Source organism: Pyrinomonas methylaliphatogenes (assembly GCF_000820845.2).
Classification (GTDB): domain Bacteria; phylum Acidobacteriota; class Blastocatellia; order Pyrinomonadales; family Pyrinomonadaceae; genus Pyrinomonas; species Pyrinomonas methylaliphatogenes.
The window spans coordinates 1-115,343 of the sequence record NZ_CBXV010000002.1 but is presented as its reverse complement, the minus strand read 5'-3'; the positions used below and the strand labels follow the sequence as shown (position 1 = coordinate 115,343).

87 protein-coding genes, 1 tRNA gene and 2 pseudogenes (1 of these 90 running past the window's edge) are annotated in these 115,343 nt (G+C 60.2%); 45 read left to right on the top strand and 45 right to left on the bottom strand.

The annotated features are described in order from the left end of the window. Both PYK22_RS02135 and PYK22_RS02130 read right to left on the bottom strand, forming a co-directional pair. A protein-coding gene (locus PYK22_RS02135) for an NADH-quinone oxidoreductase subunit B (RefSeq protein ID WP_083437529.1) crosses the window boundary here: on the bottom strand, positions 1-230 show its start. 400 nt of this gene lie to the left of the window's left edge; only the first 230 of its 630 coding nucleotides appear in the window; its start codon is at positions 228-230; its stop codon lies off the left edge, out of view. Between the two features lie 50 nt (positions 231-280). Continuing rightward, positions 281-745 (bottom strand): NADH-quinone oxidoreductase subunit A, encoded by a 465-nt coding sequence (locus tag PYK22_RS02130; protein WP_083437528.1) that lies wholly within the window; start codon positions 743-745, stop codon positions 281-283. Positions 746-1,047: 302 nt separating this feature from the next. Between PYK22_RS02130 and PYK22_RS16225 the strand changes: the two genes are divergently transcribed. From PYK22_RS16225 to PYK22_RS02100, 6 genes are all read left to right on the top strand, one after another. Further along, positions 1,048-1,800, top strand: coding sequence for a hypothetical protein (locus PYK22_RS16225; RefSeq protein WP_060635232.1), 753 nt, complete (start codon positions 1,048-1,050; stop codon positions 1,798-1,800). Positions 1,801-1,844: 44 nt separating this feature from the next. After that, positions 1,845-2,105: a sulfur carrier protein ThiS gene (thiS, locus tag PYK22_RS17870; RefSeq protein WP_211197589.1), complete on the top strand. Its 261-nt coding sequence runs from the start codon at positions 1,845-1,847 to the stop codon at positions 2,103-2,105. An 84-nt stretch (positions 2,106-2,189) separates the two neighbouring features. After that, complete coding sequence (locus PYK22_RS02115) at positions 2,190-2,984, top strand: thiazole synthase (protein ID WP_041973892.1); 795 nt, start codon at positions 2,190-2,192, stop codon at positions 2,982-2,984. A gap of 75 nt (positions 2,985-3,059) precedes the next feature. Next, complete coding sequence (locus PYK22_RS02110) at positions 3,060-3,410, top strand: AtuA-related protein (protein WP_041974392.1); 351 nt, start codon at positions 3,060-3,062, stop codon at positions 3,408-3,410. A gap of 80 nt (positions 3,411-3,490) precedes the next feature. Further along, positions 3,491-4,408, top strand: a complete 918-nt coding sequence (locus PYK22_RS02105) for an alpha/beta fold hydrolase (protein WP_060635231.1) — start codon at positions 3,491-3,493, stop codon at positions 4,406-4,408. 24 nt (positions 4,409-4,432) lie between these two features. Beyond that, entirely contained in the window at positions 4,433-5,209 is a 777-nt protein-coding gene (locus PYK22_RS02100; protein WP_041973890.1) for an enoyl-CoA hydratase/isomerase family protein, read from the top strand. Between the two features lie 185 nt (positions 5,210-5,394). On the opposite strand, the gene PYK22_RS02095 is transcribed toward PYK22_RS02100, so the two are convergent. Both PYK22_RS02095 and PYK22_RS02090 read right to left on the bottom strand, forming a co-directional pair. Next, positions 5,395-6,447, bottom strand: coding sequence for an LLM class flavin-dependent oxidoreductase (locus PYK22_RS02095; protein WP_041973888.1), 1,053 nt, complete (start codon positions 6,445-6,447; stop codon positions 5,395-5,397). Next, entirely contained in the window at positions 6,447-7,409 is a 963-nt protein-coding gene (locus PYK22_RS02090) for an ATP-grasp domain-containing protein (RefSeq protein ID WP_041973886.1), read from the bottom strand. Before PYK22_RS02090 ends, PYK22_RS02095 begins: the two co-directional genes overlap by 1 nt. A gap of 447 nt (positions 7,410-7,856) precedes the next feature. Between PYK22_RS02090 and PYK22_RS02085 the strand changes: the two genes are divergently transcribed. The 3 genes from PYK22_RS02085 (at position 7,857) to PYK22_RS02075 (ending at position 17,324) form a co-directional block, all read left to right on the top strand. Further along, positions 7,857-11,279, top strand: coding sequence for a helicase-related protein (locus PYK22_RS02085; RefSeq protein ID WP_041973884.1), 3,423 nt, complete (start codon positions 7,857-7,859; stop codon positions 11,277-11,279). Between the two features lie 133 nt (positions 11,280-11,412). Further along, the gene (locus PYK22_RS02080) at positions 11,413-14,505 is read left to right on the top strand and encodes a DUF1156 domain-containing protein (protein WP_060635230.1); all 3,093 of its coding nucleotides are present in this window, start codon (positions 11,413-11,415) and stop codon (positions 14,503-14,505) included. Beyond that, a complete protein-coding gene (locus tag PYK22_RS02075) occupies positions 14,502-17,324 on the top strand; it encodes a DUF499 domain-containing protein (protein WP_211197588.1) in 2,823 nt (940 codons plus the stop codon). The genes PYK22_RS02080 and PYK22_RS02075 overlap by 4 nt, the downstream gene beginning before the upstream one ends. Before the next feature lie 7 nt (positions 17,325-17,331). Here the strand turns inward: PYK22_RS02075 and PYK22_RS02070 are convergent, their stop codons facing one another. The 6 genes from PYK22_RS02070 to PYK22_RS02045 form a co-directional block, all read right to left on the bottom strand. Then, entirely contained in the window at positions 17,332-17,979 is a 648-nt protein-coding gene (locus PYK22_RS02070; RefSeq protein ID WP_162199774.1) for an enoyl-CoA hydratase/isomerase family protein, read from the bottom strand. 267 nt (positions 17,980-18,246) lie between these two features. Then, on the bottom strand, positions 18,247-18,651 hold the full coding sequence (locus PYK22_RS02065; protein WP_041973881.1) for a cobalamin B12-binding domain-containing protein: 405 nt from the start codon (positions 18,649-18,651) through the stop codon (positions 18,247-18,249). A 135-nt stretch (positions 18,652-18,786) separates the two neighbouring features. After that, positions 18,787-20,469: an acyl-CoA mutase large subunit family protein gene (locus tag PYK22_RS02060; RefSeq protein WP_041973879.1), complete on the bottom strand. Its 1,683-nt coding sequence runs from the start codon at positions 20,467-20,469 to the stop codon at positions 18,787-18,789. A 257-nt stretch (positions 20,470-20,726) separates the two neighbouring features. Continuing rightward, positions 20,727-21,140, bottom strand: coding sequence for an FtsB family cell division protein (locus PYK22_RS17455; RefSeq protein ID WP_157770620.1), 414 nt, complete (start codon positions 21,138-21,140; stop codon positions 20,727-20,729). Next, positions 21,109-22,491, bottom strand: a complete 1,383-nt coding sequence (locus PYK22_RS02050) for a phosphoglucomutase/phosphomannomutase family protein (protein ID WP_041973874.1) — start codon at positions 22,489-22,491, stop codon at positions 21,109-21,111. Before PYK22_RS02050 ends, PYK22_RS17455 begins: the two co-directional genes overlap by 32 nt. A 472-nt stretch (positions 22,492-22,963) precedes the next feature. Beyond that, positions 22,964-23,239 carry a GlsB/YeaQ/YmgE family stress response membrane protein gene (locus PYK22_RS02045; RefSeq protein ID WP_041973871.1) on the bottom strand — a complete coding sequence of 92 codons (276 nt, stop codon included), beginning with the start codon at positions 23,237-23,239 and terminating at the stop codon, positions 22,964-22,966. Positions 23,240-24,008: 769 nt separating this feature from the next. Here PYK22_RS02045 and hisZ point away from each other — a divergent pair. From hisZ to PYK22_RS02015, 7 genes and pseudogenes are all read left to right on the top strand, one after another. Further along, entirely contained in the window at positions 24,009-25,112 is a 1,104-nt protein-coding gene (gene hisZ, locus PYK22_RS16220) for an ATP phosphoribosyltransferase regulatory subunit (RefSeq protein WP_060635228.1), read from the top strand. A gap of 34 nt (positions 25,113-25,146) precedes the next feature. Continuing rightward, entirely contained in the window at positions 25,147-25,800 is a 654-nt protein-coding gene (hisG, locus tag PYK22_RS02035; RefSeq protein ID WP_041973869.1) for an ATP phosphoribosyltransferase, read from the top strand. Next, positions 25,797-27,092 (top strand): annotated as a pseudogene (gene hisD, locus PYK22_RS18430) (histidinol dehydrogenase); the annotation flags it as partial. The gene hisG and the pseudogene hisD, both read left to right, overlap by 4 nt. 21 nt (positions 27,093-27,113) lie before the next feature. After that, the gene (gene hisC, locus PYK22_RS18425) at positions 27,114-28,202 is read left to right on the top strand and encodes a histidinol-phosphate transaminase (RefSeq protein WP_456238927.1); all 1,089 of its coding nucleotides are present in this window, start codon (positions 27,114-27,116) and stop codon (positions 28,200-28,202) included. A gap of 74 nt (positions 28,203-28,276) precedes the next feature. Beyond that, a complete protein-coding gene (gene hisB / locus PYK22_RS02025) occupies positions 28,277-28,879 on the top strand; it encodes an imidazoleglycerol-phosphate dehydratase HisB (RefSeq protein WP_041974376.1) in 603 nt (200 codons plus the stop codon). A gap of 56 nt (positions 28,880-28,935) precedes the next feature. Further along, positions 28,936-29,559 (top strand): imidazole glycerol phosphate synthase subunit HisH, encoded by a 624-nt coding sequence (gene hisH, locus PYK22_RS02020; protein ID WP_041974375.1) that lies wholly within the window; start codon positions 28,936-28,938, stop codon positions 29,557-29,559. Between the two features lie 204 nt (positions 29,560-29,763). Then, positions 29,764-30,576, top strand: coding sequence for a LolA-like protein (locus PYK22_RS02015; protein WP_060635227.1), 813 nt, complete (start codon positions 29,764-29,766; stop codon positions 30,574-30,576). 158 nt (positions 30,577-30,734) lie between these two features. Here PYK22_RS02015 and PYK22_RS02010 read toward each other — a convergent pair whose 3' ends face one another. Then, the gene (locus tag PYK22_RS02010) at positions 30,735-31,337 is read right to left on the bottom strand and encodes a UbiX family flavin prenyltransferase (RefSeq protein ID WP_041973867.1); all 603 of its coding nucleotides are present in this window, start codon (positions 31,335-31,337) and stop codon (positions 30,735-30,737) included. 156 nt (positions 31,338-31,493) lie between these two features. Here PYK22_RS02010 and larB point away from each other — a divergent pair, with 156 nt between their 5' ends. Further along, on the top strand, positions 31,494-32,252 hold the full coding sequence (gene larB, locus PYK22_RS02005) for a nickel pincer cofactor biosynthesis protein LarB (protein WP_041973865.1): 759 nt from the start codon (positions 31,494-31,496) through the stop codon (positions 32,250-32,252). A 141-nt stretch (positions 32,253-32,393) separates the two neighbouring features. On the opposite strand, the gene PYK22_RS02000 is transcribed toward larB, so the two are convergent. After that, complete coding sequence (locus PYK22_RS02000; RefSeq protein ID WP_041973862.1) at positions 32,394-34,145, bottom strand: proline--tRNA ligase; 1,752 nt, start codon at positions 34,143-34,145, stop codon at positions 32,394-32,396. Between the two features lie 248 nt (positions 34,146-34,393). Between PYK22_RS02000 and rpiB the strand changes: the two genes are divergently transcribed. The 5 genes from rpiB (at position 34,394) to PYK22_RS01975 (ending at position 39,136) form a co-directional block, all read left to right on the top strand. Then, a complete protein-coding gene (gene rpiB, locus PYK22_RS01995) occupies positions 34,394-34,846 on the top strand; it encodes a ribose 5-phosphate isomerase B (RefSeq protein WP_041974370.1) in 453 nt (150 codons plus the stop codon). Between the two features lie 43 nt (positions 34,847-34,889). Next, positions 34,890-36,194 (top strand): serine hydroxymethyltransferase, encoded by a 1,305-nt coding sequence (locus tag PYK22_RS01990; RefSeq protein ID WP_041973859.1) that lies wholly within the window; start codon positions 34,890-34,892, stop codon positions 36,192-36,194. A 73-nt stretch (positions 36,195-36,267) separates the two neighbouring features. Continuing rightward, entirely contained in the window at positions 36,268-38,238 is a 1,971-nt protein-coding gene (locus PYK22_RS01985) for an ATP-dependent DNA helicase (RefSeq protein ID WP_041973857.1), read from the top strand. Positions 38,239-38,272: 34 nt separating this feature from the next. Next, entirely contained in the window at positions 38,273-38,656 is a 384-nt protein-coding gene (gene queD, locus PYK22_RS01980) for a 6-carboxytetrahydropterin synthase QueD (RefSeq protein WP_041973854.1), read from the top strand. Between the two features lie 81 nt (positions 38,657-38,737). Next, positions 38,738-39,136 carry a low affinity iron permease family protein gene (locus tag PYK22_RS01975; protein WP_041973852.1) on the top strand — a complete coding sequence of 133 codons (399 nt, stop codon included), beginning with the start codon at positions 38,738-38,740 and terminating at the stop codon, positions 39,134-39,136. Between the two features lie 80 nt (positions 39,137-39,216). Here PYK22_RS01975 and PYK22_RS01970 read toward each other — a convergent pair. The 12 genes from PYK22_RS01970 to PYK22_RS01910 form a co-directional block, all read right to left on the bottom strand. Further along, positions 39,217-39,293: transfer RNA gene (locus PYK22_RS01970), tRNA-Pro, on the bottom strand. A gap of 31 nt (positions 39,294-39,324) precedes the next feature. Further along, positions 39,325-39,987, bottom strand: coding sequence for a DedA family protein (locus PYK22_RS01965; RefSeq protein WP_041973850.1), 663 nt, complete (start codon positions 39,985-39,987; stop codon positions 39,325-39,327). A gap of 160 nt (positions 39,988-40,147) precedes the next feature. Continuing rightward, positions 40,148-40,843: a protein-L-isoaspartate(D-aspartate) O-methyltransferase gene (locus PYK22_RS01960; protein ID WP_211197587.1), complete on the bottom strand. Its 696-nt coding sequence runs from the start codon at positions 40,841-40,843 to the stop codon at positions 40,148-40,150. A 3-nt stretch (positions 40,844-40,846) separates the two neighbouring features. Then, complete coding sequence (surE, locus tag PYK22_RS01955; RefSeq protein ID WP_083437525.1) at positions 40,847-41,644, bottom strand: 5'/3'-nucleotidase SurE; 798 nt, start codon at positions 41,642-41,644, stop codon at positions 40,847-40,849. Between the two features lie 256 nt (positions 41,645-41,900). After that, the gene (locus tag PYK22_RS01950; RefSeq protein WP_041973847.1) at positions 41,901-43,943 is read right to left on the bottom strand and encodes a radical SAM protein; all 2,043 of its coding nucleotides are present in this window, start codon (positions 43,941-43,943) and stop codon (positions 41,901-41,903) included. A 574-nt stretch (positions 43,944-44,517) separates the two neighbouring features. After that, entirely contained in the window at positions 44,518-45,300 is a 783-nt protein-coding gene (hisN, locus tag PYK22_RS01940; RefSeq protein WP_041974362.1) for a histidinol-phosphatase, read from the bottom strand. A gap of 80 nt (positions 45,301-45,380) precedes the next feature. After that, positions 45,381-46,061: a bifunctional phosphoribosyl-AMP cyclohydrolase/phosphoribosyl-ATP diphosphatase HisIE gene (gene hisIE / locus PYK22_RS01935; RefSeq protein ID WP_041974359.1), complete on the bottom strand. Its 681-nt coding sequence runs from the start codon at positions 46,059-46,061 to the stop codon at positions 45,381-45,383. 63 nt (positions 46,062-46,124) lie between these two features. Then, positions 46,125-46,889: an imidazole glycerol phosphate synthase subunit HisF gene (gene hisF / locus PYK22_RS01930; RefSeq protein ID WP_041973844.1), complete on the bottom strand. Its 765-nt coding sequence runs from the start codon at positions 46,887-46,889 to the stop codon at positions 46,125-46,127. Positions 46,890-46,899: 10 nt separating this feature from the next. Further along, a complete protein-coding gene (locus PYK22_RS01925; RefSeq protein ID WP_041973842.1) occupies positions 46,900-47,748 on the bottom strand; it encodes a menaquinone biosynthesis family protein in 849 nt (282 codons plus the stop codon). Between the two features lie 53 nt (positions 47,749-47,801). Beyond that, a complete protein-coding gene (locus PYK22_RS01920) occupies positions 47,802-48,584 on the bottom strand; it encodes a class I SAM-dependent methyltransferase (RefSeq protein WP_041973839.1) in 783 nt (260 codons plus the stop codon). Positions 48,585-48,614: 30 nt separating this feature from the next. Further along, positions 48,615-49,742 (bottom strand): aminofutalosine synthase MqnE, encoded by a 1,128-nt coding sequence (gene mqnE / locus PYK22_RS01915; protein WP_041973836.1) that lies wholly within the window; start codon positions 49,740-49,742, stop codon positions 48,615-48,617. Positions 49,743-49,854: 112 nt separating this feature from the next. Then, entirely contained in the window at positions 49,855-50,736 is an 882-nt protein-coding gene (locus PYK22_RS01910; RefSeq protein ID WP_211197586.1) for a UbiA-like polyprenyltransferase, read from the bottom strand. 477 nt (positions 50,737-51,213) lie between these two features. On the opposite strand from PYK22_RS01910, the gene PYK22_RS01905 reads away from it, so the two are divergent. The 5 genes from PYK22_RS01905 to PYK22_RS01885 all read left to right on the top strand — a co-directional run bounded on the left by PYK22_RS01905 (position 51,214) and on the right by PYK22_RS01885 (position 59,140). After that, positions 51,214-52,389 carry a tetratricopeptide repeat protein gene (locus PYK22_RS01905; RefSeq protein ID WP_041973833.1) on the top strand — a complete coding sequence of 392 codons (1,176 nt, stop codon included), beginning with the start codon at positions 51,214-51,216 and terminating at the stop codon, positions 52,387-52,389. A gap of 92 nt (positions 52,390-52,481) precedes the next feature. Beyond that, positions 52,482-54,866: a TIM-barrel domain-containing protein gene (locus PYK22_RS01900; RefSeq protein ID WP_041973831.1), complete on the top strand. Its 2,385-nt coding sequence runs from the start codon at positions 52,482-52,484 to the stop codon at positions 54,864-54,866. A gap of 40 nt (positions 54,867-54,906) precedes the next feature. Continuing rightward, the gene (locus PYK22_RS01895; RefSeq protein WP_060635226.1) at positions 54,907-56,601 is read left to right on the top strand and encodes a CRTAC1 family protein; all 1,695 of its coding nucleotides are present in this window, start codon (positions 54,907-54,909) and stop codon (positions 56,599-56,601) included. Positions 56,602-56,647: 46 nt separating this feature from the next. Then, a complete protein-coding gene (locus PYK22_RS01890; protein ID WP_083437523.1) occupies positions 56,648-57,904 on the top strand; it encodes a tetratricopeptide repeat protein in 1,257 nt (418 codons plus the stop codon). Between the two features lie 51 nt (positions 57,905-57,955). Next, entirely contained in the window at positions 57,956-59,140 is a 1,185-nt protein-coding gene (locus tag PYK22_RS01885) for a multiheme c-type cytochrome (RefSeq protein ID WP_060635225.1), read from the top strand. Positions 59,141-59,219: 79 nt separating this feature from the next. On the opposite strand, the gene PYK22_RS01880 is transcribed toward PYK22_RS01885, so the two are convergent. From PYK22_RS01880 to PYK22_RS01870, 3 genes and pseudogenes are all read right to left on the bottom strand, one after another. Then, positions 59,220-61,433, bottom strand: coding sequence for a VWA domain-containing protein (locus PYK22_RS01880; protein WP_041973826.1), 2,214 nt, complete (start codon positions 61,431-61,433; stop codon positions 59,220-59,222). A 113-nt stretch (positions 61,434-61,546) separates the two neighbouring features. Continuing rightward, complete coding sequence (gene xylB / locus PYK22_RS01875) at positions 61,547-63,070, bottom strand: xylulokinase (RefSeq protein ID WP_041973823.1); 1,524 nt, start codon at positions 63,068-63,070, stop codon at positions 61,547-61,549. A 59-nt stretch (positions 63,071-63,129) separates the two neighbouring features. Continuing rightward, positions 63,130-63,939 (bottom strand): annotated as a pseudogene (locus PYK22_RS01870) (glycoside hydrolase family 16 protein); the annotation flags it as partial. A gap of 298 nt (positions 63,940-64,237) precedes the next feature. Between PYK22_RS01870 and xylA the strand changes: the two are divergent. After that, positions 64,238-65,398 carry a xylose isomerase gene (gene xylA / locus PYK22_RS01865; RefSeq protein WP_041973822.1) on the top strand — a complete coding sequence of 387 codons (1,161 nt, stop codon included), beginning with the start codon at positions 64,238-64,240 and terminating at the stop codon, positions 65,396-65,398. Between the two features lie 237 nt (positions 65,399-65,635). Here xylA and PYK22_RS01860 read toward each other — a convergent pair whose 3' ends face one another. Both PYK22_RS01860 and PYK22_RS01855 read right to left on the bottom strand, forming a co-directional pair. Next, positions 65,636-66,313 (bottom strand): cupin domain-containing protein, encoded by a 678-nt coding sequence (locus PYK22_RS01860; RefSeq protein ID WP_157770619.1) that lies wholly within the window; start codon positions 66,311-66,313, stop codon positions 65,636-65,638. 235 nt (positions 66,314-66,548) lie between these two features. Next, positions 66,549-70,121: a TonB-dependent receptor gene (locus tag PYK22_RS01855; protein ID WP_041973818.1), complete on the bottom strand. Its 3,573-nt coding sequence runs from the start codon at positions 70,119-70,121 to the stop codon at positions 66,549-66,551. Between the two features lie 505 nt (positions 70,122-70,626). Here PYK22_RS01855 and PYK22_RS01850 point away from each other — a divergent pair. Further along, positions 70,627-71,067, top strand: a complete 441-nt coding sequence (locus tag PYK22_RS01850) for a DoxX family protein (protein WP_041973815.1) — start codon at positions 70,627-70,629, stop codon at positions 71,065-71,067. A 185-nt stretch (positions 71,068-71,252) separates the two neighbouring features. Here PYK22_RS01850 and PYK22_RS01845 read toward each other — a convergent pair whose 3' ends face one another. The 3 genes from PYK22_RS01845 to ribA (PYK22_RS01835) form a co-directional block, all read right to left on the bottom strand. Next, the gene (locus PYK22_RS01845; protein WP_157770618.1) at positions 71,253-72,047 is read right to left on the bottom strand and encodes a glycosyltransferase family 2 protein; all 795 of its coding nucleotides are present in this window, start codon (positions 72,045-72,047) and stop codon (positions 71,253-71,255) included. 176 nt (positions 72,048-72,223) lie between these two features. Then, positions 72,224-73,801: an FAD-dependent oxidoreductase gene (locus PYK22_RS01840; RefSeq protein WP_041973813.1), complete on the bottom strand. Its 1,578-nt coding sequence runs from the start codon at positions 73,799-73,801 to the stop codon at positions 72,224-72,226. Further along, positions 73,764-74,414, bottom strand: coding sequence for a GTP cyclohydrolase II (ribA, locus tag PYK22_RS01835; protein ID WP_041973811.1), 651 nt, complete (start codon positions 74,412-74,414; stop codon positions 73,764-73,766). The genes PYK22_RS01840 and ribA (PYK22_RS01835) overlap by 38 nt, the downstream gene beginning before the upstream one ends. A gap of 102 nt (positions 74,415-74,516) precedes the next feature. Here ribA (PYK22_RS01835) and PYK22_RS16215 point away from each other — a divergent pair, with 102 nt between their 5' ends. Further along, positions 74,517-75,173 (top strand): helix-turn-helix transcriptional regulator, encoded by a 657-nt coding sequence (locus tag PYK22_RS16215; protein ID WP_060635223.1) that lies wholly within the window; start codon positions 74,517-74,519, stop codon positions 75,171-75,173. A gap of 182 nt (positions 75,174-75,355) precedes the next feature. Here PYK22_RS16215 and PYK22_RS01825 read toward each other — a convergent pair whose 3' ends face one another. The 3 genes from PYK22_RS01825 to PYK22_RS01815 all read right to left on the bottom strand — a co-directional run bounded on the left by PYK22_RS01825 (position 75,356) and on the right by PYK22_RS01815 (position 76,877). Continuing rightward, complete coding sequence (locus tag PYK22_RS01825) at positions 75,356-75,757, bottom strand: hypothetical protein (RefSeq protein WP_157770617.1); 402 nt, start codon at positions 75,755-75,757, stop codon at positions 75,356-75,358. Next, positions 75,741-76,175, bottom strand: a complete 435-nt coding sequence (locus tag PYK22_RS01820; RefSeq protein WP_041973807.1) for a hypothetical protein — start codon at positions 76,173-76,175, stop codon at positions 75,741-75,743. The genes PYK22_RS01825 and PYK22_RS01820 overlap by 17 nt, the downstream gene beginning before the upstream one ends. Positions 76,176-76,262: 87 nt before the next feature. After that, positions 76,263-76,877, bottom strand: coding sequence for an RNA polymerase sigma factor (locus PYK22_RS01815; protein WP_060635222.1), 615 nt, complete (start codon positions 76,875-76,877; stop codon positions 76,263-76,265). Between the two features lie 266 nt (positions 76,878-77,143). Between PYK22_RS01815 and PYK22_RS01810 the strand changes: the two genes are divergently transcribed. From PYK22_RS01810 to PYK22_RS01780, 6 genes are all read left to right on the top strand, one after another. After that, the gene (locus tag PYK22_RS01810; protein WP_083437522.1) at positions 77,144-78,469 is read left to right on the top strand and encodes an efflux RND transporter periplasmic adaptor subunit; all 1,326 of its coding nucleotides are present in this window, start codon (positions 77,144-77,146) and stop codon (positions 78,467-78,469) included. 111 nt (positions 78,470-78,580) lie between these two features. Continuing rightward, complete coding sequence (locus PYK22_RS01805) at positions 78,581-81,838, top strand: efflux RND transporter permease subunit (RefSeq protein WP_083437521.1); 3,258 nt, start codon at positions 78,581-78,583, stop codon at positions 81,836-81,838. A 34-nt stretch (positions 81,839-81,872) separates the two neighbouring features. Further along, entirely contained in the window at positions 81,873-83,930 is a 2,058-nt protein-coding gene (locus tag PYK22_RS01800) for a TolC family protein (RefSeq protein ID WP_041973804.1), read from the top strand. Further along, complete coding sequence (locus tag PYK22_RS01795) at positions 83,908-84,600, top strand: efflux RND transporter periplasmic adaptor subunit (protein WP_041973802.1); 693 nt, start codon at positions 83,908-83,910, stop codon at positions 84,598-84,600. Before PYK22_RS01800 ends, PYK22_RS01795 begins: the two co-directional genes overlap by 23 nt. A gap of 54 nt (positions 84,601-84,654) precedes the next feature. After that, positions 84,655-85,014 (top strand): hypothetical protein, encoded by a 360-nt coding sequence (locus tag PYK22_RS01790; RefSeq protein ID WP_041973800.1) that lies wholly within the window; start codon positions 84,655-84,657, stop codon positions 85,012-85,014. Between the two features lie 591 nt (positions 85,015-85,605). After that, positions 85,606-88,347, top strand: coding sequence for an amylo-alpha-1,6-glucosidase (locus tag PYK22_RS01780; protein WP_099606149.1), 2,742 nt, complete (start codon positions 85,606-85,608; stop codon positions 88,345-88,347). Positions 88,348-88,403: 56 nt separating this feature from the next. On the opposite strand, the gene PYK22_RS01775 is transcribed toward PYK22_RS01780, so the two are convergent. From PYK22_RS01775 to PYK22_RS01765, 3 genes are read right to left on the bottom strand one after another with little or no spacing between them, the layout of a single operon-like run. Then, positions 88,404-89,363 (bottom strand): carbohydrate kinase family protein, encoded by a 960-nt coding sequence (locus PYK22_RS01775; protein WP_041973795.1) that lies wholly within the window; start codon positions 89,361-89,363, stop codon positions 88,404-88,406. Positions 89,364-89,390: 27 nt separating this feature from the next. After that, a complete protein-coding gene (locus tag PYK22_RS16210; protein WP_162199773.1) occupies positions 89,391-91,622 on the bottom strand; it encodes an alpha/beta hydrolase family protein in 2,232 nt (743 codons plus the stop codon). Between the two features lie 58 nt (positions 91,623-91,680). Further along, entirely contained in the window at positions 91,681-92,139 is a 459-nt protein-coding gene (locus PYK22_RS01765; RefSeq protein ID WP_041973792.1) for a tRNA (cytidine(34)-2'-O)-methyltransferase, read from the bottom strand. On the opposite strand from PYK22_RS01765, the gene PYK22_RS17450 reads away from it, so the two are divergent. Next, complete coding sequence (locus tag PYK22_RS17450) at positions 92,131-92,481, top strand: hypothetical protein (RefSeq protein WP_157770616.1); 351 nt, start codon at positions 92,131-92,133, stop codon at positions 92,479-92,481. The genes PYK22_RS01765 and PYK22_RS17450 overlap by 9 nt on opposite strands. A gap of 165 nt (positions 92,482-92,646) precedes the next feature. Here the strand turns inward: PYK22_RS17450 and PYK22_RS16205 are convergent, their stop codons facing one another. The 4 genes from PYK22_RS16205 to PYK22_RS01740 all read right to left on the bottom strand — a co-directional run bounded on the left by PYK22_RS16205 (position 92,647) and on the right by PYK22_RS01740 (position 95,749). Then, on the bottom strand, positions 92,647-93,336 hold the full coding sequence (locus tag PYK22_RS16205; RefSeq protein WP_157770615.1) for a hypothetical protein: 690 nt from the start codon (positions 93,334-93,336) through the stop codon (positions 92,647-92,649). 3 nt (positions 93,337-93,339) lie between these two features. After that, a complete protein-coding gene (locus PYK22_RS01750) occupies positions 93,340-94,323 on the bottom strand; it encodes an IPT/TIG domain-containing protein (RefSeq protein WP_041973786.1) in 984 nt (327 codons plus the stop codon). Then, complete coding sequence (locus tag PYK22_RS01745; protein WP_157770614.1) at positions 94,301-95,017, bottom strand: GspMb/PilO family protein; 717 nt, start codon at positions 95,015-95,017, stop codon at positions 94,301-94,303. The genes PYK22_RS01750 and PYK22_RS01745 overlap by 23 nt, the downstream gene beginning before the upstream one ends. Positions 95,018-95,146: 129 nt before the next feature. Beyond that, on the bottom strand, positions 95,147-95,749 hold the full coding sequence (locus PYK22_RS01740; protein WP_041973779.1) for a PilN domain-containing protein: 603 nt from the start codon (positions 95,747-95,749) through the stop codon (positions 95,147-95,149). A 345-nt stretch (positions 95,750-96,094) separates the two neighbouring features. On the opposite strand from PYK22_RS01740, the gene ribA (PYK22_RS01735) reads away from it, so the two are divergent. The 6 genes from ribA (PYK22_RS01735) to PYK22_RS01710 all read left to right on the top strand — a co-directional run bounded on the left by ribA (PYK22_RS01735) (position 96,095) and on the right by PYK22_RS01710 (position 104,646). Continuing rightward, positions 96,095-96,715 carry a GTP cyclohydrolase II gene (ribA, locus tag PYK22_RS01735; protein ID WP_211197584.1) on the top strand — a complete coding sequence of 207 codons (621 nt, stop codon included), beginning with the start codon at positions 96,095-96,097 and terminating at the stop codon, positions 96,713-96,715. A 123-nt stretch (positions 96,716-96,838) separates the two neighbouring features. Next, a complete protein-coding gene (locus PYK22_RS01730) occupies positions 96,839-97,702 on the top strand; it encodes a deoxyribonuclease IV (RefSeq protein WP_041973776.1) in 864 nt (287 codons plus the stop codon). Between the two features lie 61 nt (positions 97,703-97,763). Continuing rightward, a complete protein-coding gene (gene leuS, locus PYK22_RS01725; protein ID WP_041973774.1) occupies positions 97,764-100,313 on the top strand; it encodes a leucine--tRNA ligase in 2,550 nt (849 codons plus the stop codon). Positions 100,314-100,435: 122 nt separating this feature from the next. Beyond that, positions 100,436-101,836: an alkaline phosphatase family protein gene (locus PYK22_RS01720; RefSeq protein ID WP_162199772.1), complete on the top strand. Its 1,401-nt coding sequence runs from the start codon at positions 100,436-100,438 to the stop codon at positions 101,834-101,836. A gap of 120 nt (positions 101,837-101,956) precedes the next feature. Further along, positions 101,957-103,459 carry a phospholipase D-like domain-containing protein gene (locus tag PYK22_RS01715; RefSeq protein ID WP_211197583.1) on the top strand — a complete coding sequence of 501 codons (1,503 nt, stop codon included), beginning with the start codon at positions 101,957-101,959 and terminating at the stop codon, positions 103,457-103,459. Between the two features lie 38 nt (positions 103,460-103,497). Beyond that, the gene (locus PYK22_RS01710) at positions 103,498-104,646 is read left to right on the top strand and encodes a baeRF10 domain-containing protein (protein WP_041973770.1); all 1,149 of its coding nucleotides are present in this window, start codon (positions 103,498-103,500) and stop codon (positions 104,644-104,646) included. A gap of 73 nt (positions 104,647-104,719) precedes the next feature. On the opposite strand, the gene PYK22_RS01705 is transcribed toward PYK22_RS01710, so the two are convergent. After that, on the bottom strand, positions 104,720-105,286 hold the full coding sequence (locus tag PYK22_RS01705; RefSeq protein ID WP_041973767.1) for a hypothetical protein: 567 nt from the start codon (positions 105,284-105,286) through the stop codon (positions 104,720-104,722). Positions 105,287-105,628: 342 nt separating this feature from the next. On the opposite strand from PYK22_RS01705, the gene PYK22_RS01700 reads away from it, so the two are divergent. After that, positions 105,629-108,037 (top strand): alpha-L-rhamnosidase-related protein, encoded by a 2,409-nt coding sequence (locus PYK22_RS01700; protein WP_041973765.1) that lies wholly within the window; start codon positions 105,629-105,631, stop codon positions 108,035-108,037. 443 nt (positions 108,038-108,480) lie between these two features. Then, a complete protein-coding gene (locus PYK22_RS01695) occupies positions 108,481-112,071 on the top strand; it encodes a TonB-dependent receptor (RefSeq protein ID WP_162199771.1) in 3,591 nt (1,196 codons plus the stop codon). A gap of 232 nt (positions 112,072-112,303) precedes the next feature. On the opposite strand, the gene PYK22_RS01690 is transcribed toward PYK22_RS01695, so the two are convergent. Together PYK22_RS01690 and PYK22_RS01685 are read right to left on the bottom strand one after the other, a co-directional pair. Next, positions 112,304-113,521 carry an SGNH/GDSL hydrolase family protein gene (locus tag PYK22_RS01690; RefSeq protein ID WP_157770613.1) on the bottom strand — a complete coding sequence of 406 codons (1,218 nt, stop codon included), beginning with the start codon at positions 113,519-113,521 and terminating at the stop codon, positions 112,304-112,306. A gap of 192 nt (positions 113,522-113,713) precedes the next feature. Next, positions 113,714-115,144: a glycoside hydrolase family 125 protein gene (locus PYK22_RS01685; protein ID WP_211197582.1), complete on the bottom strand. Its 1,431-nt coding sequence runs from the start codon at positions 115,142-115,144 to the stop codon at positions 113,714-113,716. Positions 115,145-115,343 lie beyond the last annotated feature (199 nt).

Here is a 115,343-nt window from a genome sequence, read left to right as displayed (position 1 = left end):
CCCGAGACGATCATCACGTCCGCCTGACGCGGGCTAGCGCGAAAGACCTCGGCTCCGAACCGCGCCAGATCGTTGCGCGAACTCGTCGCGTTCATCATCTCGATGGCGCAACACGCGAGCCCGAAGGTCGCTGGCCAGAGGCTCGACTTGCGCGCCCAGTTGACCAGCGAATCGAGCCGCGTCGTCAGCACTTCCGGCAACGATTCGGTCAGAATGTTCTCTAGTCCCATAGCTCTCCCCTCGATATACCGTCCGTAACGGACCAAAAACGTCGGTGCCCTCAAGCTGCCCGACGCAACCTCTCTCCGCTCTGGCCGGCGAGCATCTCGGCCTCGGCTTCGGCCTCCTGCCGCGCCGCCTGGCTCCAATCGAGGATGCCCTTCTTCCAGATGTAGACGAAGCCGACAAAGAGCAGCGCGATGAAGAGCATCATCTCGACGTACATGAGCGTGCCCAAACCGAACTCCGGCCCGGCCAGCCGCTTGAAGACTACCGCCCACGGGACGAGGAAGATCAACTCGATGTCAAACAGCACGAAGATCATCGCGACCAGATAGAACTTGACCGAAAAACGCTCGCGCGCCGATCCGACCGGATCTTTACCGCACTCGTAAGGCATGAGTTTGGTTGGCGTGCGACGCTTCGGACCGATCAGTTGCGAGATGAGAACTTGTGAGACGGCAAATCCAGCCGCGACGATGAACATCAATAGGATTGGCAAGTAAGCTTTCAGGTCGAACATCATCTTCCTCCGCCCGATCGCAGGGCACGGCAGTCAACGACCTGTTCGGAGATTGAGAATCGTTGCACAAGTGAATCGTAGTGCATGCTCCAATGAGTGTCAAGCACCGTCACCGAGATGAGAAGGGCTCGCAGGCGCTCGGTCTTCGGCGGTGATGACGACTTCGCCTCTACTAAGGGGCGGGCGTGTTAAACAGGTAATTGACCGTTTTAAAAGTGTGTGGTAGTTTTTGCTCTGTGCTTCCGGCGGACAGGGGAGCACCCAGCCTGTTTGCCTCCTAGGTCACCTGTGCGAGGTTTGATGAAGTGATTCCCGGATACAACACGGACATCGAGTTTGACGGCACCATCTACCATGTACAGACAGAGGACAAGGGGTTGAAGGCGCGCCTCATCGTTTCGCTCGTCTACGTTGGTGGTGAGATCCTCGCCAGCAAACGCACCTCTTACGATGATCTGATGACTGATGGGAAGGTTGACGAAGCAGCGCTCATCGAGCGTTTGCAACGGCAGCATAAGCTGATCTGCGCCGCGATTCGTGCGGGGCGGATAGAGGATCTGCGGCGTATGGGCAAACAGATGGGCGCTGACGGCAACGGCGCTTCTGCCCACAAGGGCAAGCGGCGCGGCGGCGAGAGCGGAGCGCTCAAAAAAAAAGCGCAAAGCGCGGACGCAACGGTTGAGGTTGCGCCGCGCTTTGCCCCTCATCCAGCCAACGGCTCGGAGTCGAGCGCGTGGCTCGATCTGCCTGCCTCGTCCGTCGATGATCTGCAACTCTCTTTATTAGAGGAGCGCGATTTCCGCGCAGGTGAGACGGTCGTCCTTTCGGTGCGCGTCGGTTATGGCCCCTCATGCGCGATTCCAAACGCCTTTGTGAAAGTCAAGATCCTCGGGACCACCTTCCGGCCTACCATCTTCAACACGCGCACGGACCATAACGGGATCGCCACTTTGCGTCTCATGATTCCGCACTTTACGGCGGGCCGCGCCGCGATCCTGATCGAGGCGAGCGCAGACGGTCACCGCGCCGAGTTGCGCCGCTTGATTCATCACGCCTGAATGTGGAAACTCTCTCCAGCTCGGTGCAAAATCTTAAGCGGGATGTGGGCAGAGTGCGAGTCATCGTCAATGGGGAAGAGCGTGAGATCGCCGAAGGTCTGACTCTCAGCCGATTGCTCGAGGAGCTGGAGCTTGCTCCGGAGAGGATCGCCGTCGAATTGAACCGTAAGGTCATACGGCGCGCCGATTGGCCGCAGACCGTTTTGCGCGAGGGCGATCGGATCGAGATCGTGCATTTCGTCGGCGGCGGATTTGGCGGGAAGCTCTCCGCTCATCGCCTGTTCGATCTCGATCGTTCGTCTTAAAACTCAAAGCCCCTCGCTTCGCCTCAGGGGTGTGGTGGTGGTAGAGTTGAAGGCGAGCAGACCACGTATGAGGCGAGGCTTTCAATGATTGCGACAAGATCGGCAATTTTCGATGAGGCTTTGGAGATCGCCGGGCGGCGATTCAAATCGCGGCTCATCGTCGGGACGGGGAAGTATCGTAGCTACGAGGAGATGAAAGCGGCACATGCGGCTTCGGGCGCGGAGATCGTCACGGTCGCCGTCCGTCGCGTGCCGTTGGACCGAAGAGTCGAATCTTTCCTCGATCATCTGGACCCGAAGTTGATGATCCTGCCGAACACAGCCGGCTGTTATACGGTCGAAGAGGCTGTGCGAACGGCTCGTTTGGCGCGCGAAGCGCTCGGCACAAACTGGATCAAGCTCGAAGTGATCGGCGATCAGACGACGCTCTTCCCCGATAATGAGCAGACGATCGAAGCGGCGCGCATTCTCGTCAAAGAGGATTTCGTCGTGCTCCCTTATGTCACGGATGATCTCATCGTCGCCAAGAAGCTTTTGGATGTAGGGTGCGCTGCCGTGATGCCGCTTGCGGCGCCGATCGGTTCCGGCTTGGGCGTGCAGAACCCGACCAACCTGCGCATCCTGCGCGAGCAGTTGCCCGATGCGATCCTGATCGTCGATGCGGGCGTGGGAACGGCGAGCGACGCGGCGATCGCGATGGAGCTCGGGGCGGACGCGGTCTTGATGAACACGGCGATCGCCGAAGCGCAACATCCCGAACAGATGGCTCGCGCGATGCGCCTTGCGGTCGAAGCGGGACGCCTGGCCTATCTTGCGGGACGCATGCCGAAGCGGCTTTACGCGAGCGCATCGAGCCCGCTTGCGGGAGTCATCAGGTGAGCGAATGGCGATCGGGTGATGGACGACGCTGCAGCGTAAAGCGTGCCCCTCATCGCCTATCGTTTCGGCGAAGCTATGCGAATTAAGCTTTTGAAATTGGCCCATGCGCGTTCTGGCGACAAGGGCGATACGGCCAACATCGGGCTGATCGCGTTGCGTGAGGAGTATTATCCGATACTTGTGCGCGAAGTGACGGCTGAGCGCGTGCGCGAGCATTTCAAAGGCATCTGCCGCGGCGGAGTCGAGCGGTTCGAGTTGCCCAACCTGTGCGCGCTCAACTTCCTGCTGCATGAGAGTCTGGGCGGCGGCGGGACCGTCTCTTTGATGACCGATGCGCAGGGGAAGACCTTTTCAACAGCGCTTTTGCGCATGGAGATCGAGATCCCGGACGATGAAGCGCGTGCGCTTGGTCTGCTCGAAAGTTAACCGCCTCTCGATGGGCCGCTCGGTCGGGCCAATTCGGTCGATTCGAGAGGCGTTGGGATCAGCCGTCTGTTTCGGACAAGATGGGAGATGAGTTGAAAGGTTCGAAGCGCCCTTTGCGCCACGGCTATGCGCAGGTTGGCCGCGTGCGCTTGCATTACGTCGAGCGAGGCGAAGGCGAACCATTAGTCTTACTGCTTCACGGCTTCCCCGAATGTTGGTATTCATGGCGCTACCAGTTGCTCGCGCTCGGCGAGCGGTATCGCGTCGTCGCGCCCGATCTGCGCGGCTACAACTTGAGCGATAAGCCGAAAGGGTTGGGCGAATATCGCCTCGCTGCGCTCGTCGAAGATGTGGTCGGTTTGATCCGCCACTTCGGCGTCGAGCGCGCTGGTCTAGTCGGGCACGATTGGGGCGCAGCCATCGCTTGGGCGGTGGCCCAGAGTTGTCCAGAGGCGGTGTGGAAGCTCGCCGCGTTGCAGGTCCCGCCATTGGCCGTCTGGCTGAAGAACATGAGTTGGGCGCAAGCCCTCAGCAGTTGGTATGCGTTCTTCTTTCAGCTTCCCTATTTGCCTGAGTTGTTGATCGGAGCTGGCGATTTCGCCCTCCTCGAAAGCCTCTTCAAACGCACGGCGCGGCGCGGCACTTTCACTGATGAAGATCTCGCGTGTTACAAATTGGCGCTTCGTCAAGCGAACGGCCTCAGCGCCTTGACCGCAGCGCTCAACTACTATCGCGCGAACCGGGCCATATTGTGGGCCAGTTTGGTCGCGTTGTTGCGCGGCGTAAAGACTGCGGCGGGGCGCGTGCGCGTGCCGACGCTGTTCATCTATGGCGAGCGCGACTTCGCCATTCTGCCGCAAACTGTGGCGGGCGTGCGCGATCTCATCGATGCTCCCTACATGGAGGTGAGGTTGCCGACGACCGGGCATTGGGTGCAGCAGGAATCGCCGATCGAAGTCAACGATGCGCTTTTGCGTTTTCTCGAAATGTCCTTCTGATTCGACTCTCGCGGGGGCGAAAAGATGAACGAAGCGACTGGACCGATCCTTTACACGATCGACGGGGCGATCGCCGTCATCACTCTCAATCGCCCGGAGAAGAGAAACGCGCTCGATGACGAGTTGGTCGCGGGCTTGAATGCGGCGTTGCGACGGGCCGATGCCGACGAAGCGGTGCGCGCCGTCATCATCACTGGCGCGGGCAAGGATTTCTGCGCCGGGGCCGACCTTCGGCAACTCGAGCGCATCGCCGAGCGTTCCATCCTTGAGAACTTGCGGGACGCCGAAACGCTCATGGAGCTTTTCCTCAACATTCGCCGCGTGCGCATTCCCGTCATCGCGGCTGTGCGCGGGCGCGCGCTGGCGGGCGGCTGCGGTCTGGCGACCGCGTGCGATATCGTCCTCGCCGCCGAATCGGCGCGGTTCGGGTATCCGGAAGTGAAGATCGGATTCGTGCCGGCGATGGTGATGGCCATCTTACGGCGCAACGTGTCGGAGAAACGGGCCTTCGAATTGATCGCGCGAGGTGAAGAGTTGAGCGCTGCCGAAGCGGAACGGATCGGATTGATCAACCGCGTCTTCCCCGATGAAAGCTTCGCTTCGGAGGTCGAGCGCTACGCTTCGACATTCGCCGATCGGAGCCGCTCTGCCGTCGTGCTCACAAAACGCTTGCTCTACCAGATGGACGGCATGTCGTTCGAGGCGGCTTTGCGCTCCGGCGCCGATACAAACGCGATCGCGCGCATGACCGAAGATTGTCGTCAAGGCATCGCGCGATTCTTGTCGCGAACGCAGAGGTGATCGGCCAGCGAAGAACTGCTGGACCGGAGATGGATCGGGCGCGCTGGTTCAGACGTGATGACCTTCGCAAAAGAACGCCTTGCCAAAGCGCGCAAATCCCGTGAAAGGGAAGCCGCTCGCGCGAGATTTCGCAAAAGAAAAGAACGCCTTGCCAAAGCGCGCAAGGCGTTTTCAAGTGGGGCTGACTAGTGGCTGACAGCGAGGAAACTGTTCTCCCCTCTGAGCTTCATCACCGTCTCGGCGAAGCGTTCCATCTCCTCGAGTTGCGGGCTGAACTGGAGCAAGAGCAGATCGACGCCGACGGCCTCGAAAGCGTCGATCCGCTCGGCGACCTGTTCCGGCGTGCCGACGAGACCGGAGCGCAATCCCCGATTCGACACCGAATAATCTTCCAGCGAAACGCGCTGCTCGAGCTGCGTGTTGGCGAGCCACTGTTGATAGTTGGCATATCCAGCCGCCGATTGGCGCACGTCCGTGATGCGCCGTAGCTCGCGCTGTGCCTCTTCTTCCGTGTCGCGCACGATGACGTAAGCGGCGACGCCGAATTTGAGCGATGGCAAGCCATGCCGCTCGCGCCTTGCGGACATGTCTTCGATCTTGCGCCGGATCTTGTCGGGCGGATCGCCGTGCATCACGTAGGCATCGCACAGGCGCGCGATCATCTCTTTGGCCGCTTCCGATTCTCCGCCGGCGTAGATCGTCGGGCGCGGGCGCGCGAGCGGCTTGGGTTGCAGCACGGCATCTTCGACCTTGTAGTAACGCCCCTCGAAAGAGAAGTGATCCTCTTTCCACAGGCGATCGACCAGTTCGATCCATTCCGCCGTGCGCGCGTAACGGTCATCGTGTTGTTCGAACTGCACGCCGTATTTGCGCGCCTCTTCAGCCCACCACGAAGCGACGACGTTGAGCGAGAGCCGTCCGCCGCTGATGTGATCGATGTTGGCTGCCTGTTTGGCGAGCAACGCCGGGTTGTGAAACGTCGGACGCACGGCGACCATCAGTTCGAGCCGTTCGGTGACGGCGGCGAGCGCCGCCGCTGTGGACCACGCATCGAGCGAAGGGGCGTCCACGCCTTTGATGTCGTTCAAGTTCAGTTCGGCGATGAGCGTCAGATCATACCCGAGCGCTTCGCTGCGGCGCGCGAGCTTGCTGACGTAAGCCCAGCTCGCTTCCATCTTCTCATCTTCGACGTTGCGCAGCCAACCGCCGAAGACCGGCAGCCAGTAACCGTAACGCATCAGCGTGCCTCCGCCACGAGAAAATCGACCAGCTTCGCGAAGGGATCGAATCCGACGACGCGCGGCGCATCGGCGACGAAGTTCGAGAGCGCGTTGATGTCGTAGTAGTACAAGCGCCCATCGCGATCGTCCACGATGTATTCGATCCCGCCGACATCCAAGTGGGCCGCTTGCGCGATGCGCTCGACCGCCGCGATCACTTCCGCGGGCGGCGTGTAAGCTTCCACGCGCAACCCGGATTTCGGCGCATCAACCGGACACGCGCTGCGCGCGAGTTCGACGCCGTCGGTCGTTTGACATGCATCAGCCGGACAGAGATTGAAGTTGTCGGCGGAAGAATAGACGTTGATGGCGTAAAGATAACGCCCGCCGAGCGTCTCGACGCGCGTGATGTGACCGTTGCGCGCCGGGATGAACTCCTGGACCAGCGCCGTTCCATCGATGCCGAGATCGAGGCGTTCGTTCTCGACGGCGCGCGCAAGCTGGTCCGGCGTGTCGTAGCGCGCGATGCCGGCGCCGCTTCCGCCGATGTTGGCTTTGACGACCACGGGGAAGCGCAGTTCGCGCGCCGCTTCGAGCGCTTGATCCGCGCAGTTGATGACGTGAGCGCGCGGCGCGTCGAGTCCGAGCGAAGCGAGAAGCTGCAACTGTCGCGCCTTGGAGATCTCGTACCTGAAGGCTTCGGCGCCGTTGATGACACGCACGCCCGAACGTTCGAGTTGTTCGAGCAGCCCGAGCGTGTAGAAGATGGCGTGACCCACGCCGCGCAAGTAGGCCGACGGACTCATCCGGTTGAAGAAGAGCGCGTAATCTTCGGCGCGCGTCTGCGGATCATAACGGTGGCAACGGGCATCGAGCCGCACATAAGGGATCGCGCGGCGGTCCAATTCGGCAAAGAGCGGCCGGAACCAGTCCGGATGTTCGTAGAAGATGGCGATCGGTCTGCTCTTCGAGCTGAACAACGGATCCCTCGCAGCGGACTGTCGTTATAACGAACGAGCAGTCTAAGATGGTAGCAGTGCGGTGTCAAGCCATGACGGTAAGGAGACTCTGCAGGCGGGATCTTTGAACGATCGTTGAATCAGAGAGTATCACCGATGTGTTCATCTCTAGCAAATTGTGGCTTGACTAGAGAAGAAGAGGTCTTCTGCGGTTCAGCCTTAACAGGGAAGTGTGGCTTGGTGAATGACCGAACATCTCGGCCTTGAAGGGACCGACTTGATTTATGGGACACTGCGTAGATAATTCCTTGGGGCCGGTTCTGGCCATATAGCGCGCCTGTTCGAAGCTCTTTTAAGCTTTAACTGAAAAGAGAACATGTGTCGCGCCTCATCTTTGGCGACATGCGGGATCCGACACCTTAACGTGTCCGCGCGGCGCTACCTTTCGCAATTCGGAGGAGATATTTGATGAACGGCGGTTCAGTGCCGAAGCAGGATCAAGTTTTGACAGGCCCACTTTTCGATGAGCCGATGCGCGTGGAATCGGTGCAAGCGATCGGCCCTGATATGTGGGAGTTGGGACTGGTCGGCGTGAAGTCGGGGCGTTTTCGCAAGGTGATTTTGGCTAAATCCGATCTGGAAAGTCTGACCATTATTGATTCTCACTCGACCTACGATGGGGATGGCCGGCTCCTGCGGCTTGGATTGCAGGCCTATTCTCTGGGCATCGCTTACGAGTTCGACCCATACTTCGCCCTTTCGATCTCTCGCGTTGACCCTTTGCCGCACCAGCTCGAAGCGGTCTATGACTATTTACTCAAGCTTCCGCGCGTTCGGTTCCTGCTCGCCGATGATGCGGGCGCAGGGAAGACGATCATGGCGGGCCTATTGATCCGCGAGCTTGAGCTGCGAGGTTTGGCGGAGCGGATTCTCATCGTCTGCCCGTCCAATCTGACTTTCCAATGGCAGCGTGAGCTGAAGGAGAAATTCGAGGCGCAGTTCATCGTTCTCAAAGGCAGTGACATTCGAGGGCAATTCGGTATCAACCAGTGGCTGGACCAGAAGCGAGTCATCACTTCGCTCGACCTGGCCAAGCGCGAAGAGATCCTACCCGGTCTGCGCCAGGTCCACTGGGATCTGGTCATTGTGGATGAAGCGCATCGCATGTCGGCTTCCGACGAGAGCCATAAGAGCCAGCGTTACAAGCTGGGTGAGCTTTTGCGCGATCAATCGGATCACATGCTTCTTCTTACGGCCACACCGCACAAGGGCGACCCGGAGAATTTCAGCCTCTTTCTCCGACTTCTCGATGCCGATGCCTACGCCGACGTGAAATCCATCCGCGAGGCGATGAATCAGCGCCGCGCGCCCTTTTACCTACGCCGCACGAAGGAGGCCATGGTCTATTTCCCGGAGCGTCGGCCAGATGGGATGTGGGTAGCGGAGAAGATCTTCACAAAACGCATTCCGCACACCGTAGAGTTTCACATTGACGGGGCGGAGTTTGATCTCTATCGCGGCGTGACCCGCTTCGTCAAACAACAGAGCGCTAGGGCCGCCGACCAGGGCGACGACCCGCGTGCTCGTGCCGTCGGCTTCTTGATGTCGTTTTATCAGCGGCGGTTAGCCTCGAGCGCCTACGCCATGCGGCGCTCGCTCGAAAACAGGGCCAGACGCTTGGAGGAGAGCTTGAAGCGGGCCCAAGACCTTGCGCCGTCGGCTCCCCCATACCTTCCTGATTCGGACGAACTGGAGGAGATGGAAGAGAGCGAGCGCGAACGCCTCGAAAAAGCGCTCGAGGCCGTCACGCTTGCCAGCAACGCCCAGCAGGTCTATGACGAGATTCAAGAGTTGAAGGCGCTAGCCCTTCAGGCGCGCGCCGTCGAACAATCGGGCGCCGAAGCCAAGCTCTCCAAGCTGAGAGAGTTGCTTCAGCAGGAGGGTTTCTTCAACGACCCGGAGAAACGGCTGCTCATCTTCACCGAATTCAGAGACACGCTCGACTACTTGGTCGAACGACTCAGATCGTGGGGCTTCCGCGTCGGTTGCATTCACGGTGGGATGAGGCCCGGCACGCGGGACGAGCCTGAAACACGTCTGTACGCCGAGCAGCAATTTCGCGAAGGTGCTATTCAGATCCTGATCGCCACCGATGCGGCGGGAGAAGGCATCAATCTTCAGGTCTGCCACATCCTTGTCAACTACGACATTCCGTGGAACCCGAACCGGCTCGAGCAGCGCATCGGTCGCATCCACCGCTACGGTCAGCGCAAAAACTGCTTGATCTTCAACTTCGTCGCGACCAACACCATCGAGGGCCGGGTGTTGCAGCGACTCTTGGACAAGCTTCAGGAGATCCGTAATGCCCTTGATGATGATGCCGTGTTCAATGTGGTCGGCGAGGTTCTACCGGCAGCTTATGTGGAACGGGTGCTGCGCGACTATTACGCTGGGCGGCTCGGTGACGCCGATCTTGAGGAGCGGTTGCTTCGGAACGTGGATGAACGCGAGTTTCGCCGCATCTGCCAAAATGCCCTTGAAGGGCTAGCCACGAAGAGGCTCAATCTCGAAATGCTGATCGAACGCCGCGCCCGCGCCCAAGAGCGGCGCGTTATTCCCGAAACCATTGCGCGATTCATCCAAGAGGCGTCCGAGTTTGTCTCGTTCACGCTCAAACCTGTTCCCGATCTTCCTCACACATTCGATCCGGGAAGGACTCCCCCGGCGCTACACCAACACGAGAATGAGCCGGGCTGGCGACTGTCACCTTTAGTCAAAAAATACCCGCGTTTCTCGACAGATCGAGAGATCGCCGAAAAGCATAATCTAGAATGGGTGACGCCCGGACACGCTCTCTTTGAAGCCATCCGCCGCCACATCCACGCGAAAGCGCTCGAGGAGTTTCGCAAAGGAGCGACCTTCTATTCGCTCCAGCACGATGCGCCGGCGCGGGTGGATTTCTACCGTGCCCGGGTGGTGGACGGCCTGGGCCAGGTCATTCACGAGCGATTGTTTGCGGTCGAAATCCCGACCAATGGCGAGCCGAGCCTGCGCGAGCCAAACCTTCTCGGGAATTTCATCCCCGCAAACCCGCCAGAGACGCTGCCCGCCGTCGTTGAAGCTGGCGAGGTCACGGCTTGGCTCAATGAGCATGCGCTTATGCCCTTTCTCGAAGACACGCGCAGCGAGCGCTTGAGTGAAATCGAGCGCATTGCCGCGCATGTCGAACTCGCTCTCACGGAGCTACTGCAACGCGCCGACGAAGAGATCGGGCGGGCGCAGGAAGCGGTGAACCGCGGCGAGCAGGGCGCCGAAGGGCGGCTCGCGATGGCCGAAACACGCCACGCGGAGCTTCTTCAGCGACGGGATCGGCGGCGCAGGGAGCTAGGGCGACAGCGCTCGCTCACGCTTCAAGATGTTGAGCGCATCGCCAGCGTGCTCGTATTGCCCCATCCCGAGCGCCAAGCGCTCGAGGTGCGACGCTTGCAACCCAATCCTGAAACCGAAGCCACGGCCATGCGCGTCGTGATGGAGTACGAGAGGGCGCAGGGCCGTCAAGTCTTCGATGTTCACGAGAAGAACTTGGGCTACGACATCACGAGCTTGGATCTCAGCTCTGGCGAACTACGCCTCATCGAAGTGAAGGGTTTAGCGGGTGCGACAGGCACCATCCTGCTCACGCCGAACGAACGCCGCGTGGCTGAAGACCGGCGCGATTGCTATTGGCTGTACATCGTCACCGATTGCGCGTCCGAACCGAAACTTCAGGAGCCGATCAAAGATCCGGCCCGCTTCCCGTGGCATGAAGTGACGAAAGTGGAGCACTACTACCTTTCGGTGGATGACTTGATCAGATCGATGCAGGTGCGCGAGGATCGCGCCGATTACTGAGATGCATCATGGCGCGGCGTGTGCGACCTCTTGATCGGTTTGGAACCGAATCGCGCCGACTACTGAGATGCATCATGACGCCCGATGAACCTATAGACAAGTTCGCACATACGTCCACATCGTGAGAGTATTCATGATCCCTAAAAGCTGCAAACGTCTCGCCGAAGTCGATTTTCCCATCGCCGAAGTGTCGAAGCACGCGGCGCGGGAAAAATCCATCCGCCACGGCCACCCGAGCACGCTGCACCTGTGGTGGGCGCGGCGGCCTTTGGCTTCGTGCCGCGCGGTGCTGTTGGGATTGCTCTTCCCAGATCCGTGCGATCCGCTCTGTCCCGAAGATTTCAAGGCCAAAGCGCGCGAGATGCTCCCGCGTGTGCAAGGTCTGATTGGCTCTGATGATGAAGATCTACGCCGGGCGCTGCTTCGCTTTATCGCTGACTTTGCTAACTGGGACCTAGCGGCAAACCGCACCTATCTGGAGATCGCCCGGGCGCTGGTGAAGGCGGCCTACCCGGCGGAGCCGCCGCTGGTGGTGGACCCGTTCGCCGGAGGCGGCTCGATCCCGCTCGAAGCCTTGCGCGTCGGCTGCGAGGCGTTCGCGAGCGACCTCAACCCAGTGGCGTGCCTGATCCTCAAGGTGATGCTCGAGGAGATCCCACGCCACGGCCCGGGGCTGGCCGAGGAGCTTCGGCGCGTCGGCGCCGAGATCAAGCGCGAGGCGGAAAAGGAACTTGCCGAGCTTTACCCCAAAGACGAGGATGGCGCGGTACCCATCGCCTACCTTTGGGCGCGGACGGTGCGCTGCGAAGCGCCGAACTGCGGGGCGGAGATTCCGCTGGTGCGCTCGTTCTGGCTCTGCAAGAGGGCCAGCCGCAAGCGAGCGCTCAGGCCTCGAGTCGAGCGACCGGAAGGCCAGCCGCCGCGCGTCGAGTTCGAGATCTTCGAGCCGAAGAGCGAAAGGGAGGTGTCTGGCGGCACGGTGTCGCGCGCCCGAGCGACGTGCCTCTGCTGCCGCGCGGTGTTGACTCCAGAGCGCGTTCGCGCGCAGCTCGCGGCCCAGCGCGGCGGAGCGGACGTGGTGTTCGATGAGAAAGGCCAGCGCACAGGCGGCGCGCGACTCTTGGCGGTGGTCACGCTCAAGCCCGGCGAGAGCGGGCGGCACTACCGCCTGCCGACCGAGCGCGATTATCAGGCCGTCTGCCAGGCGCAGAAGCGGCTCAAGGCGATTCTTGACGAGTGGGAGCGAGAAAAAGGAAAAAGGCAAAAGGAAAAAGGCAAAAACCAAGAGGCGGGCCATACCGTTTTTCCTTTTTCCTTTTCACTTTTGCCTTCCTTGTGCCCGGTGCCGGATGAGCCGACACCCGCCGGCGGCGGCTCGGGTGCGGGCCGTGCGTTCAGCGTGCAGAAGTACGGCATGCTCCAGTGGGGCGACCTCTTCACGGCGCGGCAGAAGGTGGCGCTGGTGACGCTGGCGAGGCTCGCCCGTGAGCGCCCCGGCGCGGACGGCGAGGCGGTGCGGGCGGCGATGGCGGTGGCCATATCGAAACAGGCGGAACGTTTGTCTTCTCTCGTATCTTGGATCTCAAGCACCCAGGCACCTCGTGGCACTTTCGCTAGGCAAGCGCTACCGATCGTCTGGGACTTTTTAGAGATGGTCCCGGTCGTCAACGAAGAAGAGTTTCCGGAGCTTGTGGAAGCGATGGCCGATGTTGTCGAGCTATTTGCCTTAACGCGGTCGCATACCGGCCAAGTCCAGCCCGCCGATGCCACCGAGCACCCACTCCCCGACGAGACCGCTCACGTCTGGTTCACCGATCCGCCCTACTACGACGCGGTGCCTTACGCCGACCTCTCGGACTTCTTCCTCGTCTGGCTCAAGCGCGCGCTGCCGGGCCATCCGCTCCTGCGCGACCCGTTTGATCCAACGAATCCCCTCACGCCCAAGACAAGAGAAGCGGTGCAGAACGAGCGTTCGGAGACCGAAGACGGCCGGCCCAAGGACCGGGCGTTCTACGAGGAAGCGATGGCCAAGGCCTTCGCCGAGGGCCGCCGCGTCCTGCGCGAGGACGGGATAGGTTCCGTCGTCTTCGCCCACAAGACGACCGAAGGCTGGGAGGCGCTCCTTTCCGGCATGATCCGCGGCGGCTGGACGATCACCGGCTCGTGGCCCATCGCCACGGAACGTCCAGGCCGCTTGCGTTCGCAGGAATCCGCGGCTCTCGCCACCAGCGTTCACCTCATCTGCCGCCCGCGGCCCGAGGACGCGCCGGTGGGCGATTGGGGCGACGTGCTGCGCGAATTGCCGCAGCGCGTCTCGGACTGGATGGAGCGCCTTCAGGGCGAAGGCATCCGCGGCGCGGATTTAGTGTTCGCCTGCATCGGCCCGGCGCTCGAGATCTTCAGCCGATTCTCCCGAGTGGAGACCGCCGAGGGGCGAGAGGTCAAGCTTGAGGAGTTCCTCGAGAAGGTCTGGGAGGCGGTGGGCCGCGCGGCGCTGACACAGGTGCTCGGCGTCGCCGAGGCGCGCTCCGCGAATGGCAGCGTTGGCGCGCTCGAAGAGGATGCGCGGCTCACGGCGCTTTTCCTCTGGACGCTCCAGAGCACGGAGGGAGAGGATCACCACAGAGACGCAGAGGGCGCGGAGGAAGACGAAGGGTTGGAAGATTTAGAAGATGAAGATTCGGCGACCTCTGTGGTAGGCAAGGGCTTCTCCTTGCCCTTCGATGTCGTGCGGCGCTTTGCGCAGCCGTTGGGCATTGACCTGCCGAGGTGGGAAGAGCGCATCATCAAGACCGAAAGAGGCATGGTGAGGTTGCTTCCGCTTCCTGAGCGCGCCGAGCAACTTCTTGGCAAGGACGGCGGTGATCGGCGCGCCATTTGGGGCGATGAAGATTCACAGAAGAAGCTCCAGCAAGCGCTTTTTCAAGAGACGGAAGAGCCACCACAGAGGCAAAGAAAACGGAGAGGAAACAAGAAACTCTCGGCGGAGAAAGACTCCCCCCTCAGGTTCGATGGTGAAGAAGAGGTGACGACGCTTGACCGCGTTCACACGGCCATGCTCCTACAGTCGAGCGGACAGTCGGCTGCCTTGCGAGGGCTGCTCAAGGCTGAGATGGAACGCGGACCAGATTTCCTCCGGTTGGCGAACGCGCTTTCGGCGCTCTACCCGAAGGGTAGCGAGGAAAAGCGCCTCGTGGATGCTATGCTTCTGGCCGTGCCGAGATGAAGGTCAACAGGGAACGGTGGAAAATAGTCACAGAGACACGAGGAGTGATGATGGAAGCTTGGTATAAGATCGTTACACCGCGCAAGGAAGTTCGCGAGGGGCGCTCCTTCAATCCCGATGAATTCGCCATCGCATTGGAGCAAGTCGTTGCCGGGACCGCGCCCGAAGATTACCGCGATCCGGTGCAGTTCTTCGCGCGCACTTGTTGGACCCGCGCGCTGCGCGAGCACGTCCGAATGGTCCTTCGCCGACTCGCGGGCCGCACCGACGATACGGCGCCTGTGCTGACGCTCATCACGCAATTCGGCGGGGGAAAGACTCATACGCTCACGACTCTTTATCATCTGGCGCGAAGCGGTCCCAAAGCTGGTGAATATTCAGGCGTCGCCGATCTTTTGCAAGCAAGCGAACTTGCTTGCGTTCCCGAAGCGCGCGTCGCCGTCTTTGTCGGCAACGCTTGGGATCCACAAGAGGGGCGCGAAACGCCTTGGATCGACATCGCCCGTCAACTCGCTGGCGATCTGGGCGTCCAAGCGCTCGGCAGCGCGGCGCTCGACGCTCCGCCGGGGACAGAAGCGCTCGCTCGCGTCTTCCAAGCGGCAAACGCGCCGGTGCTTATCCTCTTCGATGAGGTGCTCAACTTCGTCAATCGCCATCGCCAGTTCGCCGAACCTTTTCACGCCTTCATCCAGAACCTCACGGTCGCGATGACCGGGACGACTTGCGGCGCCGCCGTGATCAGCTTGCCGCGAAGTCAAGTGGAGATGACCGATTGGGATCTTCAGTGGCAGGAGCGGATCACCAAGGTGGTCCGGCGGGTGGCAAGGGATCTCATCGCCAACGATGAGGCGGAGATCAGCGAAGTAGTCCGGCGGAGGCTCTTCGAGGACTTGGGCGATGAACGCATGCGAAGGAGAGTGGCGAAAGCCTTTGCCGATTGGTGTTTCGAGCGGCGAGCGCAACTTCCGCCGGAGTGGACGGCCGTCGATGCCGCTGCGACGGAGAGCAGGGCGCGTACCCTCTTGCAGCAACGCTTCGAGAGCTCTTATCCGTTCCATCCGGCGACGCTCTCGGTCTTTCAACGGAAGTGGCAAGCTCTCGTGCAATATCAACAAACACGAGGAACTCTCGCAATGCTGGCCCAGTGGATCGCTTGGGCGTACCGTGATGGATTCACGCAGGCGCGGAGAGAACCTTTGTTGACGCTCGGCTCAGCGCCGCTACATGATCCGGCATTCCGCAGCACCATCTTGGGCCAGCTCGGCGACGCGCGCTTGTTGGCGGCGATTGAAACGGACGTCGCTGGCGAACACTCTCATGCGCGAGCTTTAGATGCCGGTACGAGTGGCGTTTTGCGCGACATTCACCGTCGCGTCGGCGCGACGATCCTGTTCGAATCATCCGGAGGTCAGACCGACCGGGTGGCTCATCTTCCGGAATTGCGTTTCGCGTTGGGCGAGCCCGGCGTCGATACGACTTCGATCGACAACGCCGCCATCGCGTTGGAAGAGAGAGCTTACTTCATCCGCCGAGTCGGTTCGGATGGGTTCAAGATCGGCTATCAGCCGACATTAAGAAAAGTGGTCAACGATCGGCGGGCGTCGCTTGATGAGGAAACCGAGATCAAGCCAAGTATGCGCAAGCTCGTCGAGAGCGAATTTCGGCGCGGAGCGCAGATCCCCATCGTGCCGTTTCCGAAGGACGGAAGCGATATCCCAGACAATCCCAAGCTCACGCTCGTGCTCATCGACCCTGAAATCGAGTGGTCCGCCGACCCATCTTTTCGTCAGCAGCTCGCTGACTGGACCAGGCAGCGTGGCAAATCGCCCAGACTTTACCCAGCAGCTTTGATCTGGTGCGTCAAGAAGCCGGGCCGTGATCTTCAGGAGAAGGTGGAACTCATGCTCGCTTGGGAACGAGTTGCGGCAGAAGTCGCAGAAGGCGTCCTTGGCAGCGATTTCGATCCGCGTGAGCGCGCCGAAATCTCCACGAAGGTCAAACAAGCGACGGAAGCGGCCAAAGATGAGGTGTGGGGCGGATACCGCTTCATCGTCATCTACGAGCCCGGGGGAGCATCGGATGGCTTGAAAGTCATCGATCTCGGCGCTGGACATTCATCGAGCGGCGAAACCTTGTGTGGCCGGATCATCGCGACTCTCAAAACCGAAGGGTTGTTGAGCGAAACGGTAGGCGCGGGTTACATCGAGCGACATTGGCCGCCCACGCTCAAAGAAGCTGGCGCATGGCCGCTCGCCAGCTTCAGACAAAGTTTCCTCAACGGCTCGCTCACGCGGCTCCTTGATCCGGACGAGACGCTGCGCAGCAGGATCGTCGATTTCGTTTCGCGCGGGGAATTCGGTTTCGCACAAGGCGCGAAACCTGACGGAACTTACGAGCGGATCTGGTTTCAAGAGGTCGTCCCCGTTGAGGAGATCGCTTTCGATTCGGAGAGTTTCTTGCTGACGAAAGCCAAGGCCCAGAGACTCAAGGAGGGTGAAGCAGGACCACCGCAACCGCCGATGCCGCTTAGGCCGCCTACGCCGGAGCCGCCACTCGGACCGTCCGTAACCGTTCAGGCACCGGCGCCCGAAGCGCGGAAGAGGACTATCCGACTGGTCGGCGTCATCCCGCCTGAAGTTTGGAATCGGTTAGGGACGCGCCTTGTGCCGAAGCTCCGTTCCGGCACAGATCTCAAGCTCGGCATCGATCTTTCGGTGACGGTGGGTGGCGACATCGAAGCGAGCTTCGTCCAAGAATTGGGCCAGATTCTCGGCGAATTGGAAATCGGTGATAAGCTGAGGATCGAACGGGAAGATTGATGGGCTTTCAGAATCTTTGGTCGGGCGCGAAAGTTGAACGCGATCTCCGTCCGCGATTGCGTCCATTTGCGAAGGCACATGCTGCCTCGAGCGGATTGGCCGCTATCTGGTTGATCAATCCCATCTCGAGCGCTTCTTGCGCGTTGACGCGCCGCGCCGTCAGGATGATCTCGAACGCACGCGCTGGACCGACAAGACGCGGCAGGCGTTGCGTGCCGCCCCAGCCCGTGATGAGGCCGAGCGCGACGCCCGGATGGGCGAAGACTGCTCCCGGGCTGGCGATGCGCAGGTCGCAAGCGAGCGCTAAATCCAACCCGCCCCCCATGCAGTAGCCGTTGATCGCCGCGATGGTCACTTGCGGCGCATCCGCGATCCGTTGCATCAACCTTTGACCACGCAGGGCGAAATCGCGCGCCGCCGCTGGCGTCAAACCCACCAGCTCGCGCAGATCCGCGCCGGCGGAGAAAACATCATCCGTTCCGGTGAAGATGAGCGCGCGCACATCATGTCGCGGGATGAGCGCGGAAAGGATCGCGTCGAGGCGTGAGCGTACCTCTTCGGAAAGCACGTTCCGTTCGGCGGGACGGTTGAAGCGAATGATGGCAAAAGGTGGACTTAGCTCGGTGATGATGCGCGAATCTCTATCCTCTGGCATCGAGATGCCAATGCCGATGCGATGATGCGATGATGCGGCGGTGGTGATGCGCGAATCTCTATCCTCTGGCATCGGAAGCGGTTACACGGTAGATCCGTTCTGGAGACCGTCGGTGATGATGCGTGAATCTCTATCTTCTGGCATCTTCGCTCGATTGAAAGCTCGCTCAAAGAGCGCGAGCTTGCGGACTCGTCGGGAAAATCTTCGCTCGATTGAAAGTCGGGCGTCGGTTGTTCGCTCGGCGCCGCCTTTTCCGTCTCCATGAAGTCAGGTGCGCGGGCGGACGTTTTCGCGCAAGAACCTGATGATCTCTTCGGTCGAAGTGCCAGGCAAGAAGACTTCGGCGATGCCTTGCTCTTTGAGGCGCGGGATGTCCTCTTGCGGGATGATGCCGCCGACGATCACCAGACAGTCATGCATCCCGCGCTCGCGCAGCAGTTCGACGATGCGCGGGCACAAGGTGTTGTGCGCGCCGCTCAAGATCGAGATGCCGACGGCATCGACATCTTCCTGCGCCGCCGCCGCCGCGATCATCTCCGGCGTTTGGCGCAAGCCCGTGTAGATCACTTCCATGCCGGCATCGCGCAACGCGCGCGCGATCACCTTGGCCCCACGATCGTGCCCGTCGAGTCCGGGTTTAGCGATCAGAACACGAATCTTTCGTTCGCTCATGGTAAGTCAACGACCGCTCGTCATGGTCTTGCAGACGGCGATCGCTCTACGAGGAGAGTCTTCCATCGGATCGGAGATCGACTTCGAAGTTCGCCGACTCCGGTTCGCCGCCCGCGCGGTTTCAGGCGACCGGGACTAGAACGCCGGTTCTTCATACACGCCGTAGACATCGCGCAGCGCGTCGCAGATCTCGCCCAGCGTGGCGTAGGCGCGCACGGCTTCGAGCGTCGCGGGCATGATGTTTTCGCCGCGCTCGGCAGCGCGCTTTAACTGGTCCAGCGTGCGGGCCACGCGCCCGCCATCGCGGCGCGCGCGCACCTGTTCGAGCCGCGCGACTTGGCGATCGCGCACGCTTTCGTCGATCACCAGAATGTCAACCTTCATCGGCTCTTCTTCCATGACGTACTTGTTGACGCCGACGATCACCTGATCGCCGCGCTCGACCGCCTTCTGATACTGATAGGCCGACTCCTGGATCTCGCGCTGCGGGAAGCCTTTTTCGATCGCTTCGACCATGCCGCCCATCTCGTCGATCTTGGCGAAATAGTCGTAAGCGCCATCCTCCATCTTCTTCGTCAAGGCTTCGACGAAGTAAGAACCGCCGAGCGGATCGACCGTGTTCGCCACGCCCGTCTCCTCGGCGATGATCTGCTGCGTGCGCAGCGCGATCAGCGCAGCTTGATCGGTCGGAAGAGCCAACGCTTCGTCGTAAGCGTCGGTGTGCAGCGATTGCGTTCCACCGAGCACGGCGGCCAGAGCCTGAATCGCCACGCGCACGATGTTGTTCAGCGGCTGTTGTACGGTCAAAGAGACGCCCGCCGTCTGCGTGTGGAAGCGAAGCGTCATCGAACGCGGATCCTGCGCGCCGAACCGCTCGCGCATCACGTGCGCCCAGATCTTGCGTGCCGCCCGGTACTTGGCGATCTCTTCGAAGAAGTCGTTGTGCGCGTTGAAGAAGAACGAGATGCGCGGCGCGAAACGATCCACCGGGAGCCCGGCGCGCACGCCCCATTCGACATACTCGATGCCGTCGCGCAACGTGAAGGCGAGTTCTTGAAGCGCAGTTGCGCCCGCTTCGCGTATGTGGTAACCGCTGACCGAGATCGGGTTGTATCGGGGCACGTGTTCGGAGCAGAACTCGAACGTGTCGATGACGAGCTTCATCGCCGGACGGATCGGATAGATCCACTCCTTCTGCGCGATGTACTCTTTCAGGATGTCGTTCTGCAGCGTGCCGGAGATCTTCCGCCAGTCGGCCCCTTGCTTTTCGGCGACCACCAAGTACATCGCCAGAAGCACGAAGGCCGGCGCGTTGATCGTCTGCGAGACGGTCACCTCTTCGAGCGGGATGCCGTCGAAAAGGATCTCCATGTCGGCGAGCGACGAGACCGAAACGCCGCACTTTCCGACTTCGCCTTCCGCCATCGGCGAATCGGCATCGTAGCCCATCAAGGTCGGCAGATCGTAGGCGACCGAGAGCCCCGTCTGCCCTTGCGACATCAAGTATTTGAAGCGGGCGTTGGTCTCTTCGGGCGTGCTGAAACCGGCGAACTGGCGCATGGTCCAGAGCTTGCCGCGGTAGCCGGTCGGATGGATGCCGCGCGTGTACGGGAATTCGCCGGGAAAACCTATGTCGCGCGCGAAGTCTATCTCGGCAAGATCGGCAGGCGTGTAGAGGCGGTTGACCTCTTCGAGCGAGACGGTCTCGAATCGCTCTTTGCGTTCTGGCATGCGGCGCAGAGCCGGTTCGAGCGTCTCTCGCTCCCATCGTTCGACCATCTCCTGGTCCGGCGTAGTGATCTGTTTGATCTTCGACATAGGATCCCTTTCTGGTTTCGAGTTGCCGTGCGATGGGGTCGTGTAAGCTGCGCGCGAAGACTTAACCCGATATTAATTGACGCGCACGAATAGTGTCAACCGCGTGATCAGCTCAGGAGAGCGCAGCGCGATTGAAGAGAGGAGCCGAAGATCGCCGCATTTGTTGCCGGACGCAACCTTTTGCCGAATGGCGGGCGCAAAGCGCCCTCACGCGCGCAAAGGGCGCGAAGGCTCGAACTCGAGCGCACCGTCGCAGTTCATTCCACCGGCACGATGATCTCGTTCGGGCGCAGCATGTTCATCTGCTCGCGCGCCACACGTTCGATCGCCCGCGGATCTGTGCGCAACCGCTCGATCTCCTTGCGCAGATCGGCGTTGCCCTCGCGTAACGCTTCGACTTCGGCGCGCACGCTCTCATGCTGCTCCGTCGCCGTGCGCAGTTCCGCGTAGGTGCGCATGTTGACGGAAATGCAGAGCGCAAATGTGGCCAGCATGATCATGACGAAGAAGGCCCATGAGGGGAAGATGCGCTGGCGCGATGTCACACGCGCGCGCGCATGCGCGACCCTCTCGTCAACGGCATGTAATGAGGTGGGCGCAAAGGTCCTTGGGACCGGGCGTTGAGTGCGCAGACGTTGATCATTCCAGTATGTATTTGCGACCCTGTTCAAGGAGCACCTCCACGTCTCGTTCTGAATCTGATTCAGCGTAGATTCTGACCAAAGGTTCCGTCCCCGATGGACGCATCAGCAGCCATGATCCGTCCTCGAAGATGAACTTCGTCCCATCGAGTCGGTTGATGGCGGCGACGCGCCGCCCGCCGATCTTCGCCACGTCTCGCTTCAACTTCTCCGCCAAAACTTCGCGCACATTCGGTGTCAAACGCACCGCCGTGCGCCGCGACACGACGCGCCCGACGCGAGCGTAAATCTCTTCGAGTTGCTCGCGTAGATTGGCGCCGCGCGCCGCAACCGCTTCCGCCGCGAGAAGGCAGGCGAGGATACCGTCCTTTTCCGGATAGTGACCTCTGATCGAAAGCCCGGCGGATTCCTCTCCGCCGAGGATTATCTTGTCGGCGACGATCAGCTCGCCGATATACTTGAACCCAACCGGCGTCTCATAAACTGGCAGCCCGCGCGCTTGCGCTACGCGATCGACAAGATGCGACGTCGCGACCGATCGCGCAACCCCGCCGGTCCAGCCGCGAGATTCCGCTAGATAATCGAAGAGCAGCGCGATGATCTGGTTCGGCGTGATGAATGTGCCGTCGCCATCGAGAATCCCGAAACGATCGGCATCGCCATCGGTTGCAAGCCCAAGCGCGCATCCGCGCTCGCGCACGATCGCGCGAAGTTCCGCTAGATGATCCTCATCGGCTTCTGGCGCGCGTCCGCCGAAGAGCACATCGCGCCAATCGTGCACGGTGATGACCTCTAAACCGTGTTCGCGAAGCAACGCATCAAGATAACCACGCCCTGTGCCCCATAGCGGATCATAGGCGTATCGCGCGCGCGCGCGCGCAATCAGATCGAACCGGACCTTGGCGCTCAACGAGGCAAAATAAGCGGCATGCGCATCATATGTGTCCACCCGACCTTTCGCCACCGGACCGCTCCCGTCGTCCGCTTCGATCAGCTCTTCAATACGCCGCGTGATGTCGGGGAGGGCCGGCGCACCATCAGCGGTCGAAAACTTCATCCCGTTGTATTCGGGCGGATTGTGCGAAGCGGTGAAGTTGATCCCGCCTGAGGCTCGCCGATCGCAGATGGCCGCTGCAATGGCCGGCGTCGGCGTCGGCCCAGCGCACGATAGAACCTCGAAGCCAAAGATTGCCGCCTCCTCGGCGCAGACTTCGGCAAATCGTTCGCCCAAGAACCGCGTGTCATGCCCGACGATCAACCGCCGCTGCGCGTCGTGGGCAAGATATCGGCAGATAGCGCGCGTCACGCGCCGCACGTTGGCGAACGTGAAATCTTCGGCGATGATCGCTCGCCATCCAGATGTTCCGAACCTGATGCCCATCGGCCTTGATCTTCTCAAAAACTCAATATCTTGGGCGAACAATCGGCGAACCATACTACTGGGTGTGGCGCGCCCCTTCATAAACCTTTGCAACATAATCACTTAGACGGCAAAGGCGGGCAGACTTTAGCACGGGTCGGGCGTGGCTGTAAAGACTTCACCGCTCAGCACTTCGGTGAGCTAACTTGAAGATATACTTGAGGTAATCGGTTTCGATTGGATATTAGGCGAACGATCGGCGAACGGAAATCCGCGCGATGGGCGGTGTGTGAGGAGCCCTTTCTCTATCAAGCGGATAGCTTCCTTCGAGAGGGCGCACAGGTGTGGAAAAGTAGCGAGGGCGAATCGCAGATGGTTCGGGGAGAGCGGATCTTCGCCTCTTCATCTGAGGCACAAAAACTCTCACCGATAGCCAAAGGCCGACCAAGCGCGCCTTTGGTCTCAAATTTCGCGCGTGACCTAAATGGGCCCTTTAGGCGCGCAGGCTACGACCCGTCGCCAAGCGATAGATCGCCAGCACGATGATCGCGCCGAGCACCGCCAGCAACAGGCCGGTCAGCGAAAATGACTCGTTGACATCGTGTCTTCCGAGTAAATTTCGCCCGATGAAACCGCCGATGATCGCGCCGACGATGCCGAGCACGATGGTGACGATCGCGCCGCCGGGATCTTTGCCGGGCATGATCGCCTTGGCGATCAATCCGACGATCAATCCGAAGACGATCCAACCTAGGATGTCGAGAATCATTCTCTTCGTTCTCCTTATCGTTATCGTCCCTCTCCCTCGCTTCGAATCTGCAGACTGAGGGAGCGGGAGTCATCGTCCCATCTCCGTTCACGTATGCTTTCGATGCAATCGGGATGGTCCATTGGGTAAGGGATGCAAAAATCGGGCCACGCCCGCACAGAAGTTCGGCGCGGACGGTCTTGTCTCTGCCCATCCAATCAGGCCACGCCCGCACAGAGGTTCGGAGCCGCCCTATCTCGATCACTAGGCAATCGGGCCAGCCCGCACAGAAGTCCGCCTGAGAAGCTTGCGTGAGGGCCGGCGGTTGGGTGCTTGTGGCGGGAGTTGTTGGGTGGGCGGACTTCGTCCGTTTGCGCGGCGGTCCTTGCGCGATCAAGCTGCAAAGCGATCTCGCTTCGCAGCGATCTTTAGTGTGACGGCCAGCTTAAGCGAAAGCGCCGCGCTGCGATGGCGGGTTCATAACCAGTCTAAGAGAGGCTCTGGGCGCTTTGAGATTGGAGGCGTGTTTTCGCTCGTTTGACAGAGGCCTCCTCTCTCGGCTATAAGAACCCGAAGCTGGACGCTACTTCAGTAGGTGGCGTCAGCAGTCGAAGGTTTCCGGTAAGTCCTATGTGCCGCGACCTCTTGAACCATCGCCATCACGTGCATCATCCGCGCGGAGCGGAGGTGGCGGCAGAGGTCTTGCTGTAGATCGCTGAAAGATTGAGCTGAATCTAAAAGGCCTGCTGCCGAGGATGATTCGCAGCAGGCCTTTCAGTTTGGAGCAAAGATGAGCGAACCGCTATCGAAGATCCCGGTTGGGATGAAGTATTACTTCGGCTCGCAAGCTCGTTTGCGTCGCGACGTTGAGGATCTCGCCATGGCGGTTTTCCGCGGTTGGTCTTACGAGGAGATCGTCACGCCGACCATCGACTATTATGCCCTTTTCGAACGCGGCATGGGGCGCAGCCAAGCGCATCGCGCCTTCCGGTTTACGGATACCGATGGGCGGTTGCTCGCTCTGCGCCCGGACATCACTTCAAGCGTGGCGCGCGCGGCGGCGACGCTTTTTGCTGAAAGGGCGCGGCCTTTGCGTTTCTGTTACGCGGCGACCGTGTTCCATCAGCGTCCGCGCTCGCACGCCGAGTGGCGGCGTGAAACGACGCATCTCGGTTGCGAGTTGATCGGCGCGCGCGGGGTGAACGCCGATCTCGAGGTCCTGCTGATTGCAGCGGAGATCTTACGCCGTTTGGGTCTCGCGGGAGACTATCGCATCACGTTGAACGACGTCGAGGTCTTCAATGGCGTCGCGGAGAACTTGAAACTTGATGAGACGGCGCGCGAGCATCTGCGGCAGTTGATCGATGCGCGTAACGCTTCGGAGCTGCGCGAGTTTCTCGCTCCCTACGCTCCGGCGGAAGATTGCATCGCTTTTGCGCAGTTGACTCGTTTGGCCGGAAAGAGCGAGATGTTCGATCGCGCGCGCCATCTGATCGTCAACGAGCGTTCGCGTCGTGCGCTCGAAAACTTAGAGGCGCTTTGGCGGGCTCTCGAGGCGCTCGGTCTGGCCGACAGTTTCGAGATCGATTTGGGCGACGTTTCGGAGCTAGATTACTACACGGGGCTGGTCTTTCGCATATACGTCCGCGGGTTGGGCGTGAGAGTGGGGAACGGCGGTCGTTACGATGGTCTAACGGCGAACTTCGGGCGCGCGGAACCGGCGATCGGCTTCATCTTCGACCTCGACTCTCTGACCGACGTGCTTTGGCGTCGCCGTGGTGCGCAAGATGCAGGGGATGGCGGCGCGCGATTGCGCGATGAAGATCGGATCGCGCTATTCCGTTCGGCTTTGCGGTTAAGGGAAGCGGATGAACGTGTGTTGATCGAGTTCTGAAACGCAAGGGGCGTCCTCTTTTCGGAGATTGCGGATGGAACGGGAAGAGTTGACAAAGTTGACGATCGCTCTCGCCAAGGGGCGTATGCAAGAGGAGGCGCAGCGCCTTCTTCTGCGTGCCGGCATTGAGCTCGATGAGACCCTCAATGGCTCGCGCCGTTTAACGGCATACGATCGCCGCGGGCGCTATCGTCTCGTTTTCGTCAAACCGGCTGACGTTCCGGTTTACGTCGAGCACGGCATTGCCGATTGTGGCATCGTCGGGCGGGATGTGTTGATGGAAGCCGAGGCGGACGTTTTGCAGCCCCTCGATCTGGGCATCAACCGATGTCGCATCGCCGTCGCGGCGAAGGGGCCTGACGATGTTACGCGCAATCTCGGCATGTTGCGCGTGGCGACCAAGTACCCGCGCATCGCGGCGGCACATTTCGGACGGCGCGGCATTCCGGTGGAGATCATCGAGTTGGCCGGTTCGGTCGAACTCGCGCCGGTGCTTGGTCTGAGCGATTGCATCGTCGATCTGGTCGAGACGGGGCGGACGCTCGCGGAGAACGGTTTGCAGGTGGTCGAGGTGATCGCGGAATCGACGGGGCGGTTGGTCGCCAACCGCGCCAGCTATCAACTGAAGGCCGAAGCGATGGCGGAGTTGATCGCCGCGCTCGGTCGAGCGTCGGAGCGAGAAGGATGATCGAACTCATAGGGGCAGACGAGAAGCAGCGGAGAAGAGCGAGATTGGAACGTATCGCTGGGCGTAACGTGGCGCTCGATGCGGATCTTATGCGAGAGGTCGCCGCCATCATCGAAAACGTGAAGCGCCGAGGCGATGAGGCTTTGATCGAGTATACGGCGCGCTTCGATGGCGTCGAACTGACGTGCGATAGATTGCGCGCGAGCGAAGATGAGTTGCATCATGCGGCGGCGCGTTTGGAGCGCGAAGTGCGCGACGTGATGCGTGAGGCTGCGCGGCGCATCCGCGCCTTTCACGAACGGCAGCGCGAACGTTCTTGGGAGATGCGCTCGAACGGAACGCGGCTGGGCCAGCGCGTGCGCCCCATCGAACGGGCCGGACTCTACGTGCCGGGCGGAACGGCCAGCTATCCATCGTCAGTGTTGATGAACGTCATCCCCGCGCAGGTCGCCGGCGTCGAACGGATCGTCGTCGCCACCCCGCCACAAACGCTCGCCGAAAATCCGGCGGTCGCCGCCGCGCTGGTCGAGCTTGGCGTGAGCGAAGTTTACAAAGTGGGCGGCGCGCAGGCCATCGCCGCGCTCGCCTACGGCACACGGACCGTGCCGCGCGTTGACAAAATCACCGGGCCGGGGAACAAGTACGTCGCCGCGGCGAAGCGGCTCGTCTTCGGCGTCGTCGGGATCGATTCCATCGCCGGCCCGAGCGAGGTCGCCATCATCGCCGACGAGACGGCGGATGCGCGCTCCGTGGCAGCCGATCTGCTGGCCCAGGCCGAGCACGACGAGGAGGCGGCGGTCGTGCTCGTGACGACGCGGGGCGATTTAGCCGATGCGGTTCGGCGCGAGATCGAAATTCAACTCGAAATGTTGCCGCGGCGCGCGATCGTCGAAGCTTCGCTCAGAAACTACGGCGCGCTCATCGTCGTCGGCGATATGGATGAGGCGTGCGCGGTGGTGAACGAACTAGCGCCGGAGCATCTGGAGATCATCGCGCGCGATGCGGAAGCCATCGCTGACAAGATCAAGCATGCGGGCGCAATCTTCCTCGGAGCTTACACGCCCGAAGTCGTCGGCGATTATTTCGCCGGTCCGAATCATGTGCTGCCAACGGGCGGAGCGGCGCGTTTTTCGTCCGCGCTCGGCGTTTACGATTTCACGCGCCGCGCGAGCATGCTTCGCTACTCCAGAGAGGAACTCGAACGCACCGCTCGGATGATCGCCGTTTTCGCGCGCGCCGAAGGCTTGGAAGCGCACGCACGCTCGGCGCTCATCCGACTGGACCAGCAAGCGACGCAGGATGTTTCGGCGACGATGGATGATGGTTTGCGCGTCGCTTTGAAGCGGATCAAGCCGCGCGTCCGCGAACTCCGCGCTTACACGTTGCGCTCCGAGCGCGCGCCCATCAAAGTGAATCAGAACGAGAACCCGTTCGACGCGCCCGAAAGGATCAAGCGCGAAGCTCTGCGACGTTTCGAACGGCGCGCTTGGTCGCGCTATCCGGATTTCGTGCCAGTAGAGTTGCGGCGAAAACTTGCGGCCTTCGCCGGTTGGGACGAAGAGGGGATCATCGTCGGCAACGGGTCGAACGAGCTGATTCAGGCGACCATGATGGTCACGCTCGGTGAAGGTCGCCGCGCGCTTTTGTCCGAACCGACTTTCGCTCTCTACAGACAGATCGCCACGGTTCTGGGAGCGGACGTGTTGAGCGTGCCGCTCACTGAACGGCTGACCTTCGATGTCGCTGCGCTTCGCCGTGCGATCGAGCGCGAAGACCCGGACTTAACGATCATCTGCTCGCCCAACAATCCAACGGGCGGCGTAATCGAGGAGGATGATCTCGTTCGCTTGCTCGAAAAAGCAAGCGGTCTCATCGTCGTGGATGAAGCCTATTTCGAGTTCGCCGAACGATCGGCGGCCAACCTCTTGCGCGCGCATCCGAACTTGATCGTCTTTCGCACCTTCTCGAAGGCGATGGCGATGGCCGGTTGGCGCGTCGGTTACGCTCTCGCCGCGCCGGAGATTGCGCGCGAGATCGGCAAAGCCGTGCTTCCCTACAACCTCAACGCCTTTTCGCAGATCGCGGCGGAGGTGGCGCTCGAGATGTACGACGCTGAGCTTCTGCCGCTGGTCCAGGCGTTGATCCGCGAACGGGAGCGGCTCTTCGAAGCGTTGCAGGAGATAAGCGGACTCTCTCCCGTCCCGTCGAAGGCGAACTTCATCCTCGTTCGCTCGAGGATTGAACCGCGTCGCGTCTACGATGAATTGTTGCGGCGCGGCATACTCATCCGCGACGTGAGCGGCTATCCGATGCTCGCCGACTGTTTTCGCGTGAGCGTCGGCAGACCTGAAGAGAACGATCTTTTGATCGAAGCGCTGCGCGAAATCTTCGCGCGAAGTTGAACGAAGCTCGGTTGTCGAACGCCTGCTATCTTCGCGCTGCGGTCGCGGCGCAAGTGGCGAAAGGAGACTCGATGATGGATGTCAAAGCGCAAAGCCGTTCGGCGCGGATCGAACGGCAAACGCTCGAAACGCAAGTGCGCGTGCATATTGCGCTCGATGGGCGGGGGGAAGCGCGCATTTTGACCGGCATAGGCTTTTTCGATCACATGCTCGAACTGTTCGCGCGCCATGGCTTGTTCGATCTCGAAGTGGAATGTCGCGGCGATCTACAGGTTGACGATCATCATTCGATCGAGGATGTCGGCATCGCGCTCGGTCAAGCCTTCGCTCAAGCGCTTGGCGAGAAGAAGGGCATCGCGCGTTACGGCGAAGCGACTGTGCCGATGGATGAAGCGCTTTGCCGCGCCGTCGTGGATCTGTCGGGACGCGCCTATTTCGTCTACAACCTGCCGACCAGACGGCAAAAGATCGGCAACTTCTCGGTCGAGATGGCCGAGCACTTCTGGCGTTCGTTCGCGCACGAAGCGCGTTGCAACCTGCACATAGACCTTCTGCGCGGACGCAACACGCATCACGTTCTGGAAGCATGTTTCAAAGCGGTCGCGCGTGCGCTCCGGCGCGCCGTCGAGCTCGATCCGCGCGTGCCGGGCGTGCCAAGCACGAAGGGCGTGCTTTGATCGAAACGCGGGACTTCGATCGGCTGGACTCGGAACCGCGAAAAGGAAGAGGCGTTGTGACGCGAGTTGCGATCATCGATTACGGCGTTGGAAACTTACGCTCGGTTGAGAAGGCCTTTCAGGCCGCCGGTTGCGCGGCGCTGCTGAGCGGAGACGAACGAGTCTTGCGCGAGGCCGAACGGTTGGTGCTGCCCGGCGTCGGCGCTTTCGGCGCGTGCATGCGCGCTTTGCAAGAGCGCGGTCTGGACCGGTTGGTAAAAGAGCGAGTTGAACAGGGCGTGCCGCTTCTCGGCGTTTGCGTTGGCATGCAGATGCTCTTCGAATCCTCCGAAGAATTCGGTCCGGTGGCTGGACTGGGACTGCTGCGCGGTCACGTGCGGCGTTTCGCTGAAGGCTTGCGCGTGCCGCAGGTCGGTTGGAATCAGGTGCATCAACGCGCGCCGCATCCGCTCTTCGATTGTATCGAAGACGACGCCTTCTTCTATTTCGTCCATTCGTACTACTGCGACGCTGCGGACGAAGAGGACATCATCGGCGAGACGGAATACGGCACAAGATACGCCTCCGTGGTCGCGCGCGGCAACATCTACGGCGTCCAGTTCCACCCGGAGAAGAGTCAGGCGGTCGGGCTCAGGCTTCTGCTCAACTTCGCCGCAATCGCGCCCGAACCGGTGCGCTGAGGCTGATTTGCGCGGCGAACTGTCGGAAGAAGAGGGACGAACGGGGCTGAGCCCCTTCTCGGTCGCGCCGGATATTGCGCGGTGAACTGTCGGAAGAAGGGGGACGCCCGGTTTTGACTTGGACGACTGCGACGGCAACGTGAAGCGCGAGCGAAGGCATCTCAAATCTTGCCATCCTGAACGAGCGCGAGACGTAGGACGGCTATGATCAAACGAGTTTCAATCTTCCTCTTCGCCCTGTTTTTATGGCCGGCGCAAACCTTCGCGCAGAGCGCGGTTTCAAACGCAGGCGGAGCGCCGCCGAACATCGAAGCGATCATTCGCGCTTTCGCGGCCAAAGAGACGGAATTTCGGCAGGCGCTCAATCAATATAGTTTCAAACGCGATGCTGTCATCCAGACCATCGGCATGGGCGGGCAGATCACGGGCGAATATCATCGTGTGTCACAGTTCGTCTTCGACGATCAGGGCAACCGTTACGAGAAGATCATCTTCTTCCCCGTGCCGACCCTGACGGAGATCACCGTCACGCCCGAAGATCTTGAGGATCTCGGCGGCATCGAGCCTTTCGCGCTCGAAGCATCGAAGATCGACAAGTACAATTTCACCTACGTCGGCAAGGAGAGGATAGACGAGATCGATACTTACGTCTTCGATGTCGCGCCGAAGGTCATGCCAGATCCGAAGAAGTCCAAAGAGCGTTTCTTTCAAGGGCGCATCTGGGTCGATGATCGTGATCTACAAATAGTCAAGGCGCGCGGCAAGGGCGTGCCCGAAGGCAAACAGCGATTCCCGACCTTTGAGACCTACCGCGAAAACATAGACGGGCGTTACTGGTTTCCGACCTACACTTATGCGGACGACGTGTTAACTTTCGATAATGGGCAAACGGTGCATGTGCGTATGCGTGTGCGCTATACGGACTTTGAGCGCTTCCGCAGTAAGGTTCGCGTCATTGAAGAGGAAGGGCCTGAGCAAAAGGAGCAGAAACCTCAGCCGACCAAACCGAAACCATGAAGCGCGCGGCCCTCTGCATCGAAGCTGACCGCTTTGTCTCGGTGATCGGAGACTTCGATCGGGCGTAAGGGGCATCATGGCGCCGGTCTGCATTACGCAATCGCTCTGTCAGCACCGACATCATGGCCCCTTTCGTTTTGTGTGCGCGCAGTTTCCCGCTAAGCTCCGCCCCAGCGCGTCCGCTGGCTATGGGGGATGCCGAACTGGTCCAGGATGCGATAAACCAGATGGTCAACCAGTTCTTCTATAGTCTGCGGGCGGTGATAGAAAGCGGGGCTCGCTGGAATGATGCGCGCCCCAGCGCGCACGAGCTTCAGCATGTTCTCCAAGTGGATGGCGTTGTATGGCGCTTCGCGCGGGACGAGCACGAGCGTGCGCCCCTCTTTGAGCGTCACGTCAGCCGCACGATGGATCAAGTTCGTCCCCGCTCCTGAAGCGATCGCGCCGAGCGTGCCCATCGAGCAGGGCGCGATGATCATGCCGGCTTGCGGATGGGATCCTGAAGACGGCGGCGCGGCCAGATTGTCCAGCCGGTGCAATTGGATCAGTTTCGACTCGAGCGGCAGGCCGAGCCATTCGTTGATGCGACGGCCATTGGCGTCGCGCAGGTCCGCGCCGAGTTCGACGCGAATCACGGTAAGAGCCGTCTCCGAGAGGATCAGGTTGATGCGTTCGACGGCGCCGCTCGCCGCAAGCTGGATCAGCGTGCGATAGCCATAGATCGCTCCAGATGCGCCTGTGATCGCGACGGTGAGTTCCATGGACGGAAGTTTCCGCTGAGCGCTGCCATTATGTCAAAGCGAGCGCGGGCGGCGGCGAGGCGGCGCGCATGTTACAATCTCAGCCGATCGGCCAGGAGTGGAGATTCGGCCCTACTCGGATCTGGTGATCGGGATTCGTAGACGTCTTCGACAGCGATGAATGTGAAGGAGATCGAAAGGATCCTCGAACGCTACCGGCGCGGCGAATTGACGACCGCTGAAGCAGCACGTTTGATCTCTGAGTGGCACTACGAAGACATAGGCCATGCGCGGGTGGATCATGCGCGCGCCGCGCGGCAGGGGTTCCCGGAAGTGGTGCTCGGATTGGGCAAAACGCGCCGCCAGATCGTCGAGATCGTCGAACGGCTGGTCCGGCGCGCGCCCAACGTGCTGGTGACGCGCACCGATGCCGACACCTTCGGCGAAGTGCGCAACATCTGCACCGAAGCCGAGTGGCATGAGGCGGCGCGCATGATTCGCATCTGGCGCGACCGAACCGACCGCGGGCGAGGGACGATCGCCGTCGTCACCGCCGGGACGAGCGATATACCCGTAGCTGAAGAGGCGGCATTGACCGCCGAAGCGATGGGCAATCGCGTCGAACGGATCTGGGATGTCGGCGTCGCCGGGATCCATCGCGTGTTAGCCGAACGTGAGCGTTTGAGAGGCGCGCGCGCGATCATCGTCGCCGCCGGCATGGAAGGCGCGCTGCCATCGGTGGTCGGTGGCCTTGTGCGCGTGCCGGTCATTGCCGTGCCGACGAGCGTCGGTTATGGCGCTTCCTTCAACGGGTTGGCTGCCCTTCTTGGAATGCTCAACTCGTGCGCTTCCAATGTCACCGTCGTCAACATCGACAACGGCTTCGGCGCAGGCTTCGTCGCCAGCCTCATCAACCGGAGGCATGATGAGGAGTAGGCGGCAGGTGATGGGGGTGAATCGCGCGACGTTGATCGTTCGATAGTCGTTGGTTGACCCATCCGTTTGATCGCGCAAAGATCAGCGGCGTGATGCGTAGTTTCATCGGAGGACAGGGCGCAGCCCTGCCCTCCCGTTTCTTCACGGGCGGCTCTGCGCTTTGAGCTCGCGCAAACGCGCGACGGCTTCCGAAAGGCGGACTTCGCTCGCCCGCTTGGTCCGCCGTTGAAAGATCTCGACCGCGCCATCGGCGATCTTCTTCCCGACCGTGAGGCGGTAGGGCACACCGATCAAATCAGCGTCTTTGAACTTCACGCCGGCCCGTTCGTCTCGATCATCGAGGAGAACATCGAAGCCCGCCCCGCGCAGTTCAGCGTAGAGGCGCTCCCCAGCTTCACGCATTCGGTCATCCTTGATGTTCGTGACGGTCACGATCACGTCAAACGGCGCGATCGTCTCGGGCCAGATGATGCCATCAGCGTCGTGGTGCAGTTCGATGGCCGCCGCCATCACGCGTTCGACGCCGATGCCGTAGCTGCCCATGACGATTGGCACCTCTTTGCCTTCGGGCGTGAGCACGGTCGCGCCCATAGACTCAGAGTATTTCGTCCCGAGCTTGAAGATATGGCCCACTTCGAGCGCTTTGAAGACTTCGAGCGTGCCACCTTCGCAGCGCGGACAGCCTTCGCCCGAATTGACGATGCGCAAATCGGCCCACTGGTCCACCGCGATGTCTCGTTCGACGTCAACGCCGCGCAGGTGATAATCGTCGCGGTTTGCTCCGGTCGTCATATTGCGCCGCCCGCGCAGCGCCAGATCGGCGACGATGCGGAGCTCGCGCCCCCGGGCGCGCGCGATCTCTTTGGCCCGCACGCCGCCGAGGCTGCCGGCGCTCGCCCCCAGCAGGTCGCGTATTTCGTCCGGGTGGGCCGGACGAACGGCGACGCCGCCGAGCGCGTCGGAAAGTTTCGTCTCGTGCAACTGATGATCGCCGCGAAGTAAGGCGAGCAGCGGACGCGGGCCATCTTCGGCGCTCATCATGTAGACGAGCGTTTTAATCTGCCTGTCGGCGGGTGCGCCGCCCGGAAAGACCGTGAGATCTTCGATCGTTCGCACGCCCGGGGTCGGAAACTCTTCGGGCGCGTCTGGGCCCGGCGCATCTTCGATCGGGGCGATGCGCGACGTGGCCTTTTCGAGATTGGCGGCGTAACCGCAGGCTTCGCAAACGACGATCATGTCTTCGCCAGCCTCGGTGCGCACCATGAACTCGCTCGATTCGGACCCGCCCATCGCGCCGGAAGAGGCTTCCACGACCGTGTATTTCAATCCACAGCGGTCGAAGATGCGGCAGTACGCTTCGCGGTGAAGTTCGTAAGCGCGATCGAGACCAGCCCGATCGACGTCGAACGAGTAGGAATCCTTCATGATGAACTGGCGCACGCGAAGAAGTCCCGATTTGGGACGCGGCTCGTCGCGGAATTTGGTTTGGATCTGATACCAGATCTGCGGCAGTTGGCGATAAGAGCGCAGTTCGTCGCGCGCGATGGCGGTGAAGACCTCTTCGTGCGTCATGCCGAGGCAAAGATCCGCGCCTTTGCGATCACGCAGGCGGAACATGTTGTCGCCCATCGCGGTCCAGCGACCCGACTCTTCCCAAATCTCGCGCGGGTTAAGGGCCGGGAGAAGAAACTCCTGACCGCCGATGCGATTCATCTCTTCGCGTATGATCGCCATGATCTTCTGCATGACGCGATAGGCGAGCGGCAAGTATGAGTAGATGCCTGCCGCGAGCTGGCGGACCATGCCTGCGCGGAGGAGCAGTTTATGCGAGACGACCTCGGCATCAGCCGGATCTTCGCGCAATGTTGGGATGAAATAGTGTGACCAACGCATAGGATGTTTGAATTCTCTCGATCCTTCCAATCGCGGGTTTAGATGAACGGACATTTTCGCTTAAGAACGTGCCGAATGGCAATCCTCTAGCGCGCCGTCGGATCTATGAAGCTTCCGCGCCTTCGATCGCTCGAATCGAGGCGAGAACGATCTCCCTCTCCGACGTTGCCTCGAAGGGGAGCGTGATGTACCATCAACGGCTCGGGTCGTTTCAACTTCCGTTCCGCGTGAGGTCAAAGATCTTCGCGATGAAGGTCGCGCTCGCAAGCGATCATGCCGGTTATGAAGTGAAGGAAAGTTTGAAGCCTCTGCTTCGCGAACTCGGCTTAGACTACGTCGATTTTGGCACGCATTCGACGCAGTCGGTCGATTATCCCGACTTCGCGCGGCTCGTCGCCGAGAGCATCAGGCGCGGGGATTCAGATCAAGGCGTGCTCGTCTGCGGCTCCGGCGCAGGAATGGCGATCGCGGCCAATAAGGTGCCGGGGATCAGAGCGGTCGTCGCGTGGAATGCGGAGATTGCGCGACTCGCGCGCGAACATAACGACGCCAACGTGCTGGCGATCGGCGCGCGCACTACTCCGCCGGATGAGATCGAGCGCATCGTGCGCGCATGGTTCAGTGCGACGTTTGCCGGGGGGCGTCATCGCGCGCGCGTTGAGAAGATAGAAGCGATGGAGAGAGTTCAAAGTTCGAGTTAACGGAGCGAAGCCTCTCGACGGAGATTCCGCTAAGGAGATCGAGATGAGTGATTGGAGAAATGCCCCACTTGCCGAAGTTGACCCGTTGATCAGTCAGGCCATCGATGACGAAGTGCGGCGACAAGCTGAAGGCTTGGAACTGATCGCTTCGGAGAATTTCGTCAGCGAAGCCGTGCTCGAAGCGATGGGGTCGGTCTTCACTAACAAATATGCCGAAGGTTATCCGGGCAAACGTTACTACGGCGGTTGCGAGTTCGTCGATGTGGTCGAGCAAGCGGCCATCGATCGGGCCAAACAGCTTTTCGGCGCCGATCACGCCAACGTTCAACCGCACAGCGGCGCGCAGGCGAACATGGCCGTTTACCTCGCCGCGCTCAACTACGGCGACACGGTGCTCGGCATGAACCTTTCGCACGGCGGTCACTTGACGCACGGGCATCCGCTGAACTTTTCGGGCATCAGCTACAAGATCGTCGATTACGGCGTCTCGCGCGAGACGGAGCAGATAGATTACGACGAGCTTGCGCGGCTCGCTGAGGAGCATCGCCCGAAGCTGATCGTCTGCGGCGCGTCGGCCTACCCGCGAACGATAGATTTCGCACGCATCGGCGAGATCGCGCAAGCTACGGGCGCGCGCGTCATGGCCGATATAGCGCACATCGCCGGATTGGTCGCCGCCGGACTGCACCCGTCGCCCATACCGCACGCCGATTACGTGACGACGACGACGCACAAGACTTTGCGCGGGCCGCGCGGCGGATTGATCCTCTGTCGCGCGGAGCATGCCAAAGAGATCGACAAGAAGCTCTTTCCGGGCGTGCAGGGTGGGCCGCTGGTCCACATCATCGCGGCCAAAGCGGTCGCCTTCGGCGAAGCGTTGCGCGAGGATTTCAAAGAGTACCAGCGTCAGATAGTCCGCAACGCGAAAGTTCTCGCCGAAGAGTTGCAGGCGTCCGGTTTCCGTCTCGTTTCGGGCGGAACGGACAATCATCTGATCCTCGTTGACGTGTTCATGAACGGCAAGGGGATTACGGGCAAAGCGGCGGAAAAGGCACTCGAAGCGGCAGGCATCACGGTCAACAAGAACACCATCCCGTTCGATACGAATTCGCCTTTCATCGCCTCCGGAATAAGGATCGGGACGCCCGCCGTCACGACGCGCGGCATGAAAGAAGAGGAGATGCGCCAGATCGCGCGCTTGATCGCCGAAGTCCTGCATGAGCCGGAATCGGAAGAGGTGCGCCGTCGCGTCCGACGCGAAGTGCAGGATTTGGCCGCGCGCTTCCCGCTCTATCCGAGACGGCTGCGAAGGCGAGTCGCGGAAAGGGAGGCGATCCATGCCGATTAGATGATGGGCGAAAGCTAAATGCGCCGCGCCCTGCGGAGCGCTTAGAGGGCCGACGGATCGTGGGAAACGGGGGATGGAAGAGATCTTCGGACCAAATGGGTTGATCGCGCGCGCGCATCCCGAATACGAGTACCGGCCCGGCCAGATCGAGATGGCCGAAGCTGTGTTGCGCGCCTTCGAGGAGCGGCGCCACCTGATCGTCGAGGCCGAGACGGGCACAGGCAAAACGCTCGCTTATCTGGTTCCGGCGATCGCCGCTGCGACGGCGCAAGGGATGCGCGTCGTCATCTCGACGGGGACGAAGAATCTACAGGAACAGTTGATGGAGAAGGACATCCCCTTCCTGCAGCGCGTTCTGCCGAGAAAATTCAACGCCGCATACATGAAGGGGCGCAACAACTACCTTTGCCTCCACCGCTTCAAGCGCGCCGAAGCGGCGCCGATCCTCGAAGGGTTCGAGGATTTGAACTACTTTGATGAGATCCGTCGCTGGGCGAAGAGGACTGACACCGGCGATCGCGGTGAATTGGCGAATCTGCCCGAGAATTTCGGTTTCTGGCGCCACCTCGATGCGCGTTCGGAGATCTGCCTGGGCCAGAAGTGCGACGACTTCAACGCTTGCTTCATCACGCGCATGCGCCAGCGCGCACAAGATGCTGACATCATCATCGTCAATCACCATCTGTTCTTCGCCGATCTCGCGCTGCGTGGCGATGAATATGGCCAAGTCATCCCCGACTACGGAGCCGTCATCTTCGATGAGGCGCATCTGATCGAAGATGTCGCCTCAGAATATTTCGGCTCGCAGGTCTCTAGCTATCAGATCGCCGATCTGCTCAACGATCTCAATATGTTGCCGATCACCGATGTTGAGCTCAATCGCGAGTTGACGAAGATCGCCGCGCGCATCGGCGCGATGAATGAGCGGTTTTGGATGGGATTTCAGGATGAGCGCGGCGACGAGGGGCGTCTCCCGCTCTTTGCCGAGGCTTTCGCGCGCCGATCGAGAAACGGCGAGATCGAGCCGACGCCGCTCGGTGAAGCGTATCTCGCGCTCGATGGCGCGCTCGAAAGGCTCGAGACGATGCTCGACGCGATGCCGGATCCGCCGCCCGAAGTGGAGAGCATGTTGCGGCGCGTGCGGCAGATCCGTTTCGACCTCTCGTTCATCGTCGAAGGAAGCGATCGGTCCTACGTCTATTGGTTGGAGCGACGCGGCGCAGGCGCGTTCCTTCATGCTTCGCCGATCGATGTTTCGGGGTTATTGGCGGAGAAGCTCTTCGAGCGAGTCAAGCCGATCATCCTCACTTCTGCGACTTTGACGAGCGGCGGAAGCTTCGGTTACATACGCCAGCGCCTCGGTCTTCCGAAGGATGCCGATGAATTGATCGCGACATCGAACTTCGATTATCGAAGGCAGGCGGTGCTCTATCTGCCGTCGCATCTTCCGGATCCGCGCACGCCTGAGTGGATCGAGGCCGCGGTCGAAGAGATCTGCCGCCTCTTGCGGATCACCGAGGGGCACGCTTTCGTCCTTTCGACGAGCGTGGTGAGCATGAGCGCGCTTTATGAGCGGGTGGCCGCGCGGATCCCGTATCCTTGTTTGGTTCAGGGGAGCATGAGTCGAAGCGGGATCTTGGAGAGGTTTCGCCAGACGCCGAACGCCGTGCTCTTCGCCACCGCCAGCTTCTGGCAGGGAGTCGATGTGCGCGGACGGCAGCTCTCATGCGTTATCATCGACAAGCTCCCATTTGCCGTGCCGACGGATCCGGTCATCGCGGCACGGCAACGGGCGATCGATGAGGAGGGCGGTTCGAGTTTTTACGAGTATAGCGTGCCGCAAGCCGTCATCGCCCTGAGACAGGGGTTGGGGCGGCTGATCAGAAGTTCGACCGATCGCGGCATCCTCGCCATCCTCGATCCACGCCTGCGCACTAAACCCTATGGGCGTATCTTCTGGCGAAGCCTTCCGCCGATGCGCGTCACTTCGGATCTGGAGGAGGCGCGTCGCGCGTTTTGTTTTGAGGATATGACGGTCGGATAATCTAAATCGGGAAATCGATTCGAAGGGATGCAAAATGAACGGTTATTTTGAGGTGATGATCGAACGCAACTTCTCGAGCGCCCATCAACTGCGCGGTTATAAGGGGAAGTGCGAAAATCTTCATGGTCATAACTACAAGGTCGAGATCTACGCTCGCGGGCGCAAATTGAACGAGATCGGGCTGCTCGTCGATTTCGCCGAATTGAAGGCGGCAGCCGATGAGGTGATAGAGCGGTTGGACCACAGGAATCTCAACGAGATCCCGCCGTTCGATCGTGAGCTGAACCCATCGGCGGAGAACCTCGCGCGTTACATCTTGGAGCAGATCGCAGCCCGCATCAGCGACGAGCGCGTGCAGATCTACAAAGTCCGTTGTTTCGAGACGCCGACGAGCGTCGCAACCTATCAGATCGATTGAACCGCTCTCCCCTCGTTAAATAGCGCGTAGTGGCTCTCATCGGCTCGACCGAGTGATCGTGAATGAGGTGTGGAGACTAAAATGGGCCAGAAGAGCAACGATAAGTCTGTGCGCGAGCTTTTCCGCCGGTTCGCCGCCAAAGTCGCCGAATTCTCGGGGTCGGCTTGGGCTTTCATCTTCGCCGTGTTGATCGTCCTCGTTTGGGCTTTGACCGGTCCGATCTTTCGCTATTCGGATACTTGGCAGTTGGTGATCAACACGGGGACCACGATCATCACCTTCTTGATGGTCTTTCTCATCCAAAACACGCAGAACCGCGATGCGAAGGCGATCCATCTGAAGCTCGACGAGCTGATCCGAGCGGTTGAGAAAGCGCGCACACGGCTGGTGGACCTGGAGAGCATGACCGACGATGAGTTGGCCGCGCTGCAGGAGGAGTTCAAAAAACTGCGCGAACGCCACGAAAAGCCACAAAAATAAGACGATACGTCAGGAGCGGGGAGAAAGCATCGCGAAATTCAAAATGGGGCTCAAACTCGTTTGAGCCCCATCTGTTGAAATGGTCGGGGCGAGAGGATTTGAACCTCCGACCTCACGGTCCCGAACCGTGCGCTCTACCAGGCTGAGCCACGCCCCGAAGGAAAGATGATTTTAGAGGGGCGCGCGAGTCATGTCAAATCTTTGGTCGGGGCCGTTTCGCGCCGCGAGCGCGCGCGCCTGATCTTCAAATGTTCGACGATGGGCGGCAAGAGGCTGAGCGCGACGACGACGATGACGACCTTTTCGATATGCTGATCGAGATCGGGGATCACGCTTCCGAGAAAGTAGCCGGTCAAGATCATGCTGAAGACCCACAGGAAACCGCCGCAGACGTTGTAGATGACGAACTGCCGATAGGGCATCTGGGCCGCTCCGGCGACGATCGGCGCGAAGGTGCGGATGATGGGGACGAAGCGCGCGATGATGATCGTCTTCCCGCCATGGCGCACGTAAAAGTCATGCGCGCGTTGTAAATGTTCCGGGCGGAAGAGGAGCGATTTGGGGCGGTTAAAGATGTGCGGGCCAAGTTTGGCTCCGGTCAGATATCCTACGGCGTCGCCCGCGACGGCGGCGAAAAAGAGCGAACTTAGCAGAACGAAGAGGCTGAGATCGCCTTTGGCGGCGAAGAGACCGGCGACGACGAGCAGCGAATCGCCCGGGAGAAAGAATCCGGCGGCCAGCCCGGTCTCGGCGAAGACGACGAAGAAGAGGACGAGATACCCAGCCGCGGCGATGGTGCGCGGGTCGAGATATTCCTTCAATTGATGAATGAACTCGTGTATGATCTCCATGGTTTAGAACCCTTCGATTCAGGATCGAGCGCCGATGGGCGATCCGACTTCATCTCAAACTTTGGAACCGCTGCGCGTCGATCGCGCTTTGGGATGAGAAATGAGCCGCCTTCGTTTCAAATCGCTTCTTCTCTATGCGCGGGGCGTGATCGAGGTTGAATTAGCCCTTTCTTGAGTTCGTGCTGGTCCAGCCGTAACGCCCGATGAGCGGCACGAAAGCGCACGGGCCATGATCTTCGCGCACATATCCTCGCTCGGTTCGCATAACGAGCGTCAGGCGCTGGCCTTCGGGCGAGTTTCCGACGGGCATGACGAGCCTTCCTCCAATTTTCAACTGAAAGAGCAACGGTTCAGGGACCTCCGGACCGCTCGCCGCCACCAGGATGCGATCATATGGCGCGTGCGTGCGCCAGCCGAGCGTTCCATCGAAACATTTCACCGTCGCGTTGTAGATGCCCAAATGCCTGATGCGCGCTTGTGCGCTGCGCGCTAATTCGGGGATGCGTTCGATCGAGTAGACTTGCCCGGCCAAGCGAGCCAAAATGGCGGTCTGGTATCCGGAACCGGCGCCGATCTCGAGCACGCGGCTCTGTCGGTCGAGCGCGAGCAGCTCGGTCATCCGCGCGACGATATAGGGTTGCGAGATCGTCTGTCCCGCTTCGATCGGCAGCGCATGGTCGCCGTAGGCGCGGCTCTGCAACGCTTCAGGGACGAACAGATGGCGCGGTATCTCGCGCATCGCGGCGAGGACTCGTTCGTCGCGTATCAAATGGTGAACCCGCAATCGTTCGACCATGCGCTCGCGCGCGAGGCGAAAGTCTTGAGGCAAAGCGAACGTTGGCGCAGAAAGGTTCAACCGTCACTCCCTCGTCGATGCTGGACTCAAATTCTGGACCGCGATATGACCGTTCAAATCCAATAGATCCCATGAGGCGAGCGCAGGGATCGCCTGATGGTTTGTCAGATCGCTGCGCATCGGCGTGACGGAGATGAAGCCTTGCTGAACCGCCCAGTAATCCGTCCCTTCCGCCGCGTCCCACTCGAGGATCTCTTCGCCGATCCAAAAATATGGTCGCCCGCGCGGATCTATGTGCTCGGAGATGACTGGCCGCGCGTTCTTGATCCCCTGTCGCGTCACGCGCACGCCACGGATCGGCCCATCTGGGATGTTGATGTTGAGGAACGTGCCTTCAGGCAACCCTTCGGTCAAAGCCTTGCGCACGGCGATGACGGCAAAACGCGCCGCTTCGGTGAAGTCGAAATTCTCGCGCGCGACTAAACTGAAGGCCAGCCCGGGGACGCCAAGTATCGTCGCTTCGAGCGCGCCCGCGACCGTGCCCGAATAGGTGGCGTCGTCGCCCAAGTTGCCGCCATGATTGATCCCTGAAGCGCAAATGTGTGGCCGCAATTCTCCGGTCAGAATCTTATGGAGCGCCAGCGTCACGCAATCGGTCGGCGTTCCATCGACGGTCCAGTGGCGCTCGTCTATCTGGCGGATGCGCAGCGGTCGCGCGAGCGTCAAACTGTGCGATGCGCCGCTCATCTCGGATTCCGGCGCGACGACGAACACGTCCCCAACTTCGCGTAGCGCCTCTTCCAGTTTTATGAGACCGTCGGAATGTATGCCGTCGTCGTTAGTCAAAAGTATGCGGATCATCTTGCTTGAGCCCTTCGACGTGAAGGCCGATTAGTGATGATGCAACAGTTTCGCCAAAGATGCAAAGCGCAGAGCCCGATTGGCGGCTGGCAAAGCGGGCGGTAAGCTTCCTCACTTGATACGCGCGTCGAAGATCGAACGATGATGGGCAAGGTTAAATCAGCAAGATGGTGGATGATGCGTGGCAGAGAGACCATAAAAGAACCCCGTGAGCTGCACGCTCACGGGGTTCGCTCGAGTCGGTACTAAGGGCAGATCAGACGACCGCCGCTTCGGCGACCTCTTTCTTCTTTTGCCCATTGCGGCGCAAGCCTTGGATCTGCACGGGACGATCCTTGGCCCCGAGCTTCTTCTGCAGGACCATCTCTTGGTAGAGCTTGCGCATCATCTTCATCTCTTCAGCCGCTGTCTTCGGTCCCTGCATCTGCGGCTTGTTGGGCCGTTGCAGGTCGATCTCGTTGAGGACGAGGCTGTGCGAAGTATCGGGCAGCTCGACGTTCTTACCCTTCGCGTAGATTTCATGCCGTCCGTACTTCTTGTACCACTCGGCGACGGTCGCGTTCATGTGCATGTGCTCGATGATCTGCCGCCAGCCGATGCCCGTATTGTAGGCGCAGAAGGAGATTTCGCCCTGCTGCGTGGCATACGGGATGATGCACATCTCCGTGCGACGGAAGTCGTAGTTGAATAGATCTTGGAACCACATCCCTGCGATGAAGAGGAAGTTCCAACGATCCGCACGCCGACGCTCGATATCCTCCCTCGTCCGCGAGCCATCGACTCGCCCATAATCCTTGCCCGTCAGGCCGAAGGATTTATCGAACTTCTTGAAAAGCTCCATCAGCGTGAATTGCGATGGCGATTTGTACGGGTTGTAGTGTTTCAGGAGCGCAAGCGCCATCATGAAGTTCGAGAACCATTTGCCGCGCGCCGCATCCGTGATCTTCTGCATGTCTTTGACGAGACCCGGGATGTTCAAAAACTCCGGCACCGGCGCCATCTCCTTCGTCTCTTTGTCGATCATCACCGCCGTGCCGACGCCGCAGTTCGGATGGCAGCCGCAGGAGACCTGCCCCCATTCGGCTTCCGGTCCATGTACGAGGTCGGCGAAGTCGGCGAAAGCGCCCATGATCGAGAGCGGGAACCAGTCGCGCGTCGGCTCCGTGATCCCGAGTTGCTTCTTGACGTCGTAAGCTAAGTGCGACAGCGTGTAGCGCTGCTGCATGCGCCGCTCGTCCGTGATGTGTTCGTCGCGGCCCGTAAACGAGACGGGTTGGAACGAGACGAAGGCGATCTTCTTCGGATTGTCGAGCGCAAAACGGATGACCGAGCCGACCTGATCGTTGTTGATGCCGTTGACGATGGTCGTCACGAGCACGATCTCGACGCCCGCTTCGTGCAGGTTCTCGATCGCTTTCAGCTTCACATCGAAGAGGTTGCCGACCTGACGATGCGAGTTGGCGTCGTTGCCGATGCCGTCAAATTGCAAATAGACGAAGCGGAGTCCCGCCTCAGCCGCGCGCCGACAGAACTCTTTGGATTTGGCGAACTCGATGCCGTTGGTCGCCGCCTGCACGGAGTTGTAGCCGACCTTGCGCGCGTAGGCGATGGCGTCGATGAAGATGGGCGAGATGGTCGGCTCACCGCCTGAAAACTGAACCGAAAGCTGTCGCCGCGGCTTGACCTGAATGGCGCGATCCAGAATCTCTTTGACCTCTTCGAAGGTCAATTCATGGACATAGCCAACTTGGTTGGCATCCATGAAGCACGGGTCGCACATCATGTTGCAGCGATTGGTCAGGTCGATGGTCAACACGGCGCCGCGCCCGTACTTGATGGTCGAAGAGCCGTGATTGTGCACGTGCTCGTCGTTGTGGGCTGGGATGTCGCGCCCCGGGAACATCGATTCAATGTGGGCCAAAAACTTCGAGTCGATCGCCATGATGTCCTCGAAATGGCCGTGAATCGGGCAGTCTTTGACCATCCAGACCTGCCCGTCGCGCTCGATGATCTGCGCTTTGATCTCGCCCACCTTCTCGTTGATGAGCACGGAAACGTCCTTCTCGCCATTCAGGATCGCTTCGCGCGCTTCGATCACACACTTCGGACAAAGAGAATCCGTCGTGCGCGGCCACCCTAATGGCGGTTTCGATTTCTGCCACGATTTGGGGATCGGTTTGTCGGACCACTTCGGGGTGAACGACGGATTGGGACGGTATTTGTTAAAAAACTGGATGAAATCGAAAAGGCCGCCAGCCAGTATGGTCAGCCCCTTCTCGACATGCTTGATGCGTCGCATCTCTCTCTTTACCCTCGCTTTACTGTTTAATTCCGGAATCAAACATCGCTGCGGAACAAAGACGCTGAAAGACTACTGGCGCTCTCCCCTCAAAAGATCGAGAGATCGCCGATATTTGGAAGGCGCGATCGCCTTGGGCGCTCGGATCAAGCGACACCGCACCATCTTAATTTATGGCGCTCATGTGCCCTCGCTTGCTCTCTTTTTGGGAGGCTCTGACCAGAGGGCCAGCCATAGCCACTTCGCGCCCCCACTGAAAACCGCCAGCTTCAAAAGTACGGCGGCGTAATCAACGAGCGGGACGTTTGAATCGCTTCGCACGTCCCGCTTAACGTCCTGTGGACCTTGCTCGTCGCAAGCAAACGTCACCCAATCGCCCAGCAAGCGTCGTGCCGTCTTCGGGCAACGCCTTAAATCGATGAAAAGCTTGAATTTCTGCGATAAAAGCGAGGACCGCCCGCGCGAGAGCGGGCGCGCCCGAGAGTCAATGTGCTACAGATGACATTCTGTTCATGTCGATGGGTCTTAGTGATACGAGAGAGCGGATCTCATTCTAGAAGCGTGGCTTTATGGCTCAGATCTGCGGAGCGCTGCCGATGATCTTCATCACGTCTTCGAACAGCGCGCCGTTGGTCGAGATGGCATTGCCGCCGCGCGCCGTCTTCGTCCCCCGCCAATCGGTGAAGGTGCCGCCCGCTTCTTCGAGGATGGGGAGAAGCGCGGCGCAATCCCAGTGGTTCATGACCGGATCGAGCATGATCTCGGCGCGTCCTGTGGCGACCAGGATGTGGCCATAGCAATCGCCCCATGTGCGGCGGGCCTGCGCGCGATGCTGGAGCGCTTCCGCCGCGCGCCCGAAACCATAACGTTCGCATGTGCCGAAATCGGTGGCAAGCAGCAGCGCTTCTTCCAATCTAGAGACGTTCGAGACCTGGCAGCGAGCGCCGTTCCAGAAGCAGCCTATTCCGCGCGCCGCGTAGACCGTCTCGCCGAGCGCCGGCAGGTGGACCGCTCCGAGGATCGGCTCCTCTTCGACTTCGAGCGCGATGAGCGTCCCATAGAGCGGCACGCCATGGACGAAGGAGAAGGTCCCATCGAGCGGATCTATGACCCAGCATCGGTCGGAGCTTCCGGCGCGCGCGCCCTCTTCTTCGCCGAGGATGGCATCTTGCGGGAAGCGTTCCTCGATCCTTTCGCGCAAGAGCCTTTCGGCTTCGCGATCTGCCGCCGTGACGAAAGAGCCGTCGCTTTTGCGTTCGGCGGTGGCGCGTTGAAAATAGCGCAGCGTCACTTCGCCCGCGGCTTGCGCGATACGGACGGCGAATTCGAGTAGATTTTCGAGTTCTGCTCTCTGCATATCGAGTCTCTTTCGATGCGGCATGGGCGCCGCGCTTCAATTGCATCGAACGGGCACTCCGTCTAACTGGAGAAGCCGTTTTAGCTTTTCGCTCGATCTTCCCCGTTCGATCGTTTCGCCGCTCGCCGGTCCAGTTCGGCGCCGATCTCGTCGAGCGGGATGCCGCGTTCGGCCAGCATGACCAGCAGATGGTAGACGAGATCGGAGACTTCGAGAACGACCTGGGTGCGTTCGCCGCTCTTCGCCGCGATGATCGTTTCGGCGGATTCTTCGCCGATCTTCTTCAAGATCTTGTCCAGCCCTTCGTCGAAGAGGTAGGTCGTGTACGATCCTGCCGGGCGCTCACGCCGCCGGCTCTCGATGACGGCGTAGAGTTTGCGCAAAGTTTCGCCCAGGTTCGGGCGGTGCGCCTTTTCGCTGGCGGCCTCCGCGCCGCTCAGGGAGGCGTTGAAGCATGAGCGAGCGCCCGTGTGACAGGCTGGGCCAGTCGGATGGACGCGCACGAGCAGCGCATCGCCATCGCAATCGGCGACTATTTCGGCGACGCGCTGCGTATTGCCCGAAGTCGCGCCCTTATGCCACAGTTCATTGCGCGATCTGGACCAGAACCAGGTCTCACCGCTTTCGATCGTCCGGCGGAGGCTTTCGCGATTCATGTAAGCGAGCGTCAAGACTTCGCCCGTCTCCGCATCTTGCACGATGGCCGGGATCAGGCCTTGCGCATCATATTTCAACTCATCCGTGCTCTTCATCGTTCCCATCTTCTTTTGAAGGTCGGTTGGCGATAGATTTTGCCGCACGTTCTCGCTGGTCTTCGGCATTTTCTAGCGAACGACCACGCCGCGCGCGCGTAGGTAATCTTTCACTTGGGCGATCTTCAATTCGCCGAAATGGAAGAGCGAGGCGGCGAGCACGGCGCTCGCGCCGTTCGCTATCGCTTCGTAGAAATGTTCGAGTTTACCCGCTCCGCCCGACGCGATGACGGGGATCTTGACCGTTTCGGAGATGGCGCGGATCAGTTCCGTATCATAACCATCGAGCGTGCCATCGCGGTCCATACTCGTCAGAAGTATTTCGCCCGCTCCCAATCGTTCAGCGCGCGCGGCCCACTCGACCGCGTCCACGCCGGTCGGGCGACGCCCGCCGTGAGTGAAGACCTCCCAGCCCCTCTGCGCATCCTCTGGATCTCTTCGACGCGCGTCGATGGCGACGACGATGCACTGGCTGCCGAAGACCTCGGCTCCTTCGCTGATCAGTTCAGGGCGGCGGATGGCCGCCGTGTTGATCGAGACTTTGTCTGCGCCCGCGCGGAGCACGGCGCGGAAATCCTCGATGGAATTCAATCCGCCGCCGACCGTGAACGGAATGAAAACTTCGTCGGCGACGCGGCGGACCAGTTCGGCGACGATCTCGCGTTTGTGCGCCGAGGCCGTGATGTCGAGAAAAACGAGTTCATCGGCGCCTTCTTCGTCGTATCGGCGGGCTTGTTCCACGGGGTCGCCCGCATCGCGCAACGAGACGAAGCGAATGCCTTTGACGACGCGCCCGGCGTCAACGTCCAAGCATGGGATGATGCGTTTGGCGAGCATCTGAAAGGGATCAGTCGGCTTCGACGAACTCGACGCGGACGCGGTGCGGGATGATGCCGCGCGCCGCTCCTTCGTCGAGCAGGCGTTGGACCGCCTCGCGTCCGCGCTCTGTGTAATCGAGCGTCCACTCGTTGACCCACATGCGAACGAAATCGTCGGCCAGTCGCTCGTCCATGTCGCGCGCGAAGTTCATCGCGTAGTGGAGCGCGTCTTCGCGGTGATCGAGCGCGTAGCGGACGCTGTCGCGCAAATAGCGCGCGATGCGGCGCATCAGATCGTGACCGAGGTCGCGCCGAACGGCGTTGCCTCCCATCGGCAGCGGAAGCGATGTCCGCTCATACCACCATTCGCCCAGATCGAGCACTTTGTGCAGTCCCAATCTCTGATAGAAGAGTTGACCTTCGTGGATCAGCAATCCGGCGTCGCAACGCTCTTGTTGAACTGCGGTGATGATCTGATCGAAGGGGATGACCTCGTACTCGAACGCCGGGCAGAAGATGCGCAGCGCGAGAAAGGCGCTCGTCAACGTCCCGGGCACGGCTATTTTGAGCCGCGCGATCTCTTCCGGCGCGTAGGGCGCGCGCGCGACGACGATCGGGCCGTAGCGCTCGCCTATCGAAGCGCCGCAGGGAAGAAGCGCGTAGCGGTCGGCGATGTAAGCGTAAGCGTGAAAGCTTATCGCCGTTACGTCGTATTCGCCACGGCGCGCGCTCTCGTTGAGCGTTTGAATGTCCTTGAGGACGTGTTCGAAACGCAGTTCGCCCGTATCTATCTTGTTGGTCGCCAGTGCGTAGAACATGAACGCATCGTCCGAATCGGGCGAATGCGCGACTGTGATGGTGCGTGTCTTTTCGCTCATCCCTGCTCCCCGAAGGTGATCCCTAAAATTATCCACCTTTCGCCATCTCAAGCTCAATTCCGAATGCGCCCGTAATAGACCTTTGTGTCATACTCCAGCGTGACCGTCCCGCCCGTCTCATGTTCTGAGAAGATGCGCTTGAGTTCGGCGATCATTTCGGCAAATCGCGGATCGCCTTCGAGCGGGACGTAGGATGCGGATAAAAATCTTCCCTTGAGTTCCTCGGCATTGAGCGTTTGAAAATTCTCGAAGGTTGCGACGCGATATTCGGCGTCGAAGAAGCGGCGCAGATCCTCTTCGTCGATATTCTCCGCCGCGACCTTTTCGTAGTCCGTGCCGAAGCGCCGGAGCAGGACGTCGTAGGCGCGAAGGAAAGGGGTGCGCTCGCGCCGCCTATGGTTCCAAACGATTACGATCCAACCCGCTGGGCGCAGGATGCGCGCGAATTCTGCTTTCGCGCGGTCGCGGTCGAACCAGTGAAAGGCTTGTCCTGCGGTGACGAAATCTACGCTGCGCGCTGACAAGCCGGTGTTCTCGGCTACACCCGCGATGCTTCTGAAATTCGGATAGGAGCGCAGGAGCTTCTCGGCCATCGCGCGCATCTCGCTGTTCGGCTCGACGCCGTAGACGACGTTGCCCCGATGCAAGAACATCTCGGACAAAATTCCTGTGCCCGATCCGATATCGGCGACCGCAGCGGCAGAGGTCCATCCCGTCTCCATCGCCAATAGATCGAGCAACGCTTCGGGATATCCGGGGCGGTATCTCGCGTAATTCTCCGCGCGACGCGAGAAGCGCGCGGCTGTCGGCAACTGATCCAACTGATCGTTGAACATCGCGGCTTTCGTAATGGCTGTTCGGAAGCTTCAGACGGTCTCTAGTTCAAGCGCCTTCGGTTCGCGCGCGACGGGGCGATAGAGCGTATCGCGCTCGACGGCTTCGAAGCCGGCCTCTTCGATGAGCGCGACGATCTCGCGCTTGGTCATCTTCACTTCATGGTTCGCTTCGACCGAATAGGCTTCCGTCAGTTCGCTCCCTTCGGTGATCGTCCCGTCGAGATCGTTTGCGCCATAATGGAGCGCGACTTGCGCCAGGCGCTTGCCGAGCATCACCCAGTAGGCTTTGATGTGCGGAAAATTGTCGAGCATCAGGCGCGAGACGGCGATCGTCTTCAGCGAGTCTATCCCAGACGGCCCCGGCAGATGCGCAAGCTGCGTCCCTTGCGGGTTGAAGGCGAGCGGGATGAAACATTGGAACCCGCCCGAGCGGTCCTGTTGTTCGCGCAAGCGCACGAGGTGGTCCACACGATCCTCGTGCGATTCGATGTGACCGTAGAGCATGGTCGCGTTGGTTTTGATGCCGTAGGAATGGACTTTGCCCGCCAGCTCTAACCAACGGTCGGCATCGCACTTGTGCGCGCACAGCAGCGAGCGCACGGGTTCGCGGAAGATCTCCGCGCCGCCTCCCGGGCACGAGTCCATCCCCGCTTCCTTCAACCGTCCGATCACCTCTTCGTCGGACATTTTGTAGAAGCGCGCGAAATGGTCGAGTTCGACCATCGTGAAGGCTTTCAAGTGAAGTTGCGGATAGGCGCGCTTAATCGCCGACAGCAGGTCCGTGAAGTATGAGAAAGGAAGCTTCGTGTTCAAACCGCCGACGATGTGCAGTTCGGTTGCCCCTTCGCGCACGGCTTCGCCCGCGATGCGCACGGCTTCTTCGATGTTGTGCGTGTAGGCATCGGCGGCGCGCGGCTTGCGATAGAAGCTACAGAACTTGCAATCGACGTAGCAGACGTTGGTCGGATTGAAGTGGCGATTGACGTTGAAGTAGGTGCGTCGCCCGTGCAGCTTGCGTCGAACGCGATCGGCCAGTTTGCCGAGCGCCGTCAGATCATCCGTGGCAAATAGCGCCAGCCCATCTTCGAACGACAACCTTTCGCCGACTTCGACCTTCTCCGCGATGCGATTTAAATTCGGATCGTGTGAAAATTCCATAGCCCTTCTCGTTAACGGGTTTCTCGCCCCTCTGCGACCGCATCGGCGCTTCGATCTCGATCCGCAGAGGTTTTAGCGATCACTTGAAATCCTTTTGCGCCAGCGGTTGACCTCATCGGTTCAGGTGCCCGAGGAGCGCCGCTCCGCCGAAAGTGACGAACAGTATGACGCTGACGAAAGCGTTGGTCGTGAAAAATGCCGTGTTCAAGCGGCTCAGATCGTCGGCGCGCACCAAGCGGTGTTGGTAAACGAGAAGCGCGCCCGTCGCGATGACGCCCACGAGCGCAAGCGCGCCCAGTCGCGTCGCCGCGTAAAGCGCCAGAAGCGCCGCGAACGCCCCGCCATGCAATGCGCGCGCAATCCAGAGCGCGCGCGCGATCCCCAACCGCGCCGGGATCGAAAAGAGCCCCGCGCGACGGTCGAAATCGTAGTCCTGACAAGCGTAGAGGATATCGAACCCGGCTGTCCATAGGAGCACGATGAGCGAAAGGAGCAGCGGCACGCGACTGTCGAGCGCGCCACGCACGGCGATCCAAGCGCCGGTCGGCGCGATCGACAGGCACCAACCGAGCACGAGATGAGAGAGCGACGTAAAGCGCTTCGTGTACGAATAAAAGAGCACGCTCGCGAGCGCCAGGGGCGCAAGCAGCAGCGTCAAACGGTTGAGCATCGCCGCCGCCAGCAGGAAGAGCGCGGCAGAAGCGATCGTAAAGGCGCGCGCGAAACGGAGCGAGACGCGCCCGGTCGGCAATTCGCGCATGCGCGTGCGCGGATTCTGCGCATCGAACTCGCGATCGACGATGCGATTGAAGGCCATCGCGCAAGAGCGCGCTCCGACCATCGCCAGCGTGATCCAGACGATTTGCCGTGCGGTGGGCCAGCCATTAGCTGCCAGCACGGCCCCCAAGAAAGCGAACGGCAACGCGAAGAGCGTATGCTCGATTTTGATCATCGAGAGCGTCGTCCGCAGGTTGTTGGCTAAAGAGATCATCATCGAGAAACTCGGGTCCGATCCGAAGCGATTATTTTCGCCGATCGGAACGCCAAAAGCAAAGTTCAACTTCGCCCATGGCCGATTTGATAGCGAACCCTTCGATCCTCAGATACGTGGAGTTGACGTCATCCGTGATCTTATCCGCGTCGCCAATTGCCTTCGATCCTCAGATACGTGGAGTTGACGCCACCGGATCGATGCCCGGATCGCGGCTATCCCTTCGATCCACAGATACGTGGAGTTGACTTCGGTCATAACGCGAGTCTCAAGGCGCGATGCCTTCGATCCACAGATGCGTGGAGTTGACGCGCGCGCAGTCGCCGAACGTGAGCTTCGATCACCAGATGCGCGGAGTTGACGACGAGCTTTGGCGCGGCAGGTTTTCGGTGTTATACTTTGCTCGATTATCGAAGAAAGTCTCCGCTTCGCATTCTTTAAGGACTTCTGCGGCCCGTCGGGGCCGCCCGAAGAGCGCGGATGATCGCAGCCTTTTTGCTCATCTCGATCGCGATCGTCGCCCCTCAGCAGGGAGGCGAGATCGCGCGGCAGGTTGAAAACGACATCGCGCGCGGAGTCGAATTGCAGCAGAAGGGCGATCTGGAGGGCGCGCGGGCCGCTTATGAGAACGCCTTACGACTCGCGCCGCGGCGCGTCGAAGCGTTATCCAATCTTGGCGTCGTCTATGCGCGGCTTGGGCGTTACGATCAAGCGATCAAGCTTTACAAGGAGGCTTTGACGGTTGCGCCGACGCAGCACGCCGTCCGTTTGAACCTCGGGATCGCGTACTTTCAGACGGAGCAGTTCGATCTCGCTCGCCAAGAATTGGCGCAAGTGGTGGCCGTGCAGCCGAACAACTACCAAGCGCGATTGCTTCTCGGTTTGTGCTTGTACCAGCTCGATAAACTGCCGGATGCGATCCGCGAATTGGAGGCGGTCTATCGCGCGCAGCCAGATAATCTCGGCGCGGCATATGCGCTCGCTCACGCCTATTTGAGCGCCAACCAGCTCGAGCCGGCTGCCGTCTTGGTTGACAAGGTCTTCCGGCAATTGGATTCGGCTGAAGCGCATCTGATCATCGGCGCGTTGCACCTTGCCGCCAAAGAGTTCCCGCAAGCCATCGCCGAACTTTCCGAAGCAAAGAAGCTCAATCCGCGCCTGCCGACCCTGCATTCGCAACTCGGCAATGCGTACCTTTTCTCCGGCAATCGCGAACAAGCGATCAAGGAATATCTCGCCGAGCTCGAGGTGAATCCGCGCGACTTCAATGCGAATGCGCGTCTCGGCTGGTTATACCGCGAGGATGGGCGGCTGGATGAGGCGGCGACCTATCTGCAGAAGGCTTTGGCGTTGCGCCCGGATGACGGCAGCGTCCTCTATCAAATGGCCCAACTGGCGCAGGCTAAAGGCGAGATCGAAGAGGCCGTCAGGTTGCTGGAGCGCGTGGTGGAGAAGATGCCGAAGTTCACCGCGGCGCATGTCATGCTCGCGCGCTTGTATTACCGGCTCAAACGCACGGCGGATGCTGAACGGGAGCGCGCGATCATCGAACAGCTCAACGCGGAGCAGCAGAGGAACCAACCGACGCCCGAGCAAGTCGCGCCTCAGACGAAGGCTGCCGAAAAAGGGAAGGGGCCGGCATCCGATCGCTTCTGATTGGGTCAACTCTTCTGGGCGCGCTTGAATTCGTGGACTGGCTTTGAACGTTCACTCGATCTTTATCCGAGGAGGAAAATAGGTCTAGCGCAATGACTGTTCGTCGCTTGAAGATCGCGCGCGCGATCCTCATCTCTCTTTTGCTATTGATGCTTCGTGATCGTTCGATGGCTCAAGTGCTCGGCGATGTGGTCGATATAAGCGAAGACTTCCGCAAGTTGGAGAACGTCTATTTCATCGCGGATCGCGTCATCGGTTTTGATCCGGCGACGGGGAGGGGCACGCTCGAATGGACCAGATACATGCGACAGCCGAGCATGTCGTTCAATAAGATAGACCTGCCATTTGTGCGGGTTCGGTCGAACGAGTTTCCCGCAACCGAATATGACCAAGATCCGGCCCTTCCGTTCGCCATCACTTTCGTCAGTCCGCGCACCATAAGGTTGCGTTTTGCGACGCGCGCCGTCGAGATCAAAGATGAACCGTCGTTGATGCTCGTCTCCGTTCCGCCGCACGACGGCTCGTGGAAGATCGAGCAGACGGCGCAAGGCGTGACCTATACGAGTCCATATGGGCGTGTGCGGCTCATCAAGGATCCTTGGCGAATAGAGTTCTATGACCGAAACGGTCGCCTTCTGACGCGCACGCAAGGGCTCAACGATCCAGCGACCTTTTCGACTCCGACGCCGTTTTCGTTCGTCCGGCGCGCGCGCGATCTTACACACAGCGTCGCCGCCAGTTTCGAGCTTGCGCCCGACGAGAAGATCTTCGGTTGCGGCGAATCCTTCACGCGGCTGAACAAACGCGGGCAGAAGATCGTGCTCTACACGCGCGACGCGATGGGCGCGCAATCGCAACTCATGTACAAGCCCATCCCTTTCTTCCTGAGCAGTCGTGGTTACGGCATCTTCGTCCATACGAGCACGCCTGTCACATTCGACTTCGGCCAATCGTTCGATCAGCGCGCGACCCTGTATGTTGGCGATGAGTTTCTCGATCTGTTCATCTTCCTCGGCGATCCGAAAGAGATCCTCACGGAATACACGGCGTTGACGGGGCGCAGCCCGGTTCCGCCGCTTTGGTCGTTCGGCTTTTGGATGAGCCGGATCACGTACAAGTCCGAGGATGAGGTGCGCGATGTGGCGGCGAAGCTGCGCCAGTATCGCATCCCGAGCGATGTCATACACCTCGACACGGGGTGGTTCGAGACCGACTGGCGAAGCGATTACCGCTTTTCGAAGACGCGCTTTCGCGATCCAATGAAGATGATCGCCGATCTCAAACGACAAGGGTTTCACATCAGTCTCTGGCAATACCCGTATTTTACGAGCAAGAACGACCTTTATCGCGAAGCGGTGGCGAAGGGTTACGCGGTCAGGAGCGAAAACGGGCGATTGCCCGCGGAGGATGCGGTGATAGATTTCAGCAATCCGGAGGCGGTGCGTTGGTATCAGAGCTTGATCGCCGATCTATTAAAGATGGGCGTCGGCGCGATCAAGGTCGATTTCGGCGAGGAAGCGCCGCTGCGTGGCCTCTATGCCTCGGGCCGCACCGGGTTTTACGAGCACAACCTCTATCCTTTGCGTTACAACAAGGCGGTCGCCGAACTGACACGGCAGATCACGGGCGAAGCGATCATCTGGGCCAGAAGCGCTTGGGCCGGAAGCCAACGCTATCCTGTGCATTGGGGCGGCGATGCCGAAAACACCTATTCGGCGATGGCCGCGACATTGCGCGCCGGTCTATCGTTGGGATTGTGCGGGTTCACCTACTGGAGCCACGATGTCGGCGGGTTCGTCGAACGCGCCCCGCGCGAACTCTACCGGCGATGGCTGGCTTTCGGCGTCCTTTCGTCGCACACGCGCGCGCATGGCGCGCCGCCGCGCGAGCCTTGGGCTTATGACGAAGCGTTTGTCGAAGATTTTCGCCGCACCGTCGAACTCAAATACGCGCTCATGCCGTACATCTATGCGCAGGCGAAAGACTCTTCGGCACATGGATTCCCCATGCTGCGCACGCTCTTCTTCGAATACCCGGACGATCCGACTTCGTGGTTGATCGAGGACGAATACATGTTCGGTTCGGATCTTCTGGTCGCGCCGCTCTTTGAGGAGAGCGACGCGCGGCAAGTGTATCTGCCGCCCGGGACGTGGATCGACTATCAAACGGGCAAAGTCTATCGCGGCGGACAGTGGCACCGCATCGCGGCAGGGCCGATCCCCATCGTGCTGCTCGTCAAAGATCACGCGGCGATCCCGCATGCCAAAGTCGCCCAGAGCACGATGGAGATCGATTGGAGCGCGATCGAGCTTCGCGCCTTCAGCAGCGATGGGAAAGGTGTCGCGGGGTTGGTCACTCTTCCCGGCGAAGATGTGAAGAGGGTAGAATTGGAGCCGAGCGCCAATGGCTTCATGTTGCATGTTGATCCCTTCAAAGGCAAGGTTCGCTGGTCAATCAAGGGCTTCGAGGCTCGTTAGTTAAGCGGATTCTCTGCGCGACTTGAGAGGGTGATTTCTGATGTTGCGAGCTCTAGCATTTCTTTTACAGATCGCTTTGATCGGCGTCACATCGTTCGGTTGGCAGAACAACCAAACGAATGGGCGCGCAGAGGCGACGGCGCGCGTCACCTTCGAAGAGGTGCCGCCGCAAAAGAGCGGGATCACGTGGGTGCATGACAATGCCCGTTCGCCCGAACGCTACCTGCCCGAAACGGTCGGCGGCGGCGGCATCTTCTTCGATTACGATAACGACGGTTGGATGGACATCTTTCTCGTCAACAGCGGGCCGGCGGACTTCTTCACACCGACAAAGCCGCTCAAGAACGCGCTCTATCACAACAACCATGATGGCACGTTCACGGATGTGACGGACAAAGCGGGCGTGGCGGGCGGCAAATACTTCGGCATGGGCGCTGCCGCGGGCGATTACGATGGCGATGGCTGGATGGACCTGTATGTCACCGCTTACGGGCGCAACACGCTCTATCACAACAACGGCGATGGGACTTTCACGGACGTCACCGACAAAGCAGGCGTCGCCGCTCCGGGATGGTCCACCTGCGCTGTCTGGTTCGATTACGACAATGACGGGAAGCTCGATCTTTTCGTCTCGAGCTTCGTCTATTACACGAAGGAATTAAGCTGTGGCGACAACCGCTTGGGGCGCCGCTACTACTGCATCCCGCGCGTCTTCAAACCGCGCCCCAGCCACCTTTTCCATAACAACGGCGATGGGACCTTTACGGATGTGAGCCGCGAATCGGGGATCGCTAGCGCGCTCGGCAAATCCTTCGGCGTCGTCGCCACCGACATCAACAACGATGGGTGGATGGATCTATTCGTCGCCAACGACACGGTGGCGAACTTCTTGTTCTTGAACAAGGGCAACGGCAAGTTCGAAGAGATCGGTTTAGCGGCGGGCGTCGCTTACAGCGAGGCGGGTACGCCGCGTTCCGGGATGGGCGTTGACGCCGCTGATTACGATGAGGATGGTTGGCAGGATCTGTTCGTCGCCAACATAGATCAAGAGCTTTTCAGCCTCTACCACAATCAAAAGGATCTGACGTTCACCGACGAGCCGGGCGAGATTTCGCAAGCGGTGCGCCTTTTGAGCGGATGGGGATTGAAGTTCTTCGATTACGATAACGATGGCGACATAGATCTGATCTTGGCCAATGGACACCCAGATGACATGGTGGAGTTGCTGACTCCGGTTGTAAAATACAGAGAGCCGTTGTTGATGTTCGAGAACGTCGGTGGGATATTCAAGAACGTCAGCGCGCAGTCGGGCGAGGCCTTCAAGCGCGATTATCCGGCGCGCGGGCTATCGGTCGGCGATTACGACAACGACGGTTATCTGGACGTGCTCATCGTCAACAATGGGGAGGCGCCGTTGCTTTTGCACAACCGCGGCGAAAGCAAGAACAACTGGCTCGGGTTGCAACTGGTCGGGACGAAGAGCAACGTGATGGGGATCGGCGCGATCATCACGTGGCAAGCGGGCGGGGCGAAACACAGCCGTTTGAAGACGAATGGCGGCAGTTACTTGGCTTCGCACGATCCGCGCGAGGTCCTCGGCCTCGGCAAGGCGACCAAAGTCGATAGCCTCGAGATACGCTGGCCGAGCGGCAGAGTCGAAAAATTCACGGATTTACCCATCAACACCTACATCAAGGTAGTTGAAGGGCAGGGGATCGCGAAATATAGCAAGTAGCGTGAGGCGTAGGTTGGGTTATAGGTCGTTCGAGGGCGGATGACGAATGGCAGGGCGTAGCTGTCCGGTATCGTGCGTGTTGGTCCGGGCGACGGGGGTTAGTTGCCTCGCCGTTCTGCTTTGCTGTTTGCTCGCTGTCCAGGATGTTGCCGGGCAAAAGCGGCGGAGCGCGCGGCAAGGGGCGGGAGCCTCTTCGCAGGAGTTCGCCCGGCTCGCTGCGCAAGCGGCGGAGGCGCGCGAAGCTGGGCGGATCGATGAGGCGATCGAGTTTTATCAGAAGGCGGTACGTTTGCGCCCGCGTTGGGACGAAGGTTGGTGGTATCTGGCCACTCTGCTCTACGATCGTGATCGTTATGCGGAAGCGGCGCGTGCCTTCGAACGCGCCGCGGCGCTGCATCCTCAGGCTGGCATCGCGTGGGCGATGCTCGGGCTGTGCGAATTTCAACTGAGACAGTACGATGCGGCTTTCGCGCACATTCAGCGCGGGCGCGAATTGGGATTGGTCCAGAATGAAGAGTTGCTGCGCGTCTTGAAATATCACGAGGCTTTGCTCTTTCTCCTGAAGGGCGATTTCGAGACCGCTTTGCAACGGCTCGATGTCTTGGCCAATCAGGGCCTCAACACGGAAGAATTGATCATGGCTTTGGGGCTCGCCTTGCTGCGCATCCCCATTTTGCCCTCGCAACTAGATCCTACTTCGCGCGACCGAGAGTTGATCCGCCGCCTCGGTTGGGCTGAGCTGCAGGCGGCGCAGAAGAACTTCACCGATGCGCAGCGCGAGTACGAAAGGATCGCAGCCGAGTACGCGAAGACGCCGAACGTGCAATATGCCTATGGTCGCTATCTGGTTTCACGCCGCGACGATGATAAAGCGCTTGCCGCTTTCAAGCGCGAGATAGAGAACTCGCCGCAGAATGGGCTCGCTCGCTTGCAGATCGCTTATATTAAACTCAAGAACAGGGAACCGGCCGAGGGAATCCCTTTCGCCGAAGAGGCCGTCAGACTCAATCCGCGCGATCCGCTGGCCCATTACATCCTTGGGCGTCTGCTGTTCGATCTGGGACAAACGGCGCGCGCCATCGAATCTCTGGAGACAGCGCGCACGCTTGCTCCGCAGGAACCGAAGATCTATTTCGCGCTGGCGCGAGCCTACGCGCGAGCCAATAGAAGGGCGGATGCTGAGCAGGCGCGCGAGATGTTCTTGAAATTGAACAAGGCGGTCGAAGAGGCCGAAAACAGGGGATTGAAGCGGGCCGATGCCATACAGGAGGAGCCAGAGAAAGCGCCGGAAAGATCGCAGTAATCCTTATCGTCGGCAATCTTCGTCGCGGAGGAAGATCTAGAGCGCAGTGACATGTTGGCTACTGGTAAGATCCAATTAGGCGTCGCGTCGATCTTCACTCTGGGGGCCATCTTGTGGTTCGGCCAAGGGCTGTTATCGCGCGGTCAGGGGCCAGCGATGCAAGGGCCGCCTCCGGCGACGACGCTCCCGTGGCGCTCCAACAAGCCTTTCAAGGAAGCCGGATACGTTGGCGGCGAAGCGTGCGCCGAGTGCCACGTGCGGGAATTCAAGTCCTATCACGATGCTGCGATGGCGCGCGCGCTACAGACCGCTGCCGATAGTCTCATCTTGAAATCCCATGCCCGTTTGACCTTCCGCGTTGGCCCGTATTCGTATGAGATCATCCGCGACGGAGATCGTAGCATCTATTCCGTAAGCGACGGAAAGAGGAGCATCGCTGTGCCCATCCTCTACTCGTTCGGACAGGGTAAGGCCGGGCAGACTTACGTCCTCGAGTACAAAGGGGCTTTCTACGAAAGCCGCGTCAGCTACTATCGCGCGCTCGACGGCTTGGATTTCACCATCGGCTACCCGCGCACGGTGCCTTCCTCCCTGGAAGAGGCTTTGGGGCGGGCTATCAGTCTGGATGAAACGCTCAGTTGCTTCGGTTGTCATGCGACGGCCTCCTCTTTCGGCAAGCGCTTGCAACTCGAGCAGATGATCCCGGGCGTCAGTTGCGAGGCTTGTCACGGCCCGGGGCGCGATCACATCGCCGCCATGGAGGCCGGGCGCGAAGAGACGCGCATCTTCAATCCCGGCAAGATGAGTCCGGACGAGTTGTCGCAGGAGTTCTGCGGATCATGCCATCGCAGCGTCGAGCAAGTTCTGAACATGCCGCAGCAAGGCGGAATCAACAACGTCCGTTTCCAACCTTACAGGCTCTTCACCAGTCGCGGTCATGACCCGACGGACCCGCGCCTTAGTTGCGTCGCTTGTCACAATCCGCACGAACATCTGAGAGAAGATGTCGCCTATTACGATGCCAAATGCTTGGCCTGTCATCAAACGAAGGTTGAACTCGGCCCCGCTGCGAGGAAGGTGGCGTTGGCCAAAGATCGAACGGCGAAAGCGTGCCCCATCAGCGATCGAAATTGCGTGACGTGTCACATGCCGAAAGTGGATCTGCCGGGCGCGCATTTGAAATTCACCGATCATCGTATCCGCATCGCGCGGCCCGGCGAACCATACCCGAATTGATGCCTGATCGACCTGCGCTTCGGGCGCGGTGCCCCCTTAACTGAAAATGATAAGGCGCGCGCGTGGCGCTTGTTCCCGTTCATTGAACTATGAAACTTTCGGCGCGCGTCGCCTTCGTCGCGCCATCCGTAACCGTCACCCTCAGCTCATACTCTCCGGCTTGGAGCTTTTCGATCGGCAAAGCGCTCGCGTATTGAATGCGACCCGCCGCATCGGGCGCGGGAAGATCGATCGCGGTCCGACCGAGCGCACGACCTCGTTGCAGGATCTCCAGGATCAGTTTCGGCGTCGCGCGCGTGCCCTGCGGCGCATAGGCGGTCACGAAGAAGGCGAGCTGTTTAGTTGTCGCTTTCGAGAGCGGTTCGCCGAGGTTCGGATAGACGAGCACTTCGCCGAAATGGAACGGATTGGCGCGCTTCTGCTCTTCCGCGCTCAATCGTTCGGCGCGCTTGAGGATGGCGAGGCTGCTCAAACGAAGTTGGTTGGGCCCAGCGCTGGGAACTTCGACATCTCTGCTCTCGACGCTCGCGCGACCCGTCAACGCATCGTAAGCGGCGACGCTGATGGTGTAACGGCCTGGCGGCAGTTCGGCTTCGCGGTAGAAGAGTATCTCGCCGCGCTTGGCCTCTTCGAGTTTGTCGAGTGGCCCGGTGAGCACGTACTGATTGCTGAGCTTGCGCACGACGCGCAACGACTCATCCTTGATGAGCGCGACGATCACGAAATCGGTCCGGTAGATCTTCTTCTCTAGGTCAGAGGCGTAGGTGATGGCGTTATTGGGAACCTCGACGAGGACCGAGACCAGACCCGGATGATCGGGTTCGGGGAAGCTGAAACCGCCGACGTGAAGCGGAAAAGCGTTCGTGCGGTGCATGCCGCTCAAGGCGGCGAGCGCCGGCGCCTCATAAGCGAGCACCGGCGAAGCGATCGCCGCATTGATCGCGTAGTAGCCCTTGCGCGTCTGGACTTCCAACCCGGGGCGATTCAGCTTCACGGTGATTTGGCGGAAGCGCCCATCGTAGTTCTGATTCTTCGGCGTGTAAGTCAGGACGTAGTAGGTGTGCAGGTCTTGATCTATCTGGCGCAGGCGCGTGTTAAGATCGTTGGTGTTGCCGATAAGTAACCCGCCAGTCGCTTCGGCAAGTTCGCCGAGCCCGCTGTGCGGGTCGAGACGGAGCACATCTTCGTTGCGTTCCAGCAAGAGGGTCATCGGTCTTCCCGATGTGTCTTCGCGCCCGGTCGAGACTTGATTGATTCTGCGCAGACCTAGAGATTGGATCTCGCGCTGCGTCTCCGCCGTTGTGCTTTCGGCCCGCAAACCCGCCGCATCGACCGTGTAGATGCTGACGTTGGCGCGGTTGGCGTTGCTGATGACGGAGCGGAATTCGGCCAATACGTTCGGCGGGATGGCGACGCCTTCGGAGAAGAAGAGGATCGCTTTGCGGCCCGTTATGCGTCCGAGCGCGTTGACGACCGAAAGCAGCGCGTTCGTCGTCGCGAACCCTTGCTGATCGCGTTCGAGTCGCTCGAAGGTATCGAGGATGCGGATCATCATCGCCGTCATCATCTGCTCGGCTAGGCTCGCGCCGTTGACGCTATTAGCGCTCGTGCTGCCGCCCGGTCCGGCGTTGCTGGTGGCGGCGGAGATACTCGCTTCGGCGTTCGCTTCGAGCGAAGTTTGTTGCTGAAGCAAACTCCTCATCTGCGAAGCGCTCGAAGCGTAGGTCGAGGTGCTCCGCTCGGTGATCGCGTTGATCGCTTGGCGGGCTAGTTGCGCGTCGCGCGTAAACGGTTGAAGCACGTGAAGCGTTTGATCGATGGCGAAGACGCCGATGTAATCGCTCGTCTCTCTCTGATTGCCAAGATAGCTGAGCGCCGCTTTGCTTGCGCGAATGCGCGCATCCGGCGAAAGACGATCGAAGACGATCGCCACGGCGCTCAGCCCCGCTGGTCCAAGCCCCAACGGCGATGGGCGCGCCGATGGCGCCGAAGGTCTCTCTCCTCGCGCGGTCATCTCACCGCTCTCATCAGCCGAGCGCGTGACGATGCGAAACGATTTCACCTCTTGGCGCACGCCGTCTTCGTAGATCTCGAAGTCGGACGCAGAGAGATCTTTCACCGGGCGCCCCTTCTTGTCCTTGACGACGATGTCGAGCGCGACCTCAGCGGTGGTCGTGACGATCCGTTCCTCCTCCTGATCCTGCGGCGCAGCCTTCTGCGGCTCTTGCGCGAAGTGCGGAAGCGAGGGGGCGAAGAGTGCGACGAAAAGGAGAGCGATGAGCGGTCTTCTCATGGCGGATCTTGGAACCTCCAGATTTCGGAAGTTGGAGTGGTGGAACGGGCCGCGAATCCCGGTGGCTCTGGCGAAAAGCTGCAACGCGACCCATCCGCCCGTTCGCAGTTAGTTTAATCCTTTTGCTTTCCGGTGAGAAGGCTTACGACCGAGCGCAGCGCCGGATAGAGGGCGCGGAAGGCGGCATATTGCCGATCCATCACTTGGGCCGTTTGCTCATCCGGCGAAGTGCGCGACGCGACGCGCACCACGGCCTTGCAGGCGGCATCGACCGAAGGCCAAGCGCCGACGCCGACGCCGGCCAAAATCGCTGCGCCATAGGCTGCTCCCTCTTCCGCTTCCACCGTTTCGACCTCGTAACCGTAAATGTCGGCCTGAATCTGACGCCACAGTTGAGAGCGCGCGCCGCCGCCGCCCAGTCTGACCCGTTCGACCGGCACGCGCATCTCGCGGAAGATCTCGAACGTGTCGCGCAAAGAGAAGGCCACACCTTCGAGGATCGCGCGGATGATATGCGCGCGCGTGTGATTGGCGGCGAGGCCGACGAGCGCCGCGCGCGCGTGCGGGTCCAAGTGCGGCGTGCGTTCGCCCATCAGATATGGCGCCCAGAGGACGCCATCGGCTCCGGGCGGAGCTTGCGCCGCTTCTTCGGTCAATCGTTCGTATGGATCGCGCCCGTCATCTGGTCCGGCACCGAAACGGTCGCGGAACCAGCGCAGACTCAAACCGGCGCCCTGTGTTACGCCCATCACATGCCAGCGTCCGGGAATCGCGTGGCAGAAGGTGTGCACGCGCCCTTTAGGATCGAGCGCGGGCCGGTCGGTTGCCGCAAAGACGACGCCCGAGGTTCCGATCGTCGCGCTCACCGTGCCCGCTTCGACTATGCCGATGCCGACGGCGCCTGCGGCTTGATCGCCCGCTCCGGCGACGACCGGCGTCCCCTCGCGCAAGCCCGTCGCCGCCGCGCCCGCCGCCGAGATCTGGCCGGTCACTTCGGGCGATTCGAAGACGCGCGGCAGCAGCGTTTCGGGGATCTCAAAAGCGGCGAGCATCTCGCTGGACCAGCGCCGGTTCTTCACGTCGAAGAGGAGCGTTCCGGATGAATCGGCGACATCGCTGGCACGTTCGCCCGTCAATCTGAAACGGACAAAATCTTTCGGCAGTAAGATGGAGCGCACGCGCCGCCACTGGTCCGGTTCCACCTCACGCACCCAGAGCAGTTTGGGAAGCGTGAAGCCCGTCAGAGCCGGATTGCAGACGAGTTCGATCAGCCGTTCGGCGCCTATTCTTTGCGTGATCGCTCGACATTGCGCATCGGTCCGCTGATCGCACCAGATGAGCGCCGGACGGATCACTTCGCCGCGTTCGTCAAGGAGGACGGAGCCGTGCATCTGGCCCGAGAAACCGACGCTGGCGATCCTGTCGGCGCTCACGCCTTTCGCGAGCACAGCGCGCACGGCCTGCTGTGTGGCACGCCACCAGTCTTCCGGATGCTGTTCAGCCCAACCCGTCTGTGGCGAGGCGAAAGGCTCGTGTTCTGCGGTCGCGGCGGCGACGACGCGACCCGTTTCGTCTATGGCGACGGCGCGTGTGCCGCCGGTCCCAACGTCTATGCCGAGAAAGAGCTTTTCTCCCATCTCTCTTTGCCCTCGAAGATGCGGGATTTCGACTTCGGAAAATCGGATCAATGCTTATAGACGCGCACGTAATCGACCAGCATCGTTTGCGGAAACTGCGTCGATTCGTCAGGCGCGCCGGGCCAACTGCCACCTATGGCGACGTTCAGGATAATGAAGAAAGGATGATCGTAGACCCAACGCGCGCCGGGCGGAAGATCGGCGGGCGTGCGCGTCTCATAGAGAACATCGTCCACGTACCAACGAATGGCGTTCGGCTCCCACTCGATCGCGAATACGTGAAAATCATCGGCGAAACGCCGTCCGCCGGGCAAGCTATAAGGCGCGCCGATCCCCTTCGCGCCTGAATATCCCGGCCCATGAATCGTCCCATGCACCGTGGAGGGCTCGCGCCCGATGTTCTCCATGATGTCGATCTCGCCGCAAGCGGGCCAGCCGACGCGATCTATGTCCGCGCCGAGCATCCAGAAAGCGGGCCAGATGCCTTGCCCCCGAGGCAGCTTGATGCGCGCTTCGATGCGGCCGTAGAGCGCAGCGTACCTGTTCTTTGTCGTCAAGCGCGCCGAAACGTATTCGCATGGTCCATACCAGCATTTGAACTGCGGCGGCAATCGTCTCTTATCGGCCTTGATGACGAGATGTCCTTCTCCGTCGAGATAGGCCGTTTCTGGTCCAGCGAGGTAGTACTCGAGCTCTTTGTTCCCCCAACCGTGACCGCCGACCTCGGCGGTCCAGTTCTTCGCGTCGGGCGGAGCGTTGCGGCGACCGTTGAACTCATCTTCCCAAACGAGCTTCCATCCCTGTCCGTGCGCTCCAGCGAACAGGAGGCAGACGATGGCGATAACAGCTAGCGAGCGGGCAAGCCTCATCATCTCCTCACGGCGAGTCGGACGACTTCCGAAGCGGACGTATTCTAGCAGAATAATCCTTTAGGATGGCATAAAAAGTGCTTTGGTTGGGAGGATAAGTCAGCGCCTTGGCTCTGTGATAGTGCGCATCGCGTCTGACTATGCTTGTGACCGAAGGTGAGTTCGGCGTTTCGGCTGACCTGTTGGCTGATGTGGTGCGCATTGCGCTTGACTATGCTTGTGACCGAAGATTAATCTCGCGTCTTCACAGGATCTAGGGGCACTAAAATCCTAATGAAAGATTGTGAGGTTAAGGCTTATGACGGATAAATACACGCCGCGTCCTGAGCATCGCTTCAGTTTCGGTCTATGGACCGTCGGCAATCGTGGGCGCGATCCCTTCGGGGCAGAGGTGCGCCCCACGCTTTCGCCGGTCGAGATCGTTCGCCTGCTCGCCGAAGTCGGCGCGTGGGGCGTCAACTTCCACGACAACGACCTTGTGCCGATCGATGCGACGCCGCAGGAGCGCGACCGCATCGTGCGCGAGTTCCGGCAAGCGTGCGAGGATCACGGCATCGTCGTGCCGATGGCGACGGTCAACCTCTTCTTCGATCCGGTCTTCCGCGATGGCGCCTTTACGTCGAACGACGCGCGCGTGCGTGCCTATGCGCTGCAGAAGACGATGCGCGCGATGGATCTCGGCGCGGAGTTGGGCGCGAAGATCTTCGTCCTGTGGGGCGGGCGCGAAGGGACGGAGACCGACGGTTGTCGGCGTCCCGATGAGGCGATCAAACGTTTGCGCGACGCGGTCAATTTCCTGTGCGAATACTCCTTGGATCAGGGATACGATTATAAGTTCGCGCTCGAAGCGAAGCCGAATGAGCCGCGCGCCGACATCTACTTCCCGACGACCGGGGCCTATCTCGCCTTCATCGAAACGCTCGATCATCCGGAGATGGTCGGCGTCAATCCCGAGGTCGCACACGAGACGATGGCTGGTTTGAACTTCATGCACGCGGTCGCTCAGGCGTGGGAGGCGGGCAAACTCTTCCACATAGATCTGAACGATCAATTGCCCGGTCGCTATGACCAAGACTTCCGGTTCGGTTCGGCCAACCCGAAGGCGGCCTTCTGGCTCGTCAAATTCCTTGAAGATGTCGGCTATGCTGGACCACGCCACTTTGACGCGCACGCCTACCGCACGGAGGATTACGAGGGCGTCAAGGACTTCGCGCGCGGCTGCATGCGCACCTACTTGATCTTGAAGGAGAAGGCCGAAAGGTGGAACGCCGATCCGGAGATTCAAGCTCTGCTCGCTGAAATCAAGGAAACCGACGGAGAAGCGTTCGGCAAATTCTCCAAAGAGACAGCGTCAGCTCTGCTCGCGCGCCAGTTCGATCGCGCGGCGCTCGCAAGCAAGGGATTGAAATACGAACGGCTCGATCAACTGACGATGGAGATACTGCTTGGCGTTCGTTAGGGCCGAAATCGCCAAGCGCTTCGCGGCGGTGATGGCTTACCGAAGTTTCCGGCGAATTCGATTTTAAAATCCTTCCGGTGAAGGAGCGGGATAAGTTCTCATCCCGCTCCTCGCTCGTTTTAGTGAAATCGCCGACGATCGGTAGCTGAGGAGATCAAGGTAAGGCGCTTCGGCAGAGACATCCGATTGGGTTTCAGCTGGCCGCAACTCTTTAAGACCGTGTTTGCGCTGGGACCATCACGCGCCGTCTCCCCAAGCGAGAAAGATTAACACCAACGGTCTCTTCTTGCTGTTCCACACATAGTGCTCTGAGTTGGGCGGGATGTAATACGCCTCGCCTCCCTTGACCTTGATCGTCTTCCCCCCGATCCTTGCGAACCCTTCTCCCGAAATGAAGATGAAAGCTTGGGGAAACGGATTGACGTCGCCGGGGCCGTTGAGCCGCTCGCCCTTCTTGATCATGTACCAAGCGCTTCTGAGGCCGGGATGGTAGTACAGCGGGACGGCGTGAGCGCCGTGGACGACCCTCGAATGCCTTTCGCCAAACAGGACTTTCTCCGGGGATGTCCTGTTGAAGAAATGCTGGAGGAAGTCGAACAACTTGATCCGAGTCGCGTGATCGAACGCGACGCCCGGACCGAATTCGAGTTTGAGCGGCGTTGGATCGGAACTCTTCGCTTGTGCGGCGGCTGTGAGGGCGGTCATCTCGCCGCGGTAGATTTTGCGCAGCGTAGATTCAGTGGTCGTGAAGATGAATTGCGCTGGTCCATTCGAGTCCTGACTGACGGTCACCTTCCGGTTAGGTTCGACGATCACGTACCAGATCTCCGCAGTCGGCTGGATGTTGATCTGAACCTTCATCGAAGTTCGATCATCGACCTTTTGCCGGTAATTTTCAGCCATTTCCGTGAGCATCTGAACCACGCTCTGCTGGACAGATCGCTGCGCGTTGGCTGTGAGCGACAAGAGAAGAACGGTAATTACAGCACGGACGATTCTCACCTGAAATGTTGCTCCTTTCCGTTCGAGGTCTCAAATCGCGGAAAGAGCAATACGCCGTGAGGGGCCGCCTAGTTCCTCGCAATTTGAGGGGGGCGAGAGGAGGAGGAGTCCTTTCCCCTTCCTCTCGCTGCTTGGCTGGGAATTGCGATCAGAAGATAAGGCGCATGCCCAATTGAATTATGCGACGGGCATAAGTGAACTCGCCTCTTTCATTGAAGGTCGAGCCGGCGAAATCAACGAACAGGCCATTGCCCGGCGGTATAGAATCTCCGCTAGCCGTTCCCGCGCCCGGATTTGGATGGTTGAGGGCGTTGAACATCTCCAGCCTGAGCTGAAGTTTGATGTTCTCCGGGATGGCGAAGGTCTTGAAGATCGAAAGGTTCAGTTGATTCAGGATCGGTCCGCGGAGCGAATTCCGCGGCTCGGTACCAAACGGGGTGCCGAAGCGCATCGCCGCGCCGGGACCGTTGATGATAAAGCGCACATCGTTGATGCTGACCGGAACGGCGCCCCGGCCTTGGTTGAAGGCATTGAGCGAGTAGAAGCCGGTCGGACTCGGGACGTAACCGTTCGTCAATCCGCGCAACGCCGCATCGATGTCCGTGATCGCTGCGGAGCGGGGATCGGCTTTGGGGTTCCCCGTGAATGGCCGCACGTTGTCCCAATTGCCGAAGAAAGTGAGGTTGAACGTGTTATCGACGTAGCTTCGCGTTCCGAGCAGGGAGTTAAGCTGTTGTGAAGCTGTGAAGGGGCGCCCGCTGCCAAGGAAGTAGGTGCCACTGATCTGCCAGCCGCCCAGGGTTTGACCGATGAACCCACGCTGCTCTCTGAAGAAAGGAAGTTCCCAGATGTAAGAGAGCGAGAGCGCATGCCGGCGATCGAAACCAGAGATGCTCTTCTCAAGCTTATTGAGATCGAAAGGATTTTGCGAAGTCGCCTGTTCACCGAAGGCGAAGATCTCGCTCGCGTTATCCAACGCCTTGCTCCAGGTGTAACTCACCGTGAGGTTCAGTTGATTGAACAGGCGCCCATTGTAGTAGGTTTGCAGCGAGTGGTAAGTTGATTGGGCTGTGTTCTCGCGCGAGCGGAGCAATCCTTGTTGGAGGATGCGACCGTTACAGACGCCCTCGTTATCTGGCGTATTCGGGTTGTCCGTGCAAGTGAGCGGCGTGATCCCCTGTGGGATGAACTGTCGGAAGGCGGGGAAGTTGAAAGTCGTGTTGCCTATGGTGACGCTGAAACCGTTATAGAGACGGCTGATGTCCGGATTGCGGTTGACGGTTTGGAAGAGCCCGACTCCGCGCGTGCCGACGTAGCGAATCTCGAAGGCGTTGTTGCGGTCGATCTGACGCTGAATCCCGAGCGAGAACTGCTGCGAGTAAGGTGAATGGAAGTTCGAGGCGACGATCGTCTGCGTGAAGAAGCGTGGATCGAAAGTGTTCCTCTGAACCAAACCGCGCGACTGTGCGAAGTTGCGCACGACGTCGCCCGTCGGATTGGCCGATGGGAGCGGAAAGATCGGCGATCCTGCCGGGTTGGTGATCGTTTGCAGAAAGACCACGGGCGAAGCGGTCGAAATGTTGAGCATGATGTTGTAGAAGCTCGGATCGTAAGCTATGCCGTATCCGCCGCGGATGACGGTCGCCTCCTCTCCGACCAACTTATGCAGGAGGCCGCTTCCAAAGCGTGGCGTCCAAGCGAAACCAAAACGCGGCGCCCAATTGTTCTTATCGCGCGGTATGAACGGGATGGTGCGCACAGTCAACGGCAGGCTCTGCCGCCAGATGGCTTGGTTCGGATCGCTTTCGCGCGCGACCGTCAAGTCGTGGAGCGTGTTGATCGGCTGGTCCGGCAACTCATAACGTATGCCGAGATTCAACGTTAAGTTGTCACGCACCTTCCAGTCGTCCTGGAAGAAGAAGTAGTAATCGTTCTCTTTGTAGCTGATCGTGTCAGGCCCGACGGCTACCACGACTTGGGCGGGATTGTTGGCGATGAGCCGGTCCGCCGTGTTGAAGGAGAAGGCGCCATTGATGTTGGGAAGGAAAGGAACGGTGTTGGTCAAGTGGCGTATATCGACGCCGGCCATCAGCGAATGGCGCCCGAAGGTGAACGAGAAGTTGTCGGCGAACTGATATGTGGTCACGATGCGCCCTTGCGGCAAGTTGGTCGCTGGCCCAACGGCAAGAAGGCTTTGTCCTGTGGTCGTGCCGCGAATCCCGGTGAAGGTGATGTTGGTGAAAGCTTTGCCGATGTTCGACGGGTCCGGGATGCACTCCAGAAGGCTTTCGTCGCACCCGCCGCCGAACTTGACGAAGAGGGATTGATAGGCGAAACGGAACTCATTGAAGGAGGTGTTAGAAACCTGCCGAATGTAGCTCGCGCCGAAGTTCTTGCTTTGAGCAGGCTGGTCGCCGAAGAAACCGCCTACCGTGCCGAGCGCGTTGATGCCCGTCCCTTTTTGGAAGAGGTAACGCGCGGAGATCTTATCTTTGTTCGTCAAATTCACGTCTCCGCGGATCGTCGGCAGATTCTCCTCGTAAGGGGATGAGAAGAGTCTTTCAACAGCAGCGGCTTGGAAACTCTGGCCGCCTAGCACCACCGTCTCAATCGGGCGATCAGAACGAGGCCTAACTTCGCCTAGTCGGGTGAGCGCAAACGCGCTGTAGTTGACATAAGCTTGGATCGCCGGATTGTTCGGAAAAGCTTGTAACAGGCGCGGAAACTCCTGTGGCAGGATGGCTAAGCTGGTGGTGCGTAGCTGCGAAAAAGCTTGCGAGAGGATCTTCTGGAAACTGACGAAAAAGAAGGCGCGGTCACGGATGATCGGCCCACCTAACGTTCCGCCTAAAACCGTGTATTTGAGACGGGGCGGATTGAGCTGGCCGCTGCGCCGTTCGATGTTGTTCAAGCTATCGAGGACCGCCCGGTCGCGCCGAAAGACGAAGGCGCTGCCGTGAAATTCGTTCGTCCCGCTCTTGGTGACGTAGTTGACGATCGCCCCTTGGTTGCGTCCGTATTGGGCCGAAAAATTGTTGGTGATGATCTGGAGTTCGCCGACCAGATCGGCATTGTCGATGAAGAACGAGGGGCCGCCGATCGAAAGATCGTTATTGTCCATCCCATCGATGGTGAAGTTATTTGAACGGGCGCGTTGCCCGTTTACCGAAAGGGTGATCCCGTTGCTATTGACGTTGCCAAAACCAGGGAAAACTCCGGGAACTGACAGAGCGACCACGTCAAGCCCTGCTCCGGCAACGTTAACGGGCAGTTCCGCCATCCGGCGCGATTCGATGGTGGTCGACAGTTGCGATTGGTCTCTTTGAAGGAGCACCTCGGCTCCCGCCGTCACCGTCACTGATTCCTGAACCCCGCCGGGTTGCAAGACGACGTCCACAGTCGTGATCTGACCTAGGTTGACGCTCACATCCGTGGTGATCGAACGCTTGAACCCCGGCGATTCAACGATGATGCTGTATCTTCCGGGGATCAAATTCGGGATAGCATAGACGCCCTCACCGGTCGTTGTGGTTCGGTTTTCGACGTTGGTCCCCTGGTTTCTTGCAATGACGCTCGCTCCAGCGACGGCGCTCCCATTCACATCGGTCACCGTCCCACGGATCTCGCCGGTCGTCGTTTGCGCCATCCCAGTTTGGCTGCCGATCAGGATTAGAAAGAGCGCAACGATCGCTGGCGCTAGTCGAAAGTCGAGTTGTCTCATCTTCGGATCTCCCTCCTTAGGTTGTCGCGAACGACTGGAAGAGCACCGATGGGCAAGACGCTATTTAAAAACTCGAAAACTCGCTGGAAGTGGTTGACAGGCTCACAGAATAAAGAAGCAAATATCATTCCACTCGGTTCTGAGCACCGAAGTTGCCGTAAAAACGGCAAATCCAGCTAAATCGCGCGACGGAAGCCGCGTGCGATCTACGAAAATTTGGATGGAGATCCATTTTTTTCGGATAAGATCCCAGGCAAAGTCGAGGCGGATGGCTGATCAGCAGCGGTCTGAAGTCGGTCTTTGTGACGGCGGAGAGGAGCGCCAGCGAATCGACGATTGCAACCCGGTCGGGCATTCCCGAGCGGGCAAGAGCCGACGAAGGGAAGCTTCAACGGATCGGCGATCGCCTGAAGTTGATCTAGCTTCCTTTGCTTGCTAGGATGATCGGCACGAAATTGCAGCTAGTTCGACGTAAGATCCCCTCCGTGGCGAAGGGGGATGGGTTGTGAGGCTCAAGAGGCTGATCGAGACGCAAGCTCCGGCGGCAACAGTGCTCATACGCCTGATGGTTGGCTTGGTTTTCTTGTCCGAAGGGATACAGAAGTTCATCCGGCCAGATGATGTCGGGGCAGGTCGTTTCGCCAAGATCGGTATCCCCGCGCCGGAAGTGATGGCGCCCGTAGTCGGCGCGTTCGAAATCGTCTGCGGGACGCTCGTCATTCTCGGTCTGCTTACACGGCTTGCCGTCATCCCGCTCATCGCCATCATACTGGTGGCGATCGCGACGACGAAAGTGCCGATTCTGCTTCGCTCTGGCTTCTGGCAGATGGCCCACGAAGCGCGCACCGATTACTCGATGTTGCTCGGGCTGATCTTCCTGTTCATCGTCGGCGCGGGGGCGTGGTCATTCGACGCTCGCTTTAGTCACAAGGCGCGCGTGGGATGAGCCGCCGAAGGCTGAAACTTTAGGTTGGGAGCAGGTGATGTCGAGCGCGTTGGCGGGCCGCGCCGTCTTCGAGGGCTTTTCTTATCGTGTGATCCGGTCGAATGTGGGCTCTAGATGGTTGGCGCTGAGTTTCTTCATCTTATTCGCCCGAACCAAGCTTTCGCCCACTTTACAAGGTCTCTTCACTACCTATTTGATTTCATCGCTTCGAGCGTATCGGCTACTTCCCAGAAGGTTTTAGGCTCAATCTCGCCTGCGCCGTATCTTTGCTGAAGCAGACGGGCGGCGCGAGCGCGTTCCGGCCTGACGACGCGCGACATGTTGTCGTTGCGCAAGCGGATCACGGCGGTCGCGCCGGCGACCCGCTCTATGCGATATCGGTTCGCCACGCGCAGCAGGAAGTCCCAATCCTCATAGCACCAGCGCATCGCCTCATCAAATCCGCCGACCGCATCGAAGCATTCGCGCCGGTGCATCATCGCCGAAGGCGCGATGAAACTGTCGTGCCGCATGATCTCGATGTCGAAATCATGCGCCAAGATGCGATGGGCCACTGTGTGAAGACCTTCTTCCGCGAACTTCTGGCGCAAAAGAAGAGCATCTGCGTAAACCAACCCGACATCGCTTCGAGCGTCGAGCCGCGCAGCCAGCCTCGCCAGATGCGAAGGGAGAAGAAGATCGTCGTCGTCCAAATAGGCGATGTATGAGCCGCGAGCGCGTTCAACGCCGCGATTGCGCGCGGCAGGGAGTCCTTGATTGCGTGCCAATTGAATGTACGTGATGTCGAGCGCGCCCGTAAATTCATCGATCACGCTCTGCACGTCCTCGCCAGCGTCGTTGACGACGATCACTTCAAAACGCACGCCGCGTTGTTTGACCAGACTCTGCAGCGCTTCACGAAGCAACTGCGGGCGGTTGCGCGTCGGTACGATGACGGAAACTCGCGGGGTGTCCGAAGTGACTTCGCCTCTTTCACTCATCTTTCCGGGTGAGAATCCCGCGCCTTCTCTCATGAGCAAGGCAGAGGAGCGATGCGCCTTTCACTCACCTTTCTGGGTGAGAATTCCGCGCCTTGGTGGCCAACTGATACCCGAGGAGGTCTTGCCCCTTTCACTCATCGTTCAAAGCGCGCGAGTTGACTGACGTGCTGCCCGTCTCACTTCAATCTCGCCAGAAGATCCACCTGCCCGCCGCGAAGCTCTTCGGCGGATGGCATACGCCCGAGCCTCATCAGCTCTTCGATGGCGGCCATTTCGCGATCGCGATTCACGCCCGCGACGGCCAAGGCTCGCCCATCGCGCACGTAAAAAGCGAGAAAATCGCGCCCTTCTATGCTGCCCTGCACGATCACCTCGTCCCACTTCGTCGCATGGCCGACGTAGGTGAGCACCAGATCGAACTGTTGCGTCCAGAAGAACGGCACGCTCGCGTAGATCGCTTCGCGTCCGGCCATGTTGTGCGCGGCGACGCGACCTTGCTGCATCGCCGTGCGCCAATGCTCGATGTGTACGCGTTCGCCAGTGCGCGCGTCGGGGAAGCTTGCGATGTCGCCCGCGGCATAAAGATCTTCGGCGGCGCGAAGCCGATCGTCTACCACGACGCGGCCATCTTTCGTCTTCTCGACGCCTTCGAGAAATTCCGTCGCCGGTTTGACGCCCGCTCCGACGATGACGAGATCGGCTTCGATCCGTTCACCGCTTTCAAGGATGACTGCCTCGACGCGGCGCTGCCCTTCGAAACGCGCAAGCTTCGCTCCGAGTTTGAACCGAACGCCGTTCTCTTCGTGTAGCTTCTGAAAGAGTGCGCCGATCTCTGCGCCAAGCGTATGCTCGAATGGGACGGATTCCGGAGCGACCACGGTTACGGAGAGGCCGCGCGCGGCGAGGCTCGAAGCCGTCTCCATGCCGATGAAGCTGGCGCCGATGACGGCGGCGCGCCGCGCGGTGCCGAGCGAGGCGACGATCCGTTCAGCATCATCGCGGCTGCGGAGCGTGAAGACGTTTCCGAGATCCGCGCCGGGCACTGGGAGCGTGCGCGGTTTGCCCCCGGTGGCGACAAGCAGCGCGTCATAGCGAAGCGACGCCCCATCGCTGAACCTGATGATCTTGTTCGCCGCTTCGACGCGCGCGACCTTCCGGTTCAGTTCGATTTCGATCTCATGCTCGCGGAAGAACTCTTCAGAGCGCAGCGGCAGGGCATCGGCACCAAGATTGCCAGCCAAATAGTCTTTGCTCAGGTTGGGCCGGTCATAGGGCAGATGGCCGTCGTCTGAGATGAGCAGGATGCGGCCTGTGAAACCATCTTCGCGCAAGGTCTGCGCCGCCATGTAACCTGCCGCCCCGCCGCCCAAGATGACGAACAGGCGCGCATCGTTCGGCGCGCGGCGGCTCATCCGCGCCACTCGCCTGTCTCCGGCATCTTCAGACAGCGAGACGATGACGTGGCCCGCCTCGACGCGCACGTCGTAACGAGGAAGCGCATCGAGCGCTGGTGGTTCTTCCATCTCCCCGGTGGTCGCATTGAAGCAGGCATGGTGCCACGGGCAAATAATGCGCTCGCCGCACAACACACCTTCGGCAAGAGGCGCGCCGTAGTGTGTGCAATGCGCGCCCACTGCGTAGAACCGATCGCCGACGCGCGCAAGCAGGACCTCAACGCCATCAACTTCCACTTGGCGCATCTCTCCGTTGCGCAATTCATCGGCACGGGCAACCGTCGCTTCGCGTTTGCTCATAAGTCTCCTTCGTGATCAGGTGGCCCATCAAGGCCCGTTTGGTTCGTAAGTAATTGGAGAAGGATTCGTGTGGTTCTATCGGGAGCGGAACGCGCTCGACGACCTCCAACCCGGCGCGCCGTAGCGCGCGAATCTTCGCCGGATTGTTCGACATAACGCGCACGCGCTTGAAACCTAGATCGAGCAGGACTTCAGCGCATTCGTCATAGCGCCGCCCGTCAACAGGCAAGCCCAGAAGCTTGTTCGCTTCGACCGTGTTGGCCCCCGCGTCCTGCAACGCATAGGCGCGGATCTTGTTCAAGATGCCGACGCCGCGGCCCTCTTGCATCTGATAGACGATCGCGCCGTAATCTTCCGCAGCGATCATGCGCAAAGCTTCGCGCAACTGACGCCCACAATCGCACCGCAAAGAGCCGAGCGCATCGCCCGTCAAACATTGCGAATGGATGCGTACAAGGGCCGGACGTTCGGCAGCGGGCACGCCGCGCACGAGCGCCACGAACTCTTCATTAGAACTGGGCGAATGATAACCGATGAGACGAAACTCGCCAAATTCTGTGGGAAGACGCGCTTCTGCGACGCGCGCTATGGCAGAGACTGAACCTTCACCCATGATGGCCTCCCGACGCTCTTAGGGATAAACCTTTTCGGCAAATAAGTCAAGAGATTTTTTGACTTTTTACTCGCCGCCGAAACGGGTATACTTAGTTCCGTTATGGGCGCTTTCGATCAGCGTTTCTTCTGCAGCACGCGCGGTCGGATCGTGCTCCTTCTGCGGAGGCAGCGTGCGACTGTCACCGAACTGGCCGAAAGGCTCGAGTTGACGGACAACGCGGTGCGGGCGCACCTGCTCGCGCTCGAGCGAGATGGGCTTGTCAGGCAGAGCGGGATTCGGCGCGGGCGGCGCAAGCCGCACTACGCTTACGAATTGACGCCGGAGGCCGAACGGTTATTCCCGAAGGCCTATGATGAGCTGCTTAACGAACTGCTTTCAAAATTGAAGGGGCGGATCTCTGCCGAGGCGTTAGGCGAAGCTTTAAGCGAGGTCGGGCGCTCCTTGGCGGCGCGGTGGACCAGAGAGGACAGCCCATCCGAGGGGGCGTCTATTGAGGAAAGGGCGCGGCGCGTGTTAGAGATGATCGAACTTTTAGGTGGTGTGGCGGAGCTTCGCGCAGAAGCCGATGGTTGGGTCATCGATAGTCGCATCTGTCCGTTTGCTGCGGTAGTCAGTCAGCATCCGGAGGTTTGTCGGGTGGTCGCTTCGCTCGTCGCTGAAGCGATAGGTGAAGGGTATCGGGTTTATGGCAGTTGCGATCGAGTTGAGTGGCCGCATTGCTGGTTCAAGCTGGCGGAGAGCCGGGCGGGCGGGTGAATCAGGTGGGTGTGGTGATTGGTTTTATGGGCGGCCAAGTTTTGCAGAGAGGGCGAATCGAGTTGTTGTTCTGGTGCGGTGAGTAGGTCTGAAAGGCTTATGGGGGAAGGGCGCGTGGGGCTTCGTTGGTGACGAGCCTCGGGCTTTGGCGAAAGTTCTGTTGGAACAGTCCCCACGCGCCCCTATCGTTCATCTTTCTCGCCTTCGTTTCGCCGGGCGTCTTTCTGGGCTATTTTGGCGTCGAAGATGGCGCGCTGTTCTGGGTTAAGTACGGCGCGGATGCGCGCGCGCGCCGATTGGCGGATCGCTTCATAGCGCGGCCTGACCTCCGCGCGGAGTTGGCGGAACTGTTCGTTCGTCTGGTCCAAGATGAGGCGGATCTGGGCCGCTTGTTCATCGGTCAGAGATAGGTCGCGCCGCAATTCATCGAAAAAAGCCTCCTTCTTATTGCCCATTTGGCGCGCGTTGCTGCTCGCTTTCAGGTGGTACAGGCTGCTCAGGGCGGCGCCGGTCGCACACCCTAAGATGAAGACGGCGATCACCGTCGCCCAGATCTTGGCCCTCAGGTCATTTAGAATTCTCATTCAATGCCTCCGCACGCTCTTCTCGACTGAGGATGTTCGCCAGCACCTCATCGTTCGTGATCGAGCGCCGATCGATGTAGATGATCCGTTCGGCGCCGACATCGTTGATGCTTAGCAGCAGATCTTCATTCGAGCTGCGTGAAGTCAGGCGGGAATCGGTGCCCAGCCAGAGGAAAAGCAACGCCAGAATGGTTGCCAAGGCCATCGTCGGCACGACGCGGTAGAGGACTCGCAAGAAGATCAACCCGTTCTCCTCTGCGCGTTTCTGCTCGATGCGAGCGCGGACGCGAGCGAAAAGGAAAGGGGTTGCGGCGGCCTCTTCGGCCTCTGCCTCGTTCAGCGCGGCCACCGTTTGTAAGAGCTGGCGCCCGGCTTGATTGAGTTTGCGATCTCGGTCGGCGTCGGAGCGTCGGAACATCCTTCTTGAGCACCCTCGCTTTCTTGTCAGAGCGTCCCCTATGCTTGAAAACGTTCGAGATGAAGGATCGGTTACATATCCGCGCTGTTAGAGCAGTTTGCTCAGCACGCGCCGCAGCGCGGCGCGCGCCCGGTGAGCGCGCACCTTGACTTTGGCCTGCGACCAGCGGGTCGCTTGTGATATCTCAGCGATTGACATCCCTTCGACATCGAGCATGATCAGCACGAGCCTATCTTCCGGACTGAGGCGCGCGAGGAGTTTATCGGCCAGATCGCGCAGGGCGAGGCTCTTTTCGATATCGCGCCCCGGTTCGACGAAGATACGCTCGCGTAGCCACTCGCATTCTTCTTTGGAGAGTTCGCTCAAGGAATTCTCCGGGCGGCGCGCTAGCCGTCGCAACTCATCATAGCAGACGTTGAAGGCGATGCGCGCCAGCCAGGCGGCGAAGGACTGGTCCTGCGCGTTGTTGAACTCTTTCAAGGCGAAATAGGCTTTGGCGAAGCTCTCTTGGATGATCTCTTCGATCTGCTCGCGATGGCGAAAGAAGCGACTGGCGATGATGGCGACGCGGCGGCGGTGGCGGTTGAAGAGCTCTTCGAACGCCGTTTCGTCGCCAGCGCAAGTTCGGTTGACGAGCGCCGCATCGCTTAGTTGCGCCGTGAGTTCGGCGGTCTCCTGGGTTTTGTCTTCGACTTCGCTCATCTTTCGCGAAAATAACGACGAGGACTCCGCGCCGCGTTCAGGTGCCCTCGTGGTTTAGGACGCCCGCCTCATCTCGGCGCTCTCGATTCGCCCTGGCGAGCCGACATTATACGCCCTTCGGCGCGCGAATTCCTCGCGCGAGTTTACGGCGCAGCTCCGTTTGGGTGCATAATGTGTGGCGATGTCCTGCGAACTGTAGAAAACTGTAACCGAGCGAAGGCCGAGGGCGTCTTTAAGATTCGAGAGGTCAGTTAGATAAGGGGAGTATGGCATCATTCTTCTTCCGTCGGGGGGGATTCGTTGCGACCACATGGTTCGTGGTCGCAGCTTTAGTTTTGGGAGGAGGTTCGGCTTGCAATCGTTCTAACATGAGCGCCGACGCGCGTGCGGAGCGGGCGGAGCTTGCGCCGATCGCTGTGGCGACGGCAGTAGCGACGGCGCGCGAAGTCCCCTCGTACATACAGGCGACCGGCAGTTTGATCGCCGATGAGACGTCGGATGTCGCGCCGCAAACTTCCGGGCAGATCGCCGCGACCTACGTCAACGTGGGGGATTTCGTGCGGCAAGGGGCCGTCATCGCGCGTTTGGATGATCGCGATGCGAAACTTCGAGTGGAACAAGCGCGCGCTAATCTACAGCAGGCGCTCGCTGCGGTTCGCCAAGCGGAGGCGAGATTGGGCTTGCGTCCGGGGGGCGGATTCAATGCCGATGCGATCCCAGAGGTTCGCGCCGCACGGGCCAACTACGAACAAGCGCTCGCCGAACTGAAGCTAGCTGAGGCCAACGAACGGCGCTATCGCGAATTGGTCGAAACGGGCGATGTCGCGCGCAACGTTTATGATCAATATCGCACGCAACTTGAGACGGCGCGCGCCCGCGCCAATAACGCGCGCGAGCAGTTGGAGGCAGCGATCAACGCGGCGCGTCAGAATAACGAGGCGATCCGCACCGCCCAGGCGGCTGCTGAGGCGGCCCGCGCGCAGCTTGCGCTGGCCCAGAAGGCCTTGGCCGATACGGTGATTCGGGCGCCCTATTCCGGTTACGTCAGCAATCGCCCGGCGGCTGTCGGCGAATATGTCACGCCGGCTTCGGTGATCGTCACGCTGCTTCGGACCAATCCGATCAAGTTGCAGGCGCAGGTGCCTGAGTCCGCAACGCCTTTGATTCATCCCGGCATGAGCGTCTCGCTCGAGGTCGATGCTTTCCCTGAAAGGCGCTTTACCGGGCGCGTCATCGCCATCAATCCGGCGATCGATCCCGCTTCGCGATCCGCGACGGTCGAGGCCGAGATCGAAAACGGCGATAATGCCCTTCGTTCGGGGATGTTCGCTTTGGTGCGCATCTTGCGCGGCCAAGCGCAACGCATCGTGCTCGTCCCGCGCGCGGCGGTGCTTCGCGATCAGAGCACGCAATCCTATCGCGTCTTCGTCATCCAGGGCGACACGGCGCACTTGCGGGTCGTGCAGCTCGGCGAAGAGGAGGGCGATATGGTCCAGATACTTTCGGGCGTCAACGATGGAGAAACGGTTGCGACGAGCAATCTGCAACAGCTTTACGAAGGGGCCAGGGTCAAACTGGAGCTGGAGCGATAGTTTTAAGCTATCTTACGTATTGGCGCGCGTATACGCGCGATGCGCGCATGCGATAATCTCAGGATGCGTTCGTAGCGGCCCTTTGGGCGTTGAGTTGAGAGGCGAGGAGTTATGCAGAAATTAGCCGAGATTTGCGTCCGTCGTCCAGTCTTTGCCACCGTCATCATCCTCGTGTTAACGGTGATCGGGGCTTTCTCTTTCTTCCGGCTCGGCGTCGATCGTTTCCCGAAGATAGATCTGCCGACGGTCACCATCACGACGACGAACATCGGAGCCGCTCCGCAGGAGATGGAGACCGAGATCACGGACGTGATCGAAGGCGCGGTCAACACGGTTCCGGGCATCGACGAGATGCGCTCGAGTTCATCCCAAGGGCGTTCGAGCATCACCATCACCTTCAATTTGGAGAAGGACCCGGACGTGGCGGCGCAGGAGGTGCGCGACAAGGTCAACACGGTGCTCAATCAGCTGCCTCAAACTGCCGATCCGCCGATCGTCCAGAAAGCCGATCCGGATTCGATGCCGGTCATTCAATATGCCATCAGCGCGCCGCGTCCGATCGTCGAATTGACGGAGATCGTCGATAAGCAGGTCCGCGAGCGCCTCGAATCGGTCGATGGCGTCGGCGATGTCTTCCTCTACGGTGCCCGCCAGCGGCAGATCAAGATCTACCTCAATCCCGAAAAGCTACAAGCCTATAACATCTCGGTGACGGACGTCGCCAATGCTCTGCGGACGCAGAACCTTGAGTTGCCGGGCGGGCGATTCGACGAAGGCGCGCGCACGGCGAACCTGCGCACGATGAGCCGCGTCACCAGCGTCGAACAGTTCAATGACATCGTCGTCGCGACGAAGAACCACTATCCGGTGCGCATACGCGACATCGGGCGGGTCGAAGATACGGGCGCGGATCCGACTTCGGCGGCTTCCTTAAACGGCGTGCCTTCGGTCTCCGTCGCCGTAAGAAAGCAGTCAGGCGAAAATACGATGGCCGTCATCCGGGCCGTCAAGCAGCGCATGGAGGAGATCAAACGGCTTTTGCCGCCCGATTTCAAGGTGGTGGTCACGCGCGATCAATCGGAGTTCATCGAAAACTCGCTGCATGCGATCGAGGAGCACTTGATCCTCGGCGGGTTGCTCGCGGCGCTTGTCGTCTTCGTCTTCCTCTGGAATTTCCGCTCGACCCTGATCGCCGCGTTCGCCATCCCAGCTTCGATCATTTCGGCTTTCGGCTTCATCGCGGCAATGGGTTATTCGCTCAACCAGATGACGATGCTCGCTTTGACCTTGATGGTCGGCATCGTCATCGATGATGCGATCGTCGTTTTGGAGAACATCTATCGGTTCATCGAGGAGAAGGGGATGCCGCCGTTTCAAGCGGCGATCGAGGCGACGCGGGAGATCGGGTTGGCGGTGATGGCGACGACGCTCAGCTTGTTGGCGGTCTTCGTGCCCGTCGGCTTTATGTCGGGCATCGTCGGGCGTTTCATGTCCTCTTTCGGGTTGACGTCCGCGGCGGCCATCGCCGTAAGCTTGCTCGTTTCGTTCACCTTGACGCCGATGCTCGCCGCGCGTTGGATCAAGGGGAAGGCTGAAAGCGAGGTCGGCGAGGTTGGCGAGGTGGATGAGGCGGCGCTGCTTCCGGATCATTCGGGGCATGGGTCGTCGAAAGAGTCGCGCTTCTATCGCGCGCTGGACCGGACCTACACGCGCATGCTCGAGTGGTCGATGGCCCATCGCTGGATCGTCGTGCTCATCTGCGCGCTGGTGGTCGCTTCGATCTGGCCGCTTTATCGCGCCGTCGGCATGAACTTTTTGCCGGATGAGGATGAATCGACCTATCAGGTCTATCTGCGCGCGCCGCAGGGGACGAGCCTCGCCGCCACGCAATCGATCCTCGATCGCATCGCGCGCGACGTGCGCGAGAACATCCCCGGCGTCGAAAGCACGTTGGCGATCGCGGGGTTCGGCGGCGGCGGGGTGAATAACGGATTCGTGTTGGTCCGTCTGGTGCCGGTCGAGGAGCGCAAATATTCGCAGACCGATCTGATCCAAAAGACGCGCAACCTGCTGCGCAAATACTCGAAAGATTTCGAGATCAGCGTTTCGGGCAGTTCGTCGATCGGCGCCAGCATCGGTATGGGGCGTTCGACTTCGCTCGCCTTCTACATCGCCGGTCCGGATCTCGGAAAGCTCGACGAATACTCGAACCGTCTGCTCGAAAAACTCAAGCAGGATCCGAACATCCGTGACGCCTCGCGTTCGCTTCAGCTCGGTATGCCCGAGGTGCGCATCGTGATCGATCGGCAGCGGGCCGCCGATCTGGGAGTGCGAGCGGGCGATGTCGCGCAAGCGCTCAACATCCTCGCCGCCGGTCAACGCATCACGACCTATAGCGAAGGTTCTTACCAGTACGATGTGGTGTTGCAGGCGGATGAACCGTTCCGTCGCAGCCGCGAGAGTCTGCGCCGTTTCACGGTCGCCTCGTCTCTGGGCGCTCCGGTTGAGCTCGAAAAACTGGTCCGCATAGAGGAGGGGACCAGCCCCGCTTCGATCGACCGCATCAATCGGCAACGGCAGGTGACGATCTCGGCCAGCGTCGCGCCGAACGGTTCGGAAGGGGCGGCGCTCGAGGCGATTCAACGTTATGCGCAGGAGTTGCACATGGAGCCGGGCTATCGCATCGGCGTCACGGGGCAGTCGAAGGAGTTGCAACGCGCGACGAACGCCTTCGCGCTCGCCTTCCTGCTCTCGATCATCTTCATGTATCTGGTGCTAGCAGCGCAATTTGAATCGTTCATCCATCCGGTGACGATCCTTCTGACGTTGCCGCTCGCCGTCCCGTTCGCGCTCGTTTCGACTCTTCTTGCCGGACAGCGCTTGAACATCTTTTCGGCGCTCGGGATCTTGCTGCTCTTCGGCATCGTCAAGAAGAACGCCATTTTGCAGATCGATCATACGAATGAATTGCGCGCACATGGCATGGAGCGATATGAGGCGATCATTCAAGCCAATCGCGATCGGTTGCGCCCCATCCTGATGACGACGATCTCGCTTGTTGCCGGGATGATCCCGCTTCTGTTGGGGACGGGCGCTGGCGCGGCGACGAACCGTTCGATTGCCGTGCTTGTGGTCGGCGGTCAGAGCTTGTGTCTGCTGTTGACGTTGCTGGCCGTGCCGGTCTTCTACTCGCTCTTCGACGATGTGAAGGAGTTGCGCGTTTGGCAGCGCGCGAGCGCCGCAGTCGGTTCTTGGGCGCAAGCCTTCAAGCATGGTTTGGCGAAAGGCTATGCGAGCGCGTTCGCGCGTGGAACCGCGGCTCGCCGTGAGCGGAAGAAGGGGTATGCGGATCAGACCACGGGCGATTGAGCGCCTGAGGAGTTCTCTTCGAATCAGGGGCAAGATGTTTGGAAGGTCTATCGTCGTTATTGGTCTCGCTTCGAGCTTGGTCGTCGCTTCGCTAGCGCAGAGCGGCGGCAATCCGCAAGCTGGCCGGGAGGCGGAAAAGCCGGGCGCGGTCGGCGCTCCAACTGGTCCAGAGGCGGATCGACAGCCCGCGCTCGATCGGGCGAACTCAGGCATATCGAGCGCGGTTGGGGGGCAGAACCGAACGCTGACGGATAGCGCGCCAGCGCAAAACCGCAGCGTCGGAATCGAGCCGGGGCTGATGCCGTCTCAGATCCCGACCGAGCCGCCGCCGGTAGCGCCGAATTTCGCCGCCCCGTTGCGCCCTTTGCCTCCTCCGGAAAGGGTCGGCGTCGATGTCCGCGATCCGTTGCCGCTGACCCTGCGCGATGCGATCGCGATGGCGTTGCGCAACAATAACGACATCGACGGCTCGCGCATCAACGTCGAGATCGCCGAATATGCTCTGCGTGCGGCGCGCGGCGCGTACGATCCAGTGCTCGCCATGGAACACTATTTCGAGCGGCGCACGACGCCGACAAGCTCGACCATCGGCGGCGGCGCGAACGGGATCTTGACGCAGACCGATACGACCGGCTCCTTCACGTTGAACGGCCTTTCGCCCTTCGGCGGCGGATCGTATGAGTTCACCTTCAATTCCTCGCGCTTGACGACGAACAATCAGTTCGCGACGCTCAATCCGCAGTACCCGAGCGTCTTCACTTTCACCTACACGCAGCCTCTTTGGCGCGGCTTCAGATTCGACAACAACCGTCGGCAGATCGAGATCGCTAAACGGAATCTGTCGCTGTCGGATGCGCAGTTCCGCCAACGGGTCATCGACGTGATCACGCAAGTCGAACAGGCCTATTGGGATCTGGTCTTCGCGTTGCGCAATCTGCAAGTTCAGATCGACGCGCTCAAACAGGCGCGCACGCAGGTCGAGAGCAACGAGCGGTTGGTGGAAAAGGGCGTGCTCGCTCCGATCGATATCGTCGCCGCGCAGACGCAGGTGGCGACCTTCGAACAGAACGTTTATGCGGCGCAAGAATCGGTCACGCGCGCGGAGAACAGCTTGAAGACGCTCATCCTGCGCGATCGTCTGTCGCCCCTATGGTCGCGCGCCATCACGCCGATCACGCCGGTCGATCTCAACCCGCCGACCATCAGTTTGGAGCAAGCCGTAGCGGATGCATTGAAGAATCGCCCGGAGATCGCGCAGCTACAGGCTAGCGCCGAGATCAACGAGATAGATGTCCGCTATTATCGCGATCAGACCAAGCCGCAGATCGATCTGGTCGGGACTTACACGTCGAACGGGTTGGCCGGTGCGCGTGTGCCGACTGTGCAATCGCCGCGCGGCACGAGCCCCGAGTTGATCACCCGCGTCAACGATATTTCGGCCCTGCTCGGATTGCCGCCCCTGCAGGTCAGCTCGACCGGGACGACCAGCACCATCAATCCCAGCTTGGTTGGCGGTTACTTCACTTCGCTGGCCCATCTGTTGGGCCAAGATTACCCGACCTATCACGTCGGTGTGCGCATCTCGCTCCCGTTGCGCAATCGCACGGCGGAAGCCAATCTCGGACGCGCGCTCGCGCAAGGGAGGGTCATCAGCAGGCAGCGTGCTCAGTTGGAGCAAACGATCGAATCCGATGTGCGCAATGCGCTACAGGCTTTGCGTTCGGCGCAAGCGAGATTGACGGCGGCGGCGGCGGCGCGCCGATCGGCTGAGCTGCAGTATGAAAGCGAGCAGAGGCAACTGCGCGCCGGCACGACTACTGTCTTCCTCGTGTTGCAGCGACAGACGGATCTCGTCGCCGCGCGCGGGCGCGAATTGCAAGCCCAGATCGATCTCAACAAGGCTATCGCTGAGTTTCAGCGGGCGACAGGTATCACCCTGTCGGCACACAACGTTTCGATTTTGCGGGATGGGGCTGGCGGGCACCCAACCTCTTTTGAAGTTGGAAGCGGAGATGGGATCGAGGATGGGATCTTTACGAAATCGCTCTTCGAGGCGCATAAGGAGGGCGATGGCGCGCGGGCGGAACAGTGAACCGATTCGGGAATCGGGTGAAGGTTTGCGTTTGAAAGGGCTCCTTGTGATCGATCGCTCGACGCTCAAAGCTTTGGCGCTTTCGTGTCTTTTGTTCCCCTTCTGCGGATGTCATGCGGGGCGCGAGAGCGTGACTGGACCGGGCCGGTTGGTCGTCGTGAACGCTCCGGCGACCGGAGAGGTGAAGCGCGTATTAGTCGGTGAGGGCGTAAGCGTCGAAGTCGGAGCGCCGATCATCGAGATCGCCGTCCAGCGTGAGGAGGATTCTGCGCCGCAGGACCATCGGGCTGAGGCGGCAGCGCGATTGCGCGCCGCGCAAAGCGAGGTGGAGGCAGCGCGCGCCGAAGTCGTCAAACATGAAGCCGAGGTCCAACGCTTGGCTCCGTTGGTCGCTTCGGGACAGGCGACTCAAGCTCAGCTCGATGCCGAGCGAGCGCTTTATGAGCAGGCTCAGCGGAGATTACAGCATGCGCAAGAGGCTCAGCAATCGACGATGACCGATCTCGTCATCGCGCAGCGAGAGGCCGTTCAACCGTCACCAGCTTATCGCGAAGACATAGTCGTCGCACGCGCGCCGGTAAGCGGCACTTTGCGCGTCGTCGGCGTCAAAGCGGGCCAGCGCGTCATCGCCGGTCAACCTCTGGCTACGATCAGTTCAGATGCGCCTTGAACTCAAGGCGCATCCTCGATAGCGCTTCGGGATTTGGATTTAAGAACTGCGATTATGGCGAGCGAAGTCTGTAACATCGGGCCGCGGGAGCAACGTAAGAGACGCTTGCTCGGTTTCGTCGCATTAGCCGTCGGCGTTGCTTGGGCTTTCATCTTCATCGTTTACGATGTGCCGCGACCTTGGCGAGTGATCATCTTTCTCCCCATCTGGATCGCCAGCTTGGGGTTCTTGCAGGCGCGCGAGCGGATCTGCATCGCGCTCGCGGCGCGCGGAATGCGCAACATGGACGCGGGCGAAGAGAGGGTAGAGGATCGGCGCGCGATCGAAGAGTTGCAGCGTCGAGCGCAATGGATAAACCGTCGCGCGCTTCTCACCGCGGCGCTAGCTACGTTGCTGGCTTTGCTCTTCCCATAAAGCTGCAGAGATCCATTTCAAGTCCGCCTCTTTCGGCAAGATCGAAACAGTTTCACGAGGAGCATCCCCTTCGAGGCGAAAGAGAATCGATTCGATCTTTTGGTCTCGACAGATCTCCGCCTCCACGATCCGATCCTCTCTGCAACCAAGAGCTCCGTTTGGCGGGCGATCTCGATTAAGTTGGCGGGCGCCGACGCGCTCCATGAACCTGTTGAAGGCGAGCTCTGGGTACGCGCGCGCCAGCGGTCGGGCGGTTCGTTCCTTGTGAATCAGACCGTGGCCGATGGCGAACGTTGGCGCGCTAGGCGAGATCGATATGTCAAAGCCGATCGCAGATGTGAGGGGTAGTCTTCGATAAGGCCCGTCGTTAATGTGATTGGAGCGCAACCGGCATCCATCGCTTGCTAAGGCGAGAGGGAAGAGTCGAGCGTGGTCCGAGGTCAGGTCTCGGCCCTCAGAGGCGATCGAGCGACCGCTCTTTCAATTCAAGCTCATGGTCCGGGGCGGATTAGCATCTTTCGCCCTCAGGTTATATCATCGGTTGACGCGCGTCCGCTCTCGAGTCGAGGGCGATCGGTGGATGCATGGAAGATGGGGATCGAAAAAATCATCGTGCTCCTTCTCTTCTCATTCATGTGTAGCGTTCCGGCGAGCGCGCTGATGTCTGGACAGAGCGACAACGCGGAGAAAGATTTGGTGCCGCGATTCGAGTTTCCACGTAGCGGGATGGAGCTTGCCCGTCGCACGCGGCAAGGCGAGTTCTTCGATGTCGTCGGAAGGCGCGCTGCCGTTTTCGGATACGAGAACCGTTCGTGCGAAGCTTGGGTCTATCCCTTGAAGATCCTCGACGATTTTCGCTTATCGTTTCAGCTCGAAGGCTATCCATTGGAGATCCAGGGTTCGGAGATCGCCAAATCGATCGCCGTGCGTCCGGAGGCGACCACTTTCGTCTATTCGCATGCCGCTTTCACCGTGCGGCAGATCATCTTTACGCCGGTCGATGAACCGGCGATCGTCATGCTGTTTGATGTCGAGAGCGTGCTTCCCCTCACCATCACGGCATCGTTTCGTCCGCGGTTGAGGTTGATGTGGCCCGCCGGATCGATGACGGCCAATCTCAGTTGGGATGAGCGGGGGCGGGTCTATTACTTGACGGAAGAGACCAACTGTTTGGTCGGCATGATCGGTTCTCCGCTTGCCGAGGACATTTCGGTGATGCCCTACCAGGAGGAGCCGCGCGATCAGCCGAACCGTTTTCGGATGAGGATCTTGCCGGACGAGGCGCGGCGTTTTTTGATTCCGGTCGTCATCGTTGGGAGCGCGGAGGGGCGCGGGTATGCGCAGGCTACGTACAATGGCGTGCTCGGTTCGATTCCGCGGCTTTACGCGAAGAATGTGGAGTACTACGCCAACTTACAACGCGAGACGTTGGAGATTGCGACGCCTGACGATAAGCTCAACCGAGCTTTCGCTTGGGCCAAGGTTGGGATCGATAAGGGCATCGTCGATAATCCCATGCTTGGCACGGGATTGGTTGCCGGTTTTCGGTCCTCAGGCGAGAGCGAGCGGCCCGGTTTCGCGTGGTATTTTGGGCGGGATGCGTTGTGGACGGCTTTTGCGCTTATCTCTTACGGGGATTGGGCCGGGGTGCGCACGGCGCTGGGTTTTTTGGCCAAATATCAACGTGCGGATGGGAAGATTCCGCACGAAATCGCGCAGAGCGCGGCGTTGACCGGGTGGTTTACGAACTATCCTTACGCTTGGGCGAGCGCCGATGCGACGCCACTTTATGTGATCGCGCATGCCGATTACTGGCGTGCGAGCGGGGATGTGGAGTTCATTCGCCGGCAGTGGGATTCGATTCGTCGGGCGTATGAGTTCAGCGCCAAGACCGATACGGATGGCAATGGTTTGATCGAGAACACGGGCGTCGGTCACGGTTGGGTCGAAGGCGGAGCGCTCTATCCGCCGCACGAAGAGATCTACTTGCAGGGTTTGTGGATTGAGGCTTCGCGCGGGCTGGCCGAGCTTGCCGCGCTGATGGGCGATATGAAGCTCGCACAGACGGCGCAAGCCAACGCCGAAAGAGCGCGCGCGGCAGTCGAACGGACCTATTGGTTGGCGGATCGTGGGTTCTACGCTTTTGCGACACACAGACCGCAGATGCAGATAGCCGAAGCGGAGCGCGGTCCGAACCGCGAAAGTCGGCAAAAGCGATTGGCGGAGTTGAGTCGGGCGACTTTGATCGATGAGGATACCGTCCTTCCCGCCGTCGCGTTGTGGTGGGGGTTGCTCGATGCGGGGAGGGCGGAGAGCGAACTGGACCATCTTGGGGGCGGGGCGATGATGACCGATTGGGGGGCGCGTCTCATCTCGCGCGAGAGCCAGCTTTATGATCCTCTCTCCTATCACTATGGGTCGGTCTGGCCGTTGTTTACCGGTTGGGTGGCGATGGGGGCTTACCGTTACGGGCGGCCACACATCGGTTATCAGGCGTTGATGGCGAACGCGCAACTCTCTTTCGAGGGCGCGTTGGGGTATGTGACGGAATTGCTGTCCGGTGAATTCAACGCGGCATTTGGCCGCTCGTCGCACCATCAGGTGTGGTCCGAAGCGATGGTGATCACGCCGTTAGTGCGCGGGCTTTTGGGATTGGAGGCGCGCGCTGGCGGACGAGAATTGCGCTTCATGCCGCAGCTACCGGCCACGTGGGATCAAGTGAGCGTCAGACGCTTTGCCATCGGGGGCGAGCGTGTCGATTTGAGTTTACGGCGCAGCGCGGGGCAGCTCAGGATCGATGTTGGACGAAGCGGCGCGGCGGCAGGTGACCGCTCCCGCGGATTGAAGTTCACTTTTGGTCCGGCGTTCCCGTCCGATGCGCGCGTTCGAGCGGTCAAGCTGAACGGACGGCGCGTTCCGTTTAGGATCGAGCGGATGGGGGAGATCCAGCGCGCTATCGTCACGATTGAGGACGAGTCCCTTCCGTTTGCCGCCGTCTTCGATTATGACGAAGGGACTGAGGTGTACGTCGAACCACAACCGCTCGAACCCGGAGCGCGCAGTCAAGGCTTGCGCCTTCTGCGTGCGTTTGCGAACGCGGATGGTTTGCGCTTGATCATCGAAGGGGTCGGCGGCAAAACGTATCCCCTGTACGTTCGCTCGCCGCGGGAGATAGAGCGAGCGAGCGGCGCGCGCGTAGGTGAGAGCGTGAAGGAGAGCGGTCGGGTGAAAGAGCGCGTCATCTATGTGACTTTCGATGGCGATCCCGAGCGCTACTGGCGGCGTGAGGTCGCCGTGATATTCAAACCCGCCCGCGGCGCGAAAGGGGAATAGAGCCCCATAGCCAGTTGAGCCATAATCGCCAAAACCGATCGTGCCCCGGGCCGCCCCTAATCGGATCCGCAATCCTCATGATCGTCAAATCGATCGCGATCTGCGATCTCGGCTAGAAAGCTTTCGGGAAGAGGCGGCATCGCCCCCGGTTGTGTCGCCACCCATGCGGCGAGGCGATTGGCGATGCTTCCGATGAGCGCGAGCGGGCGGCGGTCCAGGTAGAGACAGGTCAATACGGCGGTGAAGGCATCGCCGGCGCCGACCGTATCGACGACTTCGATTCGAGGGGCCGCGTGCTCGATGCTCTCTCGCGCGGAGACGAGCAGGCTACCTGCTGCGCCGCGCGTGACGCACACGAGCTGAAGCGCGAACCTGTCGAGCAGAGAGCGCGCCTGCATCTCTTCGTCGGATCCATCTAGTTCGAATAGGTCGCCGACGATGCGCAGTTCCTCGCGGTTCAGCTTGGCGATATCGGCGAGCGAGAACGATTCGTGGAGCACTTCTCGCGAGTAGAATGGTGGGCGGAGATTGACGTCGAAGACCTTGAGCGTTTCATCGCGCGTGGATCGAAGGAAGTTTCGCACCGTCGCTCTCGCTGGTGCCGAACGCTGCGCCAAGGTGCCGAAGCAGACGGCATCGGCTGAGCGCGCCAGCGTGCGCCATCGATCGGTCCATTCGAGATAATCCCAAGCGACTCGCTCCGTGATCTCAAAGCGGGCATCGCCGCGTTCGTCCAATTGGACCAGAACCGTCCCCGTCGGATGGGCGGCATCGATTTGCACCCAATCGGGAGGAAGACCACGCTCTTCGAGCGCGCGAAGCGCCGCCTCGCCCAACTCGTCGCGCCCGACACGGCTGGCGATCGCCGCGCGTTCGCCGAGCGCAACGCAAACGTAGGCGAAGTTGGCGGGCGCGCCGCCCAACCGTTTCCCCTCAGGGAATATGTCCCAAAGCACTTCGCCCAGTCCGACGATCAAGCGCCGCGATCTCTTCTTCTCGTTCGCTGCGGATCCCATCGGCGATGCGCTTGAACTCTAGCGGTTTCAAAGAGAGCCGTTCGGATTCGCCCTGAGATGTCTTTCGAAGAAAGAGAGGATCCGCTCGTACTCATCGGTCCAGCTTTCAGGGCGGACGAACGAATGATTCTCTTTCGGGTAGAACATCACTTCGAAGTACTGCGTTTTGCCGAGTTCGATCAATTTCTGGACCAGTTGCACGGAATCCTGAAAATGCACGTTGTCATCCACCATCCCGTGCAGGATGAGCAATGGGCGGCGCAGTTGTTCGGCATAGGTGATGGGCGAGCTGCGCCGATAGGCCTCCGGATTCTTGTCGGGAAAGCCGAGCCGTTCGGTCGTGTAGATTGGCGATGAAGCGTAGTAGTTCTTCCAATCGGAGACGGGGCGCAGCGCGGCTGCGCAGGCCACCTTGTCGGGAGCGCGCATCGCCAGCATCTCGGCCATAAAGCCGCCGTAGCTGCCGCCGTAAACGCCGATGCGTGATGGTTCGGCGTTATAGTTCCGAATAAGGAAGTCTATCCCATCAAGATGATCCTGAAGATCGAGGCCGCCCAGAAAGTCGTACACGTCCGTGCGCCACTCGCGCCCGTAGCCGGCGGAGCCGCGATAATCTATGTCGAGCACGAGGTAACCGCGCGTCGCCAGAAGGTGGTTGAACATCGCCTCGCGGTAGTAGTTGTTCCAGCCGTTGATGACGTTCTGTAGGTAGCCTGCGCCGTGCACGAAAAGGATCGCTGGATAACGACGCGCGCGATCGAAGTCCTGTGGCAAGTAGAGACGCGCGTGGACGGTTTTGCCATCTCTCGCCGTGAAGTTGACGAAATGGGGCTCGGTCCATTTGATTTCGCGGAAACGTGACGGCACTGTATCGGTCAGCTTCACCGGTCGCGGGCGTTCGCCGCAATCCCGGCAGAGGCGCATCGCATAAAGGTCGTTCGGCACGTTCCATTCCGAGTGTTCGAAGAGAAGCCATTGGCCGTTCTTGGCTAGTTGCGGATCGGTATTCATCCCCTTCGGCGTAGGGAGGCGCTCTCCGATCCCCGTGCGCGCATCGAGCAGGTAGAGATGGCGTTCGGTCGTCGCCTCTTCGGTCGAAGAATAGACGATGGCTGATCCGTCAGGTAGCCATGCGGCCCAATTGACCTCCCAGGCGCCGCGCGTCAATTGACGAGGCTGCGCGTTCCCCTCTTTGAGCGAGATCAGGTAGAGATGGTTGAAGCCGTCGCCTTCCGAGGCGAACATGAGTTGATCGTTGCGCGGCGAAGGTTCGACGATGCGCGATAACGGGGCGATCCATTTGGCATCCGTCTCCTCATAGAGGAGCTTCGCCGATCCGTCGGCGGCGGAAGCGAGAAAGATCTGCCGCCGTTTCGTATCGCGATCGACGCGATCGACCACGAGCGCTGAGCCATCGCTCAACCAATGCAGGCTGCGGATGTAGGCTTGCCCTTCGGGCGGCGGCAGTTTGATGGCGAGCGGGGTTTCGGTCGTCCCATCCGTCGCGACGATCTCGATCCGCTGTTCCGTCCATCCGCGCCTGACTGTGGATGTCGTGACGAATTCGCCGGTGTAATCGGGCACGATGAGCGCGCGCTGTTTGGATGTATCGGAGATGACATAGGCTACGCGGCTCCCATCTTCGGAAGCGACCGCGTTTGTGATGGTCGTCGCAGGTTGCGCGGTCGTCTCGCCGCGTTGCGCAGATGAAGCGCCGAAACGCGTCAGTTGTATCAGTCGGGGCTCATCCGTCCCCATGACGAAGAGGTTCGCGCCGGACTGGTAGATGATGCGGCCTCCGCCAAGCCAGCGCGCGTTCGTCTCCGGCGCGCTCGTCTGCGTCAGCCGGCGCGGTTTCGCTTCATCTAGACCGATGATGAAAAGATCGCCGCGTTGGGAAAAAAGGAGACGGCGGCTATCGGGCGACCATTCGATGCTGCTGATGCTCTGTTCGCGGGCTTGTTGCCAGTCGTCTCGCCGCTCTGCTCTCGCCTGACGCCCCTCTTCGGCAGCGGCGCGCACCAGAAGACGCGGCGGGGATTGTCCGTCAGTCGGCACGATATATAGATCGCGCGGCTCGCGCCCTGTGCTGCTCCACAGAAAAGCGCACCAGCGTCCATCGGGCGATATCTTCTCCCCTTCCGGGCGCATCCCCGCGAGCGAAGGTTCGGCCATGATCTCGCGCACGGAGAGCGATTGAGCGTGAACGGCTAGGTGAAGGCAGACGACGACGGTCGTAACGAGAACTGTCTTCCTCATGCGAGTGCTCCTCAGGATCGAGCGAATCGTCATTCGCGTTTCGGCTGGTCCCCTAAAGTTACGCGAAGGCGTTCGTCTGTCGCAAGGCTTCGTAAAGGACGATGGCTACGGAGGTCGCCAAATTCAAACTGCGCACGCGCGGGTTGAGCATCGGGATCTTCAAACAGCGATCCCAATTGGCGCGCAGGAGCGCTTCAGGAAGGCCGCGCGATTCGCTGCCGAAGACCAAGCAATCGTTCTCCGCGAAGCTCCAGTCTAAATATGACCGTTCGGCTTTGGTCGAAAGGTAAACGAAGCGCGCTTCGGGCAGCATCGCGTAGAGCGATTCGATGTCGCGATGGCGATGGAGGATCACCTCAGGCCAGTAATCCAATCCGGCGCGGCGCACGGCGCGATCGTCAAGTCGGAAGCCGAGCGGACCGACCAGATGCAGCGGGGTGCGCGTGGCCGCACATAAGCGCGCGATGTTGCCCGTGTTTGGCGGGATCTCGGGTTCGACGAGCGCGACGTGGATCATAACCTTTCGTCCGACATAAAAGTGGGGCGGCAAAGCGTTGTTACGATTTGCCGCCCCTTTAAGTCAAGCCCGCAAAGGCCAGATTGTTTTGTGCGCCAGTGGAAAGGTTGGAACCGAAACGAGAAGATCCTCGCTCACTTCTTCGAGGACTTCTTCGCCGCTGACTTCTTCGCCGCGGACTTCTTCGCGGTCGCTTTCTTAGCGCCCTTGGAACCGGACGACTTCTTGGCTGCAGTTTTCGTCGACTTCTTGCTCGCTTTCTTTGCTGTTGGCATACGTTGTCTCTTCTCCTTGGATTTGAGTTTAACCGCTCTCGACCACAAGATGATGTGTTTCTTTTAATCTTGTGGCCTAGAATTAACGGCGCACAACATGTTGGGATATATAAACGTATTGCGCGCAGTTGTCAATAACCTATTTTCGTTTTCCGATCTTCGGCCCCAGCGGTCGAGGGCGAGAATGGGGATCGCGAGGTGAGGTCGCGGCGTGATTCTGCTTCGCTTGCGATCAACGGAACAGCGGCGTGAAGATCCAGCGGTCGTGACGGTCGATGCCGTAGTAGGTGATGATCGAAGATCTCTGACTGCGCGAGGCGATGCCGATGAATGGGCCGGTCGCCTCATCATCGCTCGTCCGAATGTCGGGCGAGGTTCGAGGGATAGTCACCTTGGCCGCGCCGGTCGCCTCATCGCCATCTGTTTGAGTGGCGTCACTATTTGCGGCGTTCAGGAGCGTGATGACTTGTGAAGCGAGCGGTCGCAGTCGTGGATCGCGCGTCGGCGGAAGTAGGCCGCCGTTGTAATGCATGAGCGAATCGCGGAAAGCGGCCAGCGCCGGATCGTTGATCGTGACGAGTCGCCACGGCTTGCCGGTGAGCGGATCGATGGTCGCTGATGGGCGCAGGATCTGCACCTTCTTTGTCCCGCGAGGGATCCCATCGAGCAGTTGCTCGAGCGAGGTCGGCAGACGCCTATAGGCGATGTAGTAGAGCCGAATCGCTTCCGCCACCTGTTCGCCGCGGAAGATGGCCTCTTCTTCGAGTTCGCGCTGCTTCTGCTGTTGGAGGTTGGGGGCGGCGACCGTTATCGCGATGGCGATGATCGTCGCGAGCGCGAGAAGGCCGACGAGCGCATATCCGCGCTCAGGGTGATCGCGCGAACTGTCTCCGTCGCGCCGTCGCATGATGAATCTCGCCATAGATCAGCGCGGTTTCCCTTCGTTCTCGTCATTTCCCGCCTCGCTCGCCTCAGCCGGTTGCGCTTGCTGAAACTCGCGCCGGAATCTTTGGAAGGGCGGGCGCGGTGACGCGATCTCATCTGCCGGTCGAGGGATCACAGTGTATGGCAGGACATGCTTGAACCCCAATTGCGTATCGGTCAACTCGATCGCCCGTTCGGTGATAGAAGTTACGCGGAAGCGCCCCCCGACGGTGTCGCCGCGTTGGACTCGGATCAGCTCTCGTCCTTGCTGCGGTTGAAGCAGTGCCGTGTCGTTATACCTCTTTCCGCCGATCAACCCGACATATGTGAAGGGCGGCGTGGGAGGAGGCAGGACGTTGAGCGTGAGCGCGTTCGAATAGAGCTTGCCATCGGGCGTTCGCACCATGATTGGGCGCGGGCCATCGGTCGAGATCAGCGCGGCTGGGACGGTCGTCGCCATCTGTCGCGCGCTGAGGAAGCGCGTCGGCAGCTCTTGATTGCCGATGACGATGCGCGTCTGCGGAGTGAACTTATCGCCGAAGACTTCGAGCGTGAAGTCACCTGTGCGCGCATAGACGCTTTGCGGCGACACCGAAGCGAGAAGCAGCGGCGGGGGCGGCGTCGGACTCGGCATCGCTGCGACGCTTTGGCCGGCGCGAGCGCTGGTCGGTGCTGGCGGCACGTAGTAAGCGAAGATGTTGCGTCCGACGTTCGGTTCGGTCGCTTGCGGCCATTCGTAACGTATCGGTTGCGGGGGGACGAGCGGATCGTCGCGGATCTCGCTCGGCGAAGGCGTGCGCGGCGCCTGATCCGTCGGCGATGCGGCGCGCGCCGACGCCGAACGCGCCGTCCTCTGATTGCGGTTCGGCGTCGAGGGGGTAAAGAGGAACTCCCGCGCGACCATCAGGATGGCGAGCGCGCTCAAGGCGATGGCGGCGAACAGCTTCTTGCGCTCCGTCGCGTTATTGTTCTCTGGTGAGTTCATCTGCCACCTCAAGAGACGAATCCGGTTCACGGCGGAAGTAAGCGGTAAGATCGAGTCGCAACCTTACGCTCGCTCCGCGTTCGTCGCGTTCGGAGACGCCTTCGAGTTCCATGCCGTTGATGGTGATGAACTGTCGGCCGATCTCCAGATCATTGATGAAATGGCGCAGGTTCGGATATGAGCCCTCGACCGTTAGATTGATCTTGAGGCTCGGAAAGATGCTCGGCGCCTCGTCGCCGTTACTGAGCGTTGATCTTCTCCCGTCGGTTGCCGTCTCCACGGGGGTGAAGGTCATCGCTTCAGAAAGGCGCAGATCGTTACGTTTGATGAGTTCATTGAGCGTCTGCAACACGGTCGTCTGCATGGCGCCGCGCGGCGCGAGGAAGTTTCGCTCGAATGAGTCGAGGCTTTGCAGTATTTCGGCTACAGTCGCCTGTGCGTTGGCGCGGTGTTCGATCCCTTCGGTCGAAGCGCGCAATTGTCTCTGCAGCCTCATTCGCTCGCGCTGCGCTTCATCCAGTCGGGTGCGCGCCGGGGCGAGCAGGTAGAAATAGGCGAAGAGCGCCATACAAAGGAGGAGAGCGGCGGCGATGAGCGCGAGCAGTTCGGTCAGATCGAGCGCTTTCGGGGCACTTCGTCGAAGCTGAAGGTGTGAGAGCCATCGCTCGCTTCGTATCCAATTAAGCCTCGTCATTTTCGATTCGCGCTCTGACACGGTTTTCATCATCTTGCAATGCGCGCCCACCGAACAGCGTCGATAGCTACTTTCGATTCGCGCCTTGAGATTTCACCTCTGGTAGCGGCCCGTGGATTCAAGCGACGCTTAACTCCTCTCGTCACCGGTCCTACCCGTTTCGACGCCTGTAGAGCGCGGAGTGTACCGCAATCTGAAGGTCCATTCGATGCCGCTCGCTCCGCGCCCTTGACGTGGGCGTTGCGCGATCGGCTCGATGTTGAATCCCGCCGCGTTCAGTTCTGCGATCATGGCGGTGACATCATCGGATGCGCGTCCGACGACGGAGATTTCGAGATCGGCGAAGATGCGATCGCCGCGTTGTGCGACGTCGCGCACCTTGATGCGCGTGACGCGCACGTTGGCCGGAGTGTGCGCTTCTAGGTCACTGAAGAGCTGCGACCAGGAGAAGCGTTTGCGTGCGATGATCATGTGAGCCGATTGCACGGCGGCGATCTGTTCGGGCGAGAGCGAATCGCGCACTTGCGCGGCTTGTTGGCGCAGCGCCTCGACCTGATTGCGCAGTATGGCCAGATCGCGCTCCGTCTGAGCCTCTTGCGCGCGGACGCGCGTCCATTCGGCGACGGTCAATGCGAGCGCGATGAGCGAGATGGTGGCGACGCTTATGGCGATCGTCCACGGCAACGCGCGATTGCGGAAAGGGCGGCTGGCCAGATTGAGATCGGCGATCATCTTCTCACTCCTGAATCCGACACGGACCCAGCCACGCTACAAAGCATAGTCTTTTGTTCCAAGCGAGCGCAACCTCTCTTCACCTTACTTTCCGCCCGAGGCGCTCTCCGACAAACCTTTGCACGCGCCGCCGCTTGTGGCGTTCCAAAAAGAGCGGGCTGCCGAGTCCTCGCTGCTCTCCCCCAACATTGAATCTGTCACGCGCTCCATTGGGTCAAGCGGGCTGCCGAGTCCTCGCTGCTCTCTCCCCCTTTCTTGCTTTCTTGTCGTGCGCGTAAGCTCTTCTTATAATTCCGAGCTGTGGCGCAAAGCGTGGCGGAATCTTCCGGCGAAGGAGACCTGAATTTGGATCAGAGGCGAGATTCAAGGCCGACGGTCGAACGAGTGGCGACAGCCAATCTTCCGACCGCGGTGGGCGAGTTCAAGGTGGCGGGATATCGTTCGTTGATCAGCGACGAGGAGTTCGTCGCCTTATTCAAAGGCGATCTTCGCCCCGATGTGCCGACGCTTGTGCGCATTCACTCTCAGTGCTTGACCGGCGACGTCTTCGGCTCGACCAAGTGCGATTGCGGTCAACAGCTCCGGCGGGCCATGGAGATGATCGAGCGCGAGGGGCGCGGCGTGATCGTCTACCAGTTACAGGAAGGGCGTGGGATCGGGATCCTGAACAAGATCCGCGCTTATGCGTTGCAGGATGAGGGCGCGGATACGGTCGAGGCTAACGAGCGGTTGGGATTGGCGATCGATCTGCGCGACTATCGGCAATGCGCCGAGGTGATCCTCGATTTGGGGGTGCGGCGCGCGCGCGTGATGTCGAATAACCCGCAGAAGATCCGCGCGTTGCGCGATGCGGGATTGGAGGTCGTCGAACGAGTCCCGTTGGAAGTCGAGCCGACCAGCGCTGCTGTTCATTATCTTCGCACGAAGAAGAAGAAGCTGGGCCATCTTTTGGAAACGTTGCCTTAAGATTCCGCCGAGCCACCAGACATCTCGATAGAAGGCTTCAGAGATGGTGAGAGTCATCCGGGAGGCGCTGGCTGAAGTGCATCTTATGCTTTTTCGGTTTGGACGGAAGAGGAGGATCGTTTAGTGCCGCGTATTGGTTTTCATGCGCCGATCGCTGGCGGGTTGCATAAGGCTCTCTTGCGCGCGCAAGAGTTGGGATGCACCGCTGTACAGATCTTTTCGCGCAATCCGCGCGGGTGGACGGCGCGCCCTTTGTCCGCCGAAGAGGTTGCGCTCTTCCATCAGACGCGCGAGGAGACGGGGATCGATCCGGTCGTCATTCACGCCAACTATCTGATCAATCTGGCGGCAACTGACGACGCGGTGCGCGACAGATCGATCGCCGCTTTCCGCGAAGAGGTCGAGCGCGGCATCCTTCTGGGAGCCGATTACATCGTCGTCCATCCGGGAAGCGCCCGCGGCGCGCGCGAAGAGGACGGAATCGAAACATGCGCCGCGAGCCTGCGCGCCGCGTGCCAGGGACTGAAGCTCGGTTCGCTTCGCATCCTCGTCGAGAACACCGCCGGACAGGGCGATTGCATCGGGCACCGGTTCGAGCACTTGCATCGAATCATCGAGCTTTGTCCCGAACTCGAACTCGGCGCTTGCTTCGATACGGCGCACGCTTTCGCCGCCGGATATGAGCTGCGCGACGAGCGAGGGCTCAAGCAGACCATGCGCGAACTCGAGCGCGCCGTCGGGACGAAGAACGTGCCGGTGGTCCATTTCAACGATTCGAAAGCGCCGTTTGCTTCGCGCGTCGATCGCCACTGGCACATCGGCGAAGGGCAGATCGGCGCCGAGGCGATGCGCCGCATCGCCTGCGAGCGGAAGTTCCGAAACGCCGCCTTCTTGATCGAAACGCCGCAGGACGGACCGGAAGACGACGCGCGTAACCTGGGCGCGTTGCGATCTTTTATCTGCGATGGCAAGGCGCGCTCTGCTTGACGTAACATGAGCGAGGCGAGCAAAGTCAACTTGAAAAGATATTCGACGATGAAACGTTAAGATGGACGAGAAATACTTCCCCGAAAAGATCGAAGAGAAGTGGCAACAGCGTTGGGCCGAGTCGGGCGCTTTCGAAACGGAGGTCGATCCGGCGCGCCCGCACTTCTACTGCTTGGAGATGCTGCCCTACCCGTCGGGCTTTCTGCACATGGGGCACGTGCGCAACTACTCGATCGGCGACGCGCTCGCGTGGTACAAGCGGCTTCAGGGATTCAACGTGCTCCATCCGATCGGGTGGGACAGTTTCGGCCAGCCCGCCGAACAGGCGGCGATCAAGCGCGGCATCCAACCGCGCGATTGGACCGAGCAGAACATCGCGCACATGCGCGGGCAGCTTCGACGGCTCGGCATCAGCTACGACTGGCGGCGCGAAATCGCCGCCCACACGCCCGAATACTACAAGTGGGATCAGTGGTTCTTCCTGAAGATGTTCGAGCGCGGGTTAGTCTATCGCAAGCTGGCGCCGGTCAACTGGTGCCCGAAAGAGGAGACCGTGCTGTCGAACGAGCAATCATCGGGCGGCGTCTGCTGGCGGTGCGGCACGCCGGTCGAACGGCGCGACCTCGAACAGTGGTTCATTCGCATCACGGACTACGCCGAACAACTGCTCGACGACATGCGCGAGATCGAAGACGGCTGGCCCGAGCGCGTCCTCACGATGCAGCGCAACTGGATCGGGCGGAGCGAAGGCGCTTATGTCGATTTCGCCGTCCAGGGGCGCGACGAGAAGATCCGCGTCTTCACGACGCGCATCGACACGATCTACGGGGCGACGGCGGTGGTGTTGTCCGCCGAACATCCGTTGCTCGAACGCTTGCTCGCAGGCTCTTCGCTCAAGTCCGATGTGGAGCGGTTCATCGCGCGCGTGCGCGAAGCGCGTCGGCGTCCTGCCGCTCCCGGAACGGAAGAGGAGAAAGAGGGCGTGCACACGGGACTGTTCGCCATCAATCCGTTCAACGGCGAGCAGGTGCCCATCTGGGTAGCGAACTACGTTTTGATGGAATACGGCACGGGAGCGGTGATGTGCGTTCCGGCGCACGACGAGCGCGACTTCGAGTTCGCGCAAAAATATTCGCTCCCCATTCGACAAGTCATCGCGCCCATCACGCACGAGCAAGAGCCGAGCGGATTCGAGCCGCGCTTGGGCGTGGACCAGTCGACCGAGATGAAGCAGGCGTTCACCGATTACGGCGTGCTCGTCAACTCCGGCGAGTGGAGCGGTAAACTCTCCACCGACGCCATGCGCGAGATGGCCGAGTACGCTCGAGCGCATAGTTTCGGCGAACCGGCGATCACCTATCGCCTGCGCGATTGGGGCATCTCGCGCCAGCGTTTCTGGGGCGCGCCGATCCCCATCATCTACTGCGAGCGGTGCGGCATCGTGCCCGTGCCGGAAGAGGATCTGCCCGTGATCTTGCCCGAGCGGGCGGAGTTCACCGGCGTAGGCGAATCGCCGCTTGCGGGCGTCGCGGAATTCGTCAGAGTCGATTGTCCGAAGTGCGGTGGACCGGCGCGGCGCGAAACCGACACGATGGACACGTTCGTCGATTCGTCGTGGTACTTCTTCCGCTACTGCGACCCGCACAACGACCGCGAGCCATTCGACCGCGAGAAAGTGGCTTACTGGACGCCCGTGGACCAGTACATCGGCGGCATCGAACACGCCGTGATGCACCTGCTCTACACGCGCTTCTGGACCAAGTTCATGCGCGACATCGGGCTCGTTCGTTTCAACGAGCCGGTCAAAAAGCTCTTGACGCAGGGCATGGTCACGAACATCGTGCCCGAGACGGGCGAGTGGAAGGCGATGTCGAAGAGCTTGGGCAACGGCGTCGATCCCGACGAGATGATCGAGGCTTATGGCGCCGACGCCGTGCGACTTTTCATCCTCTTCGCCGCGCCGCCAGAAAACGAGCTTCGCTGGTCAGAATCCGGCATCGACGGTGCGGTTAGGTTCTTGCGCCGCGTCTATCAGATGGTCGCGCGTTGGCGCGAGGCGTTGCGCGATGCGCCGCGCGACGTGCCGGCTGAACTTTCGCCCGAAGCGCGACGCATACGACGCGCGACGCACCGGACGATCGCGCGCGTGACCGAGGATTTCGAACGGCTCCACTTCAACACGGGAGTCGCCGCGATGATGGAACTCGTCAACGAGCTGAGCGACTTCAAGGTCGCGCCACAGCAGGCTTCGCCCGCTGAGCTGTTCGTCATGCGCGAAGCGCTCGAAGCCTTGACGGTGATGCTCGCGCCCTATGCGCCGCACGTCGCCGAGGAGATGTGGGAAGGGCTGGGGCACGAAGGCGGACTGCTCGGAAGCGGCGCGCGCTGGCCCGTTGCCGATCCGGAATGGGCGCGCAAAGAGGAGCTAGAGATCCCCGTGCAGGTCAACGGCAAGGTGCGCGCTCGGCTCCATGTCGCGCCCGACACGCCGGACGATGAGTTGCGCCGACTGGCGCTCGCCGACGAGCGCGTGCGCGCCTGGACCGAAGGGCGCGAGATCGCGCGCGTCATCGTCGTCCCGCAACGTCTCGTTAACGTCGTCGTGCGATGATTTCCAAGTTAATCCGCCGCAATCGCGGTCGGCTTCGCAGACTTCGGAGCCCTTCGCCCCTGCGGTCTGCGGATTAACCTCGGGCGATTTCTCGGAAATCCATTTCAACGAGGGACTGGATGATGCGTAAAATTCTGTCGGTGCAGTTTGCCGCGGCGGTCCTTCTCGCTTCGATCGTCGCGGCTCTTTTTTCGATCGCTCCAGCGGCACGCAATCTTGGACCGCAGAATTCCGCGCCGAAGGCGAAACGCGCGCTCGTCATCTCGATCGATGGACTCGATGCGCGCTATCTTCTCCGCGCCGATGAGTATGGCTTGAAGATCCCAACCTTGCGCCGCTTGATGCGCGAAGGCGTGGTGGCTCCGGTCATCGGCGTTTATCCGTCGGTCACCTATCCATCGCATACGACGATCGTGACGGGCGCGACGCCAGCGCGTCACGGCATCGTCAACAACACGCTCTTCGAGCCGCCGCCGATGAAGCCGACGGGTAGTTGGTTCTGGTTCGCGCGCGACATCAAAGCGGATACCCTTTGGGATGCCGCGGCGCGACGTGGTCTGAGCGTCGGATTGGTCTCGTGGCCAGTTTCGACGGGCGCGGGCGACTGGAACGTGCCGGAGATCTGGAGTCCGGGCAAAAGCCCCTTCGAATCGCGCGACACGGTGCGTGAATACGCGCGCCCGCGCGGATTAGTTGAAGAGGTCGAGCGTGCCGATCCGGAACTTTTCAAGAACCTTACGCCCGACGAAGGCGACGACATGCGCACGCGCTTTGCCGAGTACATCATCGCGCACAAACGCCCGCAGTTGATGTTGGTTCATCTTTTCGATCTCGATCATTTCGAGCACAGCTACGGGCCATTCACGTCACAAGCTTTCACCACTCTCGAAAAGGTTGACGGCTATATCGGGCGTTTGCTGGCTGCCGTTGAACGCGCCGGTCTGCTTTCGGAGACGGCGGTCTTCATCGTCAGCGATCATGGTTTTATGGCGATTTCAAGGACCTTCAATCCGCTAATCGTGCTCGAACAAGCTGGATTGGTGAAAATCGCGCCAGATGCCGACGGGCGGCGGCGGATAATCGAGTGGCGCGCTTTGCCTTACATTTCGGGCGGATCGTGCGCGATCATCCTGCGCGACGATCAAGATCAGGAAGCCTTGAGGCGTGCGCGCGAAGCTTTCCGCCCTTACGAACAGCAGGGCATCTTGCGCATCATCGATAGAAGCGAGCTGGAACGTTTGGGCACAAATCCGCGCGCCGCGTTCGCGCTCGAGGCGGCGGAAGGTTACGCCTTCGGCGGCGGACTCACAGGTGAAACCATTACGCCTAGTCTGAATCGCGGAACGCACGGTTACTTGCCGACGTTGCCCGATTATCGCGCTTCGCTCATCATCGCGGGTGCAGGCCTCGCGCGTCGCGGGAGGATCGATGAGATCAACATGACGAGGATTGGGCCAACGATCGCGCGCTTGCTCGGTTTAGAGTTGCGTGGTAGCGAGGCTCCGCCCATTCCGCTCGAATGACGCCAGGACTTTGGCGAAGGCCGGAGCCGTTCCGGGCTCAACGTCAGCTTCGTTCTTGAGTTAGAATCAGCGAAATTCGAGGCTCGGTCATCGAGACCGAGTCTCGAAATTTTCGAGGAGTTGCCTCAGGAGAGAGTGCGTCGAAGCAGAACGAGGGTTTGGTTGCCTGGGCGGGCCAGCTACGAGTCGGTCTCGCCCGTTCGCACGCTCGCCGAGCAAGCCTTTTCGCGCGCCGCAGGTGCGCCGCTCGTCACGGGCAATCGCGTCCGTCTGCTCAAAGATGCCGCCGAAAACTATCCGGCATGGTTGGACGCGATCGCGTCAGCAACGCGCACGGTCCATTTCGAATGCTACATCATTCACGAAGACGACGTTGGACGACAGTTCGCCGAAGCTTTGATGGAAAAGGCCGCGCAGGGCGTGCGCGTCCGTTTGATCTATGATTGGCTCGGCGCGCTCGGCGCGGCGTCGCGCAAATTCTGGCGTTGGTTGCAAGGGGCGGGCGTCGAGGTGCGCTGTTTCAACCCGCCGCAGCTCGATAGCCCGTTCGGTTGGCTGAGCCGCGATCATCGCAAGGTGCTTATCATCGACGGGCGAATCGGTTTCGTCTCAGGGTTGTGCGTCGGTCAGGATTGGGTCGGTTATCCGGAGAAGGGCATCGAGCCGTGGCGCGACACGGGAGTTGAGATTCGCGGCCCGGCGGTGGCCGATCTGGAACTCGCGTTCGCGCAGAGTTGGGCGGCGACCGGCGACCCGCTGCCACCCGAAACGTTGCCGGCACGCGAGCAGATCGCGCCCGAAGGCGACGTCGCTTTGCGCGTCATCGCTGGCGTGCCGAATTCCGCCGGCACTTACCGGCTGGACCAGTTGATCGCCGCCGCCGCGCGACGGACGCTCTGGTTGACGGACGCTTATTTCGTCGGCACGACGCCGTACGTGCAAGCGTTGCGCTCGGCGGCGATGGATGGCGTCGATGTGCGTTTGCTCGTCCCCGGCGCGAGCGATGTCGTCTTGATGCGGGCGCTGTCGCGCGCTGGCTACCGTCCGCTGCTCGAAGCTGGCGTGCGCATCTTCGAGTGGAACGGGCCGATGATTCACGCCAAAACGGCCGTGGCCGATGGCCGTTGGGCGCGCGTCGGGTCGAGCAACCTGAACATCGCCAGTTGGATCGGGAATTGGGAATTGGATGTCGCCATCGAAGACGAAAGCTTCGCCCGTCGGATGGAAGAGATGTATCTAGAGGACTTGAGAAGTGCGACCGAAATCGTGTTGGGGGCGCGGCGGCGCGTCGAGCCGCTCGCGCCGCGGCGCAAAAAACGTCGTCCGCGCATCGGGCACGGCAGTACGAGCCGCGCTGCGGCAGGCATGGTGCGTATCGGTAACGTCGTCGAGGCGGCGATCACAGATCATCGCGCGCTCGGCCCAGCCGAGGCGCGCATCATGCTGTTTGCCGGATTGCTGTTGCTCGGTTTGACCGCGCTGGGCATCCTGTGGCCGATGGCGTTTATAATCCCGCTCGCCGTGCTCATGGCGTGGACCGGATTGGCGCTCGTTTATCGGGCTTGGGAACTCCATTCTAAAAGCGAAGCGCCATCGCCGAGCATGCAACCGCGCAAAAACTGAGCGAACTCTTAATTCTTTTCGATCAGGGAGGTGGAGCGATGATTAGCAAAAGCGAGATCGAAGCTTTGATGATGCGCGAGGCTAAAGCTGGAAGTCGCGTGCTCAGCGTCTTCCTTCACGTCGAGCCAGCCGAAGCGACCAATATCAATCACGCTTTCATGGTGCAGTTCAAAAACGCCATTCGTCCGATAGAGCAGAGCGTCTCGGCGCAAGGCGATAAGAATCTGCAGCGGGAGTTGGCCCTCGACAGCGAGCGCGTGCAGCGCTTCATCAACGATTACGAAGCTCATGCGCGTAGCCTCGCTATCTTCTGCGACGCCTCCGATGATCTTTTCTGGACGCGCCCCATCAACGTCCCCTTGCGCGTCGGAGCGCGTTGGGAAGAGACGCCTTACGTTCGACCGTTGCTGGAGCTGTTCGATGAATACGAACGTTACGGCGTGATCTTGACCGATAGCGAGCGCGCGCGCCTGTTCACTGTCTTCCTCGGCGAGATCGAAGAGCAACGCGAAGCGTTCAACGAGCTCGAGGTCCGCCACATCAAGACGACCGGCACCGATCATTCGCGGTCGCAGATGAACATTCAACGGAAGGCGGACGAACACGCGAAGCATCACCTGAAAGTCGTGGCGGAGATGATGGATGATCTATCGCGTCGGTATGAGTTCGATCGCCTGATACTGGCCGGACCGATCGAAGTGACGAGCGAACTGACCGATCTTCTGCCGAAGCATCTTCAAACGCGCGTCGTCGCCGCGATCGCTTTGCCGATCGAAGCGAGTGCGAGCGACGTCTTACGCGAGACGCTGCGCATCGAAGAGGATGTCGAACGGCGTCGCGAGATGCAGACGGTCGAAGATCTGATCGCCGCAGCGCATAAGAACGCGCAGGCCGTGCTCGGACTGGAGCCGACATTGCGCGCTTTGCAGGAAGGGCGCATCCTGCGGCTCGTCTATTCCAACGCGCTGCGTGTTGACGGCGCGCGTTGTGAAAAGTGCGGGGCGCTCTTCGCCAGCCTGCGCGAAGGATGCGATTACTGCGGGGCGAAACTCCGCGCCGTGGATGATCTAATCGAAGAGATTGTGGCGAGGGTCTCAGATCAAGGCGCGCGCGTCGAATTGGTGAACGGTGAGGCGAGCGATCGCCTGCAAGCCGAAGGCGGCATCGGAGCCTTCTTACGCTATTGAAACGAACTCCCGTCGCTCGAACGAAAAAGGCCGGATGACGTCATCCGGCCTGAGCATCTATGGCGCGGCGGTTTTAAATCGCCCGCGCCGTGATCCGTCGCGCGCGCGCGATCGCTGGCCAATTGGCGAAATTAAGGTCTTGCCTGAGACGCGCAAGGTGCGATTTGACGACGCGCCGGAGCATGTCGTTGTATCGAGCTGCGATCTCTTCGAGCTTGCGTAGATCTCTCTGCATCTGCTCGATGATCGCGCTCGCCGAAGCCTTCTCCTTGCCCTCCCTTTTCGCCGGAAAGATTTGCAGACGCAGTTCGCGGTCGCTGATCTCACAGCGCAACGTGTCCGCCGTCCGAATGCGTTCTAGGCCGAAGGCGAGCAGCGTCGCATCCCCATCGAAAGGGACGCTGATCGTCAACGTCCCGGTCGCTTGAAAACCTTCGCCGGATCGGTAATCGACCCGCCTCTTTTCGGTGAACAGTTGCGGGGCGCGGAGAAGGTATCTTGAGAGCAATTGATCGGACAATTGATTTTCATCATGGCTGACAAGGCAGTGATTGCCGAGTCCTTCGATCTCCTGGATGAGTTGTGAACAACGGAAGCTCAAATATTTCTCAAGATCGCCGCCTTGAAAGAACCGATTCATCGTTCTGCCTCCTCCTTGAAAAGGTTGACTGTTGCCCCACAGCGCTCGAGCGATATCAGGGGGATTCACTCGCCCGACCTTCTGTGGGAAGGCGGATAGCACAGTGAGAACAGGCGTCTTGAGCGCACGTTCCGCTTGCAACCGCCGATCGCGGGGGACGTGTTTGCCTGTAACTATAAACCCATTCGGTCTTTTTGCAAAGGCTCGGCGAAAGGTCAGATCGGGCGGCTCGGTCAACGGGTTTGAACCGATCGAGATCTTCACTCGAGCTTGATCGGTGATGATCAGTTGAGACAGACTTAGGCGGCCTTCGCGTAAAAAGGAAGACCGGCGAGGTGATAGATGACAAAAAGGGCGCTCGGCATCGCTTGGTTGATCTTCATCTTCAACCTTTCAGCCCACGCCGATCTGCGCATCAATCCTGAACTGCTGCAGAAGCGTTGGAGCGCGCGCTGGATTTCGGTCCCCGGCGCTTCGCCGACCGGCTACGGTGTCTATCATTTTCGACGAACCTTCGAATTGAAAGCGAAGCCAGCTTCCTTCGTCATTCACGTGACGGCTGACAATCGCTATCAGCTCTATGTGAATGGGAAGCGCGTAAGCTCAGGGCCAGCGCGCGGCGACCTGCTTCATTGGCGGTTCGAGACGGTCGATATCGCCCCACATCTTCGTGTCGGCAAAAACGTTCTGGCGGCGGTGGTTTGGAATTTCGCGGAGTATGCGCCGGAAGCGCAGATCAGCCGCCGGACCGGTTTCCTGTTGCAGGGCGATACGGAAGCGGAGCGCATCGTCGATACCGGTCGAGCTTGGCGGTGCACGCGGAACGAGGCGTATCGCCCGTTGCCTGTAAGCGCGCAGGACGTGATGGGATACTACGCGGCTGGACCGGGCGAGCAGGTTTTAGCCGCTCGCTACCCATGGGGATGGGAGCTGCCGGATTTCGACGACGCGGATTGGCCGATGGCGGAAGAGGGCGAATACGGCCTGCCGCGCGAAGCGTGGGACAATCGCACGCGGTCGGCTTGGGAACTGGGGTCGAGTTCGTGGCTTCTGGTCCCGCGTTCGATCCCGCCGATGGAAGAAAGATTGGTCCGGTTGCAGAGGGTGCGAAGATCGCTCGGGATCGAAGCGCCAAACTCTTTCCCGCAACAAGCTGGTCAGTTGCTCATACCGGCGCACGCGCGGGTCGAATTGTTGCTGGACCAGTCCTACCTCATTACAGCCTACCCGGAATTGATCGTCAGCGGCGGCAAGGACGCGACGATTTCGTTGAGATATGCGGAAGCATTGTGGGTGCCCGGAAAACATGAGAAGAGGAACAGGGATCAAGTGGAAGGGCTGGAGTTCCACGGTCTTCGCGACCTCTTCATCGCCGATGGCGGGCGAGGCCGCTTGTTCCGCCCGCTTTGGTGGCGCGCCTACCGTTACTTGGAGTTGAAGATCGAAACGGAAGATGAGCCGCTCGTGCTCGAAGATCTGCGCGGCATCTACACGGGATATCCGTTCGCGCAGCGCGCACGATTCGAGTCGGATGAAGCGGAACTGCAGAAGATCCTGGAGATCGGTTGGCGCACGGTGCGGGCGTGCGCTCATGAGACTTTCATGGATTGCCCTTACTACGAACAGTTGCAGTATGTGGGGGACGCGCGCGTGCAAGCTTTGGTTACATTCTACATGGCGGGCGATGGCCGATTGGCGCGCAACGCGATCGAAGCGATCGACGCCTCGCGCGCTTCCGACGGTCTGACGATGAGCCGGGCGCCGACGCGCACCCTGCAATACATCCCGCCGTTCTCTCTGTGGTGGATCGGGATGCTGCACGATTATTGGTACTATCAAGATGATGCGGGCTTCGTCCGGCGCATGTTGCCGGGAGTGCGCGCCGTGCTCGAATTCTTCTCTGCACGCCTGAAGGAGAACGGCTCGCTCGGGCGCGTGCCGTGGTGGAATTTCGTCGATTGGGCGCGCGAGTGGGCCGCGGGCGTGCCCCCGGTGGAAGACGATGGCGCATCGGCGCTGCTCGACTTGCAGCTTCTGCTCGCCTACAACTGGGCTGCCGAGATGGAACGCGCGCTCGGCTCGAAATGGCTCGCCGACGAGTATGAACGGAAGGCTGAACGGCTTCGCGCCGCGAGCCGAGAGCTTTATTGGGACAGTGGACGGCAGCTCTTCGCCGACACGCCGCGCAAAGCGAGCTTTTCGCAACAGACGAACGCGCTGGCCATCCTGGCCGACGTGGTTCGCGGCGAAGAGGCGCGTGCTCTCATGCGGAAGATCCTCGAAGATCGTTCCTTGGTCCAGTGCTCGATCTATTTCCGGCATTACCTGCATTCCGCTCTGAACAAGGTCGGGGAAGGGGATCGCTACTTGGATCTGCTCGCTCCCTGGCGCGAGATGATCGCTCAAGGGCTCACGACCTGGGCGGAGATCGCCGATCTGACGACGCGCTCGGATTGTCACGGCTGGGGGGCGAGCCCGAACTACGAACTCTTCCGCACGGTCCTCGGCATAGATTCGGCGGCCCCAGGATTTCGGCGCGTCATCATCCGCCCCTTTCTCGGCAGATTGAAGCGGGCATCCGGGACCATTCCGCATCCGAAAGGCGCGGTGCGCGTCAGCTTAGTAATAGAAGAGAACCGGCTGAGCGCGAAGATCTCGCTCCCTGCGGGAGTCACGGGCGAACTGGTCTGGCGAGGCGTGCGGCGGCAGCTTCCAGCGGGCGAGTCGAGCCTAGTCGTGCGCGGGCGCTAGTTCTGTTTGTTCGCGCCCAGAGCGTTTTGGAGAGGGCGAAAAAAGTAAGTTTGAAAAAAAAAGTATTGACAAGCGAACGAATCAGTAATAAGCTATGCGCCGCTTTACGGGGCTCGGTCGAAAATCCAGCGGTTTTTCAGTCTAAAGCTCAAGGGAGAGAGTAGTTTCGAGGCTTGAAGCCGAGAGGCTCGAAAAGACGGTTAAGGGTTCGGTTATAGTTTGATTGTTAGACAAATTAAGTGTGAGCTTAGCGCGTTGCTGAACGAAAGATGAAGTTCCGCAACCGCCTTTCTCGCTTCACGGGCGATTTGTCTTGGGGCTGAATTAGTTCTGACAGTGTCTTTGACGACCCGTTCGGGGTCGCTGATGGCCAGATGGTTCACCGGCTCTCAGTTGGAGATCGCACTCTCGATCTTTGCAGGAGGCTTTGACAAACAATGCTGATGATCAGGCATCAGAAAGTTCCATGGCGTCTGCGGGGCGATTGCTGTCCGTTCAAGTCGGCGTGCGGTCTATTCGTCGGCTTTCTGCTCTTGCTTGCTTTTGCCCCAGCCCTTCGAGCGCAGACGAGTGGTAGCGCGACGCTGCGTGTGACCGTCAAGGATCCAAATGGGGCCGTGGTGCCCAAAGCTACGGTGATCCTGACGAGCGATCGCACGGGCGATCAGCGGCGCGCCGAGACGAGCGGCGAGGGGACGACGACGTTCGCTTCGCTCGATCCCGGCACTTACACGCTGCGTGTCGAAGCGACCAATTTCAAAGCTGCTCAACAGAAGGTGCGCCTCAGTCCGAACGATACGCGCGGCGTGGACGTGCAACTCGAAGTCGGCGCTCCGACGGAGACGGTCACTGTGACGGCGGAAGCCGAACAGATTCAGACCGAGACGGGGGCGAAGGAGAACACGATCACCGCACAGCAGATCGACAACCTTTCGATCGTCAGCCGCAGCGCGCTCGAACTATTGCGCATCCTTCCAGGCGTCGTCGCTCCGAGCTCGGATGATGCGGGATTCCAAGCGATCAGCTTCAATTCGGGGGCGAACGCTAACAACCGTTACAACGTCAACGGGCTTCGCGGCGAGGAGAACACGATCTCGATCGACGGGTCGCGCGTGATCGACATCGGTTCCAATAACGGGACGATCATCACGGCGAACCCCGACATGGTGCAGGAGGTCAAGGTTCAAACGAGCAACTACGCCGCCGAGTATGGGGCGAGCGGCATTCAAATCACTGCGACGACCAAGGGCGGCGGGCGCGAATTTCACGGCTCGGTTTATGACTATATCCGCAATTGGCGGTTGAATGCGAACGATCGATCCAGAAGCATCTTCGGCCTCGATCGACAGAAGGAGACTTATCAGTATCCGGGCGGCAACCTCGGTGGACCGGTCTGCTTGCCGCGCCTTGGCGAGGGCGGCCCTGTCGGCAAGTGCTGGCGTGATAAGCTCTTCTTCTTCTTCGGCTTCGAGGTGCAGCGGCAGAAAGTCGACCCGGGCACACGGTTCGATGTCGTTCCGACGTTGGATCAGCGTCAGGGCCGGAATTTCCGGAATCAGAATAACGGGACGATCTTCAATTTGGATCCCAGTCAGATTACGCCAATCGGCAGGGCGCTCATCAACCTCTACCCGTTGCCTAACTTCACGGACCCGAGCGGAAGGTTCAATTATCAATTCAGCGGTCTACAGCCGATCAATCGCACGCAGGGCGTCCTGCGCATCGACTACAAGCCGAGCGAGAAGGTGACCGCTTACTTGCGCTTGGCACGCGAATCCGAGAGCCAAGATTACGCTCGCGGTTTGTGGTGGAATCCATCCGCTTATGAGCTCCCATCCCACGTCGTGGGCACGAATTTGGGACGTTCTGCGGCGCTCAACATCACCGCCATCATCAGCCCGACGATGACCAACGAGACGGTGTTGAGCGGAAGCAAGCTTCAGCTCGATAACGATTATCGAGAACCGGACAAAGTCTCCTTGAGTGCGCTCGGCATCTCCAACTACAAGGGGCCCTTTGGACAGCAATCTCCATATGCCCCAGTCGCTCTGATCACTTCGTGGGGCGGTTTGACCTCCGGTGATATGTGGGAGCCGGGAGGGTTGCCGTTGTTTGCCCATAACTCCAGCTTCTCGCTGTCAGACACGTTGACCAAGGTCAGCGGCGCGCATGCGATGAAGTTCGGCGTCTTCATCGAGCAGGCCAACAAATATCAGAACCTGCAGAGTGACGCCGAAGGTCGCTTCATCTACGCCCCGTGGGGCAACGGTTCGACCGGGAACGAGTTCGCCGACATACTTGTCGGTAGACCAGCGCAGTACGTTCAAGGAACGCGCACGCCGACGGGCAAGTGGCGGTTCTATAACTACGAAGCCTTCGCTCAGGATAGCTGGAAGGTGCGGCCCAACATCACGCTCGAATATGGCTTGAGGTTCGCCTACTTCCCGAATAACAAAGAGTTGACAGGGAAGGCGGTTAGGTTTGATCCTTCCGCCTACGTCCGCTCGGCAGGGGTTTTGATCAACAACGATCCGAGCAGGCCCAATGGCGTCTTGCTCGCATCGCGAGGTCAGATACCTGCCGGGTTAGTGGACAATCCATCTCCGCGTTGGATGCCGCGCCTCGGCTTCGCTTGGGATATCGGCGGTAAAGGCGAGATGGTGATACGGGGCGGAGCTGGCGTCTTCTACAACCGTGTGCAGGGTAACTACCAGTACTACTCGATCACGCAACCGCCCAACGCCTATTCGGCGACCTTCGACGGGTACGCCTTCAACTTGAATTACGTGAATTTGCCGAACATCAATCCGTTCGCGCAGGTTGGCTCGATAGCTTTGTCGTCGGCCAATCCCGAATCGAACGATATCCCAAGGATAACCAACGCCAGCTTGACGCTCGAACGGCGTATGCCGTTTGGCAACATCTTCACCGTCGGTTACGTTGGGACCTTCGGGCGGCACCTGCCTGACATCCGCAACATCAACTACATTCCGCCTGGAAGACTTCTGAGCGGCACAGTTGGCAACGCCAACCTCGCCGATCCCGTCCAGCGGGTGGCCGTTGGCGGACAAAGCAGCGTGCTGGCCCAGTTCAGGCCATATCCGGCCTACACTTCGATCAACTACTACGAGTATAACGCGACGTCAGCTTACCACTCGTTACAGGCGACGCTCAGCAAACGGACGGGTAATTTGACCTACTTTGCGACGTACACGTTCTCTAAAGCGCTCGGTACTACGGGCGTGAACGAGACGGACGGCAACGGGGTCGATCCGATCGATATGCGCGGGCGAAGCTGGGGCGTCTTGCCGTTCGATAGGACGCACATCTTCAACCTGTCGTACAACTACAACCTACCTCAGCTCGCGCGCGGAGCGTTCGATAACTGGTTCATGCGAGGCGTGCTGAACGGTTGGCAGATGTCCGGCATCACGACCTACGCGAGCGGCATCCCGATCCGTCTGCGCTTCTCGGGCGATATCGGGCCGACCGGAGCGATGACGATCGGTTGGTTCGGAACCGACGCCTTCGGTCAAGGGCCGCAATCGCTCGGAGGGATCACGCCCGTCTTCTTGAGGAACCCACAGATCAACGGCGGCAGCGGCATCGGCGATCGGATGTTCGATCTGAGCGCCATCGCCATCCCGGCCTTCGGACAGACCGGTCCGACCGTGCCACCGTTCTATCTGCGCAGCCCGCACCGCTGGAACCACGACGTCTCGTTCTTCAAGAACTTCAAGATCTCGGAGACGAAGAAGTTGCAGTTCCGCGCCGGGTTCTTCAACATCTTCAATCTGGCCTATCCGCAGTGGTTCGGCATCGACAACGCGGATAACGACATCGACACCCGTTTGATCGTCAGGTGCAACGTGAGGGTCAACGGCGTGCCGAACGGTACGGGTGGAACTTCGGATAACGTCTGCGATCCGACGAAGGGGTTCACCTTCGATCCGACGACCGTCAATAACTTCGGCAAGATCGTCAAGAAACGCGGTCACCGCGTCGTCGAACTTGCCTTGAAGTTCTACTTCTAACCGGCCTCTCAATCCCTTACCTGAAACAGGGCGCTTCCGGAAGCGCCCTGTTTTCTTTACCGTTTTAAGAAAGCGCTATCGTTCTTTCGGCGGGAATCGAAATCTCTTCTCTTAACGCGCCTACCGCATCGCGCTGATCGGCTGGCCGGGAAGACAATAGGAGCCGTCGGAGTCGAAGCATCTGGCAAAAATATAGCGCGGAGCCATTCCGTTTCGGCTCCGCGCCACCGAATCAAGGTAAGCGTGCGATGCTGATGCGATACTGGTGTGGCTGCGCGAGCGTTCGCTCTTGGGCTGTAATCTCGGCATCGAGAGCGTCGAAGGCGGAAAGGACTTGAGAGACGCTTCGGTATTGACCATCGAGCGGCACCTCTATCTGTCGCCAACGCAGGAAGAATAGATCGGCCCGGCGTCTGACCAGACCGGCTAACTTGTCCGTCGCTTCGCGCGCTTCTTTGGAGAGCGCGCTGATCGGGATGCCGCCTTCCAGCTCTTGCGCCGAATATTCCACCGCATCCCCATCGTCAACGCGCACCTTATAACGGCCCGCGGGCAGACCGTTAAGCTTCAAGCGGACCCGTCCGATCTCTTCGATCAGCGGCCTCGTCCGACGCATCTCTTCCGATGGGATGGGACTGGGCCACGGAAGAGGCGCGTTGAGGGTGAGAGTCGCCGAACCGTCGCCGCTCAAAGTTAGGGATCTAGTTAGTTCCATCCCGTTCGGCGGCGCGCCCCACGCCCGCAAGATCTCCGCCGCCATCAGCAGTTGGCCGTCCGCTTCCGGATGTACTCCGTCTGGCACGAAGGTGTAAGAGGCATTGATCTGTTTCGCTTCGCGGAGCGCCGCAGTGGTCGCTTCGTGTAGATCGATGATGGGCACACCCTCGCGCGCGGCGATCCTCTTGGCCGCTTCGCTATAGCGGTCGAGCACTTCGTTATAGCGGTCCGTATGCGACCAAGCGGGGCGGCGCGTGCCGTCATAAACGGTCGGCGTCATGACGTAGATGCGCGCCTGCGTCTGCGCTTTAAGCGTGCGGATGATGGCCGTCAATCCATCCTCATAGACTTTGAGGATTGCCGGATCGAAGTCTTTATACTGACCGTCGTTCATACCGAAGAGCAGAGTGACGACGGTCGGTCGGCGATCGATCACATCGCGTTTGATGCGCGCAAGCCCTCCAACGCCGGCACATGGTTGACAATCGTTGCCGGTGACTTTATCGCCACCCCAACCGACGTTGATAAAGGTTATGCGACGGTCAGGATAGCGCGTGAGCACGTAGTGTTCGATGTATGTGGTGTAAAGCCTCTGTTCGGTGATGCTGTCGCCGAAGAAGACGACGCGGTCTCCATCGCGAAGGGCAAAATCGCGCGCCGGTTGTTGGGCTGCGGCGACCGCGCCGAAGGCGATAAGCAAGAAGATGCTGCAGATCTTACGACGAAGGTTCATCTTTCCGACTCCTTTCCTGCTGAAGAATCCGACATCGAAATCCCGGCGACCTCGATGCGACATCGCTCCCATTTGAATCGGCTCGACCTCTTGATAACGGCGCCGCTCCTTTGTTTAGCCCGATCGGTCCGGTCGCTTCGCCCCGTCGCTTGGAAGGCCGGAGTTCTGCGAGTAGCCCTTGCCGATCGAGCGTTAAGCGCGCAATAGCTGCGGCCTTTCGGCAAACAGTTTCAGGATGAGTTCGCCGAAGAGCGTATTAGCCCAAGCGAACCACGCGCGCGTGAAGCGTTTCGGATCATCTTTGTGAAAGGCTTCGTGCATGAAGCCCGTTCCGGCGTGCGTCGCTTTCAGCATTCGCAAGCAAGCCTTTATCTCGCCATCATCCGCGCTGGTCATGGCGCGCATGATGATGCTCAGCGGCCAGATCATATTGAGTCCGACGTGCGGCCCGCCGATGCCTTCACCAAACGCGCCGCGGAAGAAGTAAGGGTTATCTTCGCTGAGAACGAAGGCGCGCGTTCTTTGATAGATCGCATCTTCGCGCGCGCAGTAGCCCAAATAGGGCAGGGCGAGCAGACTCGGAACGTTGGCGTCATCCATGAAGAGCCGGTTGCCGAAACCATCCACTTCGTAGGCCCAGATCGCGCCGTACCCCAGATGTCGGGCGATGCCGAACTTGCGCGCAGCTTCATCTACCTCGCTGGCGAGAGCCGCGCATTCGCGGGCAAACGCCGCATCCTTCGTCTCCAGCGAGAAGATCTCGCTCAGTTGGCGAAGGACGACGACAGCGAAGAGGTTGGATGGGATCAAAAGGGGATAGATGCAGGCGTCATCCGAAGGGCGAAAGGCCGAGTGGATCAGTCCGCACGGTCGCGTCGGATTGCCAAGTCCGTCGAGCGGCAACGTATCGGCGGCGCGACTCGTGACTCTTTGAAAGCGGTATGGGCCCGGTCCGTGTAAGCGTTGCTGCTCGCGGAAGGTGCGAACGATCAAGCGCATCGCTCGCTGCCAGTCTGCGTCGAAGAGGGAAGCATCGCCAGTCTGTCGCCAGTAACCGTAAGCCAATCGCACGACGTAGCAAAGAGAATCAACCTCCCATTTGCGCTCGTGCAGCTCCGGCTTCATCTCGGTCAAGTCTTTTTGCCACGGACCGCCCGTCGGCCCATCGTTGAACGCATTGGCATAAGGGTCGATCAAGACGCAGCGCGTCTGGCGGCGGATGACGCCAGCGAGGAGCAGCTTGAGTCTCGGATCATCTTTGGCAAACGGCAGATAGGGCCAGACCTGCGCCGTCGAATCGCGCAGCCACATGGCCGGAATGTCGCCGGTGATGACGAAAGTGTCGGGCCGACCGTCCTGCATGCGGAAGCGGACGGTGGTATCGAGCGTGTTCGGAAAGCAGTTCTCGAACATCCACGCGAGCTCTTCATCGGCGATCGCGCGTTTGACCCGGGCGATCTCGGCTTCGATGGCTTCGCTCGTGAAGGCCCGCTTGTCTAGGGGCGGTCGCTGGCTTTTGAAGTCAAAAGCGGCTCCCGGCGCGCGTTCAACGCCCATGCCGACAGCCGCCAGCGCCGCCCCGGTCCGCTTCAACATCTCGCGCCGCGTCATCCTGCCTTCCATCTTCCGCTCGGGTTACGCCGTCCGCCGCGGCTAAACTGAAGTTATGGCCATAACTTCAGTTCACTCGCGAGCTGAAGTGTTGGCCATAACTTCAGTTTAGCCGCGGCGGACGGCGTAACCCGAGCGGAAGATGGAAGGCAGGATGACGCGGCGCGAGATGTTGAAGCGGACCGGGGCGGCGCTGGCGGCTGTCGGCATG

Bases quoted from the DNA above. Each gene is read 5' to 3' on its own strand.
- PYK22_RS02130 (WP_083437528.1), bottom strand. From the start codon at position 745: ATGATGTTCGACCTGAAAGCTTACTTGCCAATCCTATTGATGTTCATC.
- PYK22_RS02115 (WP_041973892.1), top strand. From the start codon at position 2,190: ATGATTGCGACAAGATCGGCAATTTTCGATGAGGCTTTGGAGATCGCC.
- PYK22_RS02110 (WP_041974392.1), top strand. From the start codon at position 3,060: ATGCGAATTAAGCTTTTGAAATTGGCCCATGCGCGTTCTGGCGACAAG.
- PYK22_RS02105 (WP_060635231.1), top strand. From the start codon at position 3,491: ATGGGAGATGAGTTGAAAGGTTCGAAGCGCCCTTTGCGCCACGGCTAT.
- PYK22_RS02100 (WP_041973890.1), top strand. From the start codon at position 4,433: ATGAACGAAGCGACTGGACCGATCCTTTACACGATCGACGGGGCGATC.
- PYK22_RS02095 (WP_041973888.1), bottom strand. From the start codon at position 6,447: ATGCGTTACGGTTACTGGCTGCCGGTCTTCGGCGGTTGGCTGCGCAAC.
- PYK22_RS02085 (WP_041973884.1), top strand. From the start codon at position 7,857: ATGAACGGCGGTTCAGTGCCGAAGCAGGATCAAGTTTTGACAGGCCCA.
- PYK22_RS02080 (WP_060635230.1), top strand. From the start codon at position 11,413: ATGATCCCTAAAAGCTGCAAACGTCTCGCCGAAGTCGATTTTCCCATC.
- PYK22_RS02075 (WP_211197588.1), top strand. From the start codon at position 14,502: ATGAAGGTCAACAGGGAACGGTGGAAAATAGTCACAGAGACACGAGGA.
- PYK22_RS02070 (WP_162199774.1), bottom strand. From the start codon at position 17,979: ATGCCAGAGGATAGAGATTCGCGCATCATCACCGAGCTAAGTCCACCT.
- PYK22_RS02065 (WP_041973881.1), bottom strand. From the start codon at position 18,651: ATGAGCGAACGAAAGATTCGTGTTCTGATCGCTAAACCCGGACTCGAC.
- PYK22_RS02060 (WP_041973879.1), bottom strand. From the start codon at position 20,469: ATGTCGAAGATCAAACAGATCACTACGCCGGACCAGGAGATGGTCGAA.
- PYK22_RS02050 (WP_041973874.1), bottom strand. From the start codon at position 22,491: ATGGGCATCAGGTTCGGAACATCTGGATGGCGAGCGATCATCGCCGAA.
- PYK22_RS02045 (WP_041973871.1), bottom strand. From the start codon at position 23,239: ATGATTCTCGACATCCTAGGTTGGATCGTCTTCGGATTGATCGTCGGA.
- hisZ (WP_060635228.1), top strand. From the start codon at position 24,009: ATGAGCGAACCGCTATCGAAGATCCCGGTTGGGATGAAGTATTACTTC.
- hisG (WP_041973869.1), top strand. From the start codon at position 25,147: ATGGAACGGGAAGAGTTGACAAAGTTGACGATCGCTCTCGCCAAGGGG.
- hisC (WP_456238927.1), top strand. From the start codon at position 27,114: ATGGATGATGGTTTGCGCGTCGCTTTGAAGCGGATCAAGCCGCGCGTC.
- hisB (WP_041974376.1), top strand. From the start codon at position 28,277: ATGGATGTCAAAGCGCAAAGCCGTTCGGCGCGGATCGAACGGCAAACG.
- PYK22_RS02015 (WP_060635227.1), top strand. From the start codon at position 29,764: ATGATCAAACGAGTTTCAATCTTCCTCTTCGCCCTGTTTTTATGGCCG.
- PYK22_RS02010 (WP_041973867.1), bottom strand. From the start codon at position 31,337: ATGGAACTCACCGTCGCGATCACAGGCGCATCTGGAGCGATCTATGGC.
- larB (WP_041973865.1), top strand. From the start codon at position 31,494: ATGAATGTGAAGGAGATCGAAAGGATCCTCGAACGCTACCGGCGCGGC.
- PYK22_RS02000 (WP_041973862.1), bottom strand. From the start codon at position 34,145: ATGCGTTGGTCACACTATTTCATCCCAACATTGCGCGAAGATCCGGCT.
- rpiB (WP_041974370.1), top strand. From the start codon at position 34,394: ATGAAGGTCGCGCTCGCAAGCGATCATGCCGGTTATGAAGTGAAGGAA.
- PYK22_RS01990 (WP_041973859.1), top strand. From the start codon at position 34,890: ATGAGTGATTGGAGAAATGCCCCACTTGCCGAAGTTGACCCGTTGATC.
- PYK22_RS01985 (WP_041973857.1), top strand. From the start codon at position 36,268: ATGGAAGAGATCTTCGGACCAAATGGGTTGATCGCGCGCGCGCATCCC.
- queD (WP_041973854.1), top strand. From the start codon at position 38,273: ATGAACGGTTATTTTGAGGTGATGATCGAACGCAACTTCTCGAGCGCC.
- PYK22_RS01975 (WP_041973852.1), top strand. From the start codon at position 38,738: ATGGGCCAGAAGAGCAACGATAAGTCTGTGCGCGAGCTTTTCCGCCGG.
- PYK22_RS01965 (WP_041973850.1), bottom strand. From the start codon at position 39,987: ATGGAGATCATACACGAGTTCATTCATCAATTGAAGGAATATCTCGAC.
- surE (WP_083437525.1), bottom strand. From the start codon at position 41,644: ATGATCCGCATACTTTTGACTAACGACGACGGCATACATTCCGACGGT.
- PYK22_RS01950 (WP_041973847.1), bottom strand. From the start codon at position 43,943: ATGCGACGCATCAAGCATGTCGAGAAGGGGCTGACCATACTGGCTGGC.
- hisN (WP_041974362.1), bottom strand. From the start codon at position 45,300: ATGCAGAGAGCAGAACTCGAAAATCTACTCGAATTCGCCGTCCGTATC.
- hisIE (WP_041974359.1), bottom strand. From the start codon at position 46,061: ATGGGAACGATGAAGAGCACGGATGAGTTGAAATATGATGCGCAAGGC.
- hisF (WP_041973844.1), bottom strand. From the start codon at position 46,889: ATGCTCGCCAAACGCATCATCCCATGCTTGGACGTTGACGCCGGGCGC.
- PYK22_RS01925 (WP_041973842.1), bottom strand. From the start codon at position 47,748: ATGAGCGAAAAGACACGCACCATCACAGTCGCGCATTCGCCCGATTCG.
- PYK22_RS01920 (WP_041973839.1), bottom strand. From the start codon at position 48,584: ATGTTCAACGATCAGTTGGATCAGTTGCCGACAGCCGCGCGCTTCTCG.
- mqnE (WP_041973836.1), bottom strand. From the start codon at position 49,742: ATGGAATTTTCACACGATCCGAATTTAAATCGCATCGCGGAGAAGGTC.
- PYK22_RS01910 (WP_211197586.1), bottom strand. From the start codon at position 50,736: ATGATGATCTCTTTAGCCAACAACCTGCGGACGACGCTCTCGATGATC.
- PYK22_RS01905 (WP_041973833.1), top strand. From the start codon at position 51,214: ATGATCGCAGCCTTTTTGCTCATCTCGATCGCGATCGTCGCCCCTCAG.
- PYK22_RS01900 (WP_041973831.1), top strand. From the start codon at position 52,482: ATGACTGTTCGTCGCTTGAAGATCGCGCGCGCGATCCTCATCTCTCTT.
- PYK22_RS01895 (WP_060635226.1), top strand. From the start codon at position 54,907: ATGTTGCGAGCTCTAGCATTTCTTTTACAGATCGCTTTGATCGGCGTC.
- PYK22_RS01890 (WP_083437523.1), top strand. From the start codon at position 56,648: ATGGCAGGGCGTAGCTGTCCGGTATCGTGCGTGTTGGTCCGGGCGACG.
- PYK22_RS01885 (WP_060635225.1), top strand. From the start codon at position 57,956: ATGTTGGCTACTGGTAAGATCCAATTAGGCGTCGCGTCGATCTTCACT.
- PYK22_RS01880 (WP_041973826.1), bottom strand. From the start codon at position 61,433: ATGAGAAGACCGCTCATCGCTCTCCTTTTCGTCGCACTCTTCGCCCCC.
- xylB (WP_041973823.1), bottom strand. From the start codon at position 63,070: ATGGGAGAAAAGCTCTTTCTCGGCATAGACGTTGGGACCGGCGGCACA.
- xylA (WP_041973822.1), top strand. From the start codon at position 64,238: ATGACGGATAAATACACGCCGCGTCCTGAGCATCGCTTCAGTTTCGGT.
- PYK22_RS01860 (WP_157770619.1), bottom strand. From the start codon at position 66,313: ATGCTCACGGAAATGGCTGAAAATTACCGGCAAAAGGTCGATGATCGA.
- PYK22_RS01855 (WP_041973818.1), bottom strand. From the start codon at position 70,121: ATGAGACAACTCGACTTTCGACTAGCGCCAGCGATCGTTGCGCTCTTT.
- PYK22_RS01845 (WP_157770618.1), bottom strand. From the start codon at position 72,047: ATGAGTGAAAGAGGCGAAGTCACTTCGGACACCCCGCGAGTTTCCGTC.
- PYK22_RS01840 (WP_041973813.1), bottom strand. From the start codon at position 73,801: ATGAGCAAACGCGAAGCGACGGTTGCCCGTGCCGATGAATTGCGCAAC.
- ribA (WP_041973811.1), bottom strand. From the start codon at position 74,414: ATGGGTGAAGGTTCAGTCTCTGCCATAGCGCGCGTCGCAGAAGCGCGT.
- PYK22_RS16215 (WP_060635223.1), top strand. From the start codon at position 74,517: ATGGGCGCTTTCGATCAGCGTTTCTTCTGCAGCACGCGCGGTCGGATC.
- PYK22_RS01825 (WP_157770617.1), bottom strand. From the start codon at position 75,757: ATGAGAATTCTAAATGACCTGAGGGCCAAGATCTGGGCGACGGTGATC.
- PYK22_RS01820 (WP_041973807.1), bottom strand. From the start codon at position 76,175: ATGTTCCGACGCTCCGACGCCGACCGAGATCGCAAACTCAATCAAGCC.
- PYK22_RS01815 (WP_060635222.1), bottom strand. From the start codon at position 76,877: ATGAGCGAAGTCGAAGACAAAACCCAGGAGACCGCCGAACTCACGGCG.
- PYK22_RS01810 (WP_083437522.1), top strand. From the start codon at position 77,144: ATGGCATCATTCTTCTTCCGTCGGGGGGGATTCGTTGCGACCACATGG.
- PYK22_RS01805 (WP_083437521.1), top strand. From the start codon at position 78,581: ATGCAGAAATTAGCCGAGATTTGCGTCCGTCGTCCAGTCTTTGCCACC.
- PYK22_RS01800 (WP_041973804.1), top strand. From the start codon at position 81,873: ATGTTTGGAAGGTCTATCGTCGTTATTGGTCTCGCTTCGAGCTTGGTC.
- PYK22_RS01795 (WP_041973802.1), top strand. From the start codon at position 83,908: ATGGCGCGCGGGCGGAACAGTGAACCGATTCGGGAATCGGGTGAAGGT.
- PYK22_RS01790 (WP_041973800.1), top strand. From the start codon at position 84,655: ATGGCGAGCGAAGTCTGTAACATCGGGCCGCGGGAGCAACGTAAGAGA.
- PYK22_RS01780 (WP_099606149.1), top strand. From the start codon at position 85,606: ATGGGGATCGAAAAAATCATCGTGCTCCTTCTCTTCTCATTCATGTGT.
- PYK22_RS01775 (WP_041973795.1), bottom strand. From the start codon at position 89,363: ATGGGATCCGCAGCGAACGAGAAGAAGAGATCGCGGCGCTTGATCGTC.
- PYK22_RS16210 (WP_162199773.1), bottom strand. From the start codon at position 91,622: ATGAGGAAGACAGTTCTCGTTACGACCGTCGTCGTCTGCCTTCACCTA.
- PYK22_RS01765 (WP_041973792.1), bottom strand. From the start codon at position 92,139: ATGATCCACGTCGCGCTCGTCGAACCCGAGATCCCGCCAAACACGGGC.
- PYK22_RS16205 (WP_157770615.1), bottom strand. From the start codon at position 93,336: ATGGCGAGATTCATCATGCGACGGCGCGACGGAGACAGTTCGCGCGAT.
- PYK22_RS01750 (WP_041973786.1), bottom strand. From the start codon at position 94,323: ATGAACTCACCAGAGAACAATAACGCGACGGAGCGCAAGAAGCTGTTC.
- PYK22_RS01745 (WP_157770614.1), bottom strand. From the start codon at position 95,017: ATGACGAGGCTTAATTGGATACGAAGCGAGCGATGGCTCTCACACCTT.
- PYK22_RS01740 (WP_041973779.1), bottom strand. From the start codon at position 95,749: ATGATCGCCGATCTCAATCTGGCCAGCCGCCCTTTCCGCAATCGCGCG.
- leuS (WP_041973774.1), top strand. From the start codon at position 97,764: ATGGACGAGAAATACTTCCCCGAAAAGATCGAAGAGAAGTGGCAACAG.
- PYK22_RS01720 (WP_162199772.1), top strand. From the start codon at position 100,436: ATGCGTAAAATTCTGTCGGTGCAGTTTGCCGCGGCGGTCCTTCTCGCT.
- PYK22_RS01710 (WP_041973770.1), top strand. From the start codon at position 103,498: ATGATTAGCAAAAGCGAGATCGAAGCTTTGATGATGCGCGAGGCTAAA.
- PYK22_RS01705 (WP_041973767.1), bottom strand. From the start codon at position 105,286: ATGAATCGGTTCTTTCAAGGCGGCGATCTTGAGAAATATTTGAGCTTC.
- PYK22_RS01700 (WP_041973765.1), top strand. From the start codon at position 105,629: ATGACAAAAAGGGCGCTCGGCATCGCTTGGTTGATCTTCATCTTCAAC.
- PYK22_RS01695 (WP_162199771.1), top strand. From the start codon at position 108,481: ATGATCAGGCATCAGAAAGTTCCATGGCGTCTGCGGGGCGATTGCTGT.
- PYK22_RS01690 (WP_157770613.1), bottom strand. From the start codon at position 113,521: ATGAACCTTCGTCGTAAGATCTGCAGCATCTTCTTGCTTATCGCCTTC.
- PYK22_RS01685 (WP_211197582.1), bottom strand. From the start codon at position 115,144: ATGGAAGGCAGGATGACGCGGCGCGAGATGTTGAAGCGGACCGGGGCG.